Raw genomic sequence first — 115,343 nt, forward strand, 5'->3', positions numbered from 1 at the left:
CTGCAGAGGCTGCCTACGCAACGGGCCTGCAACATCGGCGAACTGCTGCCGCACCACTGGGTGCCAGCTATCTGACCGAACGCTCCGCCTCGGTCAATATGTGTTCCCTGGCTGCTTACGATTCACCGCACGCGATTGGGAATCTGTGTGCATGACGCGATTCTTAGTCCAGGCTTCGTCGTCTCTACAGGAGTTTCATTATCTGATGCGAATCGCAGCGGCCGGGACTTCGGCCACGACCTATCCGACGTTTTGCCGGCCTCGTTCAAGGAGGCCGGCACATGGCAGCAGGTACCGCTCAAAGCTTTCTTTGCGTGCTTGGGTCAAGAGGTGCCGCCTTGCAGTCGATCCCACTGCCAGATTGTGGTGCCCCAGTCGCCACCAACCGACGGCATCGTTTCGCCGTAGGCAAAGTGGCGTCGGGTGCCTCCTTTCGCCGGTGTGCGCCAGAAGCCTTCCTTGGGACAAGTTGAACCAGCCTCGCATCTGCCGGTAGCGAGTCGGAAGGACGGCTCACCGGCTGCATTTGGCTGATCTACCCTCAGCAGGGTCAACGTATCACCCGTTGCCTTCACGGCATTCCAAGCCGTCTCAACCAACTTGTTCGCCTCGACATACTCGCTAGGTGCGAACTCGCGCTCCGGTTCATAAGCCGCCTGCATGAGTTGCCCCTGCCTTGCGAATGCAAGGGCTGCTGTGCCCGGCCCATTCGCAGGCACCCAAACGCCAGTCCAAGGTACATCTTTGCCGGTCACACAGGTCAGGGTATGGTCCGGCGCGTACTCAGGTATCTCGTTCGGCCAACCCATCACGTTGTAGACGGAAGCCTCGTGGTTAGTCATGATGGTGTTGCTGACAATTCCAAGGTCTTCCGGTATTTCTGCTCGCCAATCCCCTGCCCCCTCCTTGTAGCGGTTCGTGCTGTACATCTGACTCATCGCGAGCGCTTTGGAAAACTTGCCAGCTATGCCATAGGCATCATTCAACAACTTCATGAACGCCTTTTCGCCTTCAGGCGAAAGCCAGCCCAAGTTGCTTTCCCGGAACCCTCGCGGAACGTCACTGAGCTGACTGACCCACTTCAACATGGGTTCGTGTTCTCCGCGCGCCAGGATTGCCCGGGCGTTGTCAAAGCTTGCAAGCAAACCCTCAATGACCGTCCCCCAAAACGGAATCGGCCGGTAGTCCGCCAAGATCGGGTTATTTGCGATCCCGTCACGAAGTGCCGTCAACGCTTCATTCAGCTTGTCCCTGGCGTGTGTGACGTAGGCCGGTGAAGTGATCACATACCAAAGGTGTGCTTCTCTGCTCAGATCGCGGTTCATGGCAAAGCTTTCGATGCGTTCGGAAGCCCGATCAGATCGTGCAGGCCGCTAAAGTCGTCGTAGCCAGCGCTGCAAAGTGACCTTCAGGCAGCTGCCTGGTCCGCGATTCGCGGGAGCGCAGCGACAAACCTACCAATGGGGTTGTCGAGAAGACCGGGGACGGTGGAATCGGGGGCTTGCTGCCCTACTCCTCACTCTACTCATCAGGAAACAACGTCCTGACGCTTCTTGTTAAGGAATCCACTTACCCGAACTCGGCATTCCATTTGCCACCTGCTAGTGCAATGTGATCCGGGCGCTGGGCAAGGCCGGTTGCTATGAGTCAGACTGGCGCTCATCCCACTGCCAGATAGTTGCGCCGTAGTCTCCCCCGACTTCGGGCATCAATTCGCCGAGTTGGAACCGTCGCCGGCTATCGGCCTTGGCGGGGGTCACCCACCAACCTTCACGCGGGCAAGGCCGCAGCGCTTCACAACGGGCCGCACCGCCCGCATGGTTCCAATCGGTGTCCGCTTTTTCCTCAGCCGGAGGAAGCGGCATCAATCTTCCACTCTGCACGACCGGATGCCATTGAGTCTCATTTAGTTGAAACTCGTCGATATCTTCGCCGTCGTCCGAAAGAAGAGCAACCTCATACGCCGGCTGCATGACTTGCAGCCCCTGCCGCGCAAAAACCAGAGCGGCGGTTCCCATTCCCGCCCCCGGGACCCACACGCCCGTCCAGGGCACAAGATCGCCCGTGCGACATATTTTGGTCCGATCCGCAACGTATTCCGGAATTTCCTTCGGCCGCCCAATGGTTTTGTACACCGACTCTTCGTAGTAACGAAGAATCTCGTTGCTCGGAATTCCCATGTCCCGTGGCAAATCCACACGCCATTGCGACGATCCGCTCCTATAGGCGGAGTCGCCGTACATCTTGCTCATAGTCACAGCACGCCAGAACGTATCAGCGATACTCGCGGCCGCGTCGATGATCTCCATGAAGGCATTGGCATTCAATCCCATCCACGATATGTTGCCTTCTGCTATCCCGCGGGGGATGCGACCCAGCCCCCCTTCAAACGCAATCATGCCGCTGTAGTCACCGGCCGCAAGCATCCTGCGCGCGTGTGGATACTGGATCAGCAAATCTTTGATGGCCTGCCCCCAGACAGGAACCGGTGCGTAATCGGCTGCATTTGGTGCGCGTGAGAGCGCCCTCATGAATAGGTCGTGCGCCTCTTGCAGCAGGCGTTGCGCATGATCCAAGTATTCAGCCGAGGTAATCGTGTACCAGAGGTTCGCTTCGCGGCTCAAATCTCTCTGCATGGTCATGGCGCTTTCAAGGGATTGGGTAGTCCAACCAATTCATGTTGGTCATCGAAGTCTTTAAACCCCCATCCTGTTTCGTGAGGACCCTCGATGCGGGGATCGTTGACCTTTACTCGCACTGCGTGGGCCTGATTGTCGCCGCTCGCCCTTTTTATCGCTCCCCCTTCAACCATGTCAGGGAATTGAACGTCCCGCTGCCAAGTGTCAGCCACCGCGCCCTTCAGCTGGTCGGGGCTGCCATCACGTTTGGCTGGATGCCAGACAATCTGCGAAAGCCCGCCCTCAAGAAAACCTTCGTTAATGTCCTTAGTTACGTCGTTCATGTACTGCATGGCGGTCGGACCCTCCCACACCGTAATGTCGCCGTCCCGAGCTTTGCTATACGTGAACTTAACGTAAGTTCCGTTCTGGTTCCAGTGAGGAAGGACCGCGAGCTGGCCACGCCACATCTCCCGAGCTTTGCTGATGTCTGCGTTCAGTTGTTTCCAGACAGCTTCGCTTACCCAACAGGTACTGAGTGAACCGCTGGTCGGATCTACCACCCGATAGATGCTCTCCCCATCCTGTAGTTTTCGCGCCTTCAAGCCGGCGGCAAAGCTTTTGATTTCATAGTCCGCCAGTTCCGGCGCACCATCGGCGATACCGTTCTTGTAGGCGGCTCTCGTTCTGAACTTGACCGGCGACAGCTGTTCAAACAAGATTGGCTTGGTCTTCTTTACCCAGTCCGGCGCATGTTGCGCGACGAGCCTCCGCCCCGCCTGTTCGGACAATGGCGCAATCCACCCCTTGTTCACCTGCTGCGTGTAGGCAATCCAATGGACTTCATCCAGCCTGTCCGCCAGGCGGAGCATTGCGGCGCGCAGCGGCTCCATGAAAGAGTCGACCATCTTGGCAAAGTTGCGCTGCACAAGAACGATCCCATCGAAGACCTGCTTGATCGTCGGAGCAACAGCATCTGGAAGGTGTCCCTGCAGCTTCACCAGAATCTTCTTAGTCGCCTCGGCGGCCGTGTTGAAGCCTTCCATCAACTTGGCCGGATCAACCTTTCCGAGAACCTTGCGCACCGTGTCTGCAGACCATTTGATGGCGTCAGGCACACCGATCTTGGTGAGCGCCTTCTGAACGGCCGGGTGCTGCAGATACTTGATGATTTCAGGCAGCGCTTCGTCAAACGCACGGTTCATGTGCGCCACCAGCTTGGATGCATTGGTGAAGTCGTCAGCACTCCTGATGAGCGGCCGCAGCTTGACGATGACGATTTTGACGATCCCCTTGCACACCGAGCCCAACTCGGGCACAAACCCCACCAGCGTCAGAACCAGAGAGAACCACGCCATTCCGCTGGTAGGCGCCCGTACGATTGCAATCAGGTTGGCTATCAGGTCGCGGATGTCCATGACCGTGTCGACGCCCGGCACTAAGCACACCGCTGTATCAAAGCCAACTTGGCCAATGCTGCGATTGGGGTTGAAGTCGCCTTGAATCGACTCCCACACCCAGTTCGCCTTTTGCTTGACGTCCATAGCCGCGCTGTTGGCGTTGTGTCGCCAACGATTGACGGCCTTGTAGATGTCGTCAAAGGAAAAACTCATGTCCTGCCCTTGGATCGGTTTTTGTTCGCGGCACGCCCTCAGCGGGTGAGATCCCATCCGCGGTTCGCACCCTCGGACGGCCCCTAGACCGCATTTCAGGTGAGGAAAGCGTCGATTGACTTCGCCAAATCCTCGATCGTGAAAGGCGATGGATCGTCCTCAATCGGCGGGTTTTCGTATACAAGCTCGTGCGGCCCGCCGGGAGGAACCGCGGCCTCATGGGCATAGCCGGCCTCGTCGAGCGTCCCGCTTCGCTTGCTGCCGTCCGCGAGCGTCAGCGTGTACCGGACGTTTGCCAGCGGCTCGCCCATCCAACCGTAGAGACCCAGGTCCAGCCAGTTCTCCAATTCATCCAGAGAACCTTGGGGCAAACCGCGAATTGCCGCCGCTACAGCGCCTCCGGCAAGGAACGCGTGAGTCCCACCCTGCTCCTGGTACGTCCCCGGCGTCGTGAAGGTGATGTCTGGCCCATTGAGTTCGAAGCCGGAGTCGGCCGCACCAAAGGTCAGCTTGTCCTTGGCATAGATGCGGATCTCGTCGTTGACACTGGAGATGGTGGCGCCTTGCTCGACCAGCAGTTGCAGGGCATCGGTGTGCGCTCTGATCGACACCGGGCCGCTGGCCGCATGGGCGGTGATGCCGCCTTCATGCGCGTACAGGCTGGCGCCCTGCCCGCTGACCTGTGCGTAGGTGTGCGCGGCGGTCTGGTGCATGTCGCCCTGCGTGACCAGGCTCAGCCCTTGGCCAGCGTACACCTGGGTGCTGGCGCCCGATGCGCCGAGCAAGGCGCTGGCGCTGTCCAGCACCACCAGGGGCTCGGCCAATGCCGGCACGGGCTGCCCTGGCGCGACGCGGTCATCAGCCGGCACGGTCGGCGGCTCGCCGCCTTCGCCACCGCTGGCATGGCGCCCGTCTTGTTCGGGGTCCATCCGTTTCAGGCTGCGCTGAACCGCCTGGTCGTCGGCATGGGCCACCAGGCCTTGCGCCCCCACCGCACCGGCGGCAGCGCTCAGGCGCTGGCCCAGGTCTCTGGCGGCGTTCAGGTGCGCCACCGACTCTTGAGCGTCCATCTGCGAGCCCTGGGCAGAGCCGTAGGTGCCGGGCCTGGCTTGGGTGCTGGCCAACAGGCCCTGGCCTGCTCGCACCGCGGCCCAGCCCTGGGTCAGCGCCTCGAACCCGCTGCCACGCCAACTGCCGCGCTGCGCTGAGTTCAGGCCTTGCTGGATCAGGTGACCCAAACCCAGCTCGCTGCCCCACTGCGCGTTGTGGATGCGCAATCGCAACTGGCCGCTCGCATCGTCGTGCACCCATTGGCTGCCAGGTTGGCTGCCACCGGAGTTGTCCAGCGCCTGGCTGCAAAGGCCGCTGATCGTGCCGGGGTGGTTGACGCCCGAGTCGACCCCCGCAGAGAACGGCGGAGGCACCGGCTCGCCATAGCTGGAGCCCACGATCACCGGCTGGTCGATGTCCCCCTGCGCAAAGCACACGGCCACCTCCGTGCCGATGCGCGGAGGCAATACCCAGCCCCAGTCCGACCCACCCACCGGAACGAGCATGCGCAGCCAGGCGCCACTTTGTTGGTTCCCCGGGGCATTGCCAGTGGCCGGCTCACCATTGCCGACAGCCGGCGTGTAGGCCAGCCCTGCACGGTTCGGCCGCTCGCCGCGCTGGAAATCGAACTGCACCTTCACGCGCAGGTTGCGCTCGGTGGTCAGCAGGCTTTGCTCCAGGCCTACGACCGTGGCGGGCAGCATCAGTGGCGCGAGAGAGCGTTCGGGCAGCGGCGGCACCACCGGCCGATCGGCGGGAACGGCCTCGAACTGGTGACGGTACTCACCAGCGCCCAACTCGGGCTTCCAGGCGTCGCCCGATTGCCCGATGAGGCCCAGGTGGTTGGTGGCCCAGTGCTCGACCGACAGCAGCGTCAAGGTGAGCGGCTCGGACATGCCCAAAGCTGCGGTTGGCCCGGCCCCATACGGGTGATCGGTGATGACCAACTGCGCGCCCGCCGCCAGGTGCCGCGCATTCCCGCTGCCGAAGTAGCGCAGCGAAGACAGTTCGCTGGCCGCCAGTGCCTGATCCGCAGACCGCTGCGCCTGTTCGGCGCTGTCGTGCGGGCGCGCGGATCCATCGTAGTGTTCCGGCTGAACGCCCGCGCCGGACACACCCACCTGGCCATGCAGTGCCGCGGCGTCCCAGTGTCCGACGGTGGCACTGGCCAGTGGCGCTTGAGTCTGGCGCAGCAGGTGGCTGACCGTACCCGTGGGCGCCGGCTGTTTCAGGTCGGGCCGCGGTTGCGTGAACCGAACGGGCCTCAGCGTCAAGCGCTGGCTGGCCCCATCGGTGATCACCATCACGTGGCGAGCCTGGGCCTCGGCCGCGCTGCCCGTGTCGAATTGGTCGTCAGGGTGTTCGAAGTGGAACACCAAGCCCTCTTCGGCCAAGAGCCGGTCCACAAACGCCAAATCGGTCTGCCGGTGCTGCAGGCACTGCGCGCGCACGCGCATCGCCGCGGCCGTGTTTGGCGATACGTCCACACGCCAGTTGGCATGGGGATACTCGGCCAACACCTCCTCGACGATCTGCAAGGCCGTCTTGTCCTGGTAGAGGTGCGAGTTCTGTCGCTCGCCCAGCTCGCTCAGCCAGGGCCGGCAGACGAGCCTGTAACCCGCCAACCCACCGTCGCTTCCAGCCTGCTGCGCTGCCACCACATAGGCATGCCACGCTCGATACGAGCCGTCTTCCTGGCGTAGCCGCACGGAAATCTGCTCACCGAGCAGCGCGCTGGTGTCCACGAAGGCTGAGGTGCTCAACACTTCGAGCGACAGCTCGAAGGGGCGGCTCAGCTCTTCGCGCACATGCAAAGTGTGAGGAACCAGCCAGGTGGCAGGCAGCGCGGTCCGAAGCTGCAGCAGCCGCTCATGCTCGGCGATGAGCGATTCGGGGCTCAGAGACTGGAGTGCGGCCTCAATGGCCCGCAGAACACTCTGTGCAGACATCGGTCAGGGCAAGGTGATGTTGACGTACGCCGACTGAGGGGCCAGTTTGACCACGCCGCTGTAGGGCGCCAACTGGGCGTCCGTGCTGCGCGCGAGTTGCGTCCGCAGCCCCAAGAAGGCCACGAGGCCCAGCAATGCGAACACGCTTCCCATCACCCACAGCGGCACTTCGCGTCGCAGCTTGTTGGCGATTTGGTCGGGCGGGGCCCAGTGGGGTGCGAACTCGGCGCGCTTGCCCTGGAGGTGAACGATTTCGTCACCCAGTCTCGCGGTGATGTAGCCCAGCTTCTCTGAGCCATCGAGCGCGTGCTGGCCCTCGAAGCCCAGCAGCAGGCACATGTGATAAACCTCGAGCGCCTGAATGTGCTTGGCGCCGCCGTGGCGGAGTTGCTCAAGGTACTCGAAGAAGCGCTCACCGGCAATGTGCTCGCCAAACAGCTCCAACTGCAGCGGCTTGCGCTCCCACGCATCACGGATGCTGAACTTCGACCGCAAAACCACTTCGTCCAGCAGCGCACAGAAGGCGAACTTCGATCGAAAAACGTCTTCTGCCGGCAAACCCAGCTTCTGAGCGCCGCGGTCGACGCGGCCGAGCAGGCGCTTGACGCGATCACGAAAGCTGTCGATGTCCATCGGCGCATGACCATTGCGCAGCAGGAACATCATGTAGAAGCCTTCGTAGAGCAGATCCAACAGGCTGCGCGGCTCTGACGCGACCGACGTGTCGCCTCGCTGCCCCATTCGAGCAGGCGGCGTGTCCAGGAGCGAAGGGGCGGCGGAAGAGTTGGTCATGTTGTGACAGAAAGAGGATGGAGCGCGTGCAAACCGTGTTGTGAGTGCCGAGGCACGTCAAGCACCGTCGTTCAGCGCAAACAACTCGATGTGCAGATCGGGGGTGCCAGCAGGCACGTAGATGGCAATCGACTGAGCTTGCAGCATTCGCTCGTACAGCTGCCCCCTCGGCTCGAGAGCAAAGTAGTACGAACCGGGCCTCACCGGTATGGCGGCCGGCACTTGCGCTGCGTGGGTGAGCTTCACCCCCGACATCGCCGACAAGACGAGTTTCTCGGTGTCGTCCGGCGCGCCGATCTTGAAGCGATGCGGCACCGTGTCCACCAGCTCGGCAGGTGGCAGCGACGCCTGAACGCCGAGATAGAAGCGGGTGTTGGCGTCGATCTTGTCCGAGTCCAGCCGGCCATGGTGGTACGACGGCTTGACTTCGTTCAGCGCGATGGCGAAGTAGCGGGTGGAGATGACGGTCTCAAGCAGGTCCCGAATGATCTGATCCAGGCGAGCGAATGCCGGGCCCGGCTCATCGTGGCTGTAGCGCGGAAGGTCAGACAAGCCATGAGACTTCGAAAATGTCATCAGCGCACCGGCCAACTCGAGCATGCGCTCGAACAAGCGTTCAGGATGCAGGAGCGGGTGATGGTGCAGATGTGACAGCCCTGCAAATGCACTGCTGGTGGTGTGCAGCAGCCAAAACGACGCAATGTCGCCCGACCGAAACTCGATCACATGCTTGGAGGGCTCGCGATGGTGCCCATACAGTGCATCGACTTTGGCCTGCAGCACGTCGAGCAATCGCCGCAGCATGGCTTGGAGAACCGGTGCCGCACCGATGGACGCCACCGGCGGCACGAAGCGATGGTCGAGTTCAAACGTGCCAGTCGCCTGCCGGCGCAAACGAAGCAGCGGAAGGCCGACTAGGTGGCCACGGGGTTCGCTGGCGGCGAGCAGCCGCGCGCTGCGGCGCAGTGTGGAGATCGCCCCGTCCGCAGCCCCGGTGAACCAGTCCGACGCGACTTCATCGTGCTGCACAAAACGCACGCCGCTGCCGCCCTCGGCAGAAAAGTTGGAACCCGAGTTGCGCAGCGGAGGAAGCGTCAGGTGGAACACGACGTCTGACTCGCCGGCCGGCACGTCGGCCAACGACACCGCCTCGGGCAGCTCGTCGTCTGCCGGGGCGTTGTACAGGTCGCCATCGGGAAAGATCGCTTTGATCTGGGTAACGCGCAGCACGCCTGAGGCGAGAGCCTCGGAATCAACCTGCAGGTTGCGCACACCCCAGGCGTAAGGATGCAGCGCCCGGGCGACATCCGCCAAGCGACCCTCGTGGTAGGCGTCTTGTCGTTGGAAATGCTGAGGCCTGAGGAACAGGCCTTCTCCCCACAGCAGCTTCGGGGCACGAATCATTGTTATTTCTCCCTGGCCGGCGCCGGTGGTCGGCACGCGCCACCTGCCTCTTTCGACAGGCGACGAGAGCTTACTTCACGCATACGCACCGAAACGACCGACCAGCACTGTTACCTAGGGGTTCCTGAACGAATCATGAGCAACGTACGCCCGCCAGGCGAAGCGCGTCCGGCGCAGCGCCCACCGGCTGGCCGGCGGCCACGCTGAGGGCACATGCGTGCACACCCAAGGTAAGCCCGGTTTGCGCCACGCTCTTGGTCTCGAAAACGAAGCGCCAGCGCTGCGGCGCAGGTGCTCTGAACATGGCAACGACAGCCACATAGGGCGCCTCGGGCGGCACTGTTTCGACCACCTCGAACTTCTGGCCCGGCGTGAGCACAACTTCCTTGACGTCCACCACATCGCGCGACCAGTCCGCTGACGCGGCCGCGCCATTGGGCGACCCGCGCGGGTCTTGCAGCCCATCGTAAGAAGCCTGCTCGAAAGCAGCACGATCCCGCAGTTTGTAAATCCTCGCAACAACCGAAAGCGAACGTCCATCGACCGTCGTGTTGAGCACTTCTCCGGCATGTAGCCGTATGGCAACTTTGCTCGGCGCAGCAGCCAGCTTCGATGCACTTTCTGATGATCCCGGAGCGGGCATCGTGGACGGCCGCTGCAGTCCCACCAGGTCCAACGCCTTGTCGACGGCGCCGCCACTTTGTGTGCTACCGCATCCGCTCAACAGCAGCATCGCCATCGACATCGAAGCAACGGCAGTCCACGATCGACCGCGGCCGATTAACCACACGGAGGTTATGGAGGTCATGTGAAGACGAAGGGATGAGGGCATACACAAGAAGTTGACGCACGGGCGCGCCTCGATCTCATCAAAGCTGCAGTCTCTGTGGAATTGCCGACAAATCACCCCCCTATTTGGGGGAGGCTGACAGCGCCAATTTGAGCGAGAAAGCCGGCATGATGTCGGCACTTGATAGATGACACAACTTTAGTACAGTGCTTCTCCTGAGTGTCCGCCTAACCAATCTGTTATGGGCAACTCACGAGCAGGACCAAGGCAGCGTTGCATCACTTTCGTTGCCTTTCAGGGAGTCAAAGAGAATGATGAGTGAGGGTATGTGCCCGATGGCACATCAAGTGGGTTCGCAGACTGATGAACCCACGCCAAGAATTACACCAACTGTCAGCCGCCCTTCCCGCGCCGCCCCCTTCATGCCAAGCTCGATGCGCATCAGCGTGGCTTCGGCAGCCGTCGCTGCCATGTTGGTCTTGAGCGGTTGCGTCACCAACCCGCCCGCCCCCGCAGAGCCAGCACCAGCGGTGACGTCACTTGAAGAGTGGCTGTCTCGCGGAGACACCGCACGCAAGGATGGGTTGACCGAAGCAGCCCGTAGCGCCTACCGCGATGGCGCCAAGGCCTACCCCACCGACAAGCAACCGTGGCTTCGGCTGGCCGACAGCTACTTCCAGGCCGGGGACTACGGCAATGCCGTGCTCGCCGCGCAAGAGGCCGCCCAGCGCGATCCGAAAGACAGCACGGCCCACAGCCTGCTGGCCGTCAGCGGGCTGCGCATCACCGCCGGCTCGCTGAACGCGCTGCGTGAGCAGTCGGGCTACCCGGTCGGATCACGTGAAGAGGCGCTCGACGTCACCCGCCGCTTGCGCGAAGCACTCGGCGACCCCACGTTGCTGACACCGGTGATGCAAGAGCCGGCGCCGTCTTCCCAGTCGGCACGCAAGCGTCCCGCGCCCAAGCCGACAACGCCGGCTGCAGGCAACAGCACCGCCGCCACGGCTCCCGCGGCAGCCCCTGCCGCGCCGGCCCCGGCAACTCCCACGGCCGCCAAGCCAGCCGCGCCGACACCGGCCGCCGCATCGCCCAAGCCCGCGGCAGCGGCGCCCGCGAGCGCCGCCAATCCTGCCCCCGCCTCCACGCCAGCCGCCAAACCCGCCGGCAACCCGCTGGACAAGTTGAAATAACCGTTGGGCCCGTTGAGTCCGATCGATTCCTCACACGCCAAGGAGTAGACCCACATGGCAAAAAAAGACAGCGTCCAGAAGCGTCTGGAGAAGGTGCGCCCTCCGCGCGTACAGCTCTCGTACGACGTGCAAGTCGGCGACGCGATTGAACAAAAGGAACTGCCGTTTGTCGTGGGCGTGCTGGGTGACTTCACCGGCCAGCAAGATCCGAACAACCCGGCACCCAAGCTGAAAGACCGGAAGTTCGTCAACGTCGACCTCGACAACTTCGATGATGTGATGCAAGGGATGTCGCCGAAGGCCACGTACCGCGTCGCGAACAAGCTCAGCCCGGAAGGCGGCGAATTCGCCGTGAACCTCGAGTTCAAGTCGATGGACGATTTCCGTCCGGAGTCGGTGGTCCAGCAGGTTGAGCCTTTGCGCAAGCTGCTGGAGGCGCGCACCAAGTTGTCGGACCTGCGTAACAAGCTGGCCGGCAATGAGAAGCTGGAAGACATCTTGGCTGACGTGCTGTCCAGCACCGAGAAGCTGACCCAGTTGCAGCAAGAGTCCAAGCCGAGCGAGGAGTAAGCCGCATGAACACCGCCGCCTCCACCGCCTCGCAAGCCGCCGCCACGACTGAGAGCGCCGGCCTGCTCGACCAGATCGTCGAGCAGAGCAAGGTCGCCCGGTCGCAAGCCGAGCACGCACGCGCGAAGGATGTCATCTCCGAACTCGTTCGCGAAGTGATGGCCGGCACGGTCGTCATCTCCGACAACCTCGGCGTCACCCTCGACGCCCGTCTGGCCGACCTCGACCGCATGATCTCCGAACAGCTCAGCGAGGTGATGCATCACGCTGAGTTCCAAAAGCTCGAATCCAGCTGGACTGGCCTGCACTACCTGTGCAAGCAGACGTCGACCGGCGCGGGCATGAAGATCCAGGTCCTCAATGCCACCAAGAAGGAGCTGATCAAAGACTTCAAGACCGCCATCGACTTCGACCAGAGTGCGCTGTTCAAGAAGGTCTACGAAGAAGAGTTCGGCACGTTCGGTGGCGCGCCCTTTGGCACGCTGATCGGCGACTTCGAACTGACCCGCCAGCCCGAGGACATGTACTTCGTCGAGCAGATGTCGCACGTGGCTGCGGCTGCGCACGCGCCCTTCATCTCGGCAGCTTCGCCGGAGTTGTTCGGACTGGACAGCTACACCGAGTTGGGCAAGCCGCGCGATCTCTCGAAGGTGTTCGACACCGTCGAGTACGCCAAGTGGCGCTCGTTCCGCGAGTCTGAAGATTCGCGCTACGTGGGCCTCGCCCTGCCCCGCTTCCTGGGCCGTCTGCCGTTCAATCCGAAAGACGGCACCACGGTCGAAGGCTTCAATTTTGTCGAAGACGTCGACGGCAGCGACCACAGCAAGTACCTCTGGGTCAACGCCGCCTATGCCATGGGCGCTCGCCTGACGGCGGCCTTCGAGAACTACGGTTGGTGCGCCGCAATCCGCGGTGTGGAAGGCGGCGGCCTGGTTGAAGACCTTCCCACCCACACATTCAAGACGGACGAAGGCGAAGTCGCGCTCAAGTGCCCGACCGAAATCGCCATCACCGACCGCCGCGAGAAAGAGCTGAGCGACCTCGGCTTCATGCCGCTCGTGCATTGCAAGAACACCGACTACGCGGCCTTCTTCGGGGCTCAATCGACCCAGAAGCCGAAGAAGTACGACAGCGACGCGGCCAACGCGAATGCGGTTCTGTCGGCCCAGCTGCAGTACATGTTCAGTGTCTGTCGCATCGCGCACTACCTGAAGGCCATGATGCGCGACAAGATCGGCAGCTTTGCATCCGCGGCCAACGTCGAGGAATTCCTCAACCGTTGGATCCGCCAGTATGTCGTCGAGGATGACAACGCCACCCAGGAGACCAAGGCCAGCTATCCCTTGCGGGAAGCCAACGTGCAAGTCTCCGAGGTGCCGGGTCGGCCTGGCGTCTATCGGGCCGTGTCGTTTATTCGGCCTCATTTCCAGCTCGACGAACTCTCGGTATCTCTGAGGCTTGTCGCAGAGCTGCCCCCGTCCCAAAAGGGATAACACCGCGAAAACTCTCTAAGGAGGTTATTAAGAAATGAAAGACATCTACGTCAAGTTCGAAGGCGCAGCTGAACTGCAAGGCGACAGCACCGATACCAAGCACGCCAACGAGATCGAAGTCACCTCGTTCAAGCACTTCGTGCGTCAGCCAAAGTCGTCCAGCGCCTCGAGCGCCGGCGCCCACACCGCCGAGCGCACCGAGCATGGCGAGATGCTGTTCACGAAGGACATTGATCGCGCTTCGTCGAAGCTGTTCCGCGCCGCCTCGGCCGGTACGGTGTACCCGAAGGTTCTGATCACGTTCTACCGTGCTTATGGCGGCAAGTCGGCCACGCAGACCTCGCAGTCGCGTGTCGACTACTACAAGATCGTGCTGGAAGACGTGACCGTGTCGTCCGTCGAAACCGTGATCGGCGAAGGCGAGCTGCCGGCCGAAACCTTCGGCCTGAAGTACGGCAAGATCACCTGGGAATACAAGCAGCACAAGATGGACGGTTCGTCCACGTCCACCGGCATCGCCGGCTGGGATCTGCGCAAGAACATCGCCGTCTGATTCCCATCGATGCCTTGCCCGTGACCGGGCATGGCCCGGCGGCAATTGCTCAACTCAATTGAGCGATCGCCCCCGCACCACGGGGCGGCCAGCAATGGCCGCCCTTTCTCACTCCTATCGTCCACGCGGCGCGAACGTGCCCCGATGAGCCCCCGATGAGTCACTACGCACCATCGTTGCTGGACAAACTACTGGGTGTCGAAGACCACGGGCCTGGCAAAGGCACCGCCATGCGCATGACGATGGACCAGGTCAAAGAGTCCGTTGCCCGTGACATCGAAGCGCTGCTCAATGCACACGCCTGCATGGATACGGATCACCTGGCCCCTTTTGCGTTGGCCTCGCGGTCAATCTTGACCCTGGGCTTGGTCGACATCACTTCCATGAGCATGGCCAGCGATCGTGACCGTGCCAGCGTCCGCGTGGCCATCAGCCGAACGCTGTCGCACCACGAGCCGCGTCTGCGTGATGTCGAAGTCGACGTGCGCGACACCGCGGCCGGTTCACCGCTGTGCTTCACCATTCGGGCGAAGCTCATCCTCAGCCCTGACGTTGAGCCCGTGGCGTTCGACGCGGTTCTCCATCCGGGCTCCAAGCGCTACGCGGTATCGCGCAGCGACCGGCGCGCGGCCCGCGCCCTGCAGCCCTGACGGGCGCACCCAGACCCAGCACGGTGACGCCTGCCCATGAACGAGCTTCTGCCCCATTACGAACGCGAGCTGGCTTTCCTGCGCGCCCAGGCGGACGATTTCGCACGCCAGTTCCCTCGCATTGCCGGCCGCCTGTCCGTCAGTGGCGAGGTCATGCAGGATCCACACGTAGAGCGCCTGATTCAGTCGTTCGCGCTGCTCACGTCACGCATTCACAAGCGACTCGCCGACGACTTCCCTCTGTTCACCGAGTCGTTCCTCGAGCTGCTGTATCCGCACTACCTGCGCCCTTTTCCCTCGTGCTCAATTGCTCAGTTTGATCTGGACGGTGCGTCGGGTCAGTTCAGCAGCGTGCAGCAGGTTGAGCGGGGAACGGCCCTGGCCAGCCGCGTCGTGCGCGGCGTGACCTGCAAGTTCACCACCACGCAGGCCCTCGAGTTGGCGCCCATCCAGCTGACGCAGGCGAGCTTCCGTGCGGCCATTCAGGTGCCGGAAGGCACGCGCGCGCCGCGCCAGGCCACGGCGATGCTGTCGGTCCACCTGAAGCTGGTGGCGGGCCAGGCCAAGTGGGCAGACCTGGGACTGAAGTTCGTTCGCGTCTATTTGGATGGCAGCCCGTCTCAGGTGACGGCGCTGCGTGAAACACTGATCGGCCGCACGCTGGGCACGATGGTGCAGACCACACCCCACGGGCCCTGGCTGGTGGACGCGGCCCGTCCACAACCGGTGGGGTTGGATGACGACCAGGCGCTTGTCGAGTTCGATGCCCGCTCGCACCCCGCTTACCGGCTGCTCACCGAATACTTTGCCTTTCCGGACAAGTTCAACTTCGTCGATCTGCCGCTGCCCGAGGCGGCGTTGCGCACAGCCGGCCGGACGCTGGTGCTGCACTTCCCGTTGGCGGGGCTCCGTGGCGACAGCGACGACGCCCGCCTGCTGGAAGTGACCGAGGCCCAACACCTGCAGCTGCACTGTGTGCCGGTGATCAATCTGTACGCGACGCCTGCCGAACCCATCCGCATCAGCCACGCCACCACCACCTACCCGGTGCTGCCTGATGCGCGGCACGCCTACGGGCACGAGGTCTATGCCATCGACAAGGTTTACTGCATTCGCCAGACAGCGGATGGCGAGTCCATCCACACTTTCGCGCCCTTCTACTCGTTGCAGCACCGAGATCTGCTGCAGCGGGGTGACAACGCAGGCTGCTACTGGTTCACCCAACGCGACAGCCTGACAGCCTCGCAAAGCCCCGGCTACGAGACCGAAATCGGCATCGTCGATGCGTCCTTCGATCCAGTACAACCCCAGGCTGAGACGCTGTCGATCCAGGTGCGCGCCACCAACCGCGACCTGCCCAGCCTCATGGGCATCGGCAACCCCGGCGGCGACCTTTTCATGAATGGTGGCGGGCCCTGGAACGCCATACGCCTGCTCCGCAAACCCACTCCCACCTACCGCTTTGAACGCGAGGGCGGTGCCCTGTGGCGGCTGATTTCGCACCTGTCGCTCAATCACCTGTCGCTGAGCGGTGGCGGCCTGGACGCGCTGAAAGAGATGCTGCGTCTGTACGACCTGCCTCGCAGCCCTGAGAACGCACGGATGCTGGACGGCTTGGTGTCGATCGAGTTCCTGCCCGCCAACGCCTGCCTGCCCGGCAACCCTTTCCCCACCTTCGTGCGCGGCACCGAGGTGCGCCTGACCGTCAATGAACAGCATTTCGTTGGCAGCGGCTTGCAGCTGTTCACCCAGGTGATGGATCGCTTCTTCGGTCTTTACGCCCACTTGAACAGCTTCACCCAGCTCAAGGTGCTGTCTGCCCGCACGCACGCCGTGCTCATCGACTGCCCGCGTCGCACTGGCGACCGCGCGTTGGTCTGACCACGTCGGCCACGCACGCCATGCGCCGCCTCAAAAGCCCCCTGAACGAGCTGTTGGGCTCGCCCCATCGGTTCGGGTTCCACCAGGCGGTGCGGCTGCTGACGCGCTGGATGCGCCGCTCGCCGACAGGGGCTTCGAAGGGCACCGTCGGAGCCGCCACCGACGTTGAACGTGCGGGAACCGATGCCGAAGATGAGCTGGCTCCAGCCAGCCACAACGGCCAGGCCGTCGCGCTTCGGTATCGCAACAACCTGTCGTTGTCGTTCCCGGCCAGTGAGATCGCGCAGCTAAGCGTGTCGCGCTCCGGCCAGGGGCAGGTGGAGCGCATCGAGATCACGCCGGCCTTCATGGGGCTGCTGGGCATCAACGGTGCGCTGCCCAGCTACTACACCGAACTCTTCGCGCACCGCGAGGAAGCCCCTCACCGCGACCCCTCCGCCCGCGCGTTCCTGGACATCTTTCAGCACCGTGCTGTCAGCCTGTTTCATGACGCCTGGCGCAAGCACCGGCTGGCACTGCAATACGAGCAAGACGGCGACAAGCGGTTCCTGCCGATGGCGCTCAGCATTGCCGGCATCGGGCAGGGCCCGCTGCAGCGGCGCCTGCAGGCACAGCGTGGGGGCGTTGCCGACCATACGCTCGCCTTCTACGCCGGAACGCTGCAGCAGCGGCACATCGGTGCCACGCAACTCCAGGGCATGCTGTCGCACTACTTTGGCGTGCCGGTGCAGGTCACCCAGTTCGTTGGACGCTGGTTCACTTTGGGCGAATCGAGCCGCACCCTGCTGGGCATGGCCAATGCCACGCTCGGCGCGGCCGCGGTGGTGGGCGAGCGCGTGTGGCAGCGCGACCTGCGTCTACGCATCACCATGGGGCCCTTGAGCCGCGCCGACCTCCAGCGCTTTCTTCCGGGCGCGCCCGGCGCGCTCGCCCTGCGCGAGTGGCTGACCCTGCTCACCGGCGTCAGCCTCGAGTACGAAGTGCGCCTGCAATTGAAGGCCCAGGCCGTCAGCACCGTGCAACTCGGCGGGGGGCCCGACACCGTCGAAGCCTGCGCCCGGCTCGGTTGGGACACCTTCATCCAGACCCGCCCCAGCCCCATCGATCGCAGCGAAGCCGGCTACGACATCCACGCCGTGCCCAGCTGACAGCCGCACACCACCATCGCATCAAAAGAACAACGCTCTTCGAACCTGTCATGACCACTCACCTGAAGACCCTCGTCTCCAAGCTCAACAACACGTGCCTCTCGGCGGCAGAGCGCGCAGCCTCCATCACCATGGCGCGGGGCCACTACGAGGTCGATCTGGAGCATCTGTTCCTTGCGCTGATCGAACAATCGCAAAGCGATTTAGCGGTGTTGTGCAAGCGGATGGAGGTGCCGGTGAGCGCCCTGCAGTCTGACCTGGAGCGCGAGATCGGCCAGTTCAAGAGCGGCAACACTCGCACCCCGGTGTTCAGCCCCCACTTGCCGGCGCTGTTTGAAAACGCGTGGCTGATCGCCAGCATTGAGGCCCATGACGCTCGCATTCGCAGTGGCCACTTGCTGCTGGCACTGTTGACCGAACCCAGCCTGTCGCAGCTGGCCTACCGCGGCAGCAAACTGTTCGCGAAGTTCCGCGCGGACGAGCTCAAGCACAGGCTGGATGACGTCACACGCGGCTCGGTCGAAGCCGCCGAAGCGGCTGCGCTGGCCACTGCCTCCGGCGGCGAGGCGAACGCCGCCGAAGAGCAAGCAACGCCGGCCGGTGGCGCAGCCACGCCCGCACTCGATCAGTTCACCACCAACCTCACTCAGCGTGCGCGCGATGGCAAGCTCGACCCCGTCATCGGCCGAGAGACCGAGATCCGCCAGACGATCGACATCCTGATGCGGCGACGTCAGAACAACCCCATCCTCACCGGCGAGGCTGGCGTTGGCAAGACCGCGGTGGTCGAGGGCCTGGCCCTTCGGATCGCCTCGGGTGATGTGCCCACGGCTCTGCAAGGCGTTCAGCTGCATGTGCTGGACATGGGCTTGCTGCAGGCCGGCGCGAGCGTGAAGGGTGAGTTTGAAAACCGCCTCAAGAACGTCATCGACGAGGTCAAGCGCAGCCCACACCCCATCGTGCTGTTCATCGATGAAGCCCACACGATGATCGGGGCCGGTGGACAAGCTGGGCAAAACGACGCGGCGAATCTGCTGAAGCCCGCGCTCGCACGGGGCGAGTTGCGCACCGTCGCCGCCACGACCTGGAGCGAATACAAGAAATACTTCGAGAAAGACGCCGCGCTGGCCCGTCGCTTCCAGGTGGTGAAGGTCGAAGAGCCCAGTGAGGCAGTGGCCGCAGCCATGCTGCGCGGGATGGCCCCTTTGATGGAAAAGCACTTCAAGGTGCGCATCCGCGACGAGGCCGTCACTGAAGCCGTTCGCCTGTCGGCGCGCTACATCACCGGCCGCCAGCTCCCCGACAAGGCCATCGGCGTGCTGGACACCGCCTGCGCTCAGGTGGCACTCGGCCAGAGTGCCACACCCGCAGCCATCGACGACCTCAGCAAGCGCCTGGAGCGGCTGGCGGCCGAGCGCATCGCGCTGGACCGGGACGCCGCCGCGCTGTCCGTGCACGGCAGCAACCATGCCGAACGGCTGAAGACACTGGCTGACGAGCAAGGCACGCTGGAAGGCCAGTTGGCCGCGTTGCGCGAACGCCATGGCCGCGAGCAGGCCATGGTCGACCGCGTCAAAGCCCTGCAGGCGCAGGCTGAGTCGGCCGCGGCAGCAACCACCGGTGGCGACGCTCACCCACCCGGCCCAGATGCCGCTGCGCTACGCACCGAGCTGCAAGCCACGCTGCATGAGCTGGCCAGCGTGCAGGCCGAGCAAACCTTGGTGCCGCTCGAAGTGGATGGCCAGGTGGTCGCCGGCATCGTCGCCGCGTGGACGGGCATCCCGCTTGGCAAGATGGTGAAGGACGATATTCAGAACGTCCTGCAGCTCAAACCCTCGCTGCAAGAGCGAGTGATCGGACAAGACCACGCCCTCGAAGCCATCGCGCAGCGCGTGCGCACCAGCCGCGCCAACCTCGAAGACCCGAACAAGCCCAAGGGCGTTTTCCTTTTCGTGGGCCCGTCCGGCGTGGGCAAGACTGAAACCGCGCTGGCGCTGGCCGACATCCTCTATGGCGGCGAAAAGAAGCTGGTCACGATCAACATGAGCGAGTACCAGGAGGCGCACTCGGTGTCCGGGCTCAAAGGCTCGCCCCCAGGCTATGTGGGTTACGGTGAAGGTGGGGTGCTCACCGAAGCCGTGCGACGCAACCCCTACTCGGTGGTGCTGCTGGACGAAGTCGAGAAGGCCCACCCCGACGTGCTGGAGCTGTTCTTCCAGGTCTTCGACAAGGGCGTGCTGGACGACGCCGAGGGCCGCGAGATCGACTTCCGCAACTGCCTCATCATCCTCACCAGCAACGTGGGCTCGTCGCAGATCATGCAGGCCTGCCTGAACAAGCCGGTCAGCGAGTACCCGCCGGCCGACGCACTGGCCGAGGCCCTGCGACCTGTGCTGTTCAAGAGCTTCAAGCCGGCGTTCCTGGGCCGCATGAAGGTGGTGCCGTACTACGCCATCGGCGACGATGCACTCGAACGCATCATCCGACTCAAACTCGATCGGATTGCCAAGCGCGTTATGGCGAACCACCAGGCGAAGTTCGAGTACGACAACAAGCTGGTGGAAGCGGTGCTCGCCCGATGCACCGAAGTCGATTCGGGTGCGCGCAATGTCGACCACATTCTCAATGGCACGTTACTGCCTGAGATCGCCCTGCAAGTGCTGCAGCGCATGGCCAGCGCGCAGGGCATCACCCGCATCAAGGCCAGCGCGGCCAAGAGCGGCGACTTCAAGTACACGGTGCAGTGAAGTAGCGCCCTTCATGCCCTGGATCGACTGAACGCATGCAGAACCCTCTGATCGCCCCTCTCGCTACAGCCCTCTCCGGTGGCCTGCCCAGCGCCGGCAGCCTTGCTGGGCAAGTGGCCCAGGCGCTGGGCCTGCCGGGTGCCGGGCTCTACGACCAAGCCACCCGTCTAATTCGCCTGCACACGCCCCTCGGCCCCGATCTTCTGCTGGCAGAAGACCTCAACGCGTGGGAAGGCATGGTGCCGCAGGTCGGCCCCAGCGTGAATGCGCTGGCGGGCCGGCTGGGCGACATGGGCCTGAACACGTGGAGCCCTTGCGCCTCTGGCTTTGTGCAGCAGCCCACGCGCGCCGGCATGCGCCTGGTGGTGCACGCGCTGTGCCAAAGCGCCGAGGTGCAAGACACGCTGCTGGGCCAGCCGGTGCTGGTCGAGCTGCTCTGCCAAGACAGCGCCACCCAGCCGCGGGCGTGGCACGGCCATGTGACCGTGGTGACCGCCATCGGCTCTGACGGCGGCTGGTTCCGGCTGCGCCTGGTGATCGAGCCATGGCTGGCCTGGCTGGCCCAAGGCCGGGATGCCCGGCTGCGCCAGGGCATGACGGTGCAGCAGATCATCGACGATGTGTTCAGCGGCCGCGCCCAGCAGGCCATGCCGCAGGGTGTGGGCCTGTCACCCTCGTGGCGCTGGGCGCTGAGCGACGCCAGCATCTACCCGCAGCGCAGCAGCAGCGCCCAGCACGGCCCGGCCGGCGGCGAGAGCGATCTGGACTATGTGCTGCGCCTGATGAGCGAAGAGGGCCTGGTGGCGTGGTGGGAGCACAACGGCGAGCCCGGCAGCCCCACGCTGGGCCAGCACACCCTGGTCATCGCCGACGACGTGGCGGCCCTGTCCGCCAACCCCCAGCCCAGCGTGCGCTTCACCAGCAGCGACCACACGCTCGGCGAAGACAGCCTCACCACGCTGCACAGCGTGCGCCGCGTGGCCACCCAGGCCGTCGAGCTGACCAGCCGCGACTACCGCTCGGGTGGCGCTGTCGCGCTGCAGCACCGCCCGGTGAGCTCACGCGCCAATGACCCGCTGGCGCTGTTCGATCACTCCATCGTCGACCATCCGGGCCTGTACGCCTACGAATCGCTCGACCAGGGCGAGCGCCTGGCCCGTGTGCAGAGCGAGGCCCTGCAAGCCGCCGCCAGCCGCAGCGTGGCACGCGGCCCCTGGCGCCGCGCCCAGGCGGGCACGTGGTTCACGCTGCAAGACCACCCTGCCTATGGCGGGTTGCTGGGTGGAGTGACGGGTGCGGTGCGGCAACTGTCGGACGGCTCGTCATCGGGCGCCTCAGGGGCCGATGGCGCCAGCGGCGAGTTCGTCATCCTGGCCACCCAGCACCGCGCACGCAACAACCTCTCGGCTGACGAGCGGGTGCGCGGCTGGGGCATCGCGCAGCAGTTGCTGCATGGCGTGGGCGCTTCGGTCACCGAGGCCGTGCTGGGCGGCGCCCCTTCTCGCCACCCCGACGCCGATGAACGCCTGCACGACGCGGTGCTGCTGATGCAGCCTCGCTCACAACCGTTGCGGCTGGTGGCTTCGGCGCCCAGCGCCATGGCGCACCCTTTCGGCGCGCCCCACACAGGCGATGCGGCTCTGGACCTGTTCGCCAGCCACTACGAAGACCAACTCGCGCAGCCTGACACCCGCCAGAGCCCGCGTCCGACCACACCGGCCATGGCCACCGCCATCGTCGTCGGCTCGGGCGAGCCGGTGCACACCGATCGCGATGGCCGCATCCGCATCCAGCATCACTGGCAGCGCGGCGCCAATGGCTCGCACCGGCTGGCCCACCCCACCGGCGCCAACGAGGCCCCTGCCGATGCCTCCAGCCACCCCTGGGTGCGCGTGGCCCCGGTGCTCGCCGGCCAGAACTACGGCGCCTGCTTCATCCCCCGTGTCGGCCAGGAGGCCGCCCTGGTGTACGTGGGCGGCGATGCCGATCGGCCCGTCGTCATTGGCAGCCTCTACAACGGCGAGGGCCAGCCCGATGCGCAAGGCAACCTGGTGTTCGCCGGGGCCGCCGGCGCCGTGGGCAGCGCCCCGGCCTGGTTCCCCGGGGCCGAGCCCGCCGGCTCGATGCAAGGCCATGCGCATGATGCGGTGCTCTGCGGCTGGCGCAGCCAGGCCCTGGCCAGCAGCGCAGGCGGCATGGGAGGCAGCAACCAGCTCGTCGTCGACGACACCCCCGAGCAGCGCCGGCTCGAGCTGGGCGTCTACGCCAGCCCGAATCTGCCCGACACGCGCATGCAGCTGGGCCACCTGCTGCACCAACACGGCAACCAGCGCCTGCAAGACCGCGGCCATGGGCTGGATCTGTCCACCGTGGGCCATGGCGCCATGCGCGCCGCCTCGGGCCTGCTCATCAGCGCCCATGCGCGTGCACCCAGCACCAGCAGCGGCCAGCAGATGGACAGCCGCGAACCCCAGAGCCTGCTGCAAGCCGCGCAGGATCTGCAGCAATCGCTGGCCGACAGCGCGCAGAAGCACAACGCCAAGCTCGCCGACGAGCCGCTGGTGGCTGCCGGCAGCGCAGACCAGCTCGAAGCGCAGTTGCCCGCGCAGCAGGGCCTGCACGCGCTGCAGGCGAGCCTGGCCGGCACCGCCACCTTGAACGGCACCGCGTCTTCGGAACTCTCAGCGCCAGATGCCCCCTTCCCCGCCATCGACGGCGGCTGGGGCACGGTGGCCGCCTGGCAGCGCCCCGAGCTGGTCCTCTCAGCCCCCGCCGGCGTGGGCCTGTTCACCCCCGCCCACGCCATCCTCAGCGCCGGGGCCCACCTGAGCACCACCGCCAGCCAAGACCTCCAGGTGATGACCCAGGCCAGCTACGCCGCAGCCGCCGCCCAAGGCATCGTGCTGTTCACCTACGGCCAGGCCTCCAATCCCAACAAACCCAGCACCGAAACCGGCATCGCCCTGCATGCCGCCACCGGCAACGTCCACCTCAGCGTCAACTCCGGCCAGGCCAGCCTCGCCGCCGACCAGTCCGTCGAACTCGTCAGCACCCACGCCAACCTCACCGTCGCCACCCCCACCCGACTTATCCTCGCCGCAGGCGGCGCCGGCATCGAGATCAAGTCCGGCTCTATCGACCTCAAGGCCACCGGGCCCATCGAGGTGCATGCGGGGATGAAGAATTGGACGGGGGGGGCGAGTGTGAGCGCGCCAGCCCTGAGCCTTGCAACGAGCGAGCTGACGGCCGCAGGTGAAGAATCGCAGTTCAGCGTCCAGTTTGACCTGTCCGACCTTATCGGCATGCATCCCGACACCCATACGGCAGTAAGACCCCTCCCATATCAAATTAGGAAGAAGGACGGGACAGTTTTAGCAAAGGGCTTCACCAATTCCGAGGGTGAAACGCAACGCCTATTCACGGCCCAAGCGGAGGATGTGTATATCTACACGGAAGAAGGCACTTGCATCTTCTCGGTCGACTGCCTGCACCACTACGGCGAAGGCGAAAGCCAATGACTGACCCAGATAGCAGCATCGAGCCGTCGGCTCAGCAACCGAAGCCGCCTACAACTGATAAGGACGCGCCGGTGCCAACGCAAGCACCGCCGAAGCTTGGCGAATCCTTGCCGTCTAATCCGGGCCATGAAAACGCCGACCCAAAGCCAAATTCAGCACCCGGCGCCGAACAGGAAGCCTCCCCATCCTCGCCTTCACCGCAGGCCGCTCAAAAGGCAGAACCGTCTACCGAGCCAACCGAACCACCGCAGCCCGAAGTCTCTCTTGACATAGTTGTGGTCGATTCAGGTGGTCTGGTTTTGCCTGGTCTTGCGCTCAGAGTATGGAGATATGGAAGCGCAGGTAAAGTCCACGTCGTGGACGCAAAAACCGACAAGTCTGGCGCCATTCCACCAATCACCACGTTGCCACTCGGATCTCGGTTCGAAATTCAGATACGCAACGACCGCGGAATCTACATGATGGCGGCCATTGGAACAGTACAGTCCCAGCGAATGACTGGCAATCTGATGCTCCCCCATCAGCGTTTCGAGTTCGCCACCTATTCACATGAAGGCACGCCAGGGACTGCAGAGAAAGCAAAGCGCACGATCGCAAACGCGCACTCACAAAAACCAGACGGAAGGATTGATGTAGCCCGCAACGCGACCGCTGCGCCTACCGTAACGCTGAATCGAGACGAGCAAGGAAATCCCAAAGGAATAATAACTTCGGGGGCACGCAATATGCTCGGGCAGAACCAAATATCGGCCAGCAACCCAAATTTGGGTTTGAATGCACCCGACAAGGTTAAGGCGCTACTCGAATTTGGTATGGAGCAATTGACCTGGATACATCCAGGCAACCTCACTAGCCAGACAATTATCGAGAGAATGAAGCGATCGACCTATACACATGAGAATAGGCCCAATGGACTGGGATCATCCCAGACCCTAAGACGCTGCACAAAGTACGTAAAGATCGCACTATGGAAAGCTGGCTACATCCCCAATGACGGGGACTTCGATCCGAACACAAGCCCTGCCTCCAAACTTGGACCGGGTCTGCTCAGGGCCGGGTTTTCCGATATTACCGAGTCCCTCCCTGACGCAAGATGGGCGGCCCCTGGGGACGTCATAGTCTATCGACGAATCGGCGCCCCCGAAGCTGACGGCCATATAGACATTCGGACCTACGACGGATATCTAAGTGACTTCTGGGACAGCTACCTACCGGTTTCTCAGTTCGAAGTAATTGGGATCTATCGAAAGTACTACGACCCTCTTCCAGAGAGGCGGGTACGCGCATTTCTCAAAGTCATCAGAAGCCGAGAGGCGGAAACGCTTTTCAAAACAGCCGGAGACGCAGCAACCTATCGAGCCCTCCCATACAGCGGGAGGAAGGGCGAGGCGGCACCGCGATTTGAAAGTTTCGCAGACCATCCATTTGCCAATTCAAGCGAAGGACGCAACGCGAGCGGAGCATACGGGATACGCAAGAGTAGTTTTAAGCTATATACAGACTTGCGACTAGCGCAGGGAAGATCTGCCTGGGTCGACGTTTCTTCAATGAAAGAGAAATTCTCGCCCTTAGTTCAGGACCGAATCGCGGTGGCAATAATGGAGTTACATCCTGGCCAAGGGTATGGCTCTGCAGGGTACCAGACGATGTTGCCAACCAGCCTAGCACTGGTGCGAAGCAACAAAATTGCCGAGGCGGCAAAACAACTTGCAACGGTCAAGACACCCCAATGGACTTCACTGCCTGGAGGCGCTGAGTCCAACTATTCTTTGGAACAGCTCTTGGCTGACTACCAGACTTTCTACGATGAGTAAAAATATTCAAGACATGATCTTCATCGGGCTGCCGCTCTCATTCTCTGCAATCACGGCTTTCGCGGCAGATGTACCGGCGGACCTGTGCGAAAAACTGAGTCGAAGGCCCACCAAGCTGCCGGCTCTATATATGATATCCAAGAAGGAGGTAATTGCCATTGAAAATAAAATTGATTTAGGCGAAGTCAATCGGGCGGCCGGCCACGCCACAGACATGGACCTATATCTCGCAGTGAAGCCGAATGAGCAGGCTGACGCCGAGCTGCCCGGTCGAGAGTACATGGTTGTACCCTCAGACATGCCCGTGAAATGTAAACGACTGTGGGCCTACGCGATAAAGATAGACCTGTCCGATTCCACCATACCTCCGGGCCACTTCGATCGAAGCATAGTCCTATTCTCTCGCGGCTCGGACGGCACACCTGGGAGGGCAATTGACGGGCTCAGTATTTCAGGCACGATGCTTAGCCCTCAGATTTCCGTGAGACCAACGGCTTCCGAAGGGGAATACTATACTCTTTCAGTGTTCAATGTTGGCAACATGAGTCTCAAGGGCGTTACCGTCCTTTTCGACACGGAGGGCCGTTTTTCGATTGTTTCTGATGAATGCGACAAGAAGTCTTTGCCCCCCAATTCTCAGTGCAACGTCAAAATTCGAGATGCGAGAAGTGGCGTTAGTCGGCAGTCTCTCATAGTTGGTGATGGTAGCAGCAGCCCCTGGAGGTTCTCAATAAATGGCGGATTCGACGCAATGCCTCTAGTCGTTCTTCCCTAGCAGGCTGATGAAATACGTTGCTTCTGCGCCCAGCGAGTGGCCTACGAGACTGTGCAATTGAGCAATGCCTTTTCAGCGGAAGCTGTGCTCGGACAGGCAATAGCTTGGCCGACCTACCCAAAGGATACAGCGAAGTTTTTGAGGTGATTGCTAAGTGGTATGATTAAATTCGCGCCATTTCCGACGCGTCAACTGGCACTCTTACTGGCAATTGGCATTATCCCGCTCTCTCGCGGACAAGCCAGCGATCTCGATTACGCCAAATACGTTGGCAGCTTATACGCCGAGCCACTCGGGACAATCGAATTCTCGAAACTCGACAGAAAGTCGAACATATTGAATTCCTGCGGTCTATACGAGAAATATTTCGACTCATTACTCATAGAAAGGAATTCCGCAGGGCGTTGCAGCCTCAAATCAGGACTCGGAAACGTAGCGCCTTTCTTCAGGTTTCCCGGGTATGACGCGCATGACATGGGCGAAGCTTACCGAAACCGAGAAGAAATCTCTTTCAAGGTGGGCCAACCCCAAAAAAGGGGCACTGTCGTTCAAGTTCCTGTTGACATCGACTTTGATTCAGAATCCAAGAGTAAAGCAATATATTTTTTTGACGAAGGACGGCAGGATGGAAAGATCGTCAACGTATTAGCTATGATAGGCCTTCCCATTCCAATGGAAGAAGCCGAAGGCTCTTTGTGCAGTATTCAGAATGCGCACTATGCTTTTGCCTTGGCACCGGATCGCCAAGAGTTCTATTCATCTATCCCGGCTCCTTGCGACCGCATTGAATGGGAGCGCCGCCGCAAAGAGCTGATCGAGCCAAAGAGCCTTAAGCAACAAGGCAAAGACTGACTGGCCGTTTTTGGCCTACGCCCCAGCGTGAATGCGCTGGCGGGCCGGCTGGGCGACATGGGCCTGAACACGTGGAGCCCTTGCGCCTCTGGCTTTGAGATTCGAGCATAAAAAACATTGGGATGCGCCAAACTCGATGACGCAGCATCTATTTTTCGCCATTGCTATGGCTGGAACGCTTTTAGCATCGGCCCACGCTGGCGCGAGACTTGAAGCAAACCTAGTATTCGCGGACCTCAGCAATCCACCAAATCCAGAGATTGGCGAAACCATACGGTTAATAGCAGAGCAAGCCACTCCAATCTGCTGGAAGAATGACTTGGGTCTTCTCTATATAAAACAAAGACCCCTTGGAATTACCGACGATCTCTTTCGCAGAGCAGTCGTTGATGACGACGGCAAGTCGAAAAAGACGCTCGGTGATCTGCTTCTTTGGAACAAGAATAGCGGCGCAGATGGGTTTGATGGCGCAATAGTCTACGTCAACGCGCCTTCTCCGCGGCTTATAGGATTCAACGCAAAGACTATGCGAAGAGAGTGGTACCCATTGAATGACACAAAGGATCCCAAAAAGGTTGAATTCGCCTTCTGCCTTGTCAAGCCGGATATCGTGCGAGCGCTGTAGAAATCCGGCGCACTTCGTTTAATTATCATTATTCGAGATTGATCCGCGATCTTTTTTGGCCACTGAGACGCCAGCTACCCAAAGGGCGCGGTCGCGAAACCCTCAAATGAAGTCTTTCCTCTGGACCTTTGTCGGCCTCGCTTTCTGCGCGCCTATCGTCGCAGGAATGCCAAATGGCCCGTATTTGGCGTGGATGGCGACGGGGCCAAATGGCAACATAGCAACATCTGCAATATCTGCCTACTTCCTTAAACCGAAAGGTAAGGACGAGTTTTGCGGCGAAATATCACGAAGCCCGGTCTTAGTTATTAAGGCACTACCGAAAGGACTCGACGCTAGCCTAGTAGAAAACGGGGTATGGAACGGCGATCGCCAAGCAGCGTCGAATATTCAAACTCTTCTTAAAGACTACAAGTTAGAGCCCGGCCCCGGCGAAAATCTTGACGGCGTTATTGCATTTAGAACAATCGATTCCGAATGGAGTGAGCTAGCAAGCCTCGGGGTTGGTAGCCTTAAGATCCGACGGCAACGAATACGAAACTCAAGAATCTCGGAAGATTTAGTTGCGGGATTTTGCACAATAATTCCTCCGATCCTTAGAAAATAGCAGCAACGCTCGGATGGATGGTTCATCCGAGTGGGTGCGAATGGATCGTAGTTGTTGGCGCTGGGCGCTGAGCGACGCCAGCATCTACCCGCAGCGCAGCAGCAGCGCCCAGCACGGCCCGGCCGGCGGCGAGAGCGATCTGGACTTGTGCTGCGCCTGATGAGCGAAGAGGGCCTGGTGGCGTGGTGGGAGCACACCGGCGAGCCCGGCAGCCCCACGCTGGGCCAGCTCACCCTGGTCATCGCCGACGACGTGGCGGCCCTGTCCGCCAACCCCCAGCCCAGCGTGCGCTTCACCAGCAGCGACCACACGCTCGGCGAAGACAGCCTCACCACGCTGCACAGCGTGCGCCGCGTGGCCACCCAGGCCGTCGAGCTGACCAGCCGCGACTACCGCTCGGGTGGCGCTGTCGCGCTGCAGCACCGCCCGGTGAGCTCACGCGCCCATGACCCGCTGGCGCTGTTCGATCACTCCATCGTCGACCATCCGGGCCTCGGCCGCGCACCCGCAAGATGGCAACCGACCTTATCGTCGGTTGCGGCGACGCGGCGCACCGACACTGACGGCCTCGACAATGTCTTCAGTCAGCGACGCGGGCCAACGCGGCAAGGCCTCTGGCGCCTGAAGCCCGCTGTCGCACACTCCAAATTGAAAGGAGCGCTCGCCAATTGCCTCATCCCACTCATCTCTTTCGAGCAGCGCTGTGCGCGGCCATGATCATCACGGCCTCCACGCACGCCGCCACGCCTTCGGAAGCCAGCCTTGATCTCGATGACTGCGAAGTCTTGATCGGGCAGCGTCAGGCCTCTGCCTACAAGAAATGGCGCGCTGAGATGCAGGCCTTGTCGCAAAAGGGCGATCGGCAAGCCATCGTGGCGCTGGCGGGGGTGGCCAACAACGTGATGGCCTGCCATGAAGAGGCGCTCGTCCCCGAGCAGGGGTGGAGCATGTCACTCAGCACGCCCGGCGGCACCACCGAGACACAGTCGCCAACAGGCATCCCGGACATTGGCAAACGGCCCGGCGTTCTCGCCGACTTGAAGCAGTTGGTGGATCGCACCCATTCGGCTGGGGCATTCGATCCGGCTTATCGGCGAATCTCGGCCGAGTGGGTCACCAAGTATTCGTCCGTGCTCCAAGACAGGTTGGCCCAAGCCTACGAAGATGCCGCCGGGGCCTACCAGTCGGATTGCGTACTCAAGCGTGCCATTGGCAAACGTGATTTGCAGTTCTCGTGCGCGGCAGACCGGCGGGTGCTGGCTCAGTTGGTGCCGCTTGTTCCTGCCGATGTCCGCGCCCAAGCGGACAAACGTGCCGCCGAGTGGGCCAAAGCGCTGAACCCGGCGCTGCCGGATTGAAGGCTGGTTGATCCAAGGGCACTCCTGCCGCCGGCCCGTCCACCCCATCCATGGGATACGTCTGCCGCGCTGAGCTGTGAAAATGCGGGTAGACCGGTTCGACGCAGCTGCCTCTGCGGCTTGAAGTTCGACAAGTACTGGACGACTCTGATCCGTCCGCGCACGGCCTCCATTCCGGCCTCGTCAGGCGCGAAGCCAAGCGCCGCTCCCCTCGAATGCGTCGGCGCGCTTCCTCATCGGTGCGCCTGCTGTAGCCACACCCAAACCCATATGACCGACGAAACCCCCACTCCAGAAGCGCAGAAGACCACCGCCAAGCGACCCAACTGGTGGAAGTGGCCGATACGGCTGCTGGCTGGTTTGGGTGCGCTCACGCTGATCGTGGTCGGCATGGCCTGGTTCACCGCCTCGCGCAAGGCCGAGCCGGTTCACTTTTCTGCCGACGAGATGATCGACCAGATCATGTTGAGCACCTATGGCAAGTATTCAGAATCCGCGAAGGGGTGGATGTATGTCGACGATCAACGTCAGATGTATGTGATGCGGGTGGTGCACCGCGCCAAGATCGTTGATGCCGAGGGCCATGAAGAGTTGTACTTCGTGGCTTCGGGCGACGATGGTGCTGACACGTTCTCGCGCGAGGCGATCATCGGCGCATTCAAGGTGATGGCCGACCCGGACAAGACCGACGGCTCGCTGATCCAGATCAGCCAACCTTTCATGCAGGGCATGGGGTCGGTTGCATTGGCACGCGAAGACATTCGATTCGAGGCCCTCAGCAACAAGACGTTTGGCTGGGTGCTGAAAACCGGCACGACCTGGCATGGTGAAGATGCGGACGGCCGCGAGGTGATGAACCGCGTCGTCGCCCCCAGCAGCAGTTCGATGGCGGTGGTCGCGACCTTCCCAGCCTCGATCAAGGCCGAGGTAGAGGGCGGCTGCGCAGACGGCCAGGCGCGTTACGCGGATTGGGTGAAATCCCGGCAGGAGCGCCAGGATGCCGGCCCGGGCCCTGCTGCGGCGTCATCGGCAGCCTCTTCTGCATCAGCTTCAGAGTCGGGCGACGACGAAAGCGATGTCGAAGGCGACGACGAGCCGCCGCTTCGCTGCTCCGACGCCACCTTCAGCTACAAGACGGATCCGGTGCCTGAAGATGGCTTTGTCGCGATCACCGTGTCGGCCAGCGGCAAGTTGAATGGTGACCCGGTGCCAACGAAGACTTGGAAACTGGTCTTCGACCACAAGAGCTTCACCTATCTCGTGCCCGATGACCTGAAGGCGTTCAGCGCCGGCTACTGAGGAAGCTGGGGCACGGTGAACGGGCCATCGACATGACACCGTCGCCGCATCGGCGACTCCGATCAATATCACTCTCCGTATCCCGCCGATGACCGACCACAACGCGCAGCCCATCGAAGGCGCCACAGGCCACGAACCAGGGGCGGCCCGCGGCGTGCCCCTCGTCACCGCAGCGCTGGTCACGGCGAATGTCGGCTACTACCTCTATCAAGGGCTGAACGGCAACCCTTGGATCGACCCTTCGGCCGATCAGCTCTTGGCCTGGGGCGGCAACGCGGCCATGCTGACGCTCACAGGCGACAGCTGGCGCCTGCTCAGCAGCGTGTTCGTTCACGGCGGGCTCATGCACTTGGTGATGAACATGTACATGCTGCTGATCCTCGGCAGCCTGGCCGAGCGCCGTTTCGGCCGCATCGGCTTGCTGATGCTGTTCCTGGCCGGCGGCATCGTCGCCAGTTGCACCAGCACGTGGTGGCAGAGCCTGCACACCATGGGCACCGACCTGCTCGGCCGACCGTTCGTGAGGATGGTGGTCGGCGTGGGGGCATCGGGCGCCATCATGGCGGTGGCGGGGGCGCTCTTGGCAGCGCACGCCGTGAAGTCGTGGTACAGCAGCGATCACAGGTCCTTGGCGGAGGCCGGATTCGGAAAGGAGCTGGGCCAGGTCGTCGCCATCAATCTGGGCATGGGGTTCCTGATGCCTGGCGTCGACAACGCGGCGCACCTGGGCGGCGTGGTGGCCGGGCTGCTGATGGGCGCGAGCTTGCAATACGTGGCGGAACTGGCCAGCACGCTGATCGAGATGGTGTCTCGTGTGGCCATCCCCGCAGCGCTGGCTGCCCTCTGCGTCGCCGGCCTGCTGCATGGCAGTGATTGGGCCGAGATGCGCGAGCTTCGTGGACTTCGCGACGAGCAACAGGCGGGGGAGTCTCGCGCGAACGCCGAGCAACAACGCGTAGACGCCCAAAAGCAAGCGGCCGAGTCCGAGCGAAATGCGCTGCCCCCTCCCGTGTCAGATGAAGAGGCCCGCGGACGGGTCATCCCCTTTGGCGAAAGCGGCACATCGTTTGCACTCTCTGCAGATGGCAAAACGGCGTACGCCGTCGATCACTATCAAAACAAGATCCAGGTGATCGATCTACAGCGCGGCGCTGTGGTCCAGAGCATTGCCGGCCCCAAGGCCGTCATCAAAGGCAACTGCATGGACATCTTTTGTGGCGACCCCGCAGCGGCCGACATCGCGCTGCTTCGGCAGCGCCCGGCCGCCTTGGTCAGCTCCATGCAGAAGAACGCGGTTGTTCTGATCGACCTGGCTGCAGGGCAGGTCTCCAAGACCATCGCGGTCGGCAAGTCGCCGAACGCCATCTTGCTGTCGGCGGACGACAAACGCGCCTATGTTCACAACGTGTTCGACGACACCATATCGGTGGTCGACGTCGATTCAGCCGCCGTGGTGCAAACGCTCGCCTTGCCCAAGGAAGCCCGCTCCGGCAGCCGGCCGGGCCATCGATTGCCGATGTGGCTGAATGCGGACGGCACGCGGTTGTGGGTGGCGTTCAGCGAAGGCGCCGCAGGACGGCAGCTTTCGTTCGACACGGCGACGCTGAAGCCCGTGGACAGCCAAGAGATGTCCGAAGTGCCGGACAGCGTGGTCAGACTGTCGGACAGCGACGGATCCGTCATGGCTTTGATGGCCGACGGCGTTCGAGTGGTGCATGATGGCTCGACGGAGGGCCAGCCCGCCTGGCCGTTCTGCACGCGCATCCAGCCGATGCAGTCGGCCGTCTCGCGCGCCGCAGGCCAGCCCAGCCGCGTCGCCATCGCCGACTACCGAGGCTACAACGGGCAAGACTCGTTGATCCACGTGGCCAACCTTCAGACATCGGTGACGCTCGGCCAGTACCCGGTCGCTGGGGTGGCGATGAAGGTTCAATTTTCCGAAGACGGCTCACACGTCTATGCCGTGACCAATGGCGGAAGCTTCGTGGACATCGACACTCGCAAACGCCTGGCCGATCGAGACGACACTCCCCTGTTGTGCTCGCGATAGCTCGACCAACGCCAGAGCGTCGGGCGTGCACGCACGCCGTGCGTCGCATGCATTCACGGTAGCGTGAACAGGGTGCGCGTAACGAACGGGTTAGGAAAGACAGCTTCCGTTCAACACGGGCCTCGCTGAGAACGGCGAGGCTGCCTGATCATCAACGCCCGCTGGCCCTGCACGCAGGCACACATCTGCGTTCGGCGCCTCGTGCCGGCGGTGCAGCCGTAGGCCGCACCGCATTGGGCTCGTGTCACGTGGGCCGATGGCCGATGCACGCGCCGCGGCACACCACGGTGCGTGCGCGCGCGATGCGCAGGCATCGCATGACAAGGCGGCACTGAAAAGCAAAACGGGTTAGCTCCGTGAAGAGCTAACCCGTTGCTTGTGTTGGCGCGGCTGGCAGGATTCGAACCCACGACCCCTTGGTTCGTAGCCAAGTACTCTATCCAACTGAGCTACAGCCGCTGAGCCTCGCAGTATAGCACGGCTTTTTTCTTTGTCGCAATCTTCTTTTTGAGAACCTCTTTTTTCCGGCGCTCACTCGATCGCGGCAGCACGCTGATCATAGTTCAATGCGTGCTCTTCCTGGCCCTCTTCGCGAGCAATTGCTGCAAGGCAACGCAAAGCCTGGCGGCGCACCGGTGCCGGCAGCACCGACGCGGAAGCGGTTTGCTCCAGCGGACGGCGTGCCTTGCCCCAGAGCTGTCGATCGGCGAACGCCATGCCCGCCGCCGCCACCAAGGCAGGCTCGTGACCGTGCACGGCAAGGGCGGCTTCGATGCGAGGCAGCCAATCGCTGCCCACCCCGGGGGCACATTCGATCAGCGCCAAGGCGAGTTCACGGCGATCGTCGGCATTCGCTGTGGCGATGGCATCCCACGCAGGCTGAAGCCACGTGCGCCCCTGGTCGGCATGCCCCATCGAGCGGGCTCTCTTGGCAGCGCGGGCCACGACAAAGGCATCACGTCGGTCATCGGCATCCAGGTGCGACCACACGCGGCGCAGTTGGTCGATGTCAAACGCTTGATCGATGGCTTCGATGGCGAGCGAGCGCAGCAGCGATTGCGCGGCAGGCGCGGAGAAGCCCTGATGCTTCGCCAGCAGTCGCGCCGTTTGCAGGGCATCGAGCGGGCGGCGCTGCAAGCGTGCAGCCTGCAGTTTCAGCCGCAGTGCCTGCGTGCGCCGAGCCACCCCAGGGGGCAACTCGGCGAGCAAGGCCAGGCCACGTTCAGCGTCGCGGTCCTCCAGCGCCCATTCGGCGCTGATGAGTTGCAACCCATCGAACGCGGTGCTGCTGCCCAAGCGGCCGCGGACCAGCGCAAGCGCGCGGTTGACATGCTCGTCGCGGCCGCGTTTGTCCTGCATGCGATGCAGGCCCGAGGCCGCGATCATCTCCGCCAGCACGGTGAACTGGACATCGCTTTCCAGGCCGCCGGTGATGGTCTGCAGATCGAGGGCTCGCTTCGCGGCCCTGTGCGCCCGCGCGTAGCGCGCAGCAAACAGCTCGGCCAACGCTTCGCGCAGCGCGGCGTTGGTCGCACGCTCACGCTTCTGCTCGCGCCACTCACGCGCGCGGGTTGGCAGGTTGAGCAGCGACTGCACCGCGTTCATCGCCGCGAAGACGATGAAGATCGACGCGAGCACGACGAAGAGGAAGAGGTTGAGCGAAAAATCGACGCGCCAGGTGCCATAGAACACCGACACGAGTGCGTCGTTTCGGCCCAGCACCGTGGCGGTGACCACCGCCGCGGTGAACAACAACACCAGCCAGATGACTGAACGCATGCGGCCCCGCGCCCTTATCGGCCTGCCGAAGCGGCCGCAAGCGCAGCCAGCGTCTCATCGGGCCGGGGCAGGCTGGCTTGGCGAGCCTGGGCGGACACCTGCCGCAACAGCTCGCCGGTTGAACTCACGCGTCGCGACCCCCGGTCGAAGTAGCGATCGAGCGACGTCTGCGCCAGCATCAGATCGCCCTGCGCCTGTTCGAACTGGCGAGACAGCAGCGACAACCGCGCATTGAGCAAACGCAGCTTGAGGTTCTCGCGCAGGAAGTAAGCCTGCTCTGGTGCCAACAGCATGGCCTCGGGTTGATCGATGCGGGTGACCCTGACCAGCGAACGCACCTCGGCCCACGTTTCCGTGGCGATGCGGTTCCAGGCCCGCGCCAGCAGGCCCAGCCAGTCGCCTTGGGCCACACCCGGCATGCCGGCGCCTGCGGCCACGCCAGAGGCAGACAACGCTGGCGCCGCCGGCACGCCAGCCACCGAGACACCCTTGCGCTCGGGGCTCACCAGCAAAGGCAGTTCATCAACCAGACGCACCGCCTCGTCGAGCTTGATCGACAGGCTGGGCACATCGGCCACCGACACCGCACGCACGCGATCAAGATCACGCGCCACCGCTCGACGAACGCGTTCGAGCCGGGGCTGGTTGTAGCGCGCCAAGCGCTCATCGGCCTGCTTCAGCACGGCCACCAACGGCTCTGCGCTGCCCGTGATCGACGACTGCTGCTGGGCCACGCGCAAAGCCGCCTCGACATCGGCCAGCACATTCTCATCGCGCGACCGCGACAAAGACTGGATCAGCTCTTCCACCTGGGTTCGCTGCAGGGCCGACTCCGCCACGCGCGCTTCGAGCAGGCCCAGCTTCGCCGACACATCGGCCGCCGCATCATGGGCTTGGCGAGCCAGCAGCCGAGCCTCGGTGGATTGGTCCTGGCTGTTCTGCTGGCGGCGAACGAGCTCCTGTTCGAGCGATTTCACCCGCTGCTGCGTGCTCCAGACCAGCGAAAAACTGGCCACGCACATGGCCGCCAACGCCAGCGCGCCCAAGGGCCACGGGCCCCGCGAGAGGGCACCCGAGGCGCCGGCCGCAGCCACAGGTGCGGGCACTGGAGGCGGCGGCACAGGCACCGGTTCAGCGGGGGCCGGCACCGGCGATGACGAGGGCAGTTCTGGGGCGTTCACGGTGTGCGGGGATTGTATCGACGGGCCTCAGAGGCCATGGCGGCACGCGGCTTCCGCGCCACAGTGAGGGGCCACCACGGGAAGCACCGCTGAGAGGCCGTGCGCTGCCTGCTCACGTCAGCGCGCCGACGCTTGCGATGGCGCCTGCCCCGGGGCAGGCAGCGTGCCCAAGGCTTCGGCCACTGCCTCGGGCACCGGCCGCACCTCGACGACGTGGCCAAAACCGGCATGGCGCGCTGCCTCGGCGATTCGAGGGTGAGAGGCCAGCGCCACGCTGGCGGCCCAGTCGGCGTGGGGGGCAACGGTGCGCAGATGATCGACCGCCTCTGAGCTGCTGAGCAGCCAGACATGGTCTTGCGGCTCGGCCAGGGCGCGCGCCAGAAGCGCCTGCTCAACCGCGCCCAGCACCGGTGCGCGCCGCTCGTACGACTGAACGAAAGTCACCTCCGCGCCCGCCTCGCGCAAGGTGCGAGCCAGCCAGTCACGGCCGCCTTCGCCCCGAACGATGGCCACCTGCCGGCCCGGCCACGCCACGCGATCCTTCAGCACGCTCCAGAGCGATTCAGAATCAAACTGCGCAGCGTCGGCCGGCGGCGCCACGATCAACGACGCCGGCACACCCGCCCCCAGCAGCACCGTGACCGTGCCCGGGCCGGTGGCGGCGGCCCAGAGGCCTTCCGGCCAACGCCAACCATTGGGCAAGGTTCGGAAGAGGCTCGACGCCGCATTCGGGCTGACAAACATCAGCACCGCGTAGCGGGGTGGCGCGTCGGTGGCCAGGGGTTGCACTTCGGCCGACCACCAGCGGTGCAGGCCCTCAGGATCGGGTGCAGCGCCAATGTCGATCAGTGGCAGCAGTTCGCTGGGCACCCCCAAGGTCAGAAGCTTGCGCTGCCACACCTCGCCCTGGGCGCGCGGCCGGGTGACCAGCGCACAGCGACGCGTGGGCAGCGGCGGCGTCATCCGTTCAGATGCGCGAGGTAGCGCGCTGCGCCTCGCTCACGCAGGTGGGACGCCGCCAAACGCCCCAGCGCCTCGGCCGCATCGGTATCGACCGCTTCGGCCTGCACTTCGGCCGTCAACAGCGGCAGCATGCCGTGTTCAGCGTCACCCAGCGCCACCGCGAGGTGCATCTGCCCGGGGCCGGGCCAAGTCGCATGCGCCGCCAGCGGCACCGAGCAACTGCCTCCGAGTGACCGTGACACCGCCCGCTCGGCGTGGGTGGCCAACCAAGTGGGGGCGTGGCTCAGTTGCGCGAGAGATCGGCGCAGCACCTCATCGTCTTCGCGAATCTCCAACCCCAGTGCCCCCTGCCCCGCGGCAGGGATCATCTGCGACGGCTCGAAGACGCTGCGCACCCGATCGGCCAGGCCCAGGCGCTTGAGCCCGGCCGCCGCGAGCACGATGGCGTCGTAGCCCCCATCGTCCAGCTTGCGCAGGCGGGTGTCCAGGTTGCCGCGCAGCGGCTCGATGCGCAGATCGGGCCGCAAGGCCTTCAACTGCACCACACGACGCAGGCTCGATGTACCCACGCAGGCACGCTGCGGCAACGCCGACAGCGACTCATGGTGGTTCGACACAAAGGCATCACGCGGATCTTCCCGCTCCAAGATGGCGGCCAGCACGAAGCCGGCCGGCAGATCCATGGGCACATCCTTCAAGGAATGGACCGCCAGGCGAGCCCGCCCTTCGGCCAACGCGTTCTCCAGCTCTTTCACGAACAGCCCCTTGCCGCCCACCTTCGACAGGCTGCGATCCAGGATCTGGTCGCCCCGCGTGGTCATGCCCAGCAGTTCGGCGTGCAAGCCCAGGTCGCGGGCCAACAGATCGCGCACATGCTCGGCCTGCCACAAGGCCAGCCGGCTCTCCCGGGTGGCGATGACGACAGGCGAGACGGCAGTGGGGGCGACGGCGGAGGAGTTCGGTGCGGACATGGTACGAATTATCGCCACCCTGGCGGCGGCCAGACGACGATCCTTTCGGCGGTGGCGCAGCGCGCCGGAAGCCTGCTACGATCGACAAGTGGTAATTTGGTTACCACGTCTGGAGCCTTCATGCCGCGCACCACCCGCACCACCGACAAGACCTCCACCGCTGCACCAAAATTGGGCAAATCAGCAGTGAAAGCTGCCGAAAGGAACGACGCGGCAGAGAAAAACAGACCGCTGATGGAAGATATCCGGTTACTCGGAAGAATCCTTGGCGACGTGATCCGCGAACAAGAAGGCCGCGCCGCCTTCGAGCTGATCGAGCGGGTGCGCCAGCTGTCCGTGGCCTACCGGCTGAAGAAGGACGCCTCCGCCGGCCGGGTGCTCGACCGGCTGCTGAAGAACCTGTCCGCCGACCAGACGGTCAGCGTGATCCGTGCCTTCAGCTACTTCTCGCACCTGGCGAACATCGCCGAAGACCGGCACCACGTGCGTCGCCGCACCCACCACGAAGCCGAAGGCCACCTGCAGGAAGGCTCACTGGCCTACTGCTTCGAGCGCCTGGCCCGGGCCGATCACCGAGGCGCCGACATCGCCGCGCTGCTGGAGCGCGCCTACATCTCGCCGGTGCTCACAGCCCACCCCACCGAAGTGCAGCGCACCAGCATCCTCGATGCCGAACGTGCGGTCGCGAGCCTGATCACGCAACGCGACGAGCTGCGCAGCGAGCGCGATCGGGCCGAGAACGAGCAGTTGATCCGCGCCCGCGTCACCCAGCTGTGGCAAACACGCATGTTGCGCACCGCCAAGCTGCGCGTGTCGGACGAGATCGAGAACGCGCTGTCGTACTACCACGCGACCTTCCTGCGGCAGATCCCGCGGATGTACCGCGAAATCGAACAGGCGCTGCCGGGCCATACCGTCCCGCCCTTCTTTCGCATGGGCCACTGGATCGGCGGCGACCGTGACGGCAACCCCAACGTGACGGCCGAGACGCTGCGTCTGGCCCTGTCGCGTCAGTCCGAGACCGCGTTGCGTCACTACCTGACCGAGGTGCACACGCTCGGTGCCGAGCTGTCGATGTCGGCGATGCTGGCGCCGGTGACCGCCGAGATGCAGGCGCTGGCCGAACGCTCGCCCGACAAGAACCCCCATCGCGAAGACGAGCCCTACCGCCGCGCGCTGATCGGGGTGTACGCCCGCCTCGCGGCCACCCTGCACGAGTTGACCGGCACCGAGGCCTTGCGGCACGCCGTGGCCCCGCAGAACCCCTATGCCCACGCCGAAGAATTCGCGGCCGATCTGGCGGTGATTGAACGCTCGCTGCGCTCACACCATGCCGAGGCCCTGGTGGCGCCGCGCCTGGCACCGCTGCAACGGGCGGTGCAGGTGTTCGGTTTCCATCTGGCCACGGTCGACCTGCGACAAAGCTCGGACCAGCACGAGCTGGTGGTGGCCGAGTTGCTGCGGGTCGCCCGCATCGAGCCCGACTACGCCCAGCTCGACGAAATGCAACGCCGCACCCTGCTGCTGCGCCTGCTCGACGAGGCACGAGGCCTGCGCGTGCGAGGGGCCGACTACTCGGCACTCACCCAAGGCGAACTGGCCATCTTCGAGACGGCCGCTGAGATGCGCCAACGCTTTGGTGCCCACGCCATCCGCCACTACATCATCTCGCACACCGAAACGGTGAGTGACCTGCTGGAGGTGCTACTGCTGCAGAAGGAGGCTGGGCTGTTGCAAGGCACGCTCACCGAAGACGCCCGCGCCGCCCTCATCGTGGTGCCGCTGTTCGAGACGATCGCCGATCTGCGCAATGCGGTGACGATCATGCGCGAGTTCTACGCCACGCCCGGCATCACCGAGCTGGTGGCCCGCGGCGGCGCTGAGCAAGACGTGATGCTCGGCTACTCGGACAGCAACAAGGACGGCGGTTTCTTCACCAGCAATTGGGAGCTCTACCGCGCCGAGATCGCGCTGGTCGAGATGTTCGATGCGCTGGAAGACGAGCACGGCATCCGATTGCGTCTCTTCCACGGCCGCGGCGGCACGGTAGGCCGTGGCGGCGGCCCCAGCTACCAGGCCATCCTCGCGCAACCGCCGGGCACGGTGAAGGGCCAGATTCGCCTCACCGAACAAGGCGAAGTGATCGCCTCGAAGTACGCCCACCCGGAAATCGGGCGGCGCAACCTCGAAACGCTCGTGGCGGCGACGCTCGAAGCGAGCCTGCTGCACCCCACCAAGGCAGCGCCGAAGGCCTTTCTCGATGCCGCCGAGGCGCTCAGCCAAGCCAGCATGGCTGCCTATCGCCACCTGGTGTACGACACCGAGGGCTTCACCGACTACTTCTTCGCCGCCACACCGATCCGCGAGATCGCCGAGCTGAACATCGGCTCGCGCCCGGCCTCACGCAGGGCCACGCGCGCCATCGAAGACCTGCGCGCCATTCCCTGGAGCTTCTCCTGGGGCCAGTGCCGCGTCGCCTTGCCGGGCTGGTGCGGCTTCGGCTCGGCCGTCGAGTCGTTCCTGGGTGAAGGCAGTGGCCGCAGCGCGCGGCTGGAGCTGCTGCAGCGCATGCACAAGCAGTGGCCGTTCTTCCGCACGCTGCTGTCGAACCTGGACATGGTGCTGGCCAAGAGCGACGTGCGCATTGCCCAACGCTACGTCGAGCTGGTCGAAGACAAGCGCCTGGGCAAGCGCATCTTCACGGCGATTCGAACCGAGTGGGACAAGACCCATGAGGCCCTCGGCCTGATCACGGGCGAAGGCGACCGCCTGCAAAGCAACCCGGCCCTGGCGCGCTCGATCGAGCACCGGTTCCCCTACCTGGACCCGTTGAACCACTTGCAGGTCGAGTTGATGCGCCGCTACCGCCGGCGGTCCAAGAGCGAAGTGGTGGATTCGGCGAATGATCGCGTGCAGCGCGGCATCCACCTGTCGATCAACGGCATCGCCGCGGGCTTGCGAAACACCGGCTGAGCCCACGAATCGGGCGCTGCCGGGGCCGGCGCTGCTACGGAGGCGCCGCCGCCGTGGCTTGCCGGCGCTGCAGTGCGCGCCGGGCGACCTGCAGCTCGTTGCCGCTGCTCACCAACGCGAAGGCAGCCTCAACGCGGCGATAGGTTTCGCAAGCCTGGGCCTCGGTCATGGGCCCGGCTTGTTCGAGCGCGAAGTTGGTCTCTTCGCCCAGCGCCTCGCTGAGCGCACGCTGCTCTTCGGCCAGCGGGTCAATCTGCTCGGACGGCCAACCGGCCCGACGCGCCAGCCCGATGCCGATGCCATGCTCGATGAGCGTGTCGCCGTGGTCGATCATCAGCCCGGCGATGGCACTGCATTCCTGCCGACGTTGGGCTGCATGGAGCGCGTCCACCGAGCAAAGGCGCGAAATCGCCAGCAAGCCGTTGTTGCCCAGCATGCTGCCCACGCCGACCAGGTCGGCCGCCAAGACCTGGCGATCCACTGGCGACAGCGCCTGCAGGGCCGGGCTGTTCGACAAGGGCATCAGGTCGCTCCAGATCAGCCGGCTGGTGCGCGCCTGCGCGGCCCGTGCCAGCGCCTCGCGCGCGGTGCGGGGATCCGTGCGTTCCAGCGCTTCGGCGGCCACCGCCAGCCACGCCTGCACGTTGTCCGGGTCAACGGCTGCCCAACGGGACGCGGACATCGATGAGCAGGCCGCCGCATGCTCGGGCGGCGCCGTGTCGCACAACTGCGTGGCCAGCGCCGCCAACCGCGGGTCGTTGCTGCTGAGGGCCTCGCTGACGAGCGCCAGGTAGGTTTCGGCATCTGGCGGGCTGTCGACATCGCGCGAGCGCGCGAGCAGCAAGCGCCCCGCGATGCGCTCGAATGCTTCGGACGAGGTCGACAGCAGCTGACCCGCATGGGCCAGTGCCGCGGGACGCAGGCGCCGGAACACTTTGTCGATCGCATCAGCGGGCTGCCCTGCCAGCGCGCGCCATGGCGCTGGACAGCTGGGGTCTGGCACTGCAGCTCGGCTCGCCGCCGAAGAGGGCATGCTGGCCGACGCCAGCACCTGCTCGGGCGCTGCGGCCGGCGCGGTGTGGCGCCCCGGATCGGCCACGCTGGAAAGGGCCTGCACCACTGGCGCGTCGTCCGTCTGCGTCCACCAGTCGTGGGCGGCGAGGCCGGCCAGCAGCAGCGCCGTCACCGTCGCCACCACCAGGATCCAGCGCATCCGCGCGCTCAGGCTGCCGCTCGCCCGGCCCGCACCGTCAACCGGCACGTGCCAGCACCTCGCGCACCTGCGGCAGCTGTCGCCGCGAGACCGCGAGCCACTCTCCCGTGGGCTCCACCTGCACCGCCCAGCTCTCGCCGCCCTCCTCGTGGTCGTTGCCAGGCAGTGCACGGCGCTCCAGCGCCCGCACGGCCGACTTGGCCACGACCATGCTGCGATGGATGCGCACCACTGCATCGCCCAGGCGCTGTTCCAGGTCGCTCAATGCATCGTCGAGCACGTAGCGATGCTTGGTCGTGCACAGCGTCACGTACTTCATCTCGGCCCGCAGGTACACCACCTCGGGCACAGGGATGCGCAGCACGCGCCCCCGGTCGCTCACGACCAGGGTGGGCACCTCCACCGGCAGCATCGCGGCCACGGCCGGTGCCGGCGCACGGCCCAGGCGTTGCTCGACCCGGCCCAATGCCTCTTGCAGGCGCGCACGACGAACCGGCTTGGTCAGGTAGTCGACCGCGTCGATCTCGAAGGCTTGCAAGGCATGTTCGGCGTGAGCCGTCACCAGCACCACCGCCGGCGCGGGCTGCTGGTCGCGCAGCTTGCGGGCCAGGGTGATGCCGTCCATGCCGGGCATGTGGATATCCAGCAGCACCGCATCCACCGTCTGGCGGGCCAGCGCATGCAGGGCTTCGGCGGCACTGCCGGCTTCGTCCACCACCGTGGCCGCGGGTCGAACGCAATCGGCCAGCAGGCTGCGCAGGCGCATGCGGGCCAGGGGCTCATCGTCGACGATCAGTACACGCAGTCGGTCCATGAAATCATTGTCGTTGCAGGCTCACGGTGGCCTCGGCCGTTGCCACCGTCACGGCGACCGTTCAGCAAGGCAATCCGATGCTCACGCGATAGCGGCCATCTTCGGTCAACCCGCTGCGGAAATCTGCATCCAGGTCATGCATCAATCGCAGGCGTTCACGAACGCTTGCAATTCCGATGCCGTGGCCGGGTTTGGAGGGCCCTCGCGCCACGGTGTTCGTCACCGAGATCAGCACCCGGTCGCGCCGGCGACGGGTGCGAATCTCGATGGTGCCGCCTTTGTCGGCCGGCTCGATGCCGTGGCGGACCGCGTTCTCGATCAGCGGTTGCAGGGCCAGAGGCGGCAGCTTGGCCGCGGCGGCGTGTGGGTCCAGATCCCACTCCACATCGAGGCGGCGGCCAAAACGCAGTTGCTCGATCGCCAGGTATCGGCGCGACAACTCGATCTCGGCGCCCACGGTGGTGTCTTGATCGAGCGCCCCCAGCGCGGCGCGGAACAGGTCGGACAGGTCCTCCAGCACCTCTTCGGCGCGCTTCGGGTCGAGCTGCACCAAGGTGATGGCCGTGTTCAGCGTGTTGAACAAGAAATGCGGCCTGATGCGTGTCTGCAGATCGGCCAGGCGGGCCGCGGCGGCGGCCGGCAGGCGTGCGCGTTGGCGCCAGCGCTCCGACTGGAAGATCAGCGCCGCCAGCAGCGCCCCGGTCAACGCCGGTGCGATGGCATGGGTGCTGTGGGCCGGTGCCATGCCCACCGAGGCCATGGGCCACCACAGGGCCAGGGCGGCCACGGCCCCGAGGGCCGACGCCGCCGCCACCTGCACCATCGGCGCGGTCTTGGCAATGAGGTGGCGCGCACCGCACGCCATCAGCACCCACAGCAGCGTGGCCGGCACCGCCACCGCCGCGGCGCTGGACAGCTCGCCCAGCCACGTCGTGAGACTGCGCGCGTCAAACATCAGCCCCACGCCCAGCACCACGATCACGAGCATCATGGCGCGCAGCAGCGTGCCGCTGCGGCACAGCTGCAGCGCTTCGGCCTGCGTGAGATCCGGCGCGGTGACCGCCTCGCGCAGATCGTCGAACAGGGTGCTGGTTCCAGAGTCAGGCATCAGTTTCACGGGCGTGATTCTGGCTGCGCTGCGTGCCAGCGGGCCCTGCCACTTCTAGAATCAGTGGTTTCCCTGATCGCTCCTCCCTCTTTCACCTTCGCACAGGCGTGTCATGAGCAGCAACCAACTCGACAAGAAATCCCAGGCCTGGTCGGCCCTGTTCTCCGAGCCGATGAGCGAGCTGGTCAAGCGCTACACCGCCAGCGTCTTCTTCGACCAGCGCCTGTGGCGAGCCGACATCGAGGGCAGCCTTGCCCACGCCGCCATGCTGGCTCGCCAGGGCATCATCAGCCCGCAGGATCAGTCCGACATCGAGCGCGGCATGGCCCAGGTGAAGGCCGAGATCGAAAGCGGCGAGTTCGTCTGGAAGAGCGAGCTGGAAGACGTGCACCTCAACATCGAGGCGCGGCTGACGCAGTTGGTCGGTGATGCCGGCAAGCGGTTGCACACCGGCCGGTCGCGCAACGACCAGGTGGCCACCGATGTGCGGCTGTGGCTGCGCAGTGAGATCGACCAGATCGCCCCGCTGTTGGCGGACATGCAGCGCGCGCTGCTGGCGGTGGCCTCGCACCACACCGAAACCGTGATGCCCGGCTTCACCCACATGCAGGTCGCGCAGCCGGTGAGCTTTGCGCACCACCTGCTCGCCTATGTGGAGATGTTCGCCCGCGATGCCGAGCGGCTGGCCGATGTGCGCAAGCGGGTCAACCGGCTGCCGCTGGGCGCGGCGGCGCTGGCCGGCACCAGCTACCCGCTGGACCGCGAGAGCGTGGCCAAGGCGCTGGGCTTCGACGGTGTCTGCCAGAACAGCCTGGATGCGGTGAGCGACCGCGACTTCGCGATCGAGTTCACCGCCTTTGCCTCGCTGGTGATGGTGCACGTGTCGCGGCTGGCCGAAGAGATCGTGCTGTGGATGAGCCAGAACTTCGGCTTCATCGACCTGTCGGACCGCTACTGCACCGGCTCGTCGATCATGCCGCAAAAGCGGAACCCGGATGTGGCCGAACTGGCCCGCGGCAAGAGTGGGCGGGTGGTCGGCCACCTGATGGGCTTGATCACCCTGATGAAGGGCCAGCCGCTCACCTACAACAAGGACAACCAGGAAGACAAGGAGCCGCTGTTCGACACGGTGGACACCGTGAAGGACACGCTGCGCATCATGGCCGAGATGGTGGGTGGCGAAGTCGACCCGGCCACGGGCACCCGAACCGGAGGCCTGAAGGTGAAGGCCGAGGCCATGCAGCAGGCTGCCCGCCGGGGCTACGCCACCGCGACCGACCTGGCGGATTACCTGGTCAAGAAGGGCCTGCCGTTCCGCGACGCCCATGAGGTCGTCGCCCATGCGGTGAAGGAAGGCCTGAAGCTCGGCGTCGACCTGTCGGATCTGCCACTGGCCACACTGCAGAGCTTCCACGCCTCGATAGGCGACGACGTGTTCGAGGTGCTGAGCCTGACCGGCTCTCTGAACGCCCGCAACGTGATCGGCGGCACCGCGCCAAACCAGGCGCGGGCACAGATCGAGAGGCACCGGGCAAGGTTGGCGTGACGGGTTCATCCACCATCACCTCCAGGGGGCAGACTCCGATGTTGCGCCTCATTTCAACTTTCGTCGTATTGGCCGCTGCGCTTGGGTCTTCGCAGGCGGCACCGACGGGCGCGCCATTGCCGGGACAATACGTTCGCGGAGACGACTCGGGGACGCTCACCATCCGCAGAGATGAGCAGAACAAGCTTGTCTTCGAGATCGACTCGATCGGCGGGCATTGCCACGAGTGCAAGGTCACTGGCGTGATACGAGGGACCATTGGTTACGCCGACCGCTTGATCGGGGACGAGGACGACTCGAAGTGCGAAATCTCTTTCTCGTCCAACCCATCCTCAGTGGTGGTCAAGCCCATTGCCGAAGATGAGTGTCGAGAATACTGTGGATTTCGAGCCTATTTCGACGGAACCTACCGCCGTCCCTCCGCAACGTGTTCAAGGTCGGGGCGGCAAGCACTGCGCGATCGCTTCCTTCTCTTGTATCGCGCCCATCGCTATCCCCTGGCCACGAGCACGCTTCAGACTCTGATCGGCGAGTGTCGAGAATTCATGGGCTCGATCGAGCTCGACCAGGTACGCAATGACCTGGCTCTCTCGCAATACCACAACGGCGATTTCTCGCGCTGTCTGGAAACCCTCGACGCGACATCCGCAGGAGAAGAGAGGGATGAAGAGGAGCTGATGTCCGTCCTGCAGCCCTGCGACGCTGACAACTACATCGACGTGGCGAAAGCGACTTGGTTCAATAGGGCCCTCTGCAAGAAGGCGATGTCGAAGTTGCGTTGAGATGGCGATGTCCCCCGCCGGGGCTGCCCCGCGTCAACGTGAAGCCGCCCGCTTGCCCAGCCGGCCAGGGTCGCACAACGTGCGTCACGGCCGCACAAACGTCATCGAGACGAAGCGGTCGCCCATGCCGGTGAAGGAAGGCCTGAAGCTGGGCGTCGACCTGTCGGATCTGCCACTGGCCACACTGCAGAGCTTCCACGCCTCGATCGGCGACGACGTGTTCGAGGTGCTGAGCCTCACAGGCTCGCTCAACGCCCGCAACGTGATCGGCGGCACCGCGCCGCAGCAGGCCCGGGCGCAGATCGAGCGCCATCGCGCCCGGTTGGGGTGAGCGGCCACCGGGCCGCCTGGTTCAGCGGCCCGTGGCGGTGAGCTGCCGCGTCCGGTGCGCGCCTTCGGCCACGGACGCCAACAACGAGCGCGCCTGGTCGTTGCCGATCATCGCTTCGGCCAACAAGAAGCCCCCAACTTCGCCGATGCCCACCACCTGATCGACGCCTGCGGCTTCGAGGAACAGCCGTTTACCCGGATCCAGCAGTTCCGCCACGATGGTGGCTTTGGGGTTCGATCGACGTGCCAACAGGCAGGTCACCGCGCTGAGTGAATCGGCATGCTGGCGCTCGGCGTAGTTCGCCAGCACCAGCACCCGTTCCGCGCGAGACAGGCAAATGCGGTCGAGGGCTTCTTCCTGCAGAGGCAGGCTCACGCGGCTGAAGGCGACGCCCGGGTCATCCACCGGCTTCTGCTCCAGGTCGGCCGCAATGAGGATGGGGCGGATGGCCGTGGCCGGGTCACTGCGCAGCGAGTGCACGATCTGCGGCCCTTTGAGATTCCAGCCCAGGATCACGATGTGGTCGTACAGACGGTGCATCTTCATCCCCATGTCCTCACGGACCTTGCGTTCGATCAGCACGGCAGCGGCCAGCGCGCACAGCAATGTGGTCAACAGCTTGGACAGCATGACGGCCAGGCCCATCACGATGCGGCCGGCATCGGTATGCGGCAGAACGGCCGAGTCGCCCGAGGTCGTCATCGTGACCAGCAAGGCGTAGGTGGCGTTGCCAAGGCTCGCGATCTTTGGGTTGACGTCGGCTTCCAGCCACCAGATCGCCAGGCCGCCGCCCAGCCAGACGAACAGGAACGCGGCAAGCAGTTCGGCGATCAGGCGGTGCCGCGCCGTCTGCACCCAGCGCAGGAACATGTCCAGCCAGGGCACCGCACGCAGCGGGCCGGTACTCACCCACGGTCTCCATCGGTTGCCTCATGCACGGATGCGCACCGGCCAACGCCGTTGTCGTTCATGGCCACCTCGTCGGGTCGCTCGACCCTCTTCAGGTGGCTTTCGGCCGCGCGCGGCGGTTGTTGAGGCCTGCAACCGTGCAGCTTGCGCCCGCACGGCCACCGCTGACACTCAATCGTCGATCTCGATCTCTTCGGCGACCACGTAGGTGCCGTCGGAAGACAGCGTGCCATGCACCTCCACCTGGCGGCCCACGGCCAGGTCGGACTCGCCCAGATCGCCGCTGAAGGTAGCCGAGGCGTAGTCGATCGTCTGGCCGCGCACCACCATCGTCTTCGCGGCGGTGTCCAGGGCGGTGATGTCACCCTTCAACTCGACTTCGCGGCCTTCGTCGTCACCATCGTCGTCGCCGCTGCCCTTGACCTTGACCTCGTCGGCCATCAGCACGCCGCCCTGCATCGTGCCTTCCACTTCCACCCGCACCCCCGCGGCAAGCGTGGCACCAGCCGGCTCGATGCGGGCCGAGCTGGCATTCACCCGGACGCCAGAGATCACGAAGTCTGCGTTCGAGGTGTAGCTCGCGATCACGCTTTCGATCTCGGCTTCGCCCCCGTCGACGGGTGTCGAGGCGCCGTTGGCGAATTGGCTGACCACCCAGCGCCCGCTGCCATCAATCGAGGTTTGCAGACTCACCCGCAACAATTGGCCGTTGGCCAGATCGGCCGGCGCCGCGCCTGCCGAGTACGTCAGCGTGGCCGGCCCCATCTTGAAGGTGCGCTGCACCGTGTCCAGCGCCGACACCGTGCCGCGCAGCTTGTACGAGGTGGGCTCGCCAGCGGGCTCGATGCGCTGGGCGGCATAGCTGCCGGCCACCGGATCGAAGATGGCGAAGATCTCGACCTTGTCGCCCACGCCCACGCCGCCTTGGCCGCCGGTGATCGCGTCGTCGAACACGGTGGACGCGGTGATACGCACCGTCTGGCCCAGCACCTGAAGGGTTTTCGCCGTCAGATCGTTGGCTTCCACCGGGCCGATCAGGTCGCTGCCGATGCGCACCTCACGCGCCACGGCGGTGCCGAGCGTCTGGTCGATCGCGCCGCTGTCTACCCGCACCGTCATGCCGAGCTTCAGGTCGGCGCGCGTCAGCGCGTGGCCGTCATCGTCGGTGATCGTCGCCGAGCTTTCGTCGAAATGGATGCCGTTGACGATGATCGACCCGAAGCCCGCGATCGGGCCTTCGCTGTAGCTCACCGAACCGGTGCCCTGCCCTTCGACGCCGCCGCCGCAGGCATGCAGCAGCGCGACGGCCAGCAGGGCGGCTGCCAGGTGACCGCGACGCCAGGCCAGACGGATGGAGGAGAACAGTGAAGTCATGGGGTTCCTTCGCCCGGCGGCGCGGCCGGATCGGGCTGGTGATAGCTGTACATGCCGATGAGCACCCGCTGGGCCGGTGCGGGCGGAACGCCCTCGGCCTCGGTGCTGGCACCGCTTTCGATGAGTCGTTCGAGCGCCGGCACCAGGGTGTCGAAACTCTGCTTCCATTGAGCCGCAACGAGCTGTCGCACGGCTTGCACTGCGTCAAACGGCACGCCGCTTGCGACGATGGCCTGCTCAAGATGGCGGTGTCCATCGCCCAGCACGTTCTCCACCGCGCCCGAGAGGTGCGAGCCCACATTCGAGCCCAGGATGCGCAGCGCCCGGGGCAGGTCGCCGCGCGGCACCAGGGCATCCTTCACGGGCTGCACCGTGTCGGCAACCTCGTCGAGGGTCACATAGCCCAGCCGCTGCATCTCGCTGAGCAGGCTGCGGGGGTGGACGTCGCTGGTGATCTCGCGGGCCAGGGCCTCGAAGCTGGGGCGAGGCCCTTGCCGCGGCAGGGCCGCTGGCTGCCCCGCGGTGTCGCGGTAGAGCGGGTTCGTGAGCCAGTGGGCGTAGACCTCGCCGGCCAGTGACCGCCGCGGCTTGGGCTGCTCCAGCTGGGCATTGACCAGGCGCGTCACCTCGCGGCGGTTGATGCCGGTGGTGGTGCTGATCCGGCTCACCTGCCGATGCGGCAAGCCACCCGGGTTCGCCTCGCGCGCCGCCTGCACGAAGGCGGTCTTCAACCGCTCCTCCACCTCGCTGAAGTGGACACCGCGGGCCACCGCCAGGCGCGCCAGTGGCGCCAGCAGGGCGTTGACGGCTTCCAGCACAGCTTGCTGATCGGGTGGCAGTGAGGATTCGGTGGGGTCGGACATCGCCAGTGCGGACGGACGCGTCAGAAAATGTGCGCTTTGCCCAGACGAATGCTAACGCGTCGGCCGGGAATCTGCTGATCCCCGGCCTTGGGCCCGCCCCTGATCAGTCTTCGCGGCTGATGCGGGTGGCGTCCACACGGGTGCCATCGGCGCTCAGCGCACCCTTGACCTCGACCTTGCGGCCCACCGTCAAGTCGCTGGCCGACAGGTCGCGGAACACGGTGGCGTCGGTGTAGGCGACGGTCACGCCACGCAGAGCGAAGGTGCGGGCGTTCGCATCGGCTGCGGTGATGGCGCCATGCAGCTCATAGGCCTCGTTCTCGTGCTCGTGTTCGTGCTCGTCTTCCAACTGCACCTTGGTGGCCACCAGCACGTCATTAACGATCGCCCCCTCCACTTCGACGTTGGCGCCCAGCACCACGCCCGTCTGGCCATCAGGGAAGCTGGCAGTGCGCGCATCGACCGGCAAACCGTTCACGCTGAACTCGGTGGCCGAGGTCCAGGCGGTGATCAAGCCGCGCACTTCCGCCTCGTCGTGGTCGCCATGGTGGCGCTCGCCCGCCTGCACCCGGGTGGCCATCCACTGGCCCGATACGGGCTCGGTGCGCAGCGTCACGCGTACCCGCACCCCATTGGCCAGGTTCTCGGCCACGTCGGTGGCATCGCTGTAGTTGATCACCGTGCTGCCGATGCGGAAGGTTCGTCCGGCGGCGTCCAGCGCTTCCACCAGCCCGCGCAGTTTGTACGCGGCCGGCGTGTCTTCCGTCTCGATGCGGGTGGCCCGGTAAACGCCCTGGGCCGCGTCGAACTGCGCATGCACCTCCACGACCTGGCCCACCGTCAGGCCTGAAAAGCCGCCAGCCAAGTCATCGTCGAAGACCGTGGCCGTGCCGATCGCCACGGTCTGGCCCAGCACCACCAGGGTCTGGGCGGCGCCGTCGATCGAGGCGACCGGCCCCACCATTTCGCTGCCGAAGCGGATGCGGGTGGCCACGCCCTGGCCGCTGGCGCGGTCGATCGAAGACGCCTCGATTTCGACCTGCTCACCCAGGCGAAGCTCGTCGCGCTCGTGGCGTTGGCCGTCGTCGTCGACCACTTCGGCGCCCGAGTCGTCGAAGCGCACGCCGTTGACGATCACCGAACCAAAACCCGTGATGGCGCCGCTGGTGAATGACGATGTGCCCGCGGGCGGCGGCGGCGTGGTGCCGGTGCTGTCGCTGCCGCCCCCGCCGCCGCCACAGGCGGCGAGCACGGCGGCCATCAGCAACGCGGTGCCCATGGCGGGCCAGGAACGGGTGCGGGCGCGGTCAACGAGAGACAGAGGGGTAGAGATCACGGTGGTTTCCTTTCAATCTGAGGTGGTGAACGACCCACAGAGCGGCGACGGAGCCCTCAAGTACATCGACGACCCAAATAAATGTGTACTTTACACATTTTAAAGAACCCGCCACTCGCCCACGCCGGGCCCACCGTGGAAGCTGGCACGCCAAACGCGGGCTTTTTACTGATAATCCATACAGCCCATGGCCGCCCGTCGCCGTCTCATCGCCCATCTCGACATGGACGCCTTCTATGCGTCGGTCGAGTTGCTGCGCTATCCCGATCTGCGCGGCAAGCCGGTGGTGGTGGCCGGCGGTCGCCGGCACCAGCCAGAGTTGCTGCCGGACGGCACCCGCCGCTACTCGCTGCTGAAGGACTACACCGGCCGGGGGGTGATCACCACCTCGACCTACGAGGCCCGCGCGATGGGCGTGTTTTCGGCGATGGGCACGATGAAGGCCGCGGCCCTGGCACCCAACGCCGTGCTGCTGCCGGTCGATTTCGAGCAGTACCGGCTCTACTCGCGCCGGTTCAAGGCCGCGGTGGCGGAGCTGGCCCCGGTGATCGAAGACCGCGGCGTGGACGAGATCTACATCGATCTCACCGACGTTCCCGGCGCGCAAGACGCCGTGGGGCACGACCCGCTCGGCGGCGTGCGGGCGCTGGCGCTGGAGATCAAGAACAACGTCCAGCGCGCCACCGGCGGCCTCACCTGCTCGATCGGCGTGACGCCGAACAAGCTGCTGTCCAAACTGGCTTCCGAGCTGGACAAGCCAGACGGGCTCACCGTGCTGACGATGGACGATCTGCCCACCCGAATCTGGCCGCTGGCCGCCCGCAAGGTGAACGGCATCGGCCCCAAGGCGGCGGCGCGGCTGACCGATCTGGGCATCCACACCGTCGGCGAGCTGGCGCAGTGCGAGCGAGGCTGGCTCATCGAGCACTTTGGCCGCAGCTACGGCGCCTGGCTCAACGATGCCGCCTGGGGCCGCGACGAGCGCCCGCTGGTCACCCACGGGGAGCCGGTGTCGATGAGCCACGAGACCACGTTCGACCGCGACCTGCATGCCAAGCGAGACAAGACCGAGCTGGGTGAGATCTTCACCCAGCTCTGTGCCCAATTGGCCCGCGACCTGGCTCGCAAGGGCTATGTCGCACAGACGATCGGCATCAAGCTGCGCTTCGACGATTTCAAGATCGTCACCCGCGACCAAACCCTGCCCGCCCCCACCGCCGATGCCGCCACCATCCGCCGTGCGGCGGGCGAATGCCTCAAGCGCGTCGATCTCTCGCGGCGCCTGCGCCTGCTGGGCGTGCGAGGGGGCAAGCTGATGACCCCCGGTGAATGGGATGCCCGGCTGGCTCGCGCCGCGGCCGCGGCCAGCCGCCGGCCGCCCCAGCGACGCGCCAGCGCCCCCGCGGCCGAAGAACCTGCCGCCGCCTACAACTTGCCACTGTTCGACCTCCCCGACTAGGGCGTGCTCATGTGGACACGCCACGCCAAGTGGGGGCGTGTCCCTCGGGACGGTTGGCAAACCAGGATCGTCAAGCCCAGCCGCGAGATCCCCCGCACGCCGCCAGGGGCCATGATGCGCGCAAGCCCTTGCGGCGTGAACAATGCCACACCGGGCCCGGCCGGAGGCGAGACATCAGCGCCGCCGTGGCGCCGGCATGCATCCAATCGAGCGCAGTTGACGTAGGTCCGCCGGAGAGCCCGGCTCACCATCGGTTCCACCCCCCTTTGACGCACCGAGACCGCATGACCCGACAACGACCCCCGCTGGCCTTGGCCCTCACCGCCTTGGCACTGACCGCCTCACTGCCCACGGCGCGCGCCGAAGAACCAGCCCCCCCTCTGACCCATGGCAACGGCAAGCTGCTGCTCACCGGTGGCGTCAGCTCGATCGACGGTGCCGCGGGCGGCGGCCTCACCCCCTGGGCCGTGACGGCCAGCTATGCCACCCGCCACCAGTTCGGCGCCACGGCCCACGCCACCCGGGTGGTGACCCAGGACTACGCGATGAACGCCGCCGGTGCCGCCGTGGGCATCGACGACCGATTCGAACTCTCCATCGCCCGGCAGGACTTCAACACCGGCGCCACCGGCACCGCCCTGGGCTTGCCCGGCCTGCACCTGAAGCAAGACATCGTCGGGCTGAAGTGGCGCTTCGCTGGCGACGCGGTGCTGGACAGCGACCGCTGGATGCCCCAGTTGGCGATCGGCCTGGAACACAAGCGTGCCGACGCTGCCGGCCTGGAGCCCACGCTGAAGGCCCTCGGGGCCGATCTCTCCGGTACCGACCTCTACCTCAGCGCCACCAAGCTGTTGTTGGCGCAGGGCGTGCTGCTGAACGGCACCCTGCGCCTGACCCGGGCCAACCAGAACGGCTTGCTGGGCTTCGGCGGCACAGCGCACGACGCCTACCGCCTGCAGCCGGAAGTCTCGATCGCGTGGCTGCTGCGCAAAGACCTCGCGATCGGCGCCGAATACCGGGCGAAGCCCGACAACCTCAACCCCTCGATCCTCGGCGAGGGGCTCAAAGAAGACGACTGGGCCGATCTGTTCGTCGCCTGGGCGCCGAACAAACACATCTCGATGACGCTCGCCTACGTCGACCTGGGCCACATCGTCCCGGCTGTCATCACCCAGCGGCAGACCGGGGCCTACCTGTCGGCCCAGATCGCCTTCTGAGGAGCACCCGCGCCATGTCGATCACGTCACTCCTGCGCAGCGCGGCGATCGCCACCTGCCTGCTCACCACCTTGGCCGGTGTGCGGGTGGCCCAGGCCGCCGATGCCACGCTCTACCAGCAGTTCGGCGAGCGCGCCGGCCTGGTCGCCCTGATGGACGACTTCATGCAGCGCCTGCTGGCCGATCCGCGCATGAACCCGTTCTTCAAGGATGTCGACCAGGCCCACGTGAAGGCTCAGCTCGTCGACCAGATCTGCGAGGTGGCCGGCGGCCCGTGCCGGCTCGATGGGCCGGACATGAAGAGCGTCCACAACGGGGTGGACATCACCCGTGCCGATTTCAACGCCCTGGTGGAAGTGCTGCAGCAGGCGATGGACGCCCGCGGCATCCCCTTCAGCGCACAAAACCAGTTGCTCGGCAAACTGGCGCCCATGCACCGCGACATCGTCAACGTGCCCTGACCGACACGCTTTCAACGCCCATCCCACCCCACCGCACATCCCCAAACACCATGCCCTACACCCTGCCCCCAGGTCCGTTGCCCCGACTCGCCGCCATGGCCCTGGCCCTCACCGCTGCGGCCGCACAGGCAGGCACCCTCGATGTTCAAGTCTTGGACCGCGACGGCCAGCCCGCCGCCGATGTGGTGGTGCTCATCCAGGTGCCCAATCAGCCGGCGCCCAAGCCGGCCGCGGCGCCGGTGGTGATCTCGCAAGAGAACCTGCGCTTCCAGCCCTTTCTCACGGTGGTACCGCTGGGCAGCACGCTGCGCTTCGTCAACAAGGACACCTACGATCACCATGTGCGCTCCGTGCCCAGTGGCCCGCTGGGCAGCATGCCGGCGGTCGAGTACTTCGAGCTTCGACTGGACGGCACCGGTGCACCACCGCGCGACAACAGCAGCTACGGCGGCTATGACGACTACAACACCAAGCCGGCCGCCGCGCCGAAGAAAAAGTCCGGCACCAACACGGTGGATGTGAAGGCCGAACACGCCGGCCCGATCGGCCTGGGCTGCCACATCCACGGCTCGATGCGCGGGCAGGTCTATGTCAGCGGGACGTCGTGGTTCGGCAAGACCGACGCCAAAGGCACTGCCCGGATCGAAGGCGTGCCCGATGGCGCGGCCGAGCTGGTGGTGTGGCACCCCGACCAGTTGCAGGATCAGGCGCCCGTCAAGATCCAGGTCGGCGCTGCACCCGCCAAGCTCGATGCGACCTTGAACTTCACCCCCAAGCGGCGCCGCAGCTGAGCCTGCCGCGCCGTGGGCGCCCTGCCGCTCAGCGGGTGGGCAACCGCCACAGCCACAACGCAGTGGCGGCGCAACACACGGCCGGCACATAGCGCCACGCCGACGGGATGACCCACCACGCCCACAGCGAGCTGAGGGTCATCATCACCGTGGCGAGTTGCTTGGCCCGCAGCGGCACGGCATGCCGCGCCCGCCAATCGCGCACCATCGGGCCCCACCGGGGATGCTGCAGCAGCCAGCGCTCCCAGCGTTCACTGCCCCGCGCAAAGCAGAACGCTGCCAACAGCACGAAGGGTGTGGTGGGCAGCAGCGGCAGGAAGACACCCACCAACCCGGTGATGAACGCCACCGCACCGGCGAGCAACCACAAGGGCCGCGCCCAGCCCGGGGTCGCGGCGGAAGTGGCTGGCGGGGCCGGAGGGGCTGAGGGCTCGCTCGACATGGCCCGATTGTGGCCGTCGCTCGCCGCACATTGACAGTGTTTGCGCCAGATCAAGGCAGGCACGGCGAGATGCGGCATCACCGCACGGCTCGGTGAGAATCGCACCCCAGCCCGCCTCATCAACCTGCCCCACGAGACGAACGCCATGCCGACATTGACCTGGTCCGACGAACTCGCCTTGGCCCACACGCAGATGGACGCGACGCACGAAGAATTCGTCGCGTTGCTGGGGGCGGCCGAAGCGGCACTGGCCCAGTCCCACCTGGCCGGCCTGGAGGCCTTCCAGGCACTGGTCGACCACACCGACGGGCACTTCTCGCAAGAAGACCGCTGGATGGCCGCCACCGGCTTCTCGCCCGAGAACTGCCACACGTTCCAGCACACCCAGGTGCTGGGGCTGATGCGGGAAGTGGCTCGCGTCGCCCGCGAAGGCGCCGACTTCGGCCCCCTGGAGCGCCTGCTGCCCGAGTTGGCCGCCTGGTTCCCGATCCACGCACAGTCGATGGATGCGGCCCTGGCCGCGCATCTGCAGAACGTGGGCTACGACACCGCCACCGGCGCCATCGCCCGGCCCCCGGTGTCCCAGGGCATGACGGGCTGCGGTGGCGCGAGTTGCTCACCCGCATCGGCCCCGGCCCCCGCCGAAACCGCCACCTCGGTCTGACGGGGAAGGCGGCGCGCCCTGCGCCGGCACCACCGCCGCGGGCTGGCACCACCACCGCCGCGGGCTGGCAAGATGCGGTCGGATGCAGACCCCCTCGCCGCCCGCCAGCGAAGCCGCTTCCGCCACAGCGCTGATCGAATCACTCGCCACGCGCCTGCCGCCGCCGGACCAGCGATGCGTGATGCATTCGGAACTGGGCTCACCCGATCCGGCCGACCTGCAAAGGCTGCTGAGCCAGGATCAGCCGGTGATCGCGAACTACACCCACTTCTGGCTTCAGGGGTTGGAGCGCCACGGTGATTTCTTCGTCACCTGGATGTACGGTGCGCTGGCAGGCCTGCTGGGCCTGATGATCATCGGCGGCATGCTGGGGCTGGTCGGTGGTGGCAGTGCCGGCGAAGCCATCGGCCTGTTCGGCCTCAGCGGGCTGGTGGGCCTGGGTGTCGCCCTCCGATACGCCCAAGCGCTACCGCCGATGAAGGAGCACAACCTCTTGCTGCTCGATGGCGCTTCACGGACCTGGATCTATGCCTGTGCGGTGCGCAACGATCAGCCCACCGAGACCCTGGTGCAGGTGCCCTTCGATCGGCTGGCGGTGACCATCCACTGGGGCCAGATCGCCGACCATTCGCCCTCCTTTCTGTCCGTCATCCTGGGGGCGCAATCCCGCCCCGGCGAGGCCGCACACAAGGGCCCCGGCCTGACGCTGGCCACCGTTGATCACAGCTACCCGGCCCCGCTTCCCGCCGCACTGGAGCAAAAGGCCAAGAGCCTGGCATTGGTGCTCGGTGCCCAGTACCTGGGGCTGCAGCCATGGGAGGACTGAGGCCCGATCGAGTCGCCAAGTCCAGTGAAACGGAGAAATCGGAAGTTCGTGGACACCTGCCGGCGATGCAATCAAGGCACCAAGCGCAGCCGGGTTGGACACCCGGCGAGCACTGGCAACGCCGAGTGCGCCGCCGGCAGGTGCCCACCCTGTGGGCCGGTGCTTGGCAGGGCGCGCCGCGGCGTTGCGACCCTTGCCCAGGCGTACAGCCTGAGCTGCGCTCCGCGCCATGCTGCGCGCCCTGCCAAACACCGGCGAACATCCGATTTCTCCGTTTCACTGGACAACGCTCTACAGTGCGTGGCGTGACGACACCCAGCTCGCCCCAGCCCAGCCTGCCACCGACCGGCGACCTTCGCCTGCCATCGCTCGATGCGCTGCGGGGCTTCGAAGCGGCGGCCCGACTGGGCACCTTCGAGCGCGCGGCCGATGAGCTGGCCATCACGGCCAGCGCGGTGGGCAAGCGCATCGCCGCGCTGGAAGAGCTGCTGGGCGTCGCGCTGTTTCAACGGGGCGCCAAGACACTCACCCTGTCCGCCGTGGGCAAGGAGTACCTGGTGCAGGTGCGCAGCGCATTGGCGCTGCTCGCCTCGATGCCGCTGCACCAACGCGCCGAACAGCGCAAGCAGAAGCTGCGGCTGAGCGCGCCACCCACCTTCGCCCGGCAGGTGCTGGTGCCCGCGCTGCCGGAGTTCGCCGAGCGCCACCCAAGCATCGAGCTGGAGGTGGTGCTGTCGGTCCCCTTTCTCGATCTGGCCGGTGCCGACGCCGAAGTGGCCGTGCGACACGGGCCGATCGATGCCGACACGCCGCCGCCACTGTGGCGTGACCACCTGGTGCCGCTGGCCAGCCTGGCGCTGTTGGAGGGCGAAGCCCTCCGTGGCCCGGCCGATCTCGCCCGGCTGCCACTGCTGCGAACCCCGGTCGACCCGTGGCTGCCCTGGTTTCGCGCCCAGGGGCTCGACTGGCCCGAGCCCGACGCGGGCCCTCGCCTGGTCGACCTCGGCCTGGTGCTCGAGGCGGCGCGCTGTGGCCAGGGCGTGGTGTTGGCCCGCCCTGCGCTGGCGCGCCAGTGGCTGCACAGCGGTGAGCTTCGGCCGGTCTTCGGGCCGGGCCAGACGCCGATGGTGCCCAGCGACACCGCCTACCACTTGACCCACACCCCCACGCCCAGCCCGGCCGCCGAAGCACTGGACGCGTGGTTGCGTGATCTGGGCGCCCGCGTGGCAGCCGAGGGGCTGGCCTTGGTTTCCGCCACGGCCTGAATTTCTTTCCGCCCAGCGCGGCGTGCCCGCCGCTAGCATCCAGGCCGAACCACACACAGCGCCCGGAGACAGCGGATGAGCGTCATCACCACCATCGAAGACCTGCGCGTACTCGCCCAGCGGCGCGTGCCCCGCATGTTCTACGACTATGCCGACTCGGGCTCGTGGACCGAGAGCACCTACCGCGCCAACGAGGCCGATTTCGGCAAGATCAAGCTGCGGCAGCGGGTCGCCGTGAACATGGAAGGCCGCTCCACCGCCACGACGATGGTCGGCCAGCGCGTGGCGATGCCGGTGGCCATCGCGCCCACCGGGCTCACCGGCATGCAGCATGCCGATGGCGAGATGCTGGCAGCGCGCGCGGCTGAAAAGTTCGGCGTGCCCTTCACCTTGTCGACGATGAGCATCTGCTCGATCGAAGACGTGGCCGCGGCCACCACTGCGCCGTTCTGGTTCCAGCTCTATGTGATGCGCGACCGCGACTTCATCGAACGGCTGATCGATCGTGCCAAGGCCGCCAAATGCTCGGCGCTGATGTTGACGCTGGACCTGCAGATCCTCGGCCAGCGCCACAAGGACCTTAAAAACGGCCTGTCGGCCCCGCCGAAGCCAACGATCGCCAACCTGATCAACCTCGCCACCAAGCCGCGCTGGTGCCTGGGCATGCTGGGCACCAAGCGCCGCAGCTTCGGCAACATCGTCGGCCATGCCAAGGGTGTGGGCGACCTGTCGTCGCTGAGCGCCTGGACGGCCGAGCAGTTCGACCCGGCGCTGAGCTGGGCCGATGTCGAGTGGATCAAGAAGCGCTGGGGCGGCAAGTTGATCCTCAAGGGCATCATGGACGTGGAGGACGCCCAGCTCGCCGCGAATTCGGGCGCCGATGCGCTCATCGTCAGCAACCATGGCGGCCGCCAGCTCGACGGTGCCCCCTCGTCGATCGAGGCGCTGCCGGCCATCGCCGACGCGGTGGGATCGCAGATCGAGGTGTGGATGGATGGTGGCATCCGCTCGGGCCAGGACGTGCTGAAGGCGCGGGCGCTTGGCGCGCGGGGCACGCTCATCGGCCGCGCGTTTCTCTACGGCCTGGGCGCGATGGGAGAGGCCGGCGTGACCAAGGCGCTGGAGATCATCCACAAGGAGCTCGATCTGACGATGGCCTTTTGCGGCCACACCCAGATCGACAAGGTGGACAAGGGCATCTTGCTGCCGGGCACCACGCCATCGGGCGCTTGAAACGCCGCGGTCTGGCCTACGAGTGTTCGTAGCCAAGACGTGTTGGCGCGCCGTCGCGGCGATCACTTTTGGGGGCGCTTGGCGCTCCCATCCGGGGCGGCGCGCACCGGGCCGGTGAAGCAGCAGCCACTTCGTGCACCGGCCGGCCTGCGCACGGGTGGCCGATGCCACGAACAACAGGGATTGCCCTGCCAGTTTTCGGCCTCGACACACAGGTGCGCTGCGTATACTTTCGCCGCCCCGCGGGAGCGGGGTTATGCGCCGTCCAAGGAACCCCATGAAAACCCGCACTGCCGCTTGTCTGATTGCCGCTCCCCTGCTCGCCTTGTCGATGGCTGCCCACGCAGCCGAGCCGGTCTACATCACGCTGGACCACTCGACCGAAGGCGTGCTCGACAAAGCCACTGCCCAGGCCGTCTGGGCCGAGAGCCTGGCTGGCAAGACCGAAAAGCTCAACAAGCTCTACCCCGTCAAGCGCTGGGGCTTCGTCAGTGAGGTCGAAGGCGGCTTCACGGCGTCCAAAGTCTGCGTCATCACGGCCCGCGTGATGATGATGCCGGCCACGGTGGCGAAGTCGCTGGTGTTCAAGCCCAGCAAGACCGCCACCGCCTTCGACGCGCTGCCGAACGCCACGCGCGAGCAGTGCCAGGATCTGGCCAAGACGAAGATGAAGGAAGCCATCCAGGGCGTGCTGTCCAGCCTGTCGAACTGACGGGCCCAGTGGGGCGTTGGCACCTTCGGCGCCGCGCCCCGCGAACCGCCCATCGAACTCGGCGCCCCGTCAGGCGACGAAGGCCCAAATGGCCACGAAGGCCATCGCGGTGGTGAGCGCCACAAAGTACGAGAAGCCGAGTGTCAGCACGCGCAAGGTGCTCGCCCACCACCGGCCGCCATAAACCACCTGCAAGGCGATCACCGAATAGATCGGTATCGCCACCAGCGCCACGTTGCCCAACCAGGGCACGCCGCTGATCTTCACCAGCACCATCGCGAAGATGAAGGCATGCAGGTGCAACGCGAACACCAGGTGTTCGGACCACCTCATGCGCCGGTTGAAGTAGATGATCTTCAGAAAGAACGCATAGAGCGGCAGCAGCGCGAACATGGCGCTGCCCCAGTGCGACACGAAGCGCTTGGGCACCTGCTTGAGCTCGCGCTCCATCGCCTTGGCATCCAGCGTGAACCGATCTTCAAGTTGTTTGCACCATGAGGCCGGCAGCCCATTGCAAACGAAGTGGCCGTCCTCCATGCCGGCCTTGATGGCCTCGGTGATCTCGAGGCGCGTGTTGTTGATTTCGTCCGAGCCGTCAAATCGCACGAAGTCCCGCCCCGACTCGGGCTGCATGGCACCCGACCATTGCAACGCCAAGAGGGCCACCACGCTGATCGTCAGGTACAACCGCAGCGGCAACACATAGCGGCGCTTGCGGCCGCTGAGGTATTCGCGCGTCAAGCGCCCGGGCCGGAACAGCAACAGCAGCAAGGTGCGCCACAGCGCACCTTCCATCGAGATGTAGCTGCCGCCAAACTGCTGCGCGAATTCGAGCAGAGTCGGTGGCTTCAGGTTCGTTTCCTGGCCGCAGTGCCCGCAGTAGTTGGGCCTGGGCTGGGGCCACACCGTGCCGCAATTGCGGCACCGCTCCGGCGTCTCGATCGGCTCGATCGGCTCGATCGGCTCGACCGCAGGCGCCAGTTCGGCACCGGGCCCGAGGGTGGCGGGCAGCCCGGAGGCCGATGCAGGGTTGAGAACAGGCAAGGTCTTGTCCACGGCGGCGTGGATTATTGCCGCGCCTGCGGCCACCGGCGTCGGCCGGGCGCTGTCGCCGCAGAAATGCCACGACAAGGCCACGCTTTTCGGGCTCAAGTCCGCGTACGTGGGCAGGCACCATGGGCGCCGACATGGCTGACTCTGCCCAAGACCGCACCTTACCCGCCTCAGAGCGGAAGAAGGGCAAGGCCCGCGAGGAAGGGCAGATACCCCGATCGCGGGATCTGTCGCACTTCGCGGCATTGGCCATGGGTGGCGCGCTGATGATGACGTCGGCGCGGCCCCTGTCGGGCTGGATGCAGGAGTTGCTCACCGCCGGCCTGCGCTTCAATCACGAGACCATTGCCGATCCGGCCTCGATGGGCGAGTACTTCTGGTCGCTCGGCCTCAAGGGCATGCTGGTCATCGTGCCCATGGGCATGCTGATGGCTGCCGTCGCCATCCTGGCCGCGGTGCTGGGCGGTGGCTGGAATGTCAGCTTCAAGGCGATGCACCCCAGCCTCAGCCGCTTCAATCCGATCGCCGGCATCGGCCGGCTGTTCTCCAAACAGCATCTGCTCGACCTGCTCAAGACCATCGTGCTCGCCACGGTGGTGGGCGTGGTCGGCGGCGTGTACCTCAAGTCCCAGTGGCAGGGCCTCACCCAGCTGCTGGCGATGCCGCTGCCCGAAGGCATCGCCACGCTGTCTCAAACCATCGCCGGCGGCTTCGGCCTGATGCTGCTGGTGGTGGGGGGCTGGGCGCTGATCGATGTGCCGCTGCAACGTCACCTCTGGCTCGAACGCCTGAAGATGACGCACGAGGAGGTGAAGCAGGAGCACAAGGACGCGGAGGGTAACGTCGAGGTCAAGGGCAAGATCAAGGCGCGCATGCGCGAGATGGCACGCAAGCGCATGCTGGCCGCGGTGCCCCAAGCCGACCTGGTGGTGATGAACCCGACCCACTACGCCGTCGCCCTGAAGTACGACGACACCAAGATGGGCGCCCCACGGGTGATCGCCAAGGGCACCGACCTGCTGGCGCTGAAGATCCGCGACATTGCGCGCGATTCGAAGGTGCCGGTGCTGCAGGCGCCACCGCTCGCGCGGGCGCTGTACGCGCACTGCGAGCTCGACCAGGAGGTTCCCGCCTCGCTGTTCGCTGCCGTCGCGCAGGTGCTGGCGTGGGTGTACGCGCTGCGGCGCACGCCAAATGCCGCGATCGCTCAGCCCGATGTGAGCGTGCCCGACGAGTTGGACCCGCACTCGCCGTCGTTCCACGGCAAGAACCGGCCGGCCCACTGACGCCCCCTGGCGGGCGGCCCCCCCGACGGCTTGCGGCGCGACCTCACGCCCACCCACCCGGCTGCGAATTCGATCTCGGCGTGACGTGATTCACGCCGGAACCTGAGCCGCACCGACGCGCCCGCCGCCGAACCGCAAGCCACACCAGTGAAGCGCCCGTTTTCCGCCGCTTTTCCGGCTCAGGTTTTCGAGGCGCATGGGCAACATGCCATCTCACGAGGCCACCGCCCGACACGCTGTATTTCCCAAGCCCGATGAACGCCATTCAACAGCAACTGCAAGCCTTGTTCGGCGAGAACGCCGCGATGGTCAAGGCACTGATGGCCCCCGTGTTCATCGTGATGGTCCTCGCGATGATGGTGCTGCCGCTGCCGCCCTTCGCGCTGGACCTGTTGTTCACCTTCAACATCGCGATGTCGCTGATGGTCATGCTGGTCGCAGCCAACATGATCAAGCCACTGGACTTCGCGGCCTTCCCCACGGTGTTGCTGGTCACCACGCTGCTGCGCCTGTCGCTGAACGTGGCGTCCACGCGCGTGGTGCTGATCGAAGGGCACACCGGCCCCGGCGCCGCCGGCAAGGTGATCGAGGCCTTCGGCCACTTCCTGATTGGCGGCAACTTTGCCGTCGGCTTGATCGTTTTCGCGATCCTGGTGGTGATCAACTTCATTGTGATCACCAAGGGTGCCGAGCGCATCGCCGAAGTCGGCGCACGATTCACCTTGGATGCGATGCCCGGCAAGCAGATGGCGATCGACGCCGATCTGAATGCCGGCCTCATCGACGAATCCGAAGCCAAGCGCCGCCGCGCCGAAGTCGGCGAGGAAGCCGACTTCTTCGGCTCGATGGACGGTGCCTCGAAGTTCGTTCGCGGCGACGCGGTGGCCGGCATGCTGATCCTGCTGATCAACGTGGTCGGCGGCTTCATCATCGGCGTGGCACAACACAACCTGTCGGCCTCGGACGCCGCCAGCACCTACATCCTGCTGGCGGTTGGCGACGCGTTGGTCGCCCAGATTCCCGGCCTGTTGATTTCGGTGGCCGCGGCGATGGTGGTGTCGCGTGTCGGCTCTGAACATGACATCGGCAGCCAGATCCGTTCGCAGGTGTTCAACTCACCGCGGGCCCTGGGCCTCACCGCCGGCATCATCGGCCTGCTGGGCCTGGTACCGGGCATGCCGCACGTCGTGTTCCTGCTGATGTCGGGCTTGATCGGCTACTACGCCTGGTGGCTCAACAAGCGCGCCAAGACCGAAGCCAGCCAGCCGAAGGTCGATCAAGCCCAAGCCGCACCGGCAGCCAATGCCGAAGCCACCTGGGACGACCTGCAACCGGTGGACACGCTGGGCCTCGAAGTGGGTTACCGCCTGATCGCGCTGGTCGACAAGGAGCGCAAGGGCGATCTGCTGGCGCGCATCAAGGGCATCCGCAAGAAGTTCGCGCAGGAAGTGGGCTTCCTGCCGCCGTCCGTCCACATCCGCGACAACCTCGACCTCAAGCCGAGCATGTACCGCGTGACGCTGCGCGGCGCCGTGGTGGGCGAAGGCGAGGCCTTCCCCGGCATGCACCTGGCCATCAACCCGGGCGGATCGGTGCCCCAGCTGCCGGGCACCAAGACCATCGACCCCGCCTTCGGGCTGCCCGCCGTGTGGATCGAAGAACGCCAGCGCGAGCAGGCCCAAATGAGCGGCTATACGGTGGTTGATTGCTCGACCGTCGTGGCCACGCACCTCTCACACTTGATGCAAGTGAATGCCGCCAAGTTGTTGGGCCGAGTCGAGACCCAGGCGCTGGTCGAGCATGTGACGAAACTGGCTCCGAAGCTCATTGAAGACGTGGTCCCCAAGATGGTTGGCATCGCAACGTTCCAGAAAGTCCTGCAGCTGCTGCTGGACGAAGGCGTGCACATCCGCGACTACCGTTCGATCATCGAATGCCTGGCCGAGCATGCTGCGATGGTGAGCGACCCGGGCGAGCTGGCCCGCCGCATCCGCATCCATCTGGCGCCGGCCATCGTCCAGCAGATCTACGGCCCAGCCAAGGAGCTGGACGTCATCGCGCTGGAACCCGAACTCGAACGCATGGTGAACCAGGCACTGAACTCGCCGCACGGCGCGGTGCTGGACCCCGGCGTGGCCGAAGCGCTGACGAAGCAGGCCGCCGACAGCGTGCGCAAGCAAGAGAACCTCGGCGTTCCGGCCTGCCTGCTCGTGCCCGATCCCCTGCGTGCTCCGCTGGCCCGGTTGTTGAAGCGCGCCGCCCCTCGCCTGAAGGTGCTGGCGCACAGCGAGATTCCTGAGACCCATTCGATCCGGATCGGCTCGATCATCGGAGGTACTGCATGACCACCTACCGCATTTGCGCGCGACCCACCCGTGGGTTCGCCGCTGGCCTTGATTCGGACCGGCAGGAGGCTGCATGAACGTCAAGCGTTTCACCGCCCGCACCTCCCGCGAGGCATTCGCCCTGGTGCGCCAGGCGTTCGGCGAAGACGCCGTCGTGCTGTCGACCAAGCCTTCGCCCGAAGGTGTCGAGGTGCTGGCCATGGCCCCCGATTCGATGGACCAGATCGAGAAGGTGGCCGACACCGCCCCGACGGTGAGCGCCCCACGCGCCGCCGGCCGGCAGGCCGCCCCTTCGGGCCGCGAAAGCCTGGCCGCTCGCGTCGAGCGCCAGAACGCCCAGCCCGCCGCCACTGGCAGCCGGCGCATCGCGCCTGAGGTGCAGCAGGACGTTGAGCAGATGGCGATGAGCACGCTGTCGTTCCAGGACTATGTGCGCGAGCGCATGCTCAAGCGCCGCCAGGCAGCCCTCGGCCAAGACGACATCGGCAGCCCCGCCGTACCGGCCGACTACCAGCCGACCCCGTCACGGCCGGCCAGCCGCGCCACGGCGCCGGAAGCCTCGGCACGCCGCCCCGCGGCCCGTGCACCCGAAACCCGCGGCGCCGAATCACGCCTGCAAGAGCGCTACGACGACCCGCGCGAGCCCCTGGCCGAGCCGCGCGACTTCGCGGTGCCTGCGTTGTCCACGGTGCCGTCGCACGATGAGGTGAACACCCGTCGCGACCAGCAGGACATGATGAACGAGCTGCGCTCGATGAAGGGCCTCATCGAAGAGCGCTTCGGCGCCCTGGCCTTCATGGAGAAACTGCAGCGCGAGCCGCGCCAGGCCCTGCTCGCGCAGAAGCTGCTGGACGCGGGCTTCTCGCCCGGCCTGATCCGCAAGCTGGTCGACGCCCTGCCCGCCAGCGCCGCCGACGAGACCGTCTGGGCCACCAACGTGCTGGAGCGCAACCTGCTCGCCGGCGACAGCGAGCCGCCGCTCGAAGAACAAGGCGGCGTGTTCGCGCTGATCGGCTCCACCGGCGTGGGCAAGACCACCTCCACCGCCAAGCTCGCCGCGGCCTTCGCCACCCAATATGGCGCCGCCAACCTCGGCCTGATCACGCTGGACGCCTACCGCGTCGGCGCGCACGAACAACTGCGCACCTACGGCCGCATCCTCGGCGTGCCGGTGCACACCGCCCACGACCGGGCGTCGTTGGAAGACCTGCTGGAGCTGCTGTCCGGCAAGAAGATGGTGCTGATCGACACCGCCGGCATGGCCCAGCGCGACAGCCGCACCCGCGAGCTGCTGGACATGCTGAGCCACCGCTCGATCCAGCGTCTGCTGGTGGTCGACGCCTCGGCCCAGGGCGAGACGATCGACGAAGTCATCACCAACTGGCGCGCCGCCCAATGCAAGGGTGTGGTGCTGTCGAAGATCGACGAGGCGGTGAAGCTCGCCCCGGCGCTGGACGCGCTGATCCGCCACAAGCTGAAGGTGCTGGGCGTGGCCAACGGCCAGCGCGTGCCCGAAGACTGGCATCGCCTGTCGGCCAATGCACTGGTGCAGCGTGCAATGCGCGCGCCCACGCACTCGGCCTGGAAGCTCGAGGCCGAAGACGTGCAGCTGGTGTTCTCGTCATCGCAGCGCGGCGGCGGTCGCTCGGGCGCCTCGCTTCGGATCTGAGCCGGAAGACCTCGATGCGTTCGACCTACCCCACCTACGAAGACGCCTCCACGCCGGCCGACCAGGCCGACGGCCTGCGCCGGCTGTTCGCATCGGGCCGTCGCCAGCGCCTGGTGCCGGTCGCGTTCAACGCCCATGTCGATTGCACGCCGATCCTGCTGGAGCGGCTGGCCGGCGCGTTCACCGAGCTCGGAGCGCACACGCTGGTCGTCGATGCGGCGGACAGTGCACCGCGCGCCAATGCGATGGCCGAGGTGGATCTCGCAGCCGCCATCGAAACACTCGGCCCCAACATGAGCTACCTCGCCGCGCGCGGCCTGCCGCTGCGGCACGTGAACAGCCGGGGCTCTTGTGAAGCCTGGCTGAACGCGGTCGAACAGGCCGCCCCGCAAGCCGATGTGGTGCTGCTGCATGCCAACGCCAGAGACCTGGTTCGGCTGCTGGGCCGGCGCGAGGTGCGCACCGTGCTCACCACCACGCTCGACCCGGCCAGCCTCACCGACGCCTACACCTCGATGAAGCTGCTGGCGCAGCGCTCGGGGCTGATGACCTTCGATCTGCTCACCGGCATGGCCGGGGCGCCGCGCGCCGCCCAACGCATCGCCGAGCGCCTGGCGGACACGGCCGACAGCTTCCTCGGCACGGTCGTGCGCGAGGCCGTCTGGCTCGACAAGCGCGAGCCCGCCACCTCACCCGCCACGCCGGCCCTCGCCCGCCTGGCAGCCAACCAGTTGCTCGATCCCGAAGCGCCGGACACCGGCTTCGGCCTCGCCCCGCTGACCCTCGGATCGGCGGGTGCGCACGATCCGCAAGCCTTCTGATTGACACGTTCCCTCGGAGACCGCCCATGTACACCGCCAACGGCCGCCCAGACGCCAACGCGATGCTCAAGCAGTACAGCCCGCTGGTGCGGCGACTTGCGCACCAGATGATCGCCAAGCTCCCCGCGAACGTCGAGATCGACGACCTGATCCAGGTCGGGATGATCGGCCTGCACGACGCGCTCGGCCGCTTCGACACCGAGCAGGGCGTGCAGTTCGAGACCTTCGCCACCCAACGCATCCGAGGTGCCATGCTCGACGAGCTGCGCGGCAGCGACTGGATGAGCCGCGGCAACCGGCGCCAGCAGCGCGAGATCGAAGCGGCCGTGCACAAGCTCGAACAGATCTACGGCCGCGCGCCGCAGGAAAGCGAGATCGCCAAGGAAATGGGCGTCTCGCTCACCGAATACCAGGACACGCTGACCAAGGTGCGCGGCACGCAGCTGGTGTACCTGGAAGACATGGTGGGCGACGAAGGGGGCGACGAGTTCCTGGACCGCCACGTGGCCAACGAAGAGGCCAATCCGCTGGCCCAGCTGCAAGACCACCGGATGCGCGAGGCGCTGGTCGATGCCATCAAGAAACTGCCTGAACGCGAGCAGTACGTGATGAGCATGTACTACGAGCACGACATGAACCTCAAGGAGATCGCCGCCGTGCTGGGCGTGACCGAGTCTCGGGTGTGCCAGCTGCACAGCCAGTCGATCGCACGGCTGCGGGTGAAGTTGCGGGAGTGGTGATGATTGGCGCCAAGAGCCGCTGTCCGTCATCGGCACTTCGCCTGAAATGAAAGACGCCTCCCGAGGGAGGCGTTTTCGTTGGCGCGTGGATGAACCCTAGCGCGGCGTCAGCACAAAGGCTGTCCGCAGGAAGGGTTCCCGGTAGCCTGTGACCAGGATCTGCCCGTTGTCTAGGATGTCGTTGGCGGACTCGAATTCGAACGAGCCGGCAAGCCCGCATGCATTGCCAACCAGGCCGGTCAGCTTCAGCGGCTGTTGGTGCAAGCCCGTCCAGAGCACCGCCGCGGTCCCCGCACTCGTTGACATGCTGCCGACAATCGATCCGCTTTCGTTGATGTGCAAGGCGACGCTCTCGCCAGCATCGGCATCCACGCTCAGCATGACAGGTTTGTCGTTCAGCCAGGCCACGGCCTGCCCATTGCGCTGTCCGACGACCGTGCCGGCGCGATTGACGCCCCTGGCCACCGACCCGTCGAGCTCGGTGATGCGTCCCTTGGCGTCCCAGCGAACGGCGACATCAGAGCCTTCACCCAGCACCCGGATGCTGCTGCCGACGACGACGTTGTCGTCGTTGATGAACAGAGCGGTGGACGGTGTCTGGCCCTGCCCCGTCAGGGAGCCCAGCGAAGGCAGGTTGACGGCCTTTCCATCGCGCCAAAGGACGGCGTAGGTCATGCCATCAATGAAGTTCCAGCCGACGATGCGACCCTTGTTGTTGATCGACATAGCCTCGCCAGTCCGCCAGTCACCGCTGGTCAGCATGGGCAGCTGCGTCGAGGACCCGGCCTGCCACAGGTAAGGCTTGCGTTCACCGTCACATTGATCGCATTGGGGGCTGGCGGCACCAACGACCTGGCCGCGGTCATTCAGGTCCCAGGCCTGCGAGCTGGCCATGCCTTCGATATCGGCGGCCAGGTTCTTCGGCGCCCGGTCATGCTGCTTCCACAGTGCCGCAGCATCGCCGGAGAAGCCCTTGATCGGGAATGTGGCCTGTCCGGCGACATGGCCCTTGTTGTTCATCGCCCAAGCGGCCGAACGCGGTTCGCTGCCCTTGGCCGGCAGCGCTTCGCAGTCGTAGACCACCGCGTGTACTGGTGCCGCGAAGATGGTCAACAAACCGACCGCCGTCCAGGCGCGTGCACTCATCAATAGGCTCAAAGTTTCTATCCCTCGATCATTTTTGTGAGCTTGAAAGTGTAGCTGCATGACCCTGACGAGAATCGCCTGCGCACCAGGCGTCGCCGAATCGCAGGTTTGACGACGACTCCTTCGCGGGCACCGTCGAGGAGATCGCCGCTGTGCTGGGCGTGAGCGAGTCTCGGGTGTGCCAGCTGCACAGCCAGTCGATCGCACGGCTGCGGGTGAAGTTGCGGGAGTGGTGAACCCCCGCATGGCCGCGCCTCAAACCATGTAGTGCCCATCCTGAGGCATCCACCATGCCTCTGGCGACCCACGGTGGCCGCCGTCCGCACCCATCCAGGCAGCCATGGCCAGATCGATGGCCTGATGGCTCGCCATGGCCGGCGCAGGCTCCCACGGCGCGAGCTGCTCCGCCGTCGACGTGCCGCTGGTTTGGAGTTGATCGGCCGTCCACTGCGAGAACACCGAATCTGAAATGACGGCAACCAAGCGAAGCTCGCCGGCATCGAGCGCCTCGTTGCCGTCGTCGACGGCGTCGCTGCCCACGTAAAGGTAGACCTCGCCCGACGAACCGCTGGCGCCGTTGTGCACCAGCACGGCTTGCCCCTTTTGCGCCTCGAACCGGCTGCCGGCCAGCAAGGCTGCCACATCGTCGGTGCTCGGCGGGTGGTCGAAGATGGCCTCGAAACTCAGCACGTTCTGGCCGCTGGTCTGCACCGGGCCCGTCAGCGGATCGAAGTCGTCGCCCGCGTTGGGCTGGCCGTCGATCACGGTCGCGCCTTCGGCCCCGAAGAACAGGCTCAGGTCGATCACGTCATGGTTGTTCGCCGCCCGGGTGCTGAAGTCGTGGACGTGGTCCACGCCGTCGATGGCGGCGCCACTGAAGACGAACACGTCGTTGTCAGGCTCGTGGCCGACCCACACGCCATTGAATCCATCGCCGTACAGATCGTCGTCGCCCGCGCCACCCGCCAAGGTGTCGTTGCCACGGTGGCCCATCAGGTGGTCGCGTCCCGCGCCACCCAGGATCAGGTCTCGGCCATCGCCACCCACGAGCCCGGCGCCATACACGCGAACCCCATGGACCACCGCCGACACGCCAATGTCATCGTCGCCCTCGCCACCCACCAAGGTGTCGCTGCCACTGCCACCAAAGAGCGCGTCGCGGCCGCCATCGCCATGCAGCACATCGGCGCCAGAGAAGCCGAGCAGCGTGTCTTGCCCAGCACCGCCGGACAGGCTGTCCGCGCCGCTGAGCAAGCCGTCCAGCAGATCGTTACCCGAGCCGCCAGCCAGGGTGTCGTTGCCATCTGCCCCCTGAAGCGTGTCGTTGAGACTGCCGCCGACGAGATCGCGCACCACGAAGTCACCATTCGGGTCGTAGCCACCAGCGATGTTCTCAACCGTCAGGGCGGCAGCGTCGACGCCGCGCAGTTCCAGCTCCACGTAGCGGTCGCCATCACCGGGATACTGGCTGATCAACAGCACCCCATCGCTGGTCGCCTGGAAGCTCAGTCGGCCATCGAGGAACGGGTTGCTGTCGAGGCGCTCTCCGTTGAGCCAGTGGACGAGTTGATCCAGGTCGAGTCGGTCGCCGCCCGCACCAGCCACGAAATCCAACACGTGGGGAATGTTGATGGTGTCGCCCGAGAGCGTCGTCGAGGCCGTGAGGACCAGCGTGTCGCGTCCACTGCCGAGGCTCAGGTTGCCATCGGTCATGGCGTTGCTGTGGTCGTCATTGAGCAGCACCACGGTATCGTCTCCGTCGCCTGCATCCAGCGTGATCCTGCCGGCCTGCACTTCGATTCGGTCGTTGCCCAGGCCCCCGACGATCGTGCTGTAGTCGCTGCTGGAGACCCAGCCATCCGCCTTGTAGCGAATCAGGTCATCACCGGCGCCGCCATCCAGCAGGTTGCGCGAATCGCGGAAACCGCGTGCCTCGATCACGTCATTGCCGTCGCCGCCTCGCAAGGTGGCTTGAGCCGCCGTACCGAAAATCTTGAGCAGGTCGGCCCCCTGGCCGCCGATCAGCGTGTCGCCGGCTCCGTCACCCTGCAAGGTGTCGTTGCCCCGGCCCCCGTCGACCCAGTCGTTGCCCCGGCCCGTGGCGATGTAGTCGTCGCCACCTCTTCCGTAGACGATGTCGTTGCCGTGCGTGGTGTGCAGGTCCGCGTCGGGGTCGGGCTTGATGACATCGTCGGCGGCGGTGCCGATGACCCGATGGCTCGCGAGAAGTACCGATTCCGCCGGGCCGCCCAGCCCCCCGGCAGCCGGTGTGCCGGACGCAGCCGGGCGCCGGTCGGCGCTCTCCTGGAAGCCCGATCCGCCGGGCCCGGCGTACCAGGGCTCTTCGTCGCGAAGGGGCAAGCGATGGGAGGACGGCTTGGTGGACATTCGGGCTCCTTTTCCGCTGATTGTGTCGAATCGATACCGAAGGCGACGACCTTCGATGTTCAACATGGATCAGCAAGCCGCCCCCAGCCCGAAATGGCGGGCGCAGAATCGGCCGCTCGCATCGGCGCCGGGGCGCCGCCATCTTCGCGCCCATCCAGGAGGAGCATCCATGGCCATGAGCCCATCGAACGGGAAATTCCATCTTCTGGCCCTTGCCGCGCTGGCCGTCATCGGCAGCACGGCCTGGGCAGGGCAGATCAACGGCGACCTCGCCGCTGCCGCGCGCCGCGATGGCCGCGCCGAAGCACTGATCGTGCTCAAAGACCAGCGCACGCCGGCCGTCGCCGAACTGCCCGCAGGCGCCGACTACAAGGCCCGCCGGCGCGCACTGGTGCGCGCCCTGATGGACCGCGCCGACACCCAGCAAGGCGGCCTGCGCGCCTGGATGGACGCCCGCGGCATCGAGTACCAGGCGTTCTGGATCGCCAACATGGTGTACGCCAAGTTGTCGGCCGACGACATCGCGGCGCTGGCCGCTCGCAATGAAGTCAGCCGCATCGAGCCCAACCCCTCGATCGCGGTGAAGCTGCCGAAGCGCGAGCCGGTCGCTGCGCCGCAAGCCGAGGGCGTGACCGCCGTCGCCTGGGGTGTGGACAAGATCAACGCCCCCAAGGTCTGGGCCGAGGGCTTCAACGGCCAGGGCGTCGTGATCGCCGGCGAAGACACCGGCTACCGCTGGGACCACCCCGCTCTGAAGCCGCAATACCGTGGCTGGAACGGCAGCACCGCCGACCACAACTACAACTGGCACGACGCCATCCACAGCGCCAACAGCAGCTGCCCCGCCAACTCGCCGCAGCCCTGCGACGACAACGGCCACGGCACGCACACCGCTGGCACCTTCGCGGGTGACGACAAGTCCACCCACCAGATCGGCGTGGCGCCGGGCGCCAAGTGGATCGGCTGCCGCAACATGAACGCCGGCAACGGCACGCCCGCCACCTACATCGAATGCATGCAGTGGATGCTGGCGCCGACCGACCTGCAGGGCAAGAACCCGGACCCCGACAAGGCGCCGGACATCATCAACAACTCGTGGGGCTGCACCGACGGTGAAGGCTGCACGGTGGGCACCGAGATCAAGGCCGCGGTGAACAACCTGGTCAAGGGTGGCATCCTCTTCGTCGCTGCTGCCGCCAACGACGGCCCGAACTGCAGCACCATCACCGATCCCCCGGCCATCTACCCGCTGACCTTCACCATCGGCGCCACCGACAGCAGCGACCGCCTGGCCAGCTTCTCCAGCCGCGGCCCGGTGGCCAAGGTCAAGGGTGTGAAGCCCGACGTGTCGGCCCCAGGCGTCAGCGTCAATTCGGCCTACCCGCCCAACACCTACGCCAACCTGAGCGGCACCAGCATGGCGTCGCCCCACGTGGCCGGTGCTGCGGCACTGCTGATGTCGGCCGTGCCCTCGCTGAAGGGCGACCCGGCGGCCGTCGAAAAGCTGTTCCGCAAGACGGCGCAGCAAGATGGCGTGACCGACCCGGTGAACCAGACCTGCGGCGGCACCTCGCCCACCCAATGGCCGAACAACATGGTCGGCTATGGCCGCATCGATGTGTACGCGGCCTACAAGAAGGCCATCGCCAGCCCGCTCGATCTCTCGAACGACGACTGACGAACGCCTGCGCCCGCCCAGGCCCCTGCCATAGGCGGGGCCGAGGCAGGCCCTCCTGCGGGCCGATCAGGTCTGCACGGCGCGGGCGGGCTCCGTCCCCGCGGCGTGGCCTCCACCACGCCGCCCGCCCGGCAACAGGCCGATCTTGGCCAGCCGGGCACGCACGATGTTGCGACTCAGCCCCAGCAGGTGTGCCGTCTGGACCTGGTTCCGGTGGCAGTGGCGGTAGGCCGCGCGAAGCAAGGCCTCTTCAACCCGCTCGTACACCCGCCCCCCATCCTGCTCGAACAGCCCCACCAAGGCGCGCTCCAACGCCGCCTCGGCGGCACCGTCCGCGGCCGTCGCCGACCATGCGGGCCCGGACGGCTCGGGCTGTGGCAGCGAAGACAGTTGCAGGTCTTCCGCGCGGATGACATGGCCGCGGCTGATGATCAGCGCGTGATGGATCGAATTCTCGAGCTCGCGAATGTTGCCAGGCCAGCGGTGGGCCAGCAGTCGCTGCGCAGCGCCCTCGTGCAACTCGGTCGCTTCGAAGCCCATCCGGTGCCGGTACTCCTCGATGAAGTAGCGGGCCAGGGGAATGATGTCGCCCGGTCGGTCGCGCAATGGCGGAATCGTGAGGTGCACCACCCGCAGGCGGTAGAACAGATCCTCGCGAAAGCGCCCGGCCGACACCGCCGCTTCGAGGCCCACGTTGGTGGCCGCCACGATGCGGACATCGATGGGCACCGGCTTGCGTGCCCCCAGGCGAACCACCTCGCGCTCTTGCAGCACGCGAAGCAGCTTCACCTGCAGATTGAGCGGCAGATCGCCAATCTCGTCCAAAAAGAGCGTGCCACCGTCGGCCGCTTCGAACCAGCCCGCCTTCGCGGTGAACGCGCCAGTGAACGCGCCCTTCTCATGACCGAAGAGTTCGCTCTCGATCAAGGATTCCGAGAACGCGCCGCAGTTGACCGCCATGAATGGCGCATCCCGCCGCCCACTCAACGCGTGGATGTGACGCGCGATCAGCTCCTTGCCGGTGCCGGTCTCGCCAATCACCAGCACGTTGGCATCGGTCGGGCCGACCATCTTCACCCGCTCCAGCAACGCCGCGGAGCCGGGGTCTTCAAAGACCTGAGCGGAGGCTCGGATGGAGGTCAATTGCGCACGCCAGGTGGGAAGGGCAAAAACACTCATGAATAGAAGCTCGGAGTCGGCAACTTGTCCATCAACGCGAATTCACCCAGCTCCTTGACCTTGTAGTCGACCGGATCATGCAGGGTGTGGGTTCGCAGGTTGCGCCAGTGGCGATCCAGCCTCAGCGCAGCATGGGTGGATCTGGCGCCGGTCACCTCGAACATCCGGCTGCAGATCTCCAGGCCCACTCGCGAAGCAGCCACTTTGGCCACGGCCGACTGGATGGCCAACGCCCCCCGCTGGCGCTCCCCGAGCGCATCGCCTTCGCTCCAGGCCTCGTCCAGCAAGTCGGCGGCCCGTTGGGCCAGGGTTCTGGCGCTCTCCAGGCCGATGAGGAACTCACCGAAGTGGGCGAGCACGTAAGGATCCTCTTCGATGCGGGCCACGCCGGATGTATGCCACGGGCGCGTCTCATTCAGCGCGTAGCGCCTCGCCTCGTCGAAAGCGCCCTCCGCGATGCCCACGTAAATGTGGGTCAGGATGTTCTGGGCGATCAAGGGCCTGAGGCATGCACGCGGCGTGCTCAGGGGCCCCGGATCGCTGAGGATCTCTGCCTCATCGACGCGCACCCGCTCGAAGGTCACGCTGCCACTGTCGGTCTGGCGCTGACCCATGTTGTCCCAGTCATGCGAGAGGCTGATGCCGCTTCGCGCCGTGGGCAGGGCCGCCACCACGATGCCTTCCTGACCCGGCTCGTGGGCCGACGCCACCAGCATCTCCGAATCGATCGCCCCGGAGCAGAAGCTCTTTCGGCCCGAGAACTCGCGCCAACCCTCACATCGGCGACACACCGTCCGGCGATCGAGCGGGTTCAAGGCATTGCCCCAGAACCATTGCCGGCGCGCGGTGTTCTCGTACCAGGGCTCCCACTGGCGGCGATGGCCGAACAGCCGCACCGTCGCCAGCATCAGGTGCTGGAACCCGAACAGGTGGGCCAGCGAACTGTCGACCTGCGCGAACGCGCGGACGACCTCGAGGGTGGCACGCCAGGTGGCACCGAGACCCCCGTACTGGCTCGGGATGATCATGGCCAGCAGACCGCTTTCACGCAGGCGATCGCGCTCGGCCTTGGGCGTACCGCCCGCATGGTCGCGCTCGGCCGCCGTGGCGGCAAAGAACGCCATCAGATCACCGACCGTATCGCTGTAGGGCACAGGGTTCACATCCCACCTTCTGCTACGGCAAGAACGACGCGCCTCGGTGTGGTGGTGAGACGCCGTTCACTACCAACCACCATGATGCCCATGCAGCAGCAGACTGCATGCGCCGTTTGCGACTAACGATCTCCATCGACGGCGTGCTGCTGCTGCAGCAACAACATTGGTGCTCAGCTGCTGCCCAGGCAGCAGCAATCGCCGCGGCCCGGTCAGTGCTGCTTCGTCGCATGCCGAACAAGACTGCGCGGCAGGCGGGAAGCGGGAGCCCAGAGGTGTGAGGCGGGCGGTGTGCCAGCCAAGGGGCACGGTTCGTGCGGAAGCCAAGAACCATTCGCCCATCAACCCACGAGGCGCTCCGTCCATGATCATCGACCTCCCCGAACAACTCGCCACGCATCAGGAAAACGGCCACCATCCCGACGACGCTCTTGCCGCCTGCCGCGAGGTGACCGCGACCTTGGCCCGAACCGCGGCCGAACGTGACCTCCGCGGCGGAACGCCCAAGGCAGAGCGAGACCTGCTGCGCCGCAGTGGGCTGCTGAAACTGATCATCCCCACGCACCTGGGCGGCCACGGCGCAGACTGGACGCTGACCTTGCGCATCGTGCGCGAGATCGCCGCGGTGGACAGTTCGCTGGCCCATGTCTTCGCGTTCCAACACCTGCTGCTCGCCACCACGCGCCTGTTCGGCACGCCCGATCAATACGAATCGTGGATGGCGCACACCGCGTCTCGCGACTGGTTCTGGGGCAACGCACTGAACCCACTGGACAAGCGAACCCTTCACACGCCTCGGCCCGGCGGGGGGCTGGAGTTCCACGGCCACAAGAGCTTCTGCTCCGGCGCTGTCGACTCGGACATGCTGATCGCCTCCGCCGTGAACGCCGAGGGCCGCATGCTGATCGCTGCGATTCCCACACAGCGGTCGGGCATCACCATCCACGGTGACTGGGACAACATGGGCCAGCGCCAGACAGACAGCGGCAGCGCCACCTTCGATCACGTGCACGTTCGGCAGGAAGAGCTGCTCATCCAGCCCGGCCCTTTCAGCTCGCCCTTCGCGTCGCTGCGTTCTTTGATCGCCCAGCTCATCCTCACCAACATCTATGTGGGCCTGGCCGAGGGGGCCTTGCTGGAGGCGCGCCGATACACCCACGAACATGCCCGGTTGTGGTTTGCTTCCACCGCGCAACGCGTCGAGGAAGACCAGTACGTGCTGGGCCACTATGGCGAGTTCTGGGCAGCGCTGGAAGGCGCCAGGGTGCTCGCCGACAGGGCCGCCGCTCAGCTGGATGCAGCGTGGGCCCAGGGTCTGGCGCTGTCCGCCGAAGAGCGCGGCGACGTTGCCCTCGGCATCGCGACGGCCAAGGTGGCGGCCACACGAACCGGGCTCGAGCTGACATCGAGGATGTTCGAGGTGGCCGGCGCTCGCGCTACCAGCAACGCGCTCCGGCTGGACCGTTTCTGGCGGAACCTGAGAACCCACACGCTGCACGATCCACTCGACTACAAGCTGCGTGAACTGGGCGATTGGGCACTCAACGACAAGCGCCCCCAGCCCACCTTCTATTCGTGACCGCCGTTCAGCAGCGCTGCGTATGCGGTGTTGCTGCAGCAACAGGCCGCCGGCTCAAGGCTCGGTGAATCAGCGCCTTCGGCACATGACCTGCCGCGCACACAGCCCTCGCCTTCGAGGGCAGATCAACAGGCGCATATGCAACTGCGGCGCCACAGCCACCGAATGGCATGCCAGTTGCGATGGAGGGTGCATTGCGCTGCAACCCACGGGGGGTTCGACGAGTTCCTTCGGGCGCATCAACGGCGGTCAGCCAGGAGTGAGAGCATGAGCAGGAATCTGAAGGTCGTGGCGGTGGCGGGTGGGCTGCAGAAGCCCAGCCGAACCTTTGCGCTGGTGTCGGCCATTGCCGAAGAGCTGGCTGAATGGATCCCCGTCAACGTCGATCTGCTGGACCTGTCCGACCTGGCTCCGGCCATAGGCTCCGCCGTGCGCCGTGCGGACCTTCCCCCCGCGGTAGAGGCACAACTGCGGGCCATCGAGACGGCTGACCTGCTCGTGGTGGGTACGCCGGTCTACCGTGGCTCGTTCACCGGCCTGTTCAAGCACTTGTTCGATTTGATCGACCACACCGCGTTGATCGACACCCCGGTGTTGCTGGCCGCCAGCGGCGGCAGCCCCCGCCATGCGTTGGTGATCGAACACTCGCTGCGCCCGCTGTTCGCGTTCTTCCAGGCGGTCACGCTTCCGCTCGGCGTCTATGCCACGGACAGCGAGTTCCGTGACTACCGCATCGTCGACGAAGCCCTGGCCGAACGGGTACGCCTGGCAGTGCAGCGCGCACTGCCGCTGATCGAAGCCAGCCGCACCACCCAACCGGCGCTGGCTGCCATCGCCGCCTGATCCCTTCATCACCGAGACGTCCATGACCCAACTCCAAACCTCCGAAAGCCAGGGCGCCCTGCACTTTGCGTACTGGGTTCCCAATGTCAGCGGCGGCCTTGTGGTGTCGACCATCGAGCAGCGCACACATTGGGGCCTGGACTACAACGTTCGACTCGCGCAAGCGGCAGAGCGGGCCGGCTTCGACTACGCGCTGAGCCAGATTCGATTCACCGCGGGTTATGGCGCCGAGCATCAGCACGAGTCGGTGTCGTTCAGCCAGGCGCTGCTGCACGCCACCACGCGCCTGAAGGTGCTGGCCGCCATCCTGCCAGGCCCCTGGAGTCCGGCGGTCGTGGCCAAGCAGTTGGCCACGATCGACCACATTTCGAACGGTCGCATCGCCATCAACGTGGTCAGCGGCTGGTTCAAGGGCGAGTTCACCGCCATCGGCGAGCCTTGGTTGGAACACGACGAACGCTATCGCCGTTCCGAAGAGTTCATCCGCGCGCTCAAGGGCATCTGGACCCAGGACTCGTTCACGATGCGTGGTGACTTCTACCGGTTCCACAACTACACCCTGAGCCCGAAGCCGGTGCAGCAGCCGCATCCTGAAATCTTCCAAGGCGGCAGCTCTCGAGCCGCGCGAGACATGGCGTCGCGGGTGTCGGACTGGTACTTCACCAATGGCAACACGCCTGAGAACCTGAAGGCCCAGATCGACGACATCCGAGCCAAGGCGCGCGAGAACGGCCACCGCGTGCGCATCGGGGTCAACGCCTTCGTGATCGCCCGCGACACCGAAGAAGAGGCCCAGCAGGTCTTGGCCGACATCATCAAGCACGCGCACGTCGAGGCAGTGCACGCCTTCGGCGATGCGGTGAAGCAGGCGGGCCAGGCCTCGCCGGAGGGCCAAGGAAACTGGGCAACCTCGACCTTTGAAGACCTCGTTCAATACAACGACGGGTTCCGCACCAACCTGATTGGCACGCCGGCCCAGATCGCCGAGCGCATCATCGCGCTGAAGGCCGTCGGCGTGGACCTGGTGCTGACCGGCTTCCTGCACTTCATTGAAGAGGTGGAGTACTTCGGCACCAAGGTGCTGCCGCTGGTGCGAGAGCTGGAAGCCGCCGCAGCCACCCGCCAGTCGCGCGCGTTGGAAGCCGCCTGAAGCCGGAGCCGATGGTGAACCGCGATCTGCCCCCCGCCGCGGCGCCTGCCGCGCATCCCCTGCAGGCTCTATATCAGCGCGCGAACGACATGCCTGCCGCCGCCGCACTGCTGTGGCAGCACGAAGGCCGGCTCCATACGCTCAGTTGGTCCGAGTTGGCACAGCGTGCGCGGCAGGCGGCGCTGGGATGGCAGGCCCTGGGCGTCCGCCCGGGTGACATCGTGGCTTGCCTCGGCGCCAACGGCGAGGCTTCAGTGACCAGCCTGCTGGCGCTGTGGTCACTCGGCGCCCACTTGCAGGCGCCCCCCGAGGTCGACTCACCGGCGGATGGCTCGCCGGCGGATTCCCAGCCCCGGGCGCCGTTTCGGCTGGCATTGGTGCAGGGCCCGCAGCAGGCCGATCGTCTGTTGGCCCAACCACCGGCCGGTCTGGAGGCGATCGTGGTCGAGCACGAGTTCGGCACCGAGCCATCGCCACGGATCAGGACGTTGACGTGGGCCGCCTTGCTGCATGAGGTTTCGACGCGCGGCGCCCCGGCCGCTGCCGCGGATGCGGCGAACGAAGCGCCATGGCGCGTCGCCCAGGACGGCATCTGGGGCAGCCACTGGCAGCCCCATGCCTCCACGGCCGGGCAAGCGGGCAAGGCGGGCGGCTCAGCCGCAGCGGACTTCGAGCCGGGCTGGGCGCCCGCGTGGCGGTGGATGGTGAACGAGTGGTTGCCTGCCGGGATGCCGCTGCGACTGTCAGAACCAGGCGCCGTCAATGGCGAGGCGTTGAGCGCTGAGACTTCGCTGTGGCTTGCCAGCGGGCCAGCGCTGAACGCGTGGGCAGGCCATGTGTTGCAACGCACCCGTGGGCGCGCGGCCACCTGGGCCTTGGGTGCCGTTCGACGCAACGATCCGCTGACCCGACTGCTGCGATGGCGCATTCGAGGCGCACTCGGCTGGACAAAGGGCCTTCGCATGGTCACCGACCGCCATGCCAGCACGTCGACGCTGGACCTTCTCCACGCGCTCGGCGCGAGCGTGCGCATCGAAGGCGACCGTGCCCCGTTCGCGCCCGTGTCGGGGGCGAGGGCCATCACCCGTCACGCGTCCCACGTCGACACGATCGTGCCGGCGTGGACCGGAGCGCCCGTATGAATGCAGCCCACGCCGTGAAGCCCGAGCGTGAGCTCGCCTGGCTCGATGTCGAGGCGGTGTCGGTGCGCTTTGGCGGGGTCCGCGCGGTGACGGACGTGAGCTTCGGTGTCCACCGAGGAGAGGTACTGTCGATCATCGGCCCGAATGGGGCGGGCAAGAGCTCACTGCTGAACGTGATCAGCGGCGTCTACCGCGCGCAACAGGGCCGCTTGCATTTCGAGGGCCAGTTGCTGCCCCAGGCCTCACCGCGTGACGCGGCGCAACGAGGCATCGGGCGCACGTTCCAGAATCTGGCGCTGTTCAGGGGCATGAGCGTGCTGGAGAACGTGCTCACCGGGCGGGTGCTGCTGATGCGCTCTTCCATGCTGGCGCACGCAGCCGCCTGGCCTCGCGCACAACGGGAAGAGCGCGCTCATCGAGAGGCGGCCCACCGCGTGATCGACTTCCTCGGCCTGCAGCGGGTGCGCGACATGCCCGTTCACCAACTGCCTTACGGGCTGCAGAAGCGGGTGGAGCTCGCCCGCGCGCTGGCCGCCGAGCCTCGGCTGCTGCTGCTGGACGAGCCGATGGCCGGCATGAACAGCCATGACAAACACGAGATGTCGCGCGTCATCGTGGAGGCCAACCGCAAGCTGGGCATCACGATCGTGCTGATCGAGCATGACATGGGCGTCGTGATGGACGTCTCGGACCGCGTCGTGGTCCTGGACTACGGCAAGAAGATCGCTGACGGTCGCCCCGGTGCGGTGCGAGACGACCCTGCCGTCGTCGCCGCCTACCTGGGCCTGGCCCAGGCCGCCTGAGGAGCGACGACATGGAGTTCTTCATGGAAGTCCTCATCGGCGGCCTGCTCGCCGGTGTCATGTATTCGATGGTGGCGATCGGCTTCGTGCTCATCTACAAAGCCTCGGGCGTCTTCAACTTCGCGCAAGGCGCCATGGTGCTGTTCGCCGCGTTGACCTTTGTGAGCCTTGTCGAACGGCAATGGCCCTTCTGGGCTGCGCTGCTGTGCACGCTGGTCGCCATGGTCGCTCTGGCCATGGGCGTCGGCCGTCTGGTGTTGCGACCGCTCGTCAACCGCCCACCGATCGTGCTGTTCATGGCCACGCTCGGCCTCAGCTTCGTGCTGGAAGGCGCGGCGCAGTGGCTGTGGGGTGCCCAGGTGCACGAGCTGGATCTGCACATCGCCGACAAGCCCCGGGAAGTGGCGGGCGTCTTCATCAGCACGTTCGACCTCTTCGCCGCCGTGACCGCTGCCGCCCTGGTGGCGCTGTTGAGCGGTGTGTTCGACAAGACCCGAATCGGGCTGAAGCTGAGGGCGGTGGCAGACGACCCGGTGGCCGCCCAGGCCGTGGGCGTGAACATCGAAACGATCTGGGCGGTGGTCTGGTCCGCGGCGGGTGCCGTGGCGCTCGTGGCCGGGCTGCTCTGGGGTGCGCGCACCGGTGTGCAGTTTTCGCTGTCGCTGATCGTCTTGAAGGCGTTGCCGGTACTGATCATCGGAGGCTTCTCGTCGATCACCGGGGCCATCGTGGGCGGGTTGATCGTGGGTGCCAGCGAGAAGCTCGCCGAGATCTACATCGGCCCGCTGATTGGCAGCGGCATCGAGAACTGGTTTCCCTATGTGCTGGCACTGGCCTTCCTGTTCTACCGACCCTTCGGCCTCTTCGGTCAAGCCAGCGTCCAGCGCATCTGAGACCCATGAACACACTCACACTGGCACTGCCCCCCCCTGTCCCCGCCCGCGCCACTTCCGCGCGTTGGGTTGCGCCAGCTGCCTGGACGCTGTTGGCGATCGCTTTGGCGGTGCTGGTCGTTCCACTCTGGGCCTCTGACTATGTCTCTTCCGCCGTCCTGGTTCCATGGCTGGTGTTCTCGCTGGCAGCGCTGGGGTTGAACCTGCTGACGGGCTATACCGGTCAACTGTCCGTTGGCTCCTCCGCGTTCATGTCGATCGGCGCGTTCGCGACCTACAACCTCGCCCTGCGCTGCCCTGGCCTGGGCCTCGTCCCTGCGATGCTCATCGGCGCACTGGTGGCCGCGCTGTTCGGTGTGCTGGTCGGTCTGCCGAGCCTGCGAATCAAGGGGTTCTATCTGATCGTATCGACGCTCGCCGCACAGTTCTTCGTGGAATGGGTCTTCGTGAAGTTCGGCTGGTTTTCCAACTACAGCGCATCGGGCGTGATCAGTGCACCTGCGCTGGTGGTAGCGGGGGTGGATGTCAGCTCGCCGGCGGGCCGCTATCTCTTCACCCTGGCGGTGGTGGTGGCCCTGACCGCATTCGCCTCACGGCTCGTGCGCGGCCCGACCGGCCGCCGCTGGATGGCTGTGCGTGACATGGACACCGCGGCCGCCGTCCTGGGCATCCCGATCGCGCAAGTCAAGCTGCAGGCCTTTGCGGTGAGCTCGTTCTATCTCGGCGTGGCCGGTGCGCTGTGGGCCTTCGCCTACGTGGGCACGGTAGAGCCCCACGGCTTTGACCTGGCGCGCTCATTCCAGATCCTGTTCATCGTGATCATCGGTGGCCTCGGCAGCATCCTGGGTTGCTTCCTGGGCGCCGCGTTCATCGTGCTGTTCCCGGTGCTGCTGTCGACCGTTGCCGGCCAACACCTGGGCGGTCTCATCGATCCGGGCAATCTCGAGAACGCCCAGAAGATCGTCTTTGGCGCCTTGATCATCGGCTTCCTCATCAAGGAGCCTGAAGGCCTGGCGCGGCTGTGCGTGAACGGCTGTCGACGCTTGCGCCATTGGCCCCTCAGCCCCCCGGGCTGACACGCCAGCACTTTTGCCTCCCTCGTGTTCATCGGCGATGCCGGCAATAGCCCGGCAGGCCCTTGGCACGCCTGTTTGTCAACGCCCCCGAGAAGTGAGAAACCATGAAAGCGAACATTCACCACCGCCTGGCCATGCTGCTGGCCGTCGCCACCTGGAGCTTCAGCGGTGCCGCCTGGTGCCAGGCGAAGGAGCAGTACTTCCCGCTGCAGAGCTACCGCGTCGGGCCCTACGCGGCAGGCGGCACCGGGTTCTTCGGCGGGTTCATCGACTACATGCAGATGATCAACGCCCGCGATGGCGGCGTGGGCGGCGTGAAGCTCACCTGGAGCGAGTGCGAAACCGAGTACGCGGTCGAAAAGGGCGTCGAGTGCTATGAGCGCCTGAAAAAGGGGCTCAACGGCGCCGCCGCCGCCGCCACCAACCCGCTGAGCGTCGGCATTGCGTACGCCACGCTGGAGCGCTCGACGGTGGACAAGCTGCCACTGATCACCATCAACCATGGCCGCACCGATTCGACCGACGGCCGCGTGTTCCCGTATGCGTTCCCTTTGCAACTGAATCCGTACAGCGAAGTCTCGGCCATCATCAACTACATCGGTCAAAAGAGCGGCGGGCTCGAGCAACTCAAGGGCCGCAAGATCGTCACGCTGTACCACGGATCGCCCTATGGCAAAGAGACCATCCCGGTGCTCGACCTGCTGGCCAAGAAGTACGGCTTCCAGCTGACCCACATCGAAGTGCCCCACCCGGGCAACGAGCAACAGTCGCAGTGGCTGGCCATCCGGCGCGAGAAGCCTGACTGGGTCATCCTGCGGGGCTGGGGCGTGATGAACCCCGTGGCTCTGAAGAACGCGCAGAAGGTGGGCTTCCCTGCCGACCACGTCATTGGCAACATCTGGAGCAACTCGGAGGACGACGCAGGGCCTGCCGGCGACGCAGCCAAGGGATACATCTCGATCACCACCCATCCTTCAGGGACCGACTTCCCGGTACTCAAGGACATCAAGAAGTACGTCGTTGACGCCGGCCGGGGCAACTTGGCCGATCCGAATCGATTCGGCAACGTCTACTACAACCTGGGGGTCGTGAACGGCATCCTGAACGTGGAAGCGCTGCGAATCGCCCAGCGCCGCTTCGGCAAGCGGCCCCTCACGGGCGAGGAGGTGCGCTGGGGCTTCGAGAACATCGCCATCGATGATGCGCGACTGAAGGAGCTGGGGGCCACCGGTCTGGTTCAAAAACTCAAGCTGAGCTGCGCCGACCACGAAGGCGGCGGCGCCGTGCGATTCCAGCAGTGGGATGGCAAGCGCTGGAACCTGATCAGCGACTGGGTCCAGGCAGACCGTGCGTTGCTGCGCCCGATCATCGAAGAGTCGTCCACCAAGTACGCCAAGGAGAAGGGCCTGGCCGTGCGCGACTGCGGCAAGGAACTGGTGGCCTCGGCGAAGGTGACGCCGTGACCGACCTTCGGCCCTCGCTGCTGACCATCGAGTCCATCGAGGTCGTGTACCACGGGGTGATCGGCGCCTTGCGGGGCGTCTCGCTGGCGGTGCCCCGTCACAGCATCGCGGCCCTGCTGGGTGCCAACGGCGCGGGCAAGTCGACGACGTTGAAGGCCGCCTCCGGGCTGCTGGCAGGCGAACGCGGCGAGGTGATCAAGGGGCGCATCGCCTATGACGGAGAGGACATCGCCGGCTTGCCGCCTCATCTGCTGGTTCAACGTGGTCTGGCCCAGGTCTTGGAGGGGCGCCGATGCTTCGCCAGCCTGAGTGTGGAAGAGAACCTGCTGATCGGCGGTCACCTGCGCCATCGCACGGCGACGCAGTTGCGCCGTGCGTTGGATCTCATCTACACCCGCTTCCCTCGGCTGCCCCTCATCCGCCGAAGTGCTGCGGGCCTCGCATCAGGCGGTGAGCAGCAGATGATCGCGATCGGTCGCGCGCTGATGTCCGAGCCACGCATGGTGCTGCTGGACGAGCCTTCGATGGGACTGGCACCGATCGTGGTGAGCGACATCTTCGACGCGGTTCGCGCTCTCAACCAGCAAGATGGTGTGACCTTCCTGCTGGCCGAACAGAACGCGACCCAGGCCCTGCGGATCGCCGATCACGGCCATGTGCTGGAAAACGGCCGCGTGCTCTCCCACGGCACCTCGTCGGCACTGATGGCGCGTGACGACATCAAGCGCTTCTACCTGGGGGAAAGCGCCTCGGGCAGAGCTTCCTTCATCGATCCGCACCGCGTGCGCGTGTTTGAACCCTTCTCACTGACCAACCCTGGGCTGGCTCAACCGGTACCGGCGCAGCCTGGCCTTCACTGACGGAGAACACCTCATGACCACCGCCACCGTGACCCCACTGACCCGCGGCACCTCCCCCGAGCACACCGAGACCGGCGTCCCCGGGGTGCCGCTGCCGGTTCGACCGGCGCACATCATCCGCGACGATGACGAGGCCCTGGCCATTGCCCAGTCGCTCGCGGCCCAGTTTGCCGAAGGCGCCTCCGAGCGCGATCGACATCGTCGCCGACCACTGGCCGAGATCGACGCTTTTTCGCAAAGCGGCCTGTGGGCCATGAATGTCCCGCGCGCCTATGGCGGTGCGGAGGTGTCGTATGTCACGCTGGCACGTGTCATCGCGATCATCTCGGCGGCTGATCCATCGATCGGGCAGATCCCGCAGAACCACCTGGGCGTCGTGGCCGCCATCCGCACGGTGTCATCGCCCGAGCAACAGGCCCTGCTGTTCGGCGAAGTGCTTCGCGGCCTGCGCCTGGGCAACGCCTTTTCGGAGTTTGGCAGCAAGCGCGCCGTGGACTTCGAGACCCGCTTTGTCGATGCGGGGGACCATGTGATCGTGAACGGCAGGAAGTTCTATTCGACGGGCGCCCTGCTCGCCCATCTGGTGCCCATCGTCGCGTTGGACGACCAGGGAAGAGCCTGGTATGCGATCGCGGATCGCAATACACCGGGCCTGACCGTCATCGACGACTGGTCCAGCTTCGGTCAACGCACCACTTCCAGTGGCACGGTGGTCCTGAAGGACGTGAGGGTTCCGAAGGCGTATCTGGTCCCCGGCTTCAAGGGCTATGAAACCCCGACGGCCGATGGCGCGATCTTCCAGATCATCCAGGCCGCGGTCGACACAGGGATCGCCCAAGCGGCCATCGCCGAAACCATCGACTTCGTTCGCACCAAGTCCCGTCCTTGGGTGGACAGCGGTCTCGACAGGGCGTCACAGGACCCCTACACCATTCAGGCGGTGGGTGGTTTGACAGTGCGGCTGCACGCCACCCAGGCCTTGTTGGACATCGCGGGCCGCGCGGTCGACGTTGCGGTGGCCACGCCCAATGCAGAGACAGTGGCGGCCGCCCAGTTGGCGGTGGCCGACGCCAAGATCCTCTCGACCGAGTTGTGCATCGACGCGACGAACAAGCTCTTCGAGCTGGCCGGCACGAGATCCACCCTGGCCGAGCACAACCTGGATCGCCACTGGCGCAATGCGCGCACCCACACGCTGCACGACCCGGTGCGCTGGAAGTACGCGATCGTCGGCAACCACGCGCTCAACGGCGTGAACCCGCCGCTGCACGCGTGGAGCTGATCGCGCACGTCAGGCACCCAGGCGATGCGGGCGGGACCGTCCGGGCGACCACGCCAACCGCATCGCCTCCAGCCCCAGCAGAACGACGAGGCTGAGGCCGAAGACCGGCAAGGCCCAGCCGAGGGCCGCTGCGAGCGGCCACACCCACCACGGCGCTTGGCGCACATCGGACCACGACAGCGGCGGTGCGGCCAGGCGGCGCCTGGTTTGCGGTGCCGCGGGCCGGCGCCGAAGCCACCACATCATCAGGCCCGACACGACCGAGAAGACGGCCGCCAGAGCCGCCAGCGCGAGCAGCACCTGGTTCCACACGCCGAACTCGCCGCGGTGGAACGGAATGCCGATGGCCGTGGCACGGGACAGCAACGGGAACTCCGACCATCCCACGCTGAACAGCGTCTGGCCCGTGTAGGCGTCGAACACCTGGGTGAATCGGCCTTCCGGCTGGCTGCGATCGAAGTTCTCGACGCGCCAGGTGCCTTGGGGGCCCTGGGGTGGCGTGATCTGCATGGCGATATCCGGCGCGGTCGCGCGTGCCCGGTCGTGCACCTGCTGCCAGGTCAGCGGCGTCACCCCTTCCAGCGGTGTGGACCTCAACGCCGGCTCAGGCCTCGGGGTGGCTTGCCCCAGGGCTTCTTGCGCCACGCGGAACCGCTCGCCGCTGTAGCGCGCCCAGGTCAGGCCAGTCACCAGGACGATGGCGAGCACCAGGCCCAAGGCGAGGGCCACCGTGGCGTGACAGTCTCGCCAGGTGCGCCGGCCGCGGCCCGGCGTGGGCCACAAGGCCCGCCAGCCCGGCCCGCCGCGTGCCTGTGACCGGGGCCACCACAGGACGAGGCCGGTCGCGAACAACACCAGCATCCAGCTCGCGCCCAGCTCCAACACCCAGCGCCACGCGTTGCCTTGCAGCGCGCTCGAGTGCAGCTTCTTGGCCCAGGTCTTGAAGCGCTGCAGTTCGGGCAGTTGGCCGAGCACCTCGCCGGTGTGCGGGTTCAGGTAGACGATGCTGCCGGTGGGCAGGCCGTGGTCGTGGTCACCGCGGCCCGCGTGGTGCTCGTGGGCTGCGCGCAGGTAGACCTGCGTGGTGTCGCCCGGCCGATGGGCCGGCACGACGTACCGCACCGCCTCATCGGGATGCAGCGCCCGCACCGCATCGACCTGCGCATCCAGCGTCCAACGGGCATCGCTCGGCGCGACATGGTCGAGACCCGCATGGCGCCAGGCCTCGACCTGGGGCGACACCACATAGATCAAGCCGGTCACGGCAGCGAACAGCACGATCGGTGCGCCGATGAGCCCCGCCCAGAAGTGGATGCGCCAGAACAAGCGATGCAGAGCCGCCTTGCGCAGCGTGGGCTGCATGGAAGTCAAGTTCATGCCGGCCTCCATCACAGGGTGAAGCGCATCTCGGCGAACAGCGTCCGGCCGGGATAGGGGTGCGATTGGTAGGCGTGCTGATCGGTGGCGTTGTTGACGCCCAGCGCCAGTTCGAGCTGACGCGTCAGCTGGTAGGTGCCCCGCAGGTCGAGTTGGTTGACCCGCGACACGCCGCCATAGACGTCGGGATGAGTGTCGAGGTTGGCGGTGTCGTTGTAGGCGCGCCCCTGGTGGCGGTAGCCGGCCGCCAGCATCCAGCGCTCATCGGGCCGCCAGGTGGCCTGCAGGGTGGCACGGGTGCGAGGCACACGCAGCCACCATTTGCCCACCATCGCCGGATCGTTCGCGTTGGCCGTGACCTCGCTGTGGAAGGTGTACGCCAGGCTCGCATCCAGGCTGACGTTGCGCCACCCGACGTGCTGGGCCGACCAGGCCAGCTCGATGCCGGTGGTCTTGACGCGGTCGACGTTCTGGACGCAGGTGTAGGTCGTGGCGGCCACCGCGGTGGTCTTGCACACCGCCGGGTCGGTGGTCGATTGGCGCAGGATGGCGTCTTTCACATCGTCGTGGAAGATCGACACGCGAAGTCGCTGGTGTGTCCAGTCTTGCTCGGCGCTGAACTCCACCGCATCAGACACCTCGGGCTTCAAGAAGGGGTCGGACAAGGTCTGGCTCACCGCGGTGACGGTGCCGTTGTAGAGCTCTTCCACATTTGGGAACCGCACCCCTCGGCCCAGGCTCAGCTTGAGCAGCAGGTTGTCGCTGGGCGCGTAGGCCAGCGCCAGCTTGGGCGAATGGCCTTGAAGGCGGCGACTGTCGTAGCCGACAGTGACACCGGCGCCGAGCTGCTCACCGTCAAAGGCGCGGAACCACTCTTCACGCCACCCAAGGGTGACGCGCCAGTCATCGTTCAGCTGCCAGGCGTCCTGCACATACAACGCCATCACTTCGCTGCGGCCGCGGTAGTACTGGCTCTGGGCTCCGCCGTCGCCGCGCCAATCGCCCGCGGCTTCCACCGTGGCCACGGTGTTGTCCAGCGTGTAGGCGTTTCGGTGCGCGCCCAACGCCACGGTGTGGCGCCCGCCCGTCCAATCGCCCGCGTCAGGCGTCCACACCGCCTGCACCTCCGCCGTGTTCCAGCCGGTGCCATCGCGTCGGGTCACGCTGCCGGCGCCACCATCCGCGGCCACCGGGTCGGGGTTGCTCGCCTGGCGGTTGGTGTCGCGCAGGATCCGGTAGTCCGACACCACCAGCGAGGCATTCCACCCTGCCGCGCGCCGTGTCTTCACGGTGGCACCGAGCTGCTGGTGCGCCTCGTCGCGGGCACTCGGCGCGAACGTGGCCGATGCCAGAACGAAGGTATTCGTGCCGTCGGTGACCTTGCCCGACCAGACGGTCGCACCATCGGCATCACGCAAGAAGCTGCGGTTGCGCATTCGCGTGTCGTTGCGCCACCAGGCTGCCATCGCGCTGGCCTCGACGTCATGGTCGAAACGGTAGCCACCACGCAGGTTCACCGTGTCCTGGCGGGTGTGGTCGATGGCCCCCCCGCTGGCCCCGAAGACCGCACGGCGCAGGCCTTTGGGGTCGGTGTCGTAGACGATGCCGGTCACCCGCGTCGCCGGTGCGCTGTCCGTCGGGGGCGCAAACACACCCGTGGCGGGATCGACGCTTACCGTCGCGTACTGCATGGGCTGCGAGGTGGCGTCCTGGTGGTTGACGTCGGCGGTGAGCCATGCGCCCGAGTCGAACCGGTGCCCCACGTGCAGCGAGGTCTGGTGCCCCGCAAAGTCGTCGGCGTCGCCGTATTGCTCGAAGTGCTGGCTGTAGCCCGTGAGCCGGCCACTCAGCTCGAAGCCTCGCGGCGCACGCTGGGTGACGGCCACGGTGGTGCCGATGGAGTTGCCGGGAAACAGCGCCGAGTACGGGCCATACAGCACATCCACCCGCTCGATCGCCTCGGGCGAGATCATGTTCCAGCGCGGTGCATCGAAGCGGCCGAGGAAGTTGCTGATGAGGTAGCCGTCGAGGTAGACCAGCGCGCGCGAGGGTTGCAGCGTGCCGAAGCTGCGCCCGGCGATCAGCGCGTTGCGATCGCCCAGGTAGCGCTTGCGAATGGTGGTGTTGGGTGCGTACTGCAGTGCGTCTTCGGGGTTGAACAGGTTCTGCTCACGCAGCTGCTCGGCCGTCTTGCTGGATGTGCTGCCAGGAAGATTCGCGGGAAGACCGCTTCGGATGGCGGTGCCATTGACGACCACCGGTGCCAGTTCGGCATCGGTGGCCACACCTTGGGCCGACACAGGCGAGGCCGCGTGGAAGCCGGCCAGCGCCAGCAGACAGGCGCGCGTAACCGCGCCCCGACGAAAGGGAGAAGTGGACATGGAAGACTCGGATCGGATCGCCCGCGGCTTCATGGCGAGCACGCAGGCACAGCGACCCCACCACGCACGGCGGGGTCAGACGAAGGCTGTGGAGATCAGACCGACAAGGGCGGGGCGTGAAGCCGGGCCGCCAGCCAGCGCCGGGTGGCATCGACCACCCGCACGGGGCCGAGTGCTGGCGGGGCAGACACATCGGCCGGTGGGGCATGCAGCCACACCGCCGGCCACGACACCGGCACCCCGGCACTGGCGAGCACCGCGGTCAAGGCACAGCCCCAGCCCGCGGCGTGGTGGCCCGACAGCGGCGAGGGCGACTCGTCCGGCGCGGCGTGATCGCTCGCCAGATCCACCGTCTGCACGCCATAGATCGAGCAGATCTCGACCAGGCTCACGCCCTGGTGGCGCGCTGCCGTGGTGGCCAGCAGCGGCACCGCACCTTGCAGCCACACCATGGCAACCAGCAGCCACGCCCACGCGCGGCGGCTCAGTGCAGTGGTGGGTTGAAAGCGGCTGGCCATCGTGAGCCGGCGATTATCTCTTCGAGACGGCCCGTCTCGCGTGGCCGCGCACGACCGGAGCACCCCCACGCGTCCCCGGGCGGCGAGCAGCCAACCTCAGGCACCCAGCGGCGCGATGCGGGGTGGCATATTCGAACCCCAGCATCGACATCCCCCTTCGCACTGAAGGCCGTCTGCGGGCCCATCATTCGCCCAAGCCCATGACCCTCGACCCCCGCACCAAGCGCCTGCTGCCATGGCTGGTGGCGATTGCGTTCTTCATGCAGACGCTGGACGGCAGCATCCTGAACACCGCGTTGCCACGCATGGCGAACGACCTGGGCGAGAGTGCCTTGCGCATGCAGGCGGTGGTGGTTTCGTACCTGCTCACCCTGGCACTGCTGATCCCCGCATCGGGCTGGCTGGCCGATCGGTTTGGCACGCGGCGGGTCTTCATTGGCGCCATCGCGCTGTTCAGCCTGGGCTCGCTGCTGTGCGCGATGTCCTCGAGCCTGGGTCTGCTGGTGGCGTCGCGCGTGGTTCAAGGTGTGGGCGGTGCGCTGCTGCTGCCCGTGGGGCGGCTGGCGATCCTGCGTGTCTTTCCAAAGCCCGAGCTGCTGTCGGCGCTCTCGTTCGTGGCGGTGCCCGGCCTGCTCGGTCCGCTGGTCGGGCCCTCGCTGGGCGGATGGATCGTCGAAGTCGCGACCTGGCATTGGGTCTTCCTGATCAATCTGCCGGTCGGTGCCGCCGGGGCGGTGTTTGCGCTGCGTCACATGCCGGATCTGCGCCGACCGGTGGACCGTTTCGATACCGTGGGCTTTGGCCTGTTCTCCGCTGGCCTGCTGTTGGCCACCCTCGCGCTGCAGGGGTTGGGGGAACGGGCCTTCAGCGGCGCCGCCTCGTTGCTGATGCTCGTGGTGTCACTGGCCGCGATGGTGGCCTACTGGCTGCATGCGGTGCGCCATGAGCGGCCACTGTTCAGCCCGGCGTTGTTTCACATCCCCACCTTCGCGGTCGGCCTGGCCGGCAACCTCTTCGCACGCCTGGGCAGCGGCGCCATGCCCTTCTTGCTGCCACTGTTTCTGCAGCTGGGCCTGGGCTACTCGCCGGCCAGGGCCGGCATGAGCCTCATCCCCATGGCCGTCGGGGCGATGCTGTGCAAGTCGTTCGCGGCACCGCTGATCCGGCGTGCCGGCTACCGCCGAGTGCTGGGCATCAACACTGTGCTGTTGGGCGCGATGATCGCGTCGTTTGCCGCCGTCGGGCCGGCGCTGCCCAGTGCGGCCCTGCTGTCGATGCTGGGGATCCTCGGGGTGATCAACTCGCTGCAGTTCACCGCCATGAACACCCTCACCCTGGGTGACCTCGGCCCCACACAGGCCAGCAGCGGCAACAGCCTGCTGTCGGTGGTGATGCAGTTGTCGATGAGCCTCGGCGTCGCGGCGGCGGCGGCCTTGCTGGCCGCCTTTGCGGGCGCGCTGCCCCTGCCCGGCAGCGCCACCTTGATGCATGCATTCCAGGCCACGTTCATCAGCATCGGTGCCATGGCGGCGGCCTCGGCGCTGATCTTTCTGCAGCTTCGGCCCGGTGAACAGCCCGACCGGACACGGCCCGGGGCCGTTGAAGAAGGCTAGTCATCGACAACCTTGTCGTCTCGGCCATGCCCGCCGGTGATGCGCAGCCATTGACGTGGCAGCACCACGTTCATCGCGCAACCCATCTGGCGTCATCGAGGTGTCCGATGCACACTCGGCCCGAAACACGCGACCACGGCCCCAGGAGTGAACGATTGGCGCTCACGGAGACTCGGCCTTGCTGAAGAACGCCTCCATCGCGGCCGGCACGGCAGTCGCCTATTTCGTGGCGGCCACGCTGGCCTTGCTCATGGTGACGTCGGGCAACTTCGCGGCACCGATCTACCCGGCAGCCGGCGTGGGCTTGGCCTGCGTCCTGCGCTTCGGGCCCAGTGCGGCGCCGGGTGTGTTCCTGGGCTCGTTGCTGTCGAACCTGCGGGTGTTCTGGGTCGACGGCCAACCCTGGCCCACACTCGCCGCATGGTTTGCGCTCGGGGCAGGCCTGCAGGCGCTCGTCGGCGCCGCCTTGGTGACCCGGACGATCGGCGTGCACCCGCGTCTGACGCGGCCGCGGGAAATCGTCAGATTTTTTGTCACCGGCGGCGCGCTGGGGTGCGTGGTCAGCGCGTCCGTGGCCACGGCCGCCATCGCCGTGCTACGCCCGGCCGCCGACCTGGGCGGTGGCTCGGGCAGCCCATTGGCCGAGAACTGGTGGATCTGGTACAGCGGCGATGCCTTTGGCACGCTGGTCGGAGCCCCGGTGGCCTTGTCGGTGATCGGGCTGCCGCGCCGCATCTGGACCTCGCGCCGCATCACCGTGGCATGGCCCGTGGCGCTGGCCACCTTGCTGTTGGGCGTTGCCACCGCTCGTCTGAACGACTGGGAAGACCAGCGCGCCACCGCCGCCTTCGAGCGCGACGTGAACAGCGCCGCGGCCTCCATCGAGGCCCACCTGCAGCGGCATCTGGATGCCTTGACGGCCATTCACGGCCTGTTCGAGGCCGAGCACCCGGTATCGCGCGTCGAGTTTGAACGGGCGACGTCCACATGGCTGCAGCAGTTGCCATCGCTGCAGGGCCTGGGCTTTCTCGAACAGATCGATCGCCCATCGCTGGTGGATCGTGAAGCCGCGCTCTCGACACAGGACGGTCGGCCGTTCAAGGTCTTCGAGCGCGAGCCCGAGATCGCAGCCCGCGATGCGTCAATGCTTGCAGTGCGCTTCATCGAACCGATGGCCCGCAATGCCAAGGCCCTGGGCGTGAACTCGCTGTCAATCAGCGAGCCGCGCAAGGCACTGCTGCAGACAATGCAAACCGGCGCCGCCGTGGCCACCGGCCCTTTCCGGTTGACGCAGGAATCGGGGGTGCAGACCGGTGTGGTGGTCTACCAGCGCGTCAGAGGCATCGCGGGCCGCCAGCAAGGCGCCGCCTTCGCCACGCTGCGCATGGGCGATGCCCTCGATCGCATGACAGCTCGGCTGCCCGCCACGCTGGAGTACTGCCTTCTGGACACCCAGGCCGGATTCTCCCCGCTCGCCGGCACCGCACGGTGCGCCGATCGGCAGACGACATCACGCCGGGCCTTCGAGCGGGCGCTCCACTTCGGATCGCGGACCTGGCAGCTGCGCATCGTGCCCACGGCCGACGCCACCGTGTACGGCGGCGGTCTGCGCACCGATGGGCGCACGGTGTGGATCTTCGCGGCCTCGGGCATGGTGGCCTGCAGCCTCCTGGGCATGCTGCTGTTGTTGCTGACCGGCCGTGCCCGCGAAATCGAGTTGACGGTGAGGCAGCGAACGCGCCAGGTGCTGGCGCTGCTGAACGAGAACCTGCAATCGGAAACGGCTCTGCGCTCGACGGAGCAACGCTTCAAGTTGCTGTTCGACAAGGTACCGGTTGGCGTGGTGTTCGCAGAGAAGGACGGCACCATCCTGCAGCCGAACGCCTGCTACTGCGAGCTGCTCGGTTACACCGAGGCCGAGCTGCGCGGCCGACGCATCCTGGACATCACCCCCGCGGAAGACGCCGTCGAGGACGAGGCCCGGCGCGCGCGGTTGGCAGCCCGCCCTCGAGAGCCGCTGCGCTACGTGAAGCGATACATCCGGGCCGACGGCCGCGAAGTGCAGGTGCGGGTGACGGCCACCATGCTGCTCGACGAGCAGGAGCGGCCCGACAAGATCGTCGCCCTGGTGGAAGACCTCAGTGAACAGTTGCGTCTCGAAGAAGCGCAGCGCGCCCGCACGGCCGCTGAAGCGGCCAACAAGGCGAAGACCGAGTTCATGTCGCGCATGAGCCATGAGCTGCGCACCCCGCTGAACGCGGTGCTCGGCTTCGCGCAGTTGCTCAACCTGGACCGTTCGCTGCCCTTCACCGAAAAGCATCTCGCCTGGCTCAAGCAGATGCAGGAAGCCGGCTGGCACCTGCTGCAGCTGATCGACGACATCCTCGATCTGTCGCGTGTCGAGGCCGGCGCGGTGGCGCTGACCAGCACCCCCGTCGAGCTGCCGCCTCTGCTTCACAGCGCGCTGGCGATGATCGATGCGGATGCCCAGCAGTTGGGCATCACCATCGACCGCCGCCCCAGTTGTGAGCTGCCCATCCGCGTGCAGGCTGACATCACCCGCCTGCGCCAGGTGCTGATCAACCTGCTGTCGAACGCCGTCAAGTACAACCGGCCAGGCGGGCACGTGATGATCGACGTGCTGGTGCACCCGCGCGGCCGGGCCACGCTGACCATCGCCGACACGGGCCTGGGCATGTCCGCGGCGCAGCAGCAACGGCTGTTCAAGCCCTTCGACCGGCTGGGCCGAGAGAACTCGAACGTGCCCGGCGCGGGCATTGGCCTGTACCTCACCAAACTGCTGGTGGAGCGCATGAACGGCGAGCTGAGCGTGAGCAGCCAGGAGGGCCAGGGCACCCGCTTCTCGATTTCGCTGCCCTTGGCCGCCGACACGCCGCCGTTGCCCGAATCGCCACCCGAGGGGCCGAGCACCCGGGCCTATCGCGCCCGGCGGGTGCTGCTGATCGAAGACAACCACGACAACGTCGAGGTGATCAGCGCGATGGTCGCGCTGCGCCCTCAGATCGTGCTCGAGGTGAGCCGCACGGGCCGCGAGGGGCTGGCCGCCGCGGCGGCGAACCGCCCCGATCTCGTGCTGCTCGATCTGCGTCTGCCCGACATCAGTGGCCTGACGGTGCTGGAGCGCCTGCGTGCTGACGACGCCACGCAGGATGTGGCGGTGGTGGTGCTCTCCGCCTCGGCCGACCAGGATCAGATCAGCGAAGCCTTGACGCGGGGGGCGACCGCCTTCCTCTCGAAGCCACTGGTGGCCGAGCAGTTGTTGGACACCCTGGACGAGATGCTCAGCAGCATCCAGACCGACTTCGGCCGGCTGGCTTGAGCGGAGCGCGGCCACGCGCCCTGGACAGGCCTCACAGCGCCTTCACCTGCCCCCACCCCACCCGGCGCGACTCGTGCAGTGCCCAGGCGGCGCGCAGCAGTGCATCGGCCAAGTCCTCTCCCTCGCCAAAGACGGTGAGACCGAAACTCACCGTGACCGACAAACCGGCCGCCATGGCCGTCCAATCGTGCAGCTCGATGATCTCGCGCAGGCGGTGTGCGGCCTGCACCGACTCTTCCAAAGGGGCGCCGCCCCCAAACCCGATGGCGAACTCCTCGCGCCCCCAGGTGGCCACCATGTCGTGCGGGCGCAGATGGCTCCTCATCAACTGGCCAACGACTTGCAGCACATCGCGCCCGATCGAGGCGTTGAATCTGGCACCGATCGCCTTGAACTGATCGACGCTGGCGATCATCAACACCAGCGGCGTGCCCGTCTGCTGATCTTCGCGCCAGTGCGCCATGCGCTCTTCAAACTGGCGGCGACCCGGCAGATGGCCCAGCACGCCGTCCAGCGGCTCCGCATCGGCTGCCACGGGCGCGCCATCGGCCTGGCCCAGCTTGCGCGTCAGCTCGACATGGATGCGGCGCCCTTCGGCCGTCGCGCGCTCGGCCAGTGCTTCCGAGCGCGATTGCGCCTGCGCGGTGAGCCAGGCCTCTCGCAGCTTGGCGTATTCGCGGTGCGAGGCCAGCGCCAGCCGCCAGTGGCCCTGCGCCTCCTGCAGCAGACAGTTCTCCTGGTGCACTTCGGCGAGCAGCACCGGGTCTTCCTGCTGGCGCAGCAACGACAAGGCTTCGCTCACATGCGCATGGGCCAGCCGGTATTGGCCGGTCTGGCGCTCCAGCTGGGACAGGCACAGCTCGACCCGCGCGCGGCGGGTGCCCATGCCGGGCGCGCCCGTGGCCTTGTGGCCGACGCGCAGCAGCGCGCGGGCCTCGTCCCATTGGCTCAATCGCATCAGCGCCGCCGAACCCACCACCACGATCGGCACCACGAGGTGAACCCAGCCCTGCTCCACCACGTGATCCAGGTGCTTTCGCAGTTCCTCGTAGGCGGGTTTCATCGAATCCCACGAAGCGCGGCGCTCGTGCAACACCGCCACCCGTGCCGTCAGCATGTTGCCCAGCACCACCGACTTCATCACCGGATCGTGCATGTGCGGTATGAGCGCGGCGCCACGCTCGGTGCATTCGAGCGCCTGATCGTCCCGGTCGATGAACGAATACAGCGTGGCGGCGTTGTTCCAGAAACGGCACTGCATCAGCGGGTCGTCGCTGACCGATGGCAGCAGCATCGTGCCGCGGTAGAACAGCTCAAAGGCCTCGGCCACCTGGCCCAGGTTGGTCAAGGTGACGGCGTGCATCGAGATCAGGTGCAGCAGCCGGGCGTTGTCGCCGGCGCGGGTCAACAGATCCATGCCGCGGTGCCCCGCGGTGAGCGCGGCCGTCAGCATGCCCGCATAGTGGTAGCCGAGCACCATCACGTACTGGCACAGGCCCATGTGCTGCACATCGTGGGCCCGCGAGAAGACCGGCCAGACCTGGTGGCACAGGCTCAAGCCCGCATCGACCTCGCCGCTGCGCACCAGCGTCTCGGCGCGTTGCAGCGTCCGCTCAGGCGATTCGGCCGGCACCGCGGCGCGCACCGTCTCTTTCTTGCGCTGCTGCGGCGGCGCGGGCGGCTGCATGGCCGCCACCATCATCGCGAAGCGTTGATCCTCCCCATCGCTTGCTCCGTCGTCCTGCGTCGACACCTCGGGCTCGTCGAGCCCAGAACCGGGTTCACGCGGTGCGGCATTCGCAGAAGGCATGGGGCAGCAATCGAAGAGCCACGCTGAGGCAGGTCGCCAAAGAATAGTGCTCATCGATCAGGCCCCGATGGGGGGTAACACGCCTGGTGTAAGCGCGACGGCATCACGCCGTGGGATCTGGGCCTCGGGGGCGGGCCCCCGTCTGGCCACCGCCCCCCACAGAGTTTTTTCATCCGCTTACCGCGGAGGGGCGCCGCGCTGCGCCCCGCCCCGCAGGCACCGAGCGCCTGGTATCGGGCAGTGGGCCGCGGCGCTGGGCCGCTCAGGGCATCATGTCGTAGTCGTGCCCGAGGTTCACCGCCTCGATCGTCGGAAACACCGGCTGATCGGCGGTCGGCTGCTTCTCCAGCATCTTCAGTTCGATGGCGCCGACCGGCACGCTCCAGGTGGCGCCCAGCGAGTAGTGGCGCGTGGTGCCCGGGAAGGTGCGCGACTCCATCACCGTGCCATCTGGCGCGTAGACGGTGACCACGAGGTGAGTGCGGGGCACATAGCGACCGTTGACGTCGGAGCCGTAGGCCGTGATGCCGACGCTGTTCACGTTGGCGGGGAAGCCATCGATGCGCAACACCCCTTGGCTCGACGTGGTGGTCACGGCGTGACGCTGGCTGCCCTTGTAAGTGCGCACCACCCGCAGTTCACCCTCGCTGGTGCTCAAGGTGTAGGCCGCGTCGGGGGTCGGCGAACCGGCCGGGCAGGCGCGCGACAAGGGCGCGGCGAGTGTCCCGTCGCGCAGATCGTCGAGCTGATCGAATATCTTCAGATCGAAGTGAATATCCGGATCAGCGCTCAAGGTGCAATCCACACCCTGGGCCCGCACCTGGCCAACCGACAAAACCGACAGGGCGATCGCGGCCCATATCACGCGGCGATTCAAAATGGATGACGACATGGTATTCAATATTCAGTTTGAAAACACCTCACCCCACGGACCATTCATTCCATTTCGAACGAATAACCGAAAGCATTCCATTTCACCCCTCAGGGCAAAAGCAACAATGGCAGGGGTGAGGTGAGTTGAAGTGTGGTGAGGCGGCCGTTTCAGGCCGGACGGAATACCCAGCGAGTGTCAGTTGACGGTGCTGGTCTTCAGGTTGTCCTGCGACACGGCATTCGTGTTGCCCAGCAGGCCCACGCCGGTACCCAGCGCAGCACCGAAGTCATACGAGAACGACCATTCCGGCACCCCATCGCTGTTGGTGTCGATGTCGGCAAAGGCGGTGGCGCCGCTGGTGCGCAGCGTCACGCGCGCCTTCTTGAATGCGGTGATGTCTTGATTGCTGACGGTGTAGCACTTGCCTGGCGTGCCCAGGCCACTGAGCACGGTGGGCTCGAAACACACGGCTTCGAAGTTGCCGCTGGAGGCGGTGCGCAGCTTCAGCGAGGCCTTGCCGACATACACGCCGCCATAGTGGCCCACATCCGCCCGAGCCAGGGCCACCGTCACCGTGGCCTGGTTGTCGGCCGCAGCGGGAGTGAATCGGGTGTAGGCGGCGCCGTCGGAGGTGTATTTGTTGTCGGCAATCTTGCCGGACGTGCCGATCAGCGGTGTCCAGTTCGCACCCAAGGTCGAACGGTTGAAATTATCGGAAGCGGCCATGGCCGAGCCCGAAACGAGAATCGACAGGACAACGGGCAGCGTTTTCGAGATCTTCATGTTGAAACTCCTGGTCTGGATTTGAGCGGGTTGCTGAGCCTGATGGCGGCCGGTATTCAAAGCGGGCCACCTGAGCCATCGGAAACGGCTGGCGCCAGTATTTCATCGGCCCTGTACCGCCCACCACCCCCCTAGGAATAGGTCTATGGTTCACCCCAGGGTGACAGGCCATGAAACAGACGGTATGCCCGGTTCGCAACCCGGGAAGGAAGGCCGCAGGCACGCCGCCTGCCGCCGGACGTTGGCTCGAAGGCTCGAAGGCGCGCGACTGCGCTGCCTCAAGTTGGCGGCGGCGCTGCCGATGGACAGTGCATGCCGGGCTCGCCGATCGGTCGGTTGTGCCTGGGCTGATCGATGTGTGTGGCCAAACGCGCCCGATCGGCCTATCTTGCCGTACCGTCGTCCTCGAAGGGAGCTGCCGTGAAGATCGAACTGAACCTGCCCGCCCATCCGCAGACGCTGATCCAGTTGGGCGAATTGCTGCGCAAGCCCGACTTGAACCTGGGCGACGTCAGCCAGCTGATCGAGAAAGACCTCTCCCTTGCTGCTGCGGTGATGAACACCATCACCTCGCCGTTGTACGGCCTGAAAGGGCGGGTGCAGAGCGTGCAGCAGGCGGTCACATTCCTTGGAACCCGAGAGATCTCGGCCATCGCTTACGAGACAGGCTTGCGATCCTCCTTCCCCCAGGTGCCTGAGCTGCATGCACTGTGGGAACGGGCCCGCATGCGTGGCCTGTTGATGGGCCGCATGGCGCAGGCCTTGTCGATGGAAGCCTGGAGCGCCCACACCGCCGGCCTGTTTGAAGAGTGCGGCAAGGCGGTGCTGTATTCCAACGCAGGCGAGCAATACCTGCCCATTCTTCGCAGCGCCCGCACCGACGGCGCCCTGATCCAGATCGAGCAGGACACGTTCGGCATCGATCATGCCGAGTTGGGGGCGAGGTTGTGCGAGAGCTGGGGCCTGCCCGATGGCACGGTGAACAGCGTGCGCCATCACGTGATGGTGAACTTCACCCACCGGCTGCCGCCGGTCTCGCACCGCTACGTCTGCGTTCTCTCCACCCTGGCGGACACACTGATGACCGCTCCGGACGAACTGGAAGCCGTGGTCTCCAAGGTGGCCCCGCAGGCGATGATGGACCAGACTTCGCTGCTGCGCAGCCTGCACAAGGTGAAGGACAAGATCGACGATGCGCTTGCCGATGCGTGAGCAAATACGGTGGCCTTGAGGGCAACCTGAGGCCAACCTGAGGCCAATTTGACGCCGCCTCGTCTGCGTTTCCCGCCACGGGATCTGGCCTGGGCCTGGTTGGCGGCCACAGCCCTGAGCGGTGCGCCATCCACGCTCTGGGCCCTGGCGACCGGCGGCGATCCCGGCGAAGCCACCTGGGCGGCCGGCGCGATGTGGATACCGGCCGATTCGAGCCGCCTTGCATTGTTGGCATCGGCCGCCGTCGTGCATGGGGCCGTGTCCACTTGGTGGGCTGCGGTGGCCGGCCTGGTGTTGCCCCGGCGAAATACGGGCCTGGCCGCCGTCGGGCTGTCTGCCGCCATCGGCATGCTCGACCTGGGCCTGATCGCGCCACGATGGTTCCCCGAGGTGGCCGCCCTCGCCTTCTGGCCCCAGATGGCAGACCACCTGATGTGGGGAGCGTGCCTCGGGTTCACGCTGGCTTGGCGCACCCGGACGCAGCACCGGCAAGACAGCCCGGTGGGCCGCCGGCCAGGCTGAGCCGTCGCTGGGCCGCGTCGAGGCGGGCCCACCCCAAGGGCCCCCACTGCCGCCGCGCTGGCCTCGATCAGGCGGGCCGATGCGACCCACGCACGCCAATTGCCACCCCGGTGGTGCCGCCACTGTCGTGGCTGGCATCCAACCAACTTGGCTCAGGGAAGCGTCGACATGCGTATCGCTCAGGTCTCGCCTTTGTTTGAGAGTGTTCCGCCCCGCCTGTATGGGGGAACCGAGCGGGTGGTGTCGTTCTTGACCGATGCGCTCGTGGAGCTCGGCCATGACGTGACGCTGTTTGCCAGTGGCGATTCGCACACCGACGCCGAGCTGGTCGCGTGCTGGCCCCGTGCCCTGCGACTGGAAGGCCGCAGCGAACAGCATCTGGCGGTGCATCTGCTGCAGATGGAGCGTGTGATGAAGCGCCGGGCGGATTTCGATGTCGTTCACTTCCACACCGACCCTTTGCAGTTTCCGCTGATGCGCCGGGAGCCGCTGGCCCACTTCACCACCCTGCACGGCCGCCTGGATCTGCCCGAGTTGGGGCCGCTGGTGCGTGAGTTCCGGGAGATGCCGCTGGTTTCCGTCTCCAACGCGCAGCGTGCGCCCATGCCCTGGGCGCCCTGGCACGGCACGGTGCACCACGGGCTGCCATGCGACCTGTTCGAAGGCCGCTTCGCGCGCGGCGAGTACCTCGCATTCCTCGGGCGCATCTCCCCCGAGAAACGCGTCGATCGGGCCATCGCGATCGCCAACCGGCTGCAGATGCCGCTGCGCATCGCCGCCAAGGTGGACAACGCAGACAAGCGCTACTTCGACGAGACCATCAAACCGCTGCTCGACAGCCCGTGGGTCGAGTTCATCGGTGAGATCGACGAACGACAGAAGCAGGATTTCCTGGGCCGCGCCGTGGCGCTGCTGTTTCCCATCGACTGGCCCGAGCCGTTCGGGCTGGTGATGATCGAAGCGATGGCCTGCGGCACGCCGGTCGTGGCCTGGCGCCATGGTTCCGTTCCAGAGGTGATCGAGCCCGGGCTCACGGGCGCGATCGTCGAAGACCTGGATGCCGCTTCGCAGGCCGTGCTCGACGCCGCCAAGCTCGACCGACGGAAATGCCGCGAACGGTTCGAGCAGCGCTTCACCGCCGAGCGGATGGCCCGTGACTACCTGGCCATCTACCAGGCCCTGATGCAGCCCAGCGCGCTGGTGCAAGCGGCCTAGAAAAGCGGCCTAGAAACCGGAGAAATCGGATGTCAGACGTCGAGGACCACCCGCACGACCCGTACGTCATCAGCTCGGTCTCCACACGGCTGGACTTGCGCACCCGCGTGCTCAAGCAAGGGGACAGCTTCGTGGTGCTGGACCGTTTTGGCGACGTCGAAGCCCACGGGCCCACGGAATACGGCCTGTTCCACCAGGACACACGGTTCCTGTCCCGCCTGGGGCTGCGCATGAGCCTGCCCGGCTTCATCGCCCGGCCGCTGATGCTGCTGAGCTCAGCCGTTCAGAAAGACAACGCGCTGCTGAGCGTGCACCTCACCAACCCCGGCATGGAAGACCTCGGCCAAGCTGAGCTTCCCCAGGGTGCGTTGCACTTGATGCGAAGCCAGGTCCTGTGGCGCAGCGCCTTGTACGACCAACTGAAGCTGCACAGCTACAGCGCCGCACCGGTCTCGTTCAGGCTGCATGTGTTCTTCGCGGCCGACTTCGCCGACATCTTCGAAGCACGGGGCATGACCCGAGAGACCCGCGGTCGGCTGCTGCCGCCCCAATGCACGCGCAACCAAGTGCTGCTCGGCTACGAGGGCTTGGACGGTCGGCCGCGTCGGACACGCCTGTCGTTCGATCCGGCGCCGGCGATGCTGGGCGCGGGCGAAGCCTGGTACGAGGTGGTGCTGCCGCCGGGCGGCGAGGCCACGCTGCAGTGGACGATCGGATGCGAGGCCCAGGCGGGCCTCGAGAAGGCGGCGGAGGCAGAGCGCGAGCCCACACAGCGTCCACGCTGGCACCCCGAAGCATGCGGCAGCATGGGTGCGCACCTGAGCGCCGCCAGGGCCGCCGAGCCCACCCTTCAGACGTCGAACAGCCAGTTCGACGAGTGGATGGAGCGCTCGCTGTCCGATCTGCGCATGCTGGCCACCGATACCCCGCGAGGCCGCTACCCGTATGCCGGCGTGCCGTGGTTCAGCACGCCCTTTGGTCGAGATGGAATCATTGCCGCGCTGCAGAGCCTGTGGTTCGCCCCGGACCTGGCCCGCGGCGTGTTGTGGTTCCTGGCCTCGACGCAGGCCGAGCACGAAAGTGCCGAACAAGATGCGCAGCCGGGCAAGATCCTGCACGAGACCCGCGGCGGCGAAATGGCCGCACTTGGTGAGGTGCCTTTCGGCCGCTACTACGGCTCGATCGATTCGACCCCGCTGTTCCTGATGCTGGCCGGCGCCTACTACCGGCGTACCGGCGATGCCGACACCATCCGCGCGTTGTGGCCCCACTGCGAGCGCGCGCTGGACTGGATCGACCGCTATGGCGACGCCGATGGCGACGGCTTCATTGAGTACGCACGCCAGACCGACCGCGGCCTGGCCAACCAGGGTTGGAAGGACTCGCACGACTCGGTGTTCCACCAAGCCGGTGCACTGGCCGAAGCGCCGATTGCGCTGTGCGAGGTGCAGGGCTACACCTTCGACGCCAAACGTTCGGCGGCCCAGCTGGCGCGGATGCTGGGCGACGAGGCGCGGGCGCTGTCGCTGGAACAACAGGCCGAGGCACTGCGAGAGCGGTTCGAGCAAGCGTTCTGGTGCGAGGATCTGGGCACCTACGCGATCGCGCTGGATGCCCGCAAGGCGGCCTGCCGCGTGCGCTCGTCGAACGCCGGCCAGTGTCTGTTCACTGGCATCGTGAGGCCCGACCGCGCACGCCGCGTGGCGGAGCAGTTGATGTCCGACGGCGGCTTCTCTGGGTGGGGCATCCGGACGATTCACGCCCAGGAATCGCGCTTCAACCCGATGTCGTACCACAACGGTTCGGTGTGGCCCCACGACTGCTCGCTGATCGCCGCCGGCCTCGGGCGCTATGGGCTGCGCGAGCTGGCTTCGCAGATTCTGGGTGGCTTGTTCGATGCGTCGATGAGTTTCGACTTGCACCGCTTGCCCGAGCTGTTCTGCGGCTTCAGCCGCATCCCGGGCGAGACGCCGACGCTCTATCCCCAGGCCTGCTCGCCACAGGCCTGGGCGTCAGCCGCGCCCCTGTTGTGCCTGCAAGCCTGCCTGGGGCTGGACGTGGACGGCGTGGGCAATCAGGTGCACTTCCGAAACCCGGTGCTGCCGCCGTTCCTGGAGCAGGTCCACCTGAAGAACCTGCGGGTTCGCGATTCGACACTGGACCTGATCATCGCCCGCTATCCGCACGGGGTGGGCGTGCGGCTGGCGCGGCGCGAAGGCAACGCCAAGCTGGTCGTGATGAGCTGAGCGCCGGGTCGATTGGCGGCCCGGCTTCGCCATCAAGGGGCAGTGGTGCAGGGGTCAGCCAGCAGGCGCTGGGCGCCGCGTTGGGCGGGTGCCGACGGGCACACGCGAAGCAGGACGCCGCTCAAGCCCATCACGTACAGGCGGCCCAAGCCGTCTTCGCCGAACGAGGTGATCACGCTGAGCCCACTGCCTGCCAGCAAGGCGTCGGTTTCTTCCCGCCAGTCGATCGGGGCCCCTCGTTGGTCATGGCTGATCGAGAAGATGCGGTTGCTGACGCAATCGCCAAAGACGTATCGTCCATCGGCCTCCGGGATGCTCGGGCCACGGTAGACATAGCCGCCGATCACGCAGTTGCCCAACCCGCCGGGAATCTCGAGGTGCGCGTAGTCGAACGCGGGGTCGGTCAACCCGGGGGCGTCGCCGCCCACCATCGGCGTTTCAACGGTGCCCTCGCGCAGGCGCCAGCCGTAGTTGTGGCCGCCCGGATCGCCGGGGGCCTCGAAGTCGACCTCTTCGCGGGTGCCTTCGCCCACATCGCCCAGCCAGAAGGCTCCGGTCAGACGATCGAAGCTGGCGCGATACGGGTTGCGCAGGCCCAGCGCCCAGATCTCGGGCTTGACGGTCGATGAGCCGACGAAGGGGTTGTCGGCAGGCACGGTGTAGCCTGCGCCCGAACCGCTCACGTCGATGCGCAACACCTTGGCCAACAGCACCTGTCCGTTCTGGCCATTGCCGTCGGGGTCGTAGCCGCCACCGCCGTCACCCAGCGTGAAGTACAGGTTCTTCGCATCACCGGGTCGGAAACCGATCCAGCCGGCCTTGTGGCCCGCGGTCGACGACTGATTGATGGCGATGATCGACTGCCGCGTCTTGGGGCTCGCCTTGTTGGCGGTGGTCGGCGTCACCGTGTAGCGGTCCACCCGGCTTTGCAGCGTGCGGCGATCGATGTAGCTGATGTAGAAGCGGCCATTGGTGGCGTAGCCAGGATCGAATGCCAGGCCGAGCAGTCCACGCTCGCCTTCGGTGTCCACCCGCTGGCTCACGTCCAGGAAGGTGGTGGTCTTGCCGTTGCGAACGACCTTGATCACGCCCGATTTCTCCACCACGAACAGCCGCTTGTCGCCCTGCGGCGCGGTGAGGTAGATCGGTTCGTTGAAGTTGCCCACGTATTGGCCCACCATGGCCTGTGGGGCGGTGGCGCCGAAGCACAGCGCAGCGGACACGACGACGGCTCGCCAGCATGACGAAAAGCCCATGGATTCCCTCCCTGGAGTGTGGATGGGGCGTCGGCGGTAAGCCCCGGAGCCGGAGACGAGCCGCACGCGCCTTGGCCCACGCCTAAGACGGTGACATCCTCTGGCGCAAGCGCGATTCACAGAACGCCGCGCAATGCGAACCCGCTTTTCCTTGTGGGGTGCACGGCCGCAATCTCTGCGTGCTGGAGATTGTGCGGCGCAGACGCCACACGGACGTCGCGGCACTACGTCAATCCGCGCTCCCTCCCAACTTCAAATTAGGGAGAGGGCGACCAGTGTGTGTCGGGTCGATACGAACGGGGGCCGACATGCTCCTTTGCCCGATGCGCGGCAGCGCGGGCTGTTACAGAATTGGCGGGCCAACGCCAGATCGCTCTCCCAGGCCAACCCACCGCGCCACGGGTACCGGTGACGGTGCCCCGGCGCGCAAGAACCGTATGCGCTCCATCTTGAAGTTGTTCTATGCGCCCGCGATTCGCACCGTGCCCGAGGCGCACGCCATGGCAGCCCGCCGCCGCGAGGCGACCGCCAGCCAGCGCGCACGATTTGTCAGCTTTGTCGAAGCGGCCAAGGTCATCCAGCCGGGTCTTTTCGTGCCCCCGCTCGACGACGCGGTGCTCGCCGTGACGATGCCGGCGGCTGAGCGCGACCAGGTGGCTCGGCTGGCGCGCGCGGCCGCCATGGCGGGGCTTCACATGCTCGACCCACAGAACGATGCGCTCTACCGAGCCGATGGCTGCGTGGCCTACGCCAACGGCAGCGTGACGCCCATGCCCGCCCCCCCGGCGGCGCCACCCGCGGCGCCAGGCGCCTGGGGAAAGCCCTCCGTGCACGCCCTCGTCAGCGCGCATTTGGCCCGTCAGCTGGCGGTGTACGGGTTCAAGCCCACCCCCACCGGCGCGGTGGCGCGGGTGCTGGGGTCGGTGGAGCAGACCATCTTTGTGGTTTTGGGTGAACAGGCGGGCGCGCTGGTGGCGCACCCGCGCTTCATGTTCCAGTGCCGTGATGTGTGGCAGGTATGGCACGACGCGCTGGGCAAGGCGACGCCGCCTGATGGCCCCGACGTCACCCTGAACGCCATGGAGTTGGCCGGTGGCACCGGGCCGTCGCACCAGGGCAGCAACGCATGGCGAACCATGCGTGAGGTCGAGCACTGGCTGGCGTCCTTCGACCGTTGGTTCGAGCACGACGGACTGCCCCGCCTGAACAGCATTCAGCGCGCCGCCGACGTGGCCGCGCTGGCGCTCACCGAAGCGCAGATGCACGGATTGCCCAAGAGAGGCCACCTGACTTCAGGCGAGCGCTTCAGCCGCATGGTGCTGGCCGCCGCGTTCGACGCCCCGCGCTTGTCCACCTGGGCCCGGGTGCTGGCCACGCCGCGGCCCAACGACGGTCAGGTCGAACGCAGCCAGCTGAAAAAGCTGGCCGAGTTTCTGCAGGCCTGAACTCGCGGCTGTCGTCAATCCATCGACAGCACCACCCCCACGCTCGGCGGCACCTGCCCCGCCAAGGCTTGCGCGTAGGCGGCCTGCACGGCCGCGGAGCCGCGGTCATGGGTGACCGCGAGCCAGCCGCTTGCCGCGCCCACAAAGGGCCGCCACTGCTCGGCCAGCCGCGGCTCGATGCCGTCGCGCCCCCAGTCCTGCGCCCGCTTGCGCAGGCGGTCGGGCGCGAAGAAGAAGACCGGTTTGACGCCAGCCGCTGGCACCTTTGCGCGGCCCAGGTCGCGGTGGGCCAATCCGACGGCGCTGCTGTACACCAGGCGATCGCCCCAATGGGCATGGACACGGTGCCTCAGCTCGGCGCTGCCGGCAAAGTCGACGTAGACCGCGGGGGTGGCCGAAGGCACATGGGTGAGGTCGTCGTAAGCCACGACCTGGTCATAGCAGCCCAACCCCGCCACGAAGGCACGGTTGCTCGCCGACGTGAGGCCGATCACCTCGGCCGTGCCGCGCCGCTTCAACAAAAACGCCAAGCCGAACGCTGTCTTCGCGGACGCACTGGAGATCACCACCTGCCGGGCACCGAAGAAGCCTTCGTCGTCCAGAAAGTCATCGATCAGGAAGGAGGTGACGAACATCGGCCGGAGCAGCGCGATGAGGTCTTCGTCTTCGGGTCGATAAGAAGCGTCCGCCCCCGTCAGGAGGTAGCGGTTGTAGGCCGCCGGCAGGGCCTGGCGGTGCGGTGCGCCGTCCACGAAGCCGGCGCCGCCCACCCGCTGGGGTTGCAACACCAGGTGCGAACCGGCGGGCCAGAATCCGTAGAACCGCTGGCCGGCCGCCACGCCGTCGCAGCGCGAGGCCACCACCTCGGCGAAGCCCCACACCGGGATCACACCCCACCCTGCGGGCCCAGGGAAAAACCCCCAATAGCCGATCGAATCACCGGTTTCGGCATAGGTGATGTTGTTGGCGGTGAGCGCAAAACGGTCGACATGCACGAGCACCTGGCCGTCGGTCAGGTCGGGCAGCGGCTGCTCGATCACCTGGCTCGCACGGAGGTCGGCGCGGTCGACAGCCAAGGTCAGCATGGAGGGCATCGGGTCTCCTGTGTCATGGGGGCCGTGTCATCACGGCAAGGGCTTGATGGTGACAGGCGTGCGAGGAGGCGGTTGTCGCCAGGGCGACCCGCTTGACAGGGCTCGGCCCAGGCGTCACAGCCCAATGCCGCGCGCCATCAACGCCGCAGCGAACGGCATCAGTGCCATCACGGCCGCCTCACCCCACATCCATCGCCGCAAGGCGCGCACGGCCTCGTCAGAGGGCACGCTGCCGTCCCGCCGCCAGCGGATCAGCCGCACGGTGGGCACAGCCGACAACAAGCCGACGACAACGAACAGCCCGATCTTCAGCCAGAACATCGGCTGATGCGCATAGTAGGCCCAGCCCTTGGCGCCATAGACGGCGCGCAGGAAGCCTGCGGCCACCACACCGAGCGACATCAGGCCATACACGGCATCCACCCGCCCGAGTTGCGCCAGCCGTCGCATGCCGACAGGGCCGCTTGCAATGGCCAGCTCAGCCGCCAGCAACGCCACCAGCGTGAAAACCAGGGCATGGTGCAGCACCGCCAACGCGGCATCGAGTGCCAAGGGGCTCATGATCTTTCCATCGTCAAGATTGCAATGGACGCATTGTGCGGCGCTAAACTTGACAGTGTCAAGCCAGCCCGGCTGACGCTTGTTCCGACGAATGCCCACCCGACGATGCCGACACCCCCGCCCCGCCCCGCCGAAGACACCTACCACCATGGTGCTCTGCGCCAGGCGCTGATCGATGCGGCCGAAACCTTGCTGGCACAGCACGGGCTGGAGGCCTTCACCCTGCGCGAGTGCGCCCGGCGGGCCGGCGTGTCGCACGCCGCACCGGCGCATCACTTCGGCGACGCGCGGGGTTTGCTCAGCGCCTGCGCCGCCAATGGGCTGGACCGGTTGGCCGACACGATGGAGGGCTATGTGTCGCTGGCGCCGGACGCCGACCCCACGGCCCGCCTTCGGGCGGTGGGCCAGGCCTACATCGACTTCGCGCTGTCAAACCGGGCGCTGTTTCAGCTGATGTTCCGCCGCGATCGGCTGGACCCGGGCCACGAGGCCTTGCGCCGGGCGGGCCAACGCGTCGGCGACCTGCTGCGCTCAGCCATCGACGCGCTGCTGGCCCAGCGGCAATTGCCGGCGGACGAGCGCGGGCGCCGCATTCTGCTCGCCTGGTCGGTGGTGCATGGCTATGTCACGCTCGTGCTGGAGCAGCAGACCGGGGAGCTGTTCGGGCTCGATGCCGAACGCGGCCAGGCGGCCAGCGAGATGGGTGGAGAGCTGCTTCAGCTGGTGATGGCCGGGCTGGGCCACCCGCGGGAATGAACGAGGGCGTGTTCACACTGCGCAGCCCCGTGCGAACGAGCTGCCCAGGGATGCAGCGCCAGACGCGCGCTGCCGCCCAGGCGGGCGCCTGGGCAAGGTAGGTAACGCCGGTCGCCCTGGACGGCGCGTTCCCGAAGGGCCTGCGTGGCGTGAACAGGCCCTCATCAGATGGGCCCGCCGACCTGGCCCGTCACAGCCCGTCGAGCACCACCTTGCCGATCGCCCGGCCACTTTCGACGTGCGCATGCGCCTCGACCAGCGTGGCCACGCCCAGCTTGCCGAAATGCCGCGTCATCGTCGTTCGCAATGTGCCGGCGTCGACCGCCTTCGCCACCTCGGCGAGCAGCTCACCTTGGCGGGCCATGTCGGCCGTCTGGAAGCGGCTGCGGGTGAACATCATTTCCCAGTGCAACGAGAGGGACTTGGCCTTCAGCGGGCGCACGTCGATGGGCTCGTTCGAGTCGTCGATCAGAGCCAGCTTGCCCTGAGGCGCCAGCGCGTTGACCAACGCGGTGTAGTGCTGCGTCGTCTGCGTGAGGCTGGCCACCAGGTGCACCGGCCCCAGGCCCGCAGAGGCCAAGGCCTGATCGAGCGGGCCACTGTGGTCGACCACATGGTGCGCGCCCATCTCTTTGACCCAGGCCTGCGTGTCCAGCCGCGATGCGGTGCCAATCACTTCGAGCTGGGTGAATCGGCGGGCCAGTTGCACGAGGATGGAACCCACCCCACCCGCGGCGCCCACCACCAGCAGGCGCTGCCCTTCACCACCGCCCGGGGCCACGCCCAGGCGATCGAACAGCAGCTCCCACGCCGTGATGGCGGTCAGGGGCAGCGCGGCCGCTTGGGCAAAGTCCAGCGTTCGAGGCATGTGGCTCACGATGCGGGCATCGACGACCTGGCGCTCGGCATTGCTGCCCTGGCGATCGATCGCGCCGGCATACCAGACACGATCGCCGGCCTCGAAACCGCGCACCTCGCTGCCCACCGCCAGCACGGTGCCGGCCGCGTCCCAACCCAGCACCCGCACCTGCCCCTCTGGCACCGGCATGCCCGCCCGCACTTTCACATCCACCGGGTTGACGGACACCGCCTGGACCTGCACCAGCAGGTCATGCGGCCCCGGTGTCGGCTCGGGCAGTTCCACCAGTTCAAGCGAATCCGGCACGTTCAGCGGAAGGGGGCGTCGTTGGGCAATGGCTTTCATGGCAATGTCGCTTCAAGGAATGTGTGACAACGGGCGGCATCTTCTCAATCGCGCCGAACACAAACCAGACGTGGCAGACTGCGTCACTCACAAACCGTGTTTGTCAATGACATGGCGCGCCGCTCCCGCCCTTCCGTTCCCGCACCGGCCCCGGCACAGCCGATCGAGCTGCCTTCGCTGCGCTTGGCGCTGAGAGTGGCCGAGCTGGGCAGCGTGGCGGCGGCGGCCCGCGAGTCCGATCTGCTGCCCGCCACCGCCACGGCCGCCATACGCCGGCTGGAGGCTCAGTTGGGCGCCCCCCTTTTCGCCCGCAGCACCCGGGCACTGAAGGCCACGCTCGAGGGCGCCCAATTCCTCGAGCGCGCCCGCCATGCGCTGGCGCTGCTCGACCAGGGCACCGCCGAGCTGCATGCGCCGCTCACCCAGGTGCGGGGCAACCTGCGGTTGTCCGTCTCCACCGACCTGGGCCTGCACGTGCTGCGGTCGATGCTCGACGACTTCATGCGCCTGCATCCCCAACTGCAGCTCGAGCTGAGGGTCGGCGATCGGGTGAGCGACATTGGCCGGGAGCCCGTCGATGTCGCGGTGCGTTACGGCGTCCCCACGTCTGACGAACAGATCGTGCGCCTGATGGCCGACAACACGGCGGTGCTCGTCGCCTCGCCGGCCTACCTGGAGCGTGCAGGCACCCCCCGCAGCGTGGCCGAGCTCTCGATGCATCACGGCATCGCGTTGCGGCTGTCGGGCCGTACTGGCCAGGTGTGGACGCTGGTGCGACGCGGCGAGACCGCCGAGGTTGCGCCTCGCTTGCGGCGTGCCACCGACAACGGGCTGCTGGCACGGCTGTGGGCACTGGACGGTCACGGCATCGTGCTGAAGTCGCGGCTCGATGTGGCCGCGGATCTGCTGGCGGGCCGGCTCCTTCGGGTGCTGCCGGAATGGGAGAGCCAGGCCTATCCGTTGACGATGGTGTTCGCGCGTGGCACGCATCTGAGCGCACGCATGCGGACGCTGGCCGACTTTCTTCGCCCGCGGCTGCAGGGCCTGGCCGACAGCGTCAGCGACGGGGCGCTGCGTGCAGTCCGCCATCCACCGCCTGTTTGACATCCGCCGAAGTGCCCGCGCTATGCTGGCGACCCGTCCATCTTTCGAAGTACTGCGCCATGCTGCTTGTCATCACCGGTGGTGTTCTGACCTTGCTGGGTTTCCTGTCGGCGGTGTTCCTGGTGGCGGCGCCCATGGGGTGGATGGCCCACTCGCCCGGCTTGACGCTGTGGGTCCTGTTCCCGCTGTTCACCTTGCTGGGCTACGGTTTGCTGGTGGTCGGCAGCCGAGATCCGGCTGTGCGCGTACCGACACGGTGGCTGGGCGCCGCCCTGCTGCTGCTGGCCCTGCTGGCCGCCGTCGGGCTGATGGCCAGTGGAGCGGGCTTGCTGCAGTTGCAGGGCGACAGCAGCGCGCCCCTTTGGTACGTGCTGGTCATTGGCGGCCTGATGGGGGCCACCGGCAGCGCCACCGCCGGCAGGGTCACTCCCGGCGCGTGAAGAAGACGGCGCGATAGCTTCGGTAACAGAAGCCCAGAACAAAGGTGGCCATCAAGGTGATCGCCAGATACATCGCAATCACCAGAACCGACGCCGCCCCTTCGCCCCAGCCGGCCTTGAAGCACACCATGCCGCCAGCGACGATGGCGACCCCATAGGCCCGACGCTCGCCCGCGATGCGCGCGATCGCGCAGAACGACACCAGCACCCCGAGCACGGCCAGGCTCAACGCCAACCGAGGGCTGGTCGCGTAGAACCAGCCCCAGCGCTCTGCCAAGGAAATGGCCGGCGGTGCCTCCTGCTCGGTCTGCACGAGAGGTACCGCCGGATTCGCCGTCGAGGATCCCGCCAAACCATGCCGCCGCAGGAACGCCTGCAGCCGGGCGGACCCGCCGGCCGCGTCGGCCGCCCAGCGGTCGGTCGCGGCCGACAGACTGGTGTCGCTGGCCAGAAGGCCGTCGTGCCAGGTGAGTTGTGGGGCCCCGCCCTCGATGCTCGCCACCGCCAGGCGCCAGCGGGCCTCCTCGGGATCGAAGGCCTGAGGCCGGCACACCCAGGTCGCCCTCTGGCCTGGCGCCAATACCGGAACGGTGCCCGCCGCCGGACGGCAGCGCCATGTCAGGTCGGGCGCTTCTCGAATGCTCATCCGCAGCGACACCTCGCCCGTCGGCCAGGCCAGCGGGCCGCCGTTCTCGACGGTGAGCGCCCAGATCGGCGCAGCGCCGCGGCGCTCCTCCAGCCACAGGCCTGGCGCCTCTTCATACCAACGGTGGTGCGGCCATCGGGTGTCCTCGATATCGGGCAATCCGGCCTGGCCGCGCACTGGCCGCAGTTGTCGTGAGATCAGGCGGGCCCACCGACCGGGCCAGTCGTTCACCGATGCCGGGCGCGGTGGCCAGGCGCCGTCCAGCAACTGGCCGACTGTCAGCGTGGGAGGGACGGCCTCGCCTTCGGCCTGCCGCAGGTGAACGTCAAACAAGCCCTGGCGCAGTGCGTGACGCTCGGCGGTGTCAGCCGGCGCCGCCAACCGATGGGCTTCGAGCCAGATCCAATGCGTGCCCGCACCGCGCCCCAGCCGCTGGGCGCGCAGGGCCTGCAAGGCCGTGTCGGCCACCTCCAGGCCGCCCCACAGCCCCGCCCCCAACGTCACCACCGTCAGCAAGCCGGCCATCAGCAGCGGCGTCCATCCGCCCAGCATCGCGCGTTGCCATCGCGAAGGCGGCCGCGGCGGTGCCTCCACCGCGGGCGCTGCGCGCCGCTGTGTGCTGGGGTAGCGCGCCAGACGCTTCGCTTCGGCCGCGGCGAGTTCCGCCAGAAGGGCCTCGGCCACGTCGAGCAGCGGATGAATATCCGGCAGATCATGCGCGACCACCGGGTGTCTGCACCGCCCGCACTCGGTCTCGCGGGCCGGATCCAGGGGCGCGCCACAGCCGCGGCAGGCCCAACTGGCATGGCGGCCCGGCGATGCAGGCAGCGCGGCCATCAACTCGGCCCGGGGTTTCAGCGAATGCGCCAACCGGGGCAGGTCCACCACCAGCAGGGGTGAACGGCAATGACGACACTGGTCGCCCTGGGCCGAGGCCGGCGCGCCGCAGTTCAGGCAGTGCAATGCGAGCTGGTCCTGCCGCAGGGCGCGCCACTCCGCCACGCCGGGGGAGCGGACCAGACCGCGTTCAGCCAGCAGGCCGGCATGGCTGTGCAGGTGGCCGTGGCCGTGCGGGCACTCCAACGCCGCGAACAGACCGAATCGGCTTCGGTTGTGCACCGGCTTGAGCACCCCCGCGCAAATCGGGCAGGCGACGCGCTCGATGTCGGCCTCGGCCAACGGTTGCTGAGCGGCCCACTCCATCTCGCGCAGCAGGCGCACCCATCCCAGGGCGTCCAGGTGCACCGATTCGAATCGATCGAACCACACCAGCCGGCACTCGCCGCACTGCTCCACGGTCACCGAGACCCCTTTGTGGGAGGGCAGTGCCAATTCGCGCATCGGTCGGCGGCAGCGCGGGCAGGTCATGGAAGCCGATTCGGAACCGGCGCCCGAGTGAGTCAGTGTCGAAGTCACGCGGACGATTCTGGTCGACGATGCCCCGTGGCCCGACGGAGCCGGTCGCACCAGCCCAGCCGTGCGTGTCAAACCTGACACCTCGCCCCCGTGGCTGGCGCGGGGCTTGCAAGAACGGCGGGTCGGCAAACGCGGGCGGCACCAGGTCCACAAAAAGTGGCGGTTTCCTCCCTTGTTCGAAGCTGACACGAAACTGACAGCCGCGCTAGGATCGGCCCCAGCCGTCGCCAGGAGCCCCCCATGACTTTCAATCAACTGTCCGCGATGAAGGCCTGGATGGTCGATCATCGCCACGGTCAACCCGTCGAATACCACGCCTGGGATGCGGTGTTGACCCTGTGGCTGATGGGATGGATGGGGGCGCCGGCCTTCATCGTGCTGGACAATCTGTGGGCCGAGGTGGCCTGCGTCGCACTGTTCT

The 115,343-nt window shown here is 66.1% G+C and carries 91 protein-coding genes, 1 tRNA gene and 2 pseudogenes (1 of these 94 running past the window's edge); 59 read left to right on the plus strand and 35 right to left on the minus strand.

The window, feature by feature from the left end; all coding sequences use genetic code 11:
- Nucleotides 1–323: 323 nt before the first annotated feature.
- The 7 genes from AACH06_RS17025 to tssJ all read right to left on the minus strand — a co-directional run bounded on the left by AACH06_RS17025 (nucleotide 324) and on the right by tssJ (nucleotide 10,165).
- Entirely contained in the window at nucleotides 324–1,325 is a 1,002-nt protein-coding gene (locus AACH06_RS17025) for a hypothetical protein (RefSeq protein WP_341426949.1), read from the minus strand.
- Between the two features lie 315 nt (nucleotides 1,326–1,640).
- Entirely contained in the window at nucleotides 1,641–2,642 is a 1,002-nt protein-coding gene (locus AACH06_RS17030) for a hypothetical protein (protein ID WP_341426950.1), read from the minus strand.
- Nucleotides 2,639–4,231: a hypothetical protein gene (locus tag AACH06_RS17035; RefSeq protein WP_341426951.1), complete on the minus strand. Its 1,593-nt coding sequence runs from the start codon at nucleotides 4,229–4,231 to the stop codon at nucleotides 2,639–2,641. The genes AACH06_RS17030 and AACH06_RS17035 overlap by 4 nt, the downstream gene beginning before the upstream one ends.
- Before the next feature lie 95 nt (nucleotides 4,232–4,326).
- A complete protein-coding gene (locus tag AACH06_RS17040) occupies nucleotides 4,327–7,230 on the minus strand; it encodes a type VI secretion system Vgr family protein (RefSeq protein WP_341426952.1) in 2,904 nt (967 codons plus the stop codon).
- 3 nt (nucleotides 7,231–7,233) lie between these two features.
- Nucleotides 7,234–8,022 (minus strand): type IVB secretion system protein IcmH/DotU, encoded by a 789-nt coding sequence (icmH, locus tag AACH06_RS17045; RefSeq protein WP_341426953.1) that lies wholly within the window; start codon nucleotides 8,020–8,022, stop codon nucleotides 7,234–7,236.
- Nucleotides 8,023–8,079: 57 nt separating this feature from the next.
- Nucleotides 8,080–9,426, minus strand: coding sequence for a type VI secretion system baseplate subunit TssK (tssK, locus tag AACH06_RS17050; protein ID WP_341426954.1), 1,347 nt, complete (start codon nucleotides 9,424–9,426; stop codon nucleotides 8,080–8,082).
- A 133-nt stretch (nucleotides 9,427–9,559) separates the two neighbouring features.
- Nucleotides 9,560–10,165, minus strand: coding sequence for a type VI secretion system lipoprotein TssJ (tssJ, locus tag AACH06_RS17055; protein ID WP_341426955.1), 606 nt, complete (start codon nucleotides 10,163–10,165; stop codon nucleotides 9,560–9,562).
- A 581-nt stretch (nucleotides 10,166–10,746) separates the two neighbouring features.
- On the opposite strand from tssJ, the gene AACH06_RS17060 reads away from it, so the two are divergent.
- From AACH06_RS17060 to AACH06_RS17145, 18 genes are all read left to right on the plus strand, one after another.
- Nucleotides 10,747–11,406: a tetratricopeptide repeat protein gene (locus AACH06_RS17060; RefSeq protein ID WP_341426956.1), complete on the plus strand. Its 660-nt coding sequence runs from the start codon at nucleotides 10,747–10,749 to the stop codon at nucleotides 11,404–11,406.
- Between the two features lie 54 nt (nucleotides 11,407–11,460).
- Nucleotides 11,461–11,976, plus strand: coding sequence for a type VI secretion system contractile sheath small subunit (tssB, locus tag AACH06_RS17065; RefSeq protein WP_341426957.1), 516 nt, complete (start codon nucleotides 11,461–11,463; stop codon nucleotides 11,974–11,976).
- A gap of 5 nt (nucleotides 11,977–11,981) precedes the next feature.
- Nucleotides 11,982–13,469 carry a type VI secretion system contractile sheath large subunit gene (gene tssC, locus AACH06_RS17070; protein WP_341426958.1) on the plus strand — a complete coding sequence of 496 codons (1,488 nt, stop codon included), beginning with the start codon at nucleotides 11,982–11,984 and terminating at the stop codon, nucleotides 13,467–13,469.
- A gap of 34 nt (nucleotides 13,470–13,503) precedes the next feature.
- A complete protein-coding gene (locus AACH06_RS17075) occupies nucleotides 13,504–14,022 on the plus strand; it encodes an Hcp family type VI secretion system effector (RefSeq protein ID WP_341426959.1) in 519 nt (172 codons plus the stop codon).
- A gap of 155 nt (nucleotides 14,023–14,177) precedes the next feature.
- Nucleotides 14,178–14,672, plus strand: coding sequence for a type VI secretion system baseplate subunit TssE (tssE, locus tag AACH06_RS17080; RefSeq protein ID WP_341426960.1), 495 nt, complete (start codon nucleotides 14,178–14,180; stop codon nucleotides 14,670–14,672).
- A 36-nt stretch (nucleotides 14,673–14,708) separates the two neighbouring features.
- A complete protein-coding gene (tssF, locus tag AACH06_RS17085; protein WP_341426961.1) occupies nucleotides 14,709–16,553 on the plus strand; it encodes a type VI secretion system baseplate subunit TssF in 1,845 nt (614 codons plus the stop codon).
- Between the two features lie 20 nt (nucleotides 16,554–16,573).
- Entirely contained in the window at nucleotides 16,574–17,701 is a 1,128-nt protein-coding gene (tssG, locus tag AACH06_RS17090) for a type VI secretion system baseplate subunit TssG (RefSeq protein WP_341426962.1), read from the plus strand.
- 50 nt (nucleotides 17,702–17,751) lie between these two features.
- Nucleotides 17,752–20,448, plus strand: coding sequence for a type VI secretion system ATPase TssH (gene tssH, locus AACH06_RS17095; protein WP_341426963.1), 2,697 nt, complete (start codon nucleotides 17,752–17,754; stop codon nucleotides 20,446–20,448).
- A 35-nt stretch (nucleotides 20,449–20,483) separates the two neighbouring features.
- The gene (locus AACH06_RS17100) at nucleotides 20,484–23,966 is read left to right on the plus strand and encodes a type VI secretion system Vgr family protein (RefSeq protein ID WP_341426964.1); all 3,483 of its coding nucleotides are present in this window, start codon (nucleotides 20,484–20,486) and stop codon (nucleotides 23,964–23,966) included.
- Nucleotides 23,963–25,780 (plus strand): hypothetical protein, encoded by a 1,818-nt coding sequence (locus AACH06_RS17105; protein ID WP_341426965.1) that lies wholly within the window; start codon nucleotides 23,963–23,965, stop codon nucleotides 25,778–25,780. The genes AACH06_RS17100 and AACH06_RS17105 overlap by 4 nt, the downstream gene beginning before the upstream one ends.
- Complete coding sequence (locus AACH06_RS17110) at nucleotides 25,773–26,555, plus strand: hypothetical protein (RefSeq protein ID WP_341426966.1); 783 nt, start codon at nucleotides 25,773–25,775, stop codon at nucleotides 26,553–26,555. The genes AACH06_RS17105 and AACH06_RS17110 overlap by 8 nt, the downstream gene beginning before the upstream one ends.
- A 159-nt stretch (nucleotides 26,556–26,714) precedes the next feature.
- Nucleotides 26,715–27,407, plus strand: a complete 693-nt coding sequence (locus AACH06_RS17115) for a hypothetical protein (RefSeq protein WP_341426967.1) — start codon at nucleotides 26,715–26,717, stop codon at nucleotides 27,405–27,407.
- A gap of 166 nt (nucleotides 27,408–27,573) precedes the next feature.
- Nucleotides 27,574–28,032 carry a hypothetical protein gene (locus tag AACH06_RS17120; RefSeq protein WP_341426968.1) on the plus strand — a complete coding sequence of 153 codons (459 nt, stop codon included), beginning with the start codon at nucleotides 27,574–27,576 and terminating at the stop codon, nucleotides 28,030–28,032.
- A 106-nt stretch (nucleotides 28,033–28,138) separates the two neighbouring features.
- Nucleotides 28,139–28,639 (plus strand): hypothetical protein, encoded by a 501-nt coding sequence (locus AACH06_RS17125; protein WP_341426969.1) that lies wholly within the window; start codon nucleotides 28,139–28,141, stop codon nucleotides 28,637–28,639.
- A gap of 159 nt (nucleotides 28,640–28,798) precedes the next feature.
- The gene (locus AACH06_RS17130) at nucleotides 28,799–29,356 is read left to right on the plus strand and encodes a contractile injection system protein, VgrG/Pvc8 family (protein WP_341426970.1); all 558 of its coding nucleotides are present in this window, start codon (nucleotides 28,799–28,801) and stop codon (nucleotides 29,354–29,356) included.
- On the plus strand, nucleotides 29,353–29,997 hold the full coding sequence (locus AACH06_RS17135) for a hypothetical protein (RefSeq protein ID WP_341426971.1): 645 nt from the start codon (nucleotides 29,353–29,355) through the stop codon (nucleotides 29,995–29,997). The genes AACH06_RS17130 and AACH06_RS17135 overlap by 4 nt, the downstream gene beginning before the upstream one ends.
- A gap of 270 nt (nucleotides 29,998–30,267) precedes the next feature.
- Nucleotides 30,268–31,296: a hypothetical protein gene (locus tag AACH06_RS17140; RefSeq protein WP_341426972.1), complete on the plus strand. Its 1,029-nt coding sequence runs from the start codon at nucleotides 30,268–30,270 to the stop codon at nucleotides 31,294–31,296.
- Between the two features lie 88 nt (nucleotides 31,297–31,384).
- Nucleotides 31,385–33,346, plus strand: coding sequence for a rhomboid family intramembrane serine protease (locus AACH06_RS17145; RefSeq protein WP_341426974.1), 1,962 nt, complete (start codon nucleotides 31,385–31,387; stop codon nucleotides 33,344–33,346).
- 382 nt (nucleotides 33,347–33,728) lie between these two features.
- Here the strand turns inward: AACH06_RS17145 and AACH06_RS17150 are convergent.
- The 5 genes from AACH06_RS17150 to hemC form a co-directional block, all read right to left on the minus strand.
- Nucleotides 33,729–33,805: transfer RNA gene (locus tag AACH06_RS17150), tRNA-Arg, on the minus strand.
- A 72-nt stretch (nucleotides 33,806–33,877) separates the two neighbouring features.
- Complete coding sequence (locus AACH06_RS17155) at nucleotides 33,878–35,125, minus strand: heme biosynthesis HemY N-terminal domain-containing protein (RefSeq protein WP_341426975.1); 1,248 nt, start codon at nucleotides 35,123–35,125, stop codon at nucleotides 33,878–33,880.
- A 14-nt stretch (nucleotides 35,126–35,139) separates the two neighbouring features.
- A complete protein-coding gene (locus tag AACH06_RS17160) occupies nucleotides 35,140–36,306 on the minus strand; it encodes a uroporphyrinogen-III C-methyltransferase (RefSeq protein WP_341426976.1) in 1,167 nt (388 codons plus the stop codon).
- Nucleotides 36,307–36,423: 117 nt separating this feature from the next.
- Nucleotides 36,424–37,269, minus strand: a complete 846-nt coding sequence (locus tag AACH06_RS17165; RefSeq protein ID WP_341426977.1) for a uroporphyrinogen-III synthase — start codon at nucleotides 37,267–37,269, stop codon at nucleotides 36,424–36,426.
- Nucleotides 37,266–38,240, minus strand: a complete 975-nt coding sequence (gene hemC, locus AACH06_RS17170; protein WP_341426978.1) for a hydroxymethylbilane synthase — start codon at nucleotides 38,238–38,240, stop codon at nucleotides 37,266–37,268. Before hemC ends, AACH06_RS17165 begins: the two co-directional genes overlap by 4 nt.
- A 120-nt stretch (nucleotides 38,241–38,360) precedes the next feature.
- Between hemC and ppc the strand changes: the two genes are divergently transcribed.
- Nucleotides 38,361–41,213 carry a phosphoenolpyruvate carboxylase gene (gene ppc / locus AACH06_RS17175; protein WP_423222048.1) on the plus strand — a complete coding sequence of 951 codons (2,853 nt, stop codon included), beginning with the start codon at nucleotides 38,361–38,363 and terminating at the stop codon, nucleotides 41,211–41,213.
- A 34-nt stretch (nucleotides 41,214–41,247) separates the two neighbouring features.
- Here the strand turns inward: ppc and AACH06_RS17180 are convergent, their stop codons facing one another.
- The 3 genes from AACH06_RS17180 to AACH06_RS17190 all read right to left on the minus strand — a co-directional run bounded on the left by AACH06_RS17180 (nucleotide 41,248) and on the right by AACH06_RS17190 (nucleotide 44,348).
- On the minus strand, nucleotides 41,248–42,474 hold the full coding sequence (locus AACH06_RS17180) for a hypothetical protein (RefSeq protein ID WP_341426980.1): 1,227 nt from the start codon (nucleotides 42,472–42,474) through the stop codon (nucleotides 41,248–41,250).
- The gene (locus AACH06_RS17185) at nucleotides 42,464–43,240 is read right to left on the minus strand and encodes a LytR/AlgR family response regulator transcription factor (protein WP_341426981.1); all 777 of its coding nucleotides are present in this window, start codon (nucleotides 43,238–43,240) and stop codon (nucleotides 42,464–42,466) included. Before AACH06_RS17185 ends, AACH06_RS17180 begins: the two co-directional genes overlap by 11 nt.
- A 61-nt stretch (nucleotides 43,241–43,301) precedes the next feature.
- Nucleotides 43,302–44,348 carry a sensor histidine kinase gene (locus tag AACH06_RS17190; RefSeq protein WP_341426982.1) on the minus strand — a complete coding sequence of 349 codons (1,047 nt, stop codon included), beginning with the start codon at nucleotides 44,346–44,348 and terminating at the stop codon, nucleotides 43,302–43,304.
- 112 nt (nucleotides 44,349–44,460) lie between these two features.
- Between AACH06_RS17190 and argH the strand changes: the two genes are divergently transcribed.
- From argH to AACH06_RS17205, 3 genes and pseudogenes are all read left to right on the plus strand, one after another.
- A complete protein-coding gene (gene argH / locus AACH06_RS17195; RefSeq protein WP_341426983.1) occupies nucleotides 44,461–45,894 on the plus strand; it encodes an argininosuccinate lyase in 1,434 nt (477 codons plus the stop codon).
- Nucleotides 45,895–45,932: 38 nt separating this feature from the next.
- On the plus strand, nucleotides 45,933–46,676 hold the full coding sequence (locus AACH06_RS17200) for a hypothetical protein (protein ID WP_341426984.1): 744 nt from the start codon (nucleotides 45,933–45,935) through the stop codon (nucleotides 46,674–46,676).
- Between the two features lie 99 nt (nucleotides 46,677–46,775).
- Nucleotides 46,776–47,007 (plus strand): annotated as a pseudogene (locus AACH06_RS17205) (argininosuccinate lyase); the annotation flags it as partial.
- A gap of 21 nt (nucleotides 47,008–47,028) precedes the next feature.
- Here the strand turns inward: AACH06_RS17205 and AACH06_RS17210 are convergent.
- From AACH06_RS17210 to AACH06_RS17225, 4 genes are all read right to left on the minus strand, one after another.
- Nucleotides 47,029–47,916, minus strand: coding sequence for an NAD-binding protein (locus AACH06_RS17210; protein WP_341426985.1), 888 nt, complete (start codon nucleotides 47,914–47,916; stop codon nucleotides 47,029–47,031).
- A 171-nt stretch (nucleotides 47,917–48,087) separates the two neighbouring features.
- Entirely contained in the window at nucleotides 48,088–49,290 is a 1,203-nt protein-coding gene (locus AACH06_RS17215) for a DUF5666 domain-containing protein (protein WP_341426986.1), read from the minus strand.
- Nucleotides 49,287–50,153, minus strand: coding sequence for a DUF6502 family protein (locus AACH06_RS17220; protein ID WP_341426987.1), 867 nt, complete (start codon nucleotides 50,151–50,153; stop codon nucleotides 49,287–49,289). Before AACH06_RS17220 ends, AACH06_RS17215 begins: the two co-directional genes overlap by 4 nt.
- A gap of 103 nt (nucleotides 50,154–50,256) precedes the next feature.
- Nucleotides 50,257–51,489, minus strand: coding sequence for a DUF5666 domain-containing protein (locus tag AACH06_RS17225; RefSeq protein WP_341426988.1), 1,233 nt, complete (start codon nucleotides 51,487–51,489; stop codon nucleotides 50,257–50,259).
- A gap of 187 nt (nucleotides 51,490–51,676) precedes the next feature.
- Here AACH06_RS17225 and AACH06_RS17230 point away from each other — a divergent pair, with 187 nt between their 5' ends.
- The 4 genes from AACH06_RS17230 to AACH06_RS17245 all read left to right on the plus strand — a co-directional run bounded on the left by AACH06_RS17230 (nucleotide 51,677) and on the right by AACH06_RS17245 (nucleotide 55,417).
- Nucleotides 51,677–52,948 carry a DNA polymerase Y family protein gene (locus AACH06_RS17230; protein WP_341426989.1) on the plus strand — a complete coding sequence of 424 codons (1,272 nt, stop codon included), beginning with the start codon at nucleotides 51,677–51,679 and terminating at the stop codon, nucleotides 52,946–52,948.
- Between the two features lie 284 nt (nucleotides 52,949–53,232).
- On the plus strand, nucleotides 53,233–54,165 hold the full coding sequence (locus AACH06_RS17235) for a DUF3034 family protein (RefSeq protein ID WP_341426990.1): 933 nt from the start codon (nucleotides 53,233–53,235) through the stop codon (nucleotides 54,163–54,165).
- A 14-nt stretch (nucleotides 54,166–54,179) separates the two neighbouring features.
- Nucleotides 54,180–54,626, plus strand: coding sequence for a group I truncated hemoglobin (locus AACH06_RS17240; protein WP_341426991.1), 447 nt, complete (start codon nucleotides 54,180–54,182; stop codon nucleotides 54,624–54,626).
- Nucleotides 54,627–54,676: 50 nt separating this feature from the next.
- Nucleotides 54,677–55,417: a cupredoxin domain-containing protein gene (locus AACH06_RS17245; protein ID WP_341426992.1), complete on the plus strand. Its 741-nt coding sequence runs from the start codon at nucleotides 54,677–54,679 to the stop codon at nucleotides 55,415–55,417.
- A gap of 28 nt (nucleotides 55,418–55,445) precedes the next feature.
- Here the strand turns inward: AACH06_RS17245 and AACH06_RS17250 are convergent, their stop codons facing one another.
- Entirely contained in the window at nucleotides 55,446–55,859 is a 414-nt protein-coding gene (locus AACH06_RS17250; protein WP_341426993.1) for a YbaN family protein, read from the minus strand.
- Nucleotides 55,860–56,004: 145 nt separating this feature from the next.
- On the opposite strand from AACH06_RS17250, the gene AACH06_RS17255 reads away from it, so the two are divergent.
- The 5 genes from AACH06_RS17255 (at nucleotide 56,005) to AACH06_RS17275 (ending at nucleotide 60,559) form a co-directional block, all read left to right on the plus strand.
- On the plus strand, nucleotides 56,005–56,523 hold the full coding sequence (locus AACH06_RS17255; protein ID WP_341426994.1) for a hemerythrin domain-containing protein: 519 nt from the start codon (nucleotides 56,005–56,007) through the stop codon (nucleotides 56,521–56,523).
- Between the two features lie 82 nt (nucleotides 56,524–56,605).
- Nucleotides 56,606–57,349 (plus strand): hypothetical protein, encoded by a 744-nt coding sequence (locus tag AACH06_RS17260; protein ID WP_341426995.1) that lies wholly within the window; start codon nucleotides 56,606–56,608, stop codon nucleotides 57,347–57,349.
- Nucleotides 57,350–57,654: 305 nt separating this feature from the next.
- A complete protein-coding gene (locus tag AACH06_RS17265) occupies nucleotides 57,655–58,614 on the plus strand; it encodes a LysR substrate-binding domain-containing protein (protein ID WP_341426996.1) in 960 nt (319 codons plus the stop codon).
- Between the two features lie 75 nt (nucleotides 58,615–58,689).
- Nucleotides 58,690–59,847, plus strand: a complete 1,158-nt coding sequence (locus tag AACH06_RS17270) for an alpha-hydroxy acid oxidase (protein WP_341426997.1) — start codon at nucleotides 58,690–58,692, stop codon at nucleotides 59,845–59,847.
- A 277-nt stretch (nucleotides 59,848–60,124) separates the two neighbouring features.
- Nucleotides 60,125–60,559: a hypothetical protein gene (locus tag AACH06_RS17275; RefSeq protein ID WP_341426998.1), complete on the plus strand. Its 435-nt coding sequence runs from the start codon at nucleotides 60,125–60,127 to the stop codon at nucleotides 60,557–60,559.
- Between the two features lie 69 nt (nucleotides 60,560–60,628).
- On the opposite strand, the gene AACH06_RS17280 is transcribed toward AACH06_RS17275, so the two are convergent.
- Nucleotides 60,629–61,711, minus strand: a complete 1,083-nt coding sequence (locus tag AACH06_RS17280; RefSeq protein ID WP_341426999.1) for a DUF3667 domain-containing protein — start codon at nucleotides 61,709–61,711, stop codon at nucleotides 60,629–60,631.
- A 35-nt stretch (nucleotides 61,712–61,746) separates the two neighbouring features.
- On the opposite strand from AACH06_RS17280, the gene flhB reads away from it, so the two are divergent.
- The 6 genes and pseudogenes from flhB to AACH06_RS17310 form a co-directional block, all read left to right on the plus strand.
- Nucleotides 61,747–62,898 (plus strand): flagellar biosynthesis protein FlhB, encoded by a 1,152-nt coding sequence (flhB, locus tag AACH06_RS17285; RefSeq protein ID WP_341427000.1) that lies wholly within the window; start codon nucleotides 61,747–61,749, stop codon nucleotides 62,896–62,898.
- A 254-nt stretch (nucleotides 62,899–63,152) separates the two neighbouring features.
- The gene (gene flhA / locus AACH06_RS17290; protein WP_341427001.1) at nucleotides 63,153–65,243 is read left to right on the plus strand and encodes a flagellar biosynthesis protein FlhA; all 2,091 of its coding nucleotides are present in this window, start codon (nucleotides 63,153–63,155) and stop codon (nucleotides 65,241–65,243) included.
- Between the two features lie 73 nt (nucleotides 65,244–65,316).
- Nucleotides 65,317–66,912 (plus strand): flagellar biosynthesis GTPase FlhF, encoded by a 1,596-nt coding sequence (flhF, locus tag AACH06_RS17295; RefSeq protein WP_341427002.1) that lies wholly within the window; start codon nucleotides 65,317–65,319, stop codon nucleotides 66,910–66,912.
- A gap of 14 nt (nucleotides 66,913–66,926) precedes the next feature.
- A complete protein-coding gene (locus AACH06_RS17300; protein WP_341427003.1) occupies nucleotides 66,927–67,733 on the plus strand; it encodes a MinD/ParA family ATP-binding protein in 807 nt (268 codons plus the stop codon).
- Nucleotides 67,734–67,759: 26 nt separating this feature from the next.
- Nucleotides 67,760–68,473: an RNA polymerase sigma factor FliA gene (locus AACH06_RS17305; protein WP_341427004.1), complete on the plus strand. Its 714-nt coding sequence runs from the start codon at nucleotides 67,760–67,762 to the stop codon at nucleotides 68,471–68,473.
- A gap of 1,280 nt (nucleotides 68,474–69,753) precedes the next feature.
- Nucleotides 69,754–69,855, plus strand: a pseudogene (locus AACH06_RS17310) (sigma factor-like helix-turn-helix DNA-binding protein); the annotation flags it as partial.
- A 19-nt stretch (nucleotides 69,856–69,874) separates the two neighbouring features.
- On the opposite strand, the gene AACH06_RS17315 reads toward AACH06_RS17310, so the two are convergent.
- A complete protein-coding gene (locus AACH06_RS17315) occupies nucleotides 69,875–72,007 on the minus strand; it encodes a calcium-binding protein (RefSeq protein ID WP_341427005.1) in 2,133 nt (710 codons plus the stop codon).
- 169 nt (nucleotides 72,008–72,176) lie between these two features.
- On the opposite strand from AACH06_RS17315, the gene AACH06_RS17320 reads away from it, so the two are divergent.
- Nucleotides 72,177–73,685, plus strand: a complete 1,509-nt coding sequence (locus AACH06_RS17320; RefSeq protein WP_341427006.1) for a S8 family serine peptidase — start codon at nucleotides 72,177–72,179, stop codon at nucleotides 73,683–73,685.
- 66 nt (nucleotides 73,686–73,751) lie between these two features.
- Here the strand turns inward: AACH06_RS17320 and AACH06_RS17325 are convergent, their stop codons facing one another.
- Both AACH06_RS17325 and AACH06_RS17330 read right to left on the minus strand, forming a co-directional pair.
- Nucleotides 73,752–74,864: a sigma-54 interaction domain-containing protein gene (locus tag AACH06_RS17325; RefSeq protein WP_341427007.1), complete on the minus strand. Its 1,113-nt coding sequence runs from the start codon at nucleotides 74,862–74,864 to the stop codon at nucleotides 73,752–73,754.
- A complete protein-coding gene (locus AACH06_RS17330; protein WP_341427145.1) occupies nucleotides 74,861–75,988 on the minus strand; it encodes an acyl-CoA dehydrogenase family protein in 1,128 nt (375 codons plus the stop codon). The genes AACH06_RS17325 and AACH06_RS17330 overlap by 4 nt, the downstream gene beginning before the upstream one ends.
- Before the next feature lie 394 nt (nucleotides 75,989–76,382).
- Between AACH06_RS17330 and AACH06_RS17335 the strand changes: the two genes are divergently transcribed.
- The 10 genes from AACH06_RS17335 to AACH06_RS17380 all read left to right on the plus strand — a co-directional run bounded on the left by AACH06_RS17335 (nucleotide 76,383) and on the right by AACH06_RS17380 (nucleotide 87,109).
- A complete protein-coding gene (locus AACH06_RS17335) occupies nucleotides 76,383–77,597 on the plus strand; it encodes an acyl-CoA dehydrogenase family protein (RefSeq protein ID WP_341427008.1) in 1,215 nt (404 codons plus the stop codon).
- Nucleotides 77,598–77,864: 267 nt separating this feature from the next.
- Nucleotides 77,865–78,440 carry an FMN reductase gene (gene msuE / locus AACH06_RS17340; protein ID WP_341427009.1) on the plus strand — a complete coding sequence of 192 codons (576 nt, stop codon included), beginning with the start codon at nucleotides 77,865–77,867 and terminating at the stop codon, nucleotides 78,438–78,440.
- Between the two features lie 22 nt (nucleotides 78,441–78,462).
- Nucleotides 78,463–79,590 carry a dimethylsulfone monooxygenase SfnG gene (sfnG, locus tag AACH06_RS17345; protein ID WP_341427010.1) on the plus strand — a complete coding sequence of 376 codons (1,128 nt, stop codon included), beginning with the start codon at nucleotides 78,463–78,465 and terminating at the stop codon, nucleotides 79,588–79,590.
- A gap of 14 nt (nucleotides 79,591–79,604) precedes the next feature.
- Nucleotides 79,605–80,732: an AMP-binding protein gene (locus AACH06_RS17350; protein WP_341427011.1), complete on the plus strand. Its 1,128-nt coding sequence runs from the start codon at nucleotides 79,605–79,607 to the stop codon at nucleotides 80,730–80,732.
- Nucleotides 80,729–81,535, plus strand: coding sequence for an ABC transporter ATP-binding protein (locus tag AACH06_RS17355; protein WP_341427012.1), 807 nt, complete (start codon nucleotides 80,729–80,731; stop codon nucleotides 81,533–81,535). Before AACH06_RS17350 ends, AACH06_RS17355 begins: the two co-directional genes overlap by 4 nt.
- Nucleotides 81,536–81,546: 11 nt before the next feature.
- Nucleotides 81,547–82,428, plus strand: a complete 882-nt coding sequence (locus tag AACH06_RS17360) for a branched-chain amino acid ABC transporter permease (RefSeq protein WP_341427013.1) — start codon at nucleotides 81,547–81,549, stop codon at nucleotides 82,426–82,428.
- Between the two features lie 5 nt (nucleotides 82,429–82,433).
- On the plus strand, nucleotides 82,434–83,504 hold the full coding sequence (locus tag AACH06_RS17365; protein WP_341427014.1) for a branched-chain amino acid ABC transporter permease: 1,071 nt from the start codon (nucleotides 82,434–82,436) through the stop codon (nucleotides 83,502–83,504).
- A 134-nt stretch (nucleotides 83,505–83,638) separates the two neighbouring features.
- Nucleotides 83,639–84,967: an ABC transporter substrate-binding protein gene (locus tag AACH06_RS17370; protein ID WP_341427146.1), complete on the plus strand. Its 1,329-nt coding sequence runs from the start codon at nucleotides 83,639–83,641 to the stop codon at nucleotides 84,965–84,967.
- Nucleotides 84,964–85,827, plus strand: coding sequence for an ABC transporter ATP-binding protein (locus tag AACH06_RS17375; protein ID WP_341427015.1), 864 nt, complete (start codon nucleotides 84,964–84,966; stop codon nucleotides 85,825–85,827). The genes AACH06_RS17370 and AACH06_RS17375 overlap by 4 nt, the downstream gene beginning before the upstream one ends.
- Before the next feature lie 13 nt (nucleotides 85,828–85,840).
- Entirely contained in the window at nucleotides 85,841–87,109 is a 1,269-nt protein-coding gene (locus AACH06_RS17380) for an SfnB family sulfur acquisition oxidoreductase (protein ID WP_341427016.1), read from the plus strand.
- Nucleotides 87,110–87,118: 9 nt separating this feature from the next.
- On the opposite strand, the gene AACH06_RS17385 is transcribed toward AACH06_RS17380, so the two are convergent.
- From AACH06_RS17385 to AACH06_RS17395, 3 genes are all read right to left on the minus strand, one after another.
- On the minus strand, nucleotides 87,119–88,486 hold the full coding sequence (locus tag AACH06_RS17385; protein WP_341427017.1) for a PepSY-associated TM helix domain-containing protein: 1,368 nt from the start codon (nucleotides 88,484–88,486) through the stop codon (nucleotides 87,119–87,121).
- Nucleotides 88,487–88,497: 11 nt separating this feature from the next.
- Nucleotides 88,498–90,867: a TonB-dependent receptor gene (locus tag AACH06_RS17390; protein ID WP_341427018.1), complete on the minus strand. Its 2,370-nt coding sequence runs from the start codon at nucleotides 90,865–90,867 to the stop codon at nucleotides 88,498–88,500.
- Nucleotides 90,868–90,962: 95 nt separating this feature from the next.
- Nucleotides 90,963–91,385, minus strand: coding sequence for a hypothetical protein (locus AACH06_RS17395; protein ID WP_341427019.1), 423 nt, complete (start codon nucleotides 91,383–91,385; stop codon nucleotides 90,963–90,965).
- Nucleotides 91,386–91,585: 200 nt separating this feature from the next.
- Here AACH06_RS17395 and mdtD point away from each other — a divergent pair, with 200 nt between their 5' ends.
- Together mdtD and AACH06_RS17405 are read left to right on the plus strand one after the other, a co-directional pair.
- Nucleotides 91,586–92,998 (plus strand): multidrug transporter subunit MdtD, encoded by a 1,413-nt coding sequence (gene mdtD / locus AACH06_RS17400; RefSeq protein WP_341427020.1) that lies wholly within the window; start codon nucleotides 91,586–91,588, stop codon nucleotides 92,996–92,998.
- A gap of 178 nt (nucleotides 92,999–93,176) precedes the next feature.
- Nucleotides 93,177–96,338, plus strand: a complete 3,162-nt coding sequence (locus AACH06_RS17405) for an ATP-binding protein (RefSeq protein WP_341427021.1) — start codon at nucleotides 93,177–93,179, stop codon at nucleotides 96,336–96,338.
- Between the two features lie 31 nt (nucleotides 96,339–96,369).
- On the opposite strand, the gene AACH06_RS17410 is transcribed toward AACH06_RS17405, so the two are convergent.
- The 3 genes from AACH06_RS17410 to AACH06_RS17420 all read right to left on the minus strand — a co-directional run bounded on the left by AACH06_RS17410 (nucleotide 96,370) and on the right by AACH06_RS17420 (nucleotide 99,805).
- The gene (locus AACH06_RS17410; protein WP_341427022.1) at nucleotides 96,370–98,148 is read right to left on the minus strand and encodes a diguanylate cyclase domain-containing protein; all 1,779 of its coding nucleotides are present in this window, start codon (nucleotides 98,146–98,148) and stop codon (nucleotides 96,370–96,372) included.
- Between the two features lie 262 nt (nucleotides 98,149–98,410).
- Nucleotides 98,411–99,040, minus strand: coding sequence for a hypothetical protein (locus tag AACH06_RS17415; RefSeq protein ID WP_341427023.1), 630 nt, complete (start codon nucleotides 99,038–99,040; stop codon nucleotides 98,411–98,413).
- Nucleotides 99,041–99,217: 177 nt separating this feature from the next.
- Nucleotides 99,218–99,805, minus strand: coding sequence for a hypothetical protein (locus AACH06_RS17420; protein ID WP_341427024.1), 588 nt, complete (start codon nucleotides 99,803–99,805; stop codon nucleotides 99,218–99,220).
- A gap of 420 nt (nucleotides 99,806–100,225) precedes the next feature.
- Here AACH06_RS17420 and AACH06_RS17425 point away from each other — a divergent pair, with 420 nt between their 5' ends.
- The 4 genes from AACH06_RS17425 (at nucleotide 100,226) to AACH06_RS17440 (ending at nucleotide 105,000) form a co-directional block, all read left to right on the plus strand.
- A complete protein-coding gene (locus tag AACH06_RS17425) occupies nucleotides 100,226–101,017 on the plus strand; it encodes an HDOD domain-containing protein (RefSeq protein ID WP_341427025.1) in 792 nt (263 codons plus the stop codon).
- A gap of 48 nt (nucleotides 101,018–101,065) precedes the next feature.
- Nucleotides 101,066–101,539 (plus strand): hypothetical protein, encoded by a 474-nt coding sequence (locus AACH06_RS17430; protein ID WP_341427026.1) that lies wholly within the window; start codon nucleotides 101,066–101,068, stop codon nucleotides 101,537–101,539.
- Nucleotides 101,540–101,707: 168 nt separating this feature from the next.
- Entirely contained in the window at nucleotides 101,708–102,754 is a 1,047-nt protein-coding gene (locus tag AACH06_RS17435) for a glycosyltransferase family 4 protein (protein WP_341427027.1), read from the plus strand.
- A 29-nt stretch (nucleotides 102,755–102,783) separates the two neighbouring features.
- Complete coding sequence (locus AACH06_RS17440; protein ID WP_341427028.1) at nucleotides 102,784–105,000, plus strand: amylo-alpha-1,6-glucosidase; 2,217 nt, start codon at nucleotides 102,784–102,786, stop codon at nucleotides 104,998–105,000.
- A 32-nt stretch (nucleotides 105,001–105,032) separates the two neighbouring features.
- On the opposite strand, the gene AACH06_RS17445 is transcribed toward AACH06_RS17440, so the two are convergent.
- Nucleotides 105,033–106,256: a PQQ-dependent sugar dehydrogenase gene (locus AACH06_RS17445; protein ID WP_341427029.1), complete on the minus strand. Its 1,224-nt coding sequence runs from the start codon at nucleotides 106,254–106,256 to the stop codon at nucleotides 105,033–105,035.
- A 437-nt stretch (nucleotides 106,257–106,693) separates the two neighbouring features.
- On the opposite strand from AACH06_RS17445, the gene AACH06_RS17450 reads away from it, so the two are divergent.
- Nucleotides 106,694–107,701, plus strand: coding sequence for a hypothetical protein (locus tag AACH06_RS17450; protein WP_341427030.1), 1,008 nt, complete (start codon nucleotides 106,694–106,696; stop codon nucleotides 107,699–107,701).
- Between the two features lie 14 nt (nucleotides 107,702–107,715).
- Here AACH06_RS17450 and AACH06_RS17455 read toward each other — a convergent pair whose 3' ends face one another.
- Both AACH06_RS17455 and AACH06_RS17460 read right to left on the minus strand, forming a co-directional pair.
- The gene (locus AACH06_RS17455) at nucleotides 107,716–108,795 is read right to left on the minus strand and encodes a DUF2855 family protein (RefSeq protein WP_341427031.1); all 1,080 of its coding nucleotides are present in this window, start codon (nucleotides 108,793–108,795) and stop codon (nucleotides 107,716–107,718) included.
- A 114-nt stretch (nucleotides 108,796–108,909) separates the two neighbouring features.
- The gene (locus tag AACH06_RS17460; protein ID WP_341427032.1) at nucleotides 108,910–109,356 is read right to left on the minus strand and encodes a DUF2214 family protein; all 447 of its coding nucleotides are present in this window, start codon (nucleotides 109,354–109,356) and stop codon (nucleotides 108,910–108,912) included.
- Nucleotides 109,357–109,461: 105 nt separating this feature from the next.
- Between AACH06_RS17460 and AACH06_RS17465 the strand changes: the two genes are divergently transcribed.
- Nucleotides 109,462–110,112: a TetR/AcrR family transcriptional regulator gene (locus AACH06_RS17465; protein WP_341427033.1), complete on the plus strand. Its 651-nt coding sequence runs from the start codon at nucleotides 109,462–109,464 to the stop codon at nucleotides 110,110–110,112.
- Between the two features lie 190 nt (nucleotides 110,113–110,302).
- Here the strand turns inward: AACH06_RS17465 and AACH06_RS17470 are convergent, their stop codons facing one another.
- Nucleotides 110,303–111,316: a zinc-binding alcohol dehydrogenase family protein gene (locus AACH06_RS17470; RefSeq protein ID WP_341427034.1), complete on the minus strand. Its 1,014-nt coding sequence runs from the start codon at nucleotides 111,314–111,316 to the stop codon at nucleotides 110,303–110,305.
- A 96-nt stretch (nucleotides 111,317–111,412) separates the two neighbouring features.
- On the opposite strand from AACH06_RS17470, the gene AACH06_RS17475 reads away from it, so the two are divergent.
- Both AACH06_RS17475 and AACH06_RS17480 read left to right on the plus strand, forming a co-directional pair.
- Nucleotides 111,413–112,420, plus strand: coding sequence for a LysR family transcriptional regulator (locus tag AACH06_RS17475; RefSeq protein ID WP_341427035.1), 1,008 nt, complete (start codon nucleotides 111,413–111,415; stop codon nucleotides 112,418–112,420).
- Between the two features lie 59 nt (nucleotides 112,421–112,479).
- Nucleotides 112,480–112,860, plus strand: coding sequence for a hypothetical protein (locus AACH06_RS17480; protein WP_341427036.1), 381 nt, complete (start codon nucleotides 112,480–112,482; stop codon nucleotides 112,858–112,860).
- Here AACH06_RS17480 and AACH06_RS17485 read toward each other — a convergent pair.
- On the minus strand, nucleotides 112,844–114,874 hold the full coding sequence (locus AACH06_RS17485) for a zf-TFIIB domain-containing protein (RefSeq protein WP_341427037.1): 2,031 nt from the start codon (nucleotides 114,872–114,874) through the stop codon (nucleotides 112,844–112,846). The two genes, AACH06_RS17480 and AACH06_RS17485, sit on opposite strands and share 17 nt — an antisense overlap.
- Nucleotides 114,875–115,162: 288 nt before the next feature.
- Here AACH06_RS17485 and AACH06_RS17490 point away from each other — a divergent pair, with 288 nt between their 5' ends.
- Nucleotides 115,163–115,343: the 5' portion of a hypothetical protein gene (locus AACH06_RS17490; RefSeq protein WP_341427038.1), read on the plus strand. Its footprint extends 104 nt past the window's final position; 181 of the gene's 285 nt are visible here — the first part of the coding sequence; the start codon lies at nucleotides 115,163–115,165; the stop codon falls past the right edge of the window.

Origin of the sequence: Ideonella lacteola, assembly GCF_038066555.1 — a bacterium.
GTDB classification, from domain to species: Bacteria; Pseudomonadota; Gammaproteobacteria; order Burkholderiales; family Burkholderiaceae_C; genus Ideonella; species Ideonella lacteola.

Coding starts and splice junctions, on each gene's coding strand:
- AACH06_RS17025 (WP_341426949.1), bottom strand. CDS start 1,325: ATGAACCGCGATCTGAGCAGAGAAGCACACCTTTGGTATGTGATCACT.
- AACH06_RS17030 (WP_341426950.1), bottom strand. CDS start 2,642: ATGACCATGCAGAGAGATTTGAGCCGCGAAGCGAACCTCTGGTACACG.
- AACH06_RS17035 (WP_341426951.1), bottom strand. CDS start 4,231: ATGAGTTTTTCCTTTGACGACATCTACAAGGCCGTCAATCGTTGGCGA.
- AACH06_RS17040 (WP_341426952.1), bottom strand. CDS start 7,230: ATGTCTGCACAGAGTGTTCTGCGGGCCATTGAGGCCGCACTCCAGTCT.
- icmH (WP_341426953.1), bottom strand. CDS start 8,022: ATGACCAACTCTTCCGCCGCCCCTTCGCTCCTGGACACGCCGCCTGCT.
- tssK (WP_341426954.1), bottom strand. CDS start 9,426: ATGATTCGTGCCCCGAAGCTGCTGTGGGGAGAAGGCCTGTTCCTCAGG.
- tssJ (WP_341426955.1), bottom strand. CDS start 10,165: ATGGCGATGCTGCTGTTGAGCGGATGCGGTAGCACACAAAGTGGCGGC.
- tssB (WP_341426957.1), top strand. CDS start 11,461: ATGGCAAAAAAAGACAGCGTCCAGAAGCGTCTGGAGAAGGTGCGCCCT.
- tssC (WP_341426958.1), top strand. CDS start 11,982: ATGAACACCGCCGCCTCCACCGCCTCGCAAGCCGCCGCCACGACTGAG.
- AACH06_RS17075 (WP_341426959.1), top strand. CDS start 13,504: ATGAAAGACATCTACGTCAAGTTCGAAGGCGCAGCTGAACTGCAAGGC.
- tssE (WP_341426960.1), top strand. CDS start 14,178: ATGAGTCACTACGCACCATCGTTGCTGGACAAACTACTGGGTGTCGAA.
- tssF (WP_341426961.1), top strand. CDS start 14,709: ATGAACGAGCTTCTGCCCCATTACGAACGCGAGCTGGCTTTCCTGCGC.
- tssG (WP_341426962.1), top strand. CDS start 16,574: ATGCGCCGCCTCAAAAGCCCCCTGAACGAGCTGTTGGGCTCGCCCCAT.
- tssH (WP_341426963.1), top strand. CDS start 17,752: ATGACCACTCACCTGAAGACCCTCGTCTCCAAGCTCAACAACACGTGC.
- AACH06_RS17100 (WP_341426964.1), top strand. CDS start 20,484: ATGCAGAACCCTCTGATCGCCCCTCTCGCTACAGCCCTCTCCGGTGGC.
- AACH06_RS17105 (WP_341426965.1), top strand. CDS start 23,963: ATGACTGACCCAGATAGCAGCATCGAGCCGTCGGCTCAGCAACCGAAG.
- AACH06_RS17110 (WP_341426966.1), top strand. CDS start 25,773: ATGAGTAAAAATATTCAAGACATGATCTTCATCGGGCTGCCGCTCTCA.
- AACH06_RS17115 (WP_341426967.1), top strand. CDS start 26,715: ATGATTAAATTCGCGCCATTTCCGACGCGTCAACTGGCACTCTTACTG.
- AACH06_RS17120 (WP_341426968.1), top strand. CDS start 27,574: ATGGCTGGAACGCTTTTAGCATCGGCCCACGCTGGCGCGAGACTTGAA.
- AACH06_RS17125 (WP_341426969.1), top strand. CDS start 28,139: ATGAAGTCTTTCCTCTGGACCTTTGTCGGCCTCGCTTTCTGCGCGCCT.
- AACH06_RS17130 (WP_341426970.1), top strand. CDS start 28,799: ATGAGCGAAGAGGGCCTGGTGGCGTGGTGGGAGCACACCGGCGAGCCC.
- AACH06_RS17135 (WP_341426971.1), top strand. CDS start 29,353: ATGATCATCACGGCCTCCACGCACGCCGCCACGCCTTCGGAAGCCAGC.
- AACH06_RS17140 (WP_341426972.1), top strand. CDS start 30,268: ATGACCGACGAAACCCCCACTCCAGAAGCGCAGAAGACCACCGCCAAG.
- AACH06_RS17145 (WP_341426974.1), top strand. CDS start 31,385: ATGACCGACCACAACGCGCAGCCCATCGAAGGCGCCACAGGCCACGAA.
- AACH06_RS17155 (WP_341426975.1), bottom strand. CDS start 35,125: ATGCGTTCAGTCATCTGGCTGGTGTTGTTGTTCACCGCGGCGGTGGTC.
- AACH06_RS17165 (WP_341426977.1), bottom strand. CDS start 37,269: ATGACGCCGCCGCTGCCCACGCGTCGCTGTGCGCTGGTCACCCGGCCG.
- hemC (WP_341426978.1), bottom strand. CDS start 38,240: ATGTCCGCACCGAACTCCTCCGCCGTCGCCCCCACTGCCGTCTCGCCT.
- ppc (WP_423222048.1), top strand. CDS start 38,361: ATGCCGCGCACCACCCGCACCACCGACAAGACCTCCACCGCTGCACCA.
- AACH06_RS17185 (WP_341426981.1), bottom strand. CDS start 43,240: ATGGACCGACTGCGTGTACTGATCGTCGACGATGAGCCCCTGGCCCGC.
- AACH06_RS17190 (WP_341426982.1), bottom strand. CDS start 44,348: ATGCCTGACTCTGGAACCAGCACCCTGTTCGACGATCTGCGCGAGGCG.
- argH (WP_341426983.1), top strand. CDS start 44,461: ATGAGCAGCAACCAACTCGACAAGAAATCCCAGGCCTGGTCGGCCCTG.
- AACH06_RS17200 (WP_341426984.1), top strand. CDS start 45,933: ATGTTGCGCCTCATTTCAACTTTCGTCGTATTGGCCGCTGCGCTTGGG.
- AACH06_RS17215 (WP_341426986.1), bottom strand. CDS start 49,290: ATGACTTCACTGTTCTCCTCCATCCGTCTGGCCTGGCGTCGCGGTCAC.
- AACH06_RS17220 (WP_341426987.1), bottom strand. CDS start 50,153: ATGTCCGACCCCACCGAATCCTCACTGCCACCCGATCAGCAAGCTGTG.
- AACH06_RS17230 (WP_341426989.1), top strand. CDS start 51,677: ATGGCCGCCCGTCGCCGTCTCATCGCCCATCTCGACATGGACGCCTTC.
- AACH06_RS17235 (WP_341426990.1), top strand. CDS start 53,233: ATGACCCGACAACGACCCCCGCTGGCCTTGGCCCTCACCGCCTTGGCA.
- AACH06_RS17240 (WP_341426991.1), top strand. CDS start 54,180: ATGTCGATCACGTCACTCCTGCGCAGCGCGGCGATCGCCACCTGCCTG.
- AACH06_RS17245 (WP_341426992.1), top strand. CDS start 54,677: ATGCCCTACACCCTGCCCCCAGGTCCGTTGCCCCGACTCGCCGCCATG.
- AACH06_RS17250 (WP_341426993.1), bottom strand. CDS start 55,859: ATGTCGAGCGAGCCCTCAGCCCCTCCGGCCCCGCCAGCCACTTCCGCC.
- AACH06_RS17255 (WP_341426994.1), top strand. CDS start 56,005: ATGCCGACATTGACCTGGTCCGACGAACTCGCCTTGGCCCACACGCAG.
- AACH06_RS17260 (WP_341426995.1), top strand. CDS start 56,606: ATGCAGACCCCCTCGCCGCCCGCCAGCGAAGCCGCTTCCGCCACAGCG.
- AACH06_RS17270 (WP_341426997.1), top strand. CDS start 58,690: ATGAGCGTCATCACCACCATCGAAGACCTGCGCGTACTCGCCCAGCGG.
- AACH06_RS17275 (WP_341426998.1), top strand. CDS start 60,125: ATGAAAACCCGCACTGCCGCTTGTCTGATTGCCGCTCCCCTGCTCGCC.
- flhB (WP_341427000.1), top strand. CDS start 61,747: ATGGCTGACTCTGCCCAAGACCGCACCTTACCCGCCTCAGAGCGGAAG.
- flhA (WP_341427001.1), top strand. CDS start 63,153: ATGAACGCCATTCAACAGCAACTGCAAGCCTTGTTCGGCGAGAACGCC.
- flhF (WP_341427002.1), top strand. CDS start 65,317: ATGAACGTCAAGCGTTTCACCGCCCGCACCTCCCGCGAGGCATTCGCC.
- AACH06_RS17300 (WP_341427003.1), top strand. CDS start 66,927: ATGCGTTCGACCTACCCCACCTACGAAGACGCCTCCACGCCGGCCGAC.
- AACH06_RS17305 (WP_341427004.1), top strand. CDS start 67,760: ATGTACACCGCCAACGGCCGCCCAGACGCCAACGCGATGCTCAAGCAG.
- AACH06_RS17315 (WP_341427005.1), bottom strand. CDS start 72,007: ATGTCCACCAAGCCGTCCTCCCATCGCTTGCCCCTTCGCGACGAAGAG.
- AACH06_RS17320 (WP_341427006.1), top strand. CDS start 72,177: ATGGCCATGAGCCCATCGAACGGGAAATTCCATCTTCTGGCCCTTGCC.
- AACH06_RS17325 (WP_341427007.1), bottom strand. CDS start 74,864: ATGAGTGTTTTTGCCCTTCCCACCTGGCGTGCGCAATTGACCTCCATC.
- AACH06_RS17330 (WP_341427145.1), bottom strand. CDS start 75,988: ATGGCGTTCTTTGCCGCCACGGCGGCCGAGCGCGACCATGCGGGCGGT.
- AACH06_RS17335 (WP_341427008.1), top strand. CDS start 76,383: ATGATCATCGACCTCCCCGAACAACTCGCCACGCATCAGGAAAACGGC.
- msuE (WP_341427009.1), top strand. CDS start 77,865: ATGAGCAGGAATCTGAAGGTCGTGGCGGTGGCGGGTGGGCTGCAGAAG.
- sfnG (WP_341427010.1), top strand. CDS start 78,463: ATGACCCAACTCCAAACCTCCGAAAGCCAGGGCGCCCTGCACTTTGCG.
- AACH06_RS17355 (WP_341427012.1), top strand. CDS start 80,729: ATGAATGCAGCCCACGCCGTGAAGCCCGAGCGTGAGCTCGCCTGGCTC.
- AACH06_RS17360 (WP_341427013.1), top strand. CDS start 81,547: ATGGAGTTCTTCATGGAAGTCCTCATCGGCGGCCTGCTCGCCGGTGTC.
- AACH06_RS17365 (WP_341427014.1), top strand. CDS start 82,434: ATGAACACACTCACACTGGCACTGCCCCCCCCTGTCCCCGCCCGCGCC.
- AACH06_RS17370 (WP_341427146.1), top strand. CDS start 83,639: ATGCTGCTGGCCGTCGCCACCTGGAGCTTCAGCGGTGCCGCCTGGTGC.
- AACH06_RS17380 (WP_341427016.1), top strand. CDS start 85,841: ATGACCACCGCCACCGTGACCCCACTGACCCGCGGCACCTCCCCCGAG.
- AACH06_RS17385 (WP_341427017.1), bottom strand. CDS start 88,486: ATGAACTTGACTTCCATGCAGCCCACGCTGCGCAAGGCGGCTCTGCAT.
- AACH06_RS17390 (WP_341427018.1), bottom strand. CDS start 90,867: ATGTCCACTTCTCCCTTTCGTCGGGGCGCGGTTACGCGCGCCTGTCTG.
- AACH06_RS17395 (WP_341427019.1), bottom strand. CDS start 91,385: ATGGCCAGCCGCTTTCAACCCACCACTGCACTGAGCCGCCGCGCGTGG.
- mdtD (WP_341427020.1), top strand. CDS start 91,586: ATGACCCTCGACCCCCGCACCAAGCGCCTGCTGCCATGGCTGGTGGCG.
- AACH06_RS17410 (WP_341427022.1), bottom strand. CDS start 98,148: ATGCCTTCTGCGAATGCCGCACCGCGTGAACCCGGTTCTGGGCTCGAC.
- AACH06_RS17415 (WP_341427023.1), bottom strand. CDS start 99,040: ATGTCGTCATCCATTTTGAATCGCCGCGTGATATGGGCCGCGATCGCC.
- AACH06_RS17420 (WP_341427024.1), bottom strand. CDS start 99,805: ATGAAGATCTCGAAAACGCTGCCCGTTGTCCTGTCGATTCTCGTTTCG.
- AACH06_RS17435 (WP_341427027.1), top strand. CDS start 101,708: ATGCGTATCGCTCAGGTCTCGCCTTTGTTTGAGAGTGTTCCGCCCCGC.
- AACH06_RS17440 (WP_341427028.1), top strand. CDS start 102,784: ATGTCAGACGTCGAGGACCACCCGCACGACCCGTACGTCATCAGCTCG.
- AACH06_RS17445 (WP_341427029.1), bottom strand. CDS start 106,256: ATGGGCTTTTCGTCATGCTGGCGAGCCGTCGTCGTGTCCGCTGCGCTG.
- AACH06_RS17450 (WP_341427030.1), top strand. CDS start 106,694: ATGCGCTCCATCTTGAAGTTGTTCTATGCGCCCGCGATTCGCACCGTG.
- AACH06_RS17455 (WP_341427031.1), bottom strand. CDS start 108,795: ATGCCCTCCATGCTGACCTTGGCTGTCGACCGCGCCGACCTCCGTGCG.
- AACH06_RS17460 (WP_341427032.1), bottom strand. CDS start 109,356: ATGAGCCCCTTGGCACTCGATGCCGCGTTGGCGGTGCTGCACCATGCC.
- AACH06_RS17465 (WP_341427033.1), top strand. CDS start 109,462: ATGCCGACACCCCCGCCCCGCCCCGCCGAAGACACCTACCACCATGGT.
- AACH06_RS17470 (WP_341427034.1), bottom strand. CDS start 111,316: ATGAAAGCCATTGCCCAACGACGCCCCCTTCCGCTGAACGTGCCGGAT.
- AACH06_RS17480 (WP_341427036.1), top strand. CDS start 112,480: ATGCTGCTTGTCATCACCGGTGGTGTTCTGACCTTGCTGGGTTTCCTG.
- AACH06_RS17485 (WP_341427037.1), bottom strand. CDS start 114,874: ATGACCTGCCCGCGCTGCCGCCGACCGATGCGCGAATTGGCACTGCCC.